Here is a 115,343-nt window from a genome sequence, read left to right as displayed (position 1 = left end):
TTCGCCTTCGCTATGGTCATCGTTTTCTTCAATCTTTTGTTCCTCGTTATGGGAATGACCATCACCTTCCTTATGGCTTTCTTTATTTCCGCAAGCAACAACTAAAAATGAAACTGTTAGTAGTGCTAAAATTATATATTGTGTGTTTTTCATTGTCTTATTGATTAAAATATTGTAATTGAAATGTACTTTCTAAATAGTTTGCTAACGCTGTTTGAGCTTCCAGTTCTGATTGAATAGCTTCTTTTATAAGTTGTGTAAACGCTGTGTAATCAATCTCTCCTTCTTTATAAGCAAACAAAGCACCAGTTTTTTGTTCTTTAATAAGTGGTAATACTTCATCCTTATAGAACAGCCAAGATGTTTTCCATTTTTGGTGATTTTCTTTGGCTTGATTAAATTTAGATTGCACTTCCTTTTGCTTGAACTGCATATTTGATTCGGCAATTTGCCTATCAATTTTTGCAGTTCTAACTTGTGCTTTTGTTGTACCAGATAAAAACGGTATGGAAATACCAGCTTGATAGGTATAAAACCCTGAATTTCCGTTTACTTTTTGCAAACCACCTTGAAGGTTTAACTTTGGTAAATTTTCAGCTTTGGCAGCTTTAAAGTTTGCTTCTGCCTCTGCGAGTTGAAGTTGAGAAACAGTATATAAAGGGTGTGCTTCTATACTAAAGGATTCTACATTTATTTCGCTCGCTATATCAATTTCATCTGAAACCGTATAAAAATCATCTGAAATCAACCACAAGTTTAATTGTTGTAAAGCAATAACATATTCGCTTTTTGATTGCAAAAATTTATTCTGAATCTGTAAGGCTTGATTTTTGGCTGCTGCATATTCCAGTTTAGAAATGGCTTCTACTTCATAATTTAAAGCAACTGCTTTTTCAAAGTTGGTATAAATGGAATCTAACTCTTTGTATAAATTATAATTCCTTTTACTCTGTAAAGCATTTGCCCACGCTTTCTTTACTTCCAGTTCTAAATCTAATTCTGAAAGCTGAAACGCTTTTTGAGCTAACTGAATGCGTTGCTCCAGTAATTTTCTCTTTGGTGCTATACCAAATACATCAATATTTGATTGACCAACTCCAATAGTGGTGTAAATACCATTTCCGTTATTGATTTCTTCACCTCCCGTAAAAATTTGGGTAGTACCAAAATCGAAAGCAGTTCCTTTTAATTGTTGTTGCTTATCAATTTCGAGTTGTTGTTGTTTTAAACTTGGATAGTTTTCTTTAGCCAATTTTACAGCTTCTTGCATCGAAATAATTGGTAACGAATCATTTATTTTTTGCGCATTTCCTGTTATTGGCAACAAAAACATAAAAGCCACCATAGCAGTAACTGTAATTACCTTTTTGTTAGCCCTAAAATTGAATGATTTGTTTTCTACCCAATGATATAATATAGGTAAAACGAATAATGTTAATAGTGTAGAGGTTAACAAACCACCAATTACAACGGTTGCTAAAGGTCGCTGAACTTCTGCACCAGCCGATGCTGAAATTGCCATAGGTAGAAAGCCTAAAACATCTGTAAAAGCAGTTAACATTATAGGTCTGATTCTTCGCTTTGTACCTTCTATAATTCTATCTTTTAGATTGGTAACTCCTTCTTCTTTTAACTCATTCAAACCACTAATCATTACTAATCCGTTTAATACTGCAACACCAAACAACACAATAAAACCAACACCTGCCGAAATACTAAAAGGCATATCACGCAACCATAACGCTACAACACCTCCAATGGTTGCCATTGGGATTGCTATATAAATCATCAAGGTTTGTGGTAAGGATTTTAATGCAAAATAAATCAGTACAAAAATGAGTAACAAGGCAATAGGAACAACAGTTTGTAAACGGTTACTGGCACGTTCTAAATTTTCAAAAGCACCACCATAACGAATGAAATAACCAGAAGGCAGTTCTAATTGTGCATCTAATTTAGTTTTAATTTCTTCTACCAATGATTTTACATCACGACCTCTAACATTGACACCTACATAAGTTCTTCTGTTGGTATTGTCTCTACTGATTTGCATTGGACCAGCTTTGTAGCTAACATCCGCAATTTCACGTAATGGAATTTGCGCACCAGAAGGCAAGTTGATATACAAATTTTGCACATCTGTTATGTCTTTACGATTATGAGAACTTAACCTAACCACCAAATCAAATCGCTTTTCGCCTTCAAAAATAGTTCCTGCTATTCCTCCTGCAAAAGCTGATTGCACAATTTGATTTAATGTATTTATTTGAAGTCCGTATTGTGCCAATTTACTTCTGTTATACGTAATTGTCATTTGTGGTAAACCCGTTGTAGCTTCCGCTTTCATATCGCCAATACCTTCTGTACCAGCAATGATTTTAGATATTTCTTCTGCTTTTTGAGACAGTAGATTTATATCTTCTCCATAAAGTTTAATAGCAATATCTTCTCTAACACCTTCAAGTAATTCATTAAAACGCATTTCAATGGGTTGTGTAAATTCATAGTTAACACCAGGAATTATTTCAACAGCTTCTTTCATTTTTTCAATGAGTTCATCTTTTGTCTCTACAGTAGTCCATTCGCTTTTTGGTTTCAGTATTACAAAAACATCAGCAATATCCATTGGCATTGGATCTGTTGGAATTTCTGCAACACCAATTCGACTGACTATTTTTTCAACTTCTGGAAACTTTGCTTTTACAATTTGTTCAATTTTTGTAGTTGTTTCAATCGTTTCTGTAAGTGAGCTACCGGGTTTTAAGATGGCGTGAAATGCAATATCACCTTCATCTAATTGTGGAATAAATTCGCCACCCATTCTTGTAAACATAAAAACTGCAATACCAAATAATACAACAGAAACACCAATTATTAATTTTCCTTTCTTTAAGGCTTTTTCTAATAGCGGTTGGTATTTACGTTCTACCCAATGCACAAATTTATCGCCATACGATTGTTTGTCATTTTTTGGTGCTCTTAAAATCAAGGCAGACATCATTGGTACATACGTCAAACAAAGTACCATTGCACCAATCATTGCAAAAATGAAAGTCAATGCCATTGGTTTGAACATTTTTCCTTCAATGCCTTCTAATGCTAATATTGGTAGAAATACAATTAGGATAATCAGCTGGCCGAAAAAGGCAGCATTCATCATTTTTTTTGAAGCATCTGCTGCAACGCCATCGCGTTCTTTGGATGTCAATTTCCTTTTCTTTAATACTTGTGATGCAATAAGAAAAACTGTACTTTCTACAATAATTACAGCACCATCGACAATAATTCCGAAATCTATTGCTCCCAGACTCATTAAATTAGCCCAAACATCAAAAACATTCATTAGTATAAATGCGAATAATAGTGATAATGGAATTGTTGAAGCTACTATTAAACCACCTCTCCAGTTTCCTAATAAAAAGATAAGTACAAAAATGACTATTAATGCGCCTTCCATAAGGTTTCCAGCTACCGTTGATGTCGTTTCTGCTATTAATTTACTACGGTCTAATAAAGGTTCAATAATCACGCCTTCAGGCAATGATTCTTCAATTTGAGCCATTCGCACTTTTACATTCTCAATAACATCGTTTGAATTAGCGCCTTTAAGCATCATAACCAAACCACCAACTACTTCGCCTTCGCCATCTTGGGTTAAAGCGCCATAACGAATAGCAGCACCAAATTGTACCGTTGCAATGTCGCCTACGGTAATTGGAATATTGTTTGTGTTTTTAACCGTAATCTTTTTAATATCCTCTAAACTACGCACCAAGCCTTCGCCACGAATAAAATTGGCTTGATGGTTCTTTTCAATGTATGCACCACCTGTATTTTGATTGTTGGCTTCAAGAGCTTCAAAAACATCGGTAATTGTTAAACCAATAGCTTTTAGTTCGTTTGGGTCTACAGCAACTTCGTACTGTTTAATTTTTCCACCTATTGCGTTTACTTCAATAACACCTTCTACCATAGCCATTTGACGCTGTACAATCCAATCTTGCATTGTACGCAAATCAGTAACCGAATATTTGTCTTTATATTCTGGTTTTACTTTAAGTGTGTATTGATAGATTTCTCCTAAACCAGAAGAAATAGGACCCATAGTTGGTTCGCCAAAACCACTCGGAATTTGTTCTTTGACTTCGTTTAGTTTTTCAGCTACTAATTGACGCGGTAGATACGTTCCCATATCATCGTCAAAAACTATAGTAACCACAGACAAGCCAAAACGAGAAATGGAACGGATTTCCTTTACTTCAGGTAAGTTACTCATTGCGACTTCCACAGGATAGGTTACAAATTGCTCAATGTCCTCTGTACCTAAATTGGGTGCTTGTGTAATGACTTGTACTTGATTATTGGTAATATCTGGAACAGCATCGATTGGTACTTGGGTCATACTCCAAATACCTGCTCCAACAATGGTAAGCGTTAGCAAACCAATAATGAATTTGTTATTGATTGAAAAATCAATGATTTTATTAATCATAGAAAATGTATTAATTCAGTTAAACTATTCGATACAATTCTGATATAAGAAATAGAATTGTACGAAATAAAAAGAACCATTTAGGCTCAAAATTGGATATAGTTATCCTTTAAAAAAACTGAATTATGCCCTTGGTGGCTGGAAAAGTGATTCCAAATATCTGGAAGTGAAGTTTACTTTATGTAAATTATACTGTTTTTTCTCTTCAAATTTTAGTCGATTGGTTAAAGCCAAATTGTTGTTCGCAATAATTAATACCAAAGGGTGACAACATTGATTATGGGAATGGAAAGGTGTATTCTCCTTATCTGGGTTATGATGATGCCCTTCATTTTTTGTATCATTGTCAATGTAATCTTCAACTACATATTCAAGGAAAGAGTCGCCATAGACTTTATGTTCTTGATAATGGGTAATAACACTTGAAATTTCTTTAATTGGACCACAAAAGTCCATATCTATGCTTATCCCTTGAAAAAAGAATAAAATAGACATTGATATGGAAAAAAATATTTTCATATAATTTAGACAAATATATAAATTATTTAATGCAATGGTGTTGCAAATGATGTTGCAAAAGTATTATACTACCACTTACCCATTTTAGAAAGTACTTTTTTATACTTCAGCATTTGTATGTCATCCTTACAATAAGGGTGTTCTAATAACTCTTTTAGCTTACCAATAAATTCATTGGAAACAAATCCTTTTTTCTTTAAAATCTCAAATAGAATTAGAGCTTGTTCCGCTCTGTATTTAGCTTTTTTGACAAATTCCTCACCATTTTCTGGTTTTTCATAATGACTTTGAATATCGAAATGTTTATCAATATCTCCTTTATAACCAATTAATAGTTTTTCTGCATTCTGTTGGGTTACTCCATTTGTAGTGAATACATAGTCTCTATCTTGTGTAAGACGATTAATTCTTGTTTGGCCATCTGCATAGTCATTGGGATGAATTTCTAAATAATGTGAGCGGTCTAATGGTAAAGTTATTACTGCTCTTGGGTCATATAACCCTTGAAAACGATTTGTTTCAAAATGCCTGATGGATACAGGATTATCGCAAGTTATGAGAGGTGCATTCGCATCATTAATTTTAATAACATTAATAGTACAGTCATATTTATATTTTACAAAATTCCCCCATTGTTCTAAATGGTTTACTAAAAAAACCGTTCTTGAACGTTCGTTATGTTCTTTTTTTACAGCTTCAATATCATCAATGTGAAACTTTATTTTTTCACCATATAAGTTCATTTTTATCAATCCTTCTTCATCTGCTGTATGAGCTGCTCTATCAAAAATTTGATTATTCATACTCCGTTGAAGATTTAAAATTCTTGGTGTTCTAAAATATAGCGAGAGACAAACGTAGAGTATCTGTATTTTTTGTTCTTGGGTTACCGTTAAAGTTTTTTCATCAATAAGCAGAGAATAGACCTTTTGAAATTCACTATCTACATTTTCAGCGTAATGTTTTTCTAATGCATATTTAATCTCATCAGATTCTGCTGGAATAGTATATATGTTTTTCTCAAAACAAATATCTTTAGTACTAATCTGTTCTAAAAGAATATCATCATCAGTTTTATAAACATCAACAAAATAATTTCTTTTTCTACCTTCAATTCCAAAGTTCTTTAAATATGAACGTGGAATATAATGTTGTTTTATTGGGTTTGACATACTCTATTTTACTTCGTTTAAAGGCATTTCTTTACTGCCTATTTTATCTAATAGACTTTCAATGTTATTTACTATCTCTTTAAAGAATTTTGGATTATCAAGTACTATTTCAAATCTATTTTGTGAAGAGACATACTGTTTTAAAGTAAACTTACCTTTGCTAAAACTCTTAATGTTATTGAACTTTTTATCACTATTATTGACGGTATCGTTGTTTTTAATTATACCCTTATGATGAACAACTAAATTACGTACTTGTCTAAAATTATCGATAAAACTCCATTCAGGATTGAGTATCGAAAAATCAACTTTAGCTGACTGCTTTAAGAACTTCTTTACCTTATCAATATCATTATTACCCTTTAAGTCATCTACTCTGTAGTCTGTTTGTTTATACGATGCGAACCTATCACAACCACGTTTTAAAACATCTTCAAAAAAAGAATACAGTTGTATGATTTGAGCGTTTCTATAATTTTTGATGTAAACATCATTAAACATAAAAACATTGTCAATAAAGGAATCCTGTATGTGGTCTAAATATTCCTCTGAATATTCTGATTTATCAACCTCTTTGGATTTTTGAAAATTATCATACTCAACCTCTATATTTTTTAATTCTCTTTCAAAATGAGTTTCCATATGATTCATATAATCTTCAATTAAATGGAACTCAAAATGGATAAAACCAAAACCCATTATAGATGCAAGTGTTTCTTTTCTTCTTAATCTTGACATATCATTCTTTTATAAAAACCATAAAGCATCTTTGGCATCATCTGGAACACCATTATTAAATCGTGGCGCTATTTGTGCTACCATTTCTGGATATTTTATAGTGATTGGGACATTCTGTTGTCGTAGTGATTTCCAATACAATCTGCTAAACTGATATACTTGTGTTAATAATTCTAACACGACGTCTGCATCTTCAAAAGCATCTTCATCTGGACTGCTTATTTTAATTTTTATTGGAAATGGATAGCCATCTGTATCTGCATACCTTTGAGAATTAGGGTAACGTGCATTGTTAAACAGCAAAAATTGGTTTTCGCTTATACGTATGTATGTACCACTTACTGGCATTAACTTTTTATTCCAATTGAGGTCGTAAGCAATAATATCTTCTGCTTCTGTTTTATTGATATTTAGAATGTAGAGAGGAATTTTTAACCCTAATGTATGCATCCCTCTTATAATAGGTTTTAGTTCCTCGTAGCTCATTTCTTTATAGAAGTGAATGACTACTTTATCAGCTTCTGCAACAGATGTAAAATCTCTTATGGCTTTACATATACTACCTGCTAACAGGTCTGTTTCGCTTTGGTCAAAATACTCGAACTTTCTAAACAAGCCATTGTTTTGAAAACTAAAGGCACTTGCTATATAACGTCTGTTTTCGCCTTGATTGGTAAATGCACCAACACCTATTACTAATTCTTTTTTATCGGTTACTGCAAGTTTCCAAGGTGCGCCACCTAATTTGGCGTGAATTGCCAATGCCATATTTTGTAATGAGAATTGGAAGTTGTATTGATTCTCGATATTGACCACCATTTTTTCATAATCTACAACCTGTGTAACAATGCCTTCATTTAGAAAGAGTTCTTTGATTTGAATATATATTTCTCGGTCTTCAGGATTTGGTGTAAACTTATCGAAAGGACTTAAATAAAACGCTGCATAACGTACAGTATCGTGGTCGAATGAAAGGTTTTCTAACTTTTCTGTAATTTCTGGAATTGGGTCGCTTTCGTTGGTAAACTCTATAAAATGCTCTTTAGAAGTTGAAGCCTTAATGTTTACATAAGCCTCAATCCCTTTAAAATATTTTTTATCTGCCGTAACACCAGTTTTAAGGTTGTTGTAAAATGTTTTAATTGCTTCTTTATGCGAGGTATGGTACACAAAGAAAAACTTAATATTTTGGTTGTTTGGTCGTTTGTATGGGTTAAGGTTATTCATTGCCAATTTAGGCACTAAATGGGTTTTCTTGTTACCATATTGGTCTTTACCAAACTCTAATAATCCTACTTGTGGGTCAATGTGATTAATACGGTTGAGAGGCACATCAATAAATGCATCGTTTTTAAACGGGAAAATGGCTTTAAAATCTTCTGCAAACAAATAATTGGTTGCAAAATTATTAATAAGTGCTACATACTTTTGGTATTTATTAGCTGGTCTAATTGGTTCTTCAATAGGTATCTCTAATGCTCTGGCTAATGGTAAACTAAAAATTGGGAATACTTTATCAAACTCAATAGCATTGAAATAATCTTCTTTTTCCTCTGTATCGAGGTTCATTTGATAATTGAAGATAGTTTGTCCATATACGCAACGTTTTATTAACTCTGAATCCTCAATATCCTTAACAGACGTTGTAAGGACTTTTGATGTGCCATCGTACGATACAATAAGTTCTGGTAAGTCGGTTAATTTTGCAAATTGTATTTTAAATGAAAACTTATAATATAAATTATAATGCTCTGTATTGCCTTTAAGAGAAGGCATCCAAACCTGTACATCACCTACAAAGTTTTTTACAACTACATAGTCTTTTGCTTTAAAATAGCTTCTTAATTGGTGTTTAAGGAATTGCTTATATATTCTTAATTCTCTACCATCTACTAAATTTAACTTAATGCTTGGTGCATCTGGTATTTCCGTTGTAAATGTTGTAAATATTTGGTCTTTGTTAGATAAGTCTGCATCTGGAAACACCTCTTTAATCTGCCTTGAAAATTTAGATTTATGTATAGGATGACTACCTTCAATATCTTCTAAAGTTAAATAAATGGTAGGCGCACTATTAGGCCATTTAAAGTTAAGTATGTTGGTTTTTAAGTGTTCTTGCATAAGTAATGAGGTGTTTTGGGTTTTACATATTTGGTGCTTTTTGATTAGTACTTTCTAATAAATCTTTATTTAATAATTTATTTACAGACTGCATATCTTGATATGTAGATTTGGCTCTACCTATAATCTTTTCAATAATTTTTTCGGAAGCATCCATTTGTTTCATTAGACCAATACCAACTATATAATCCAAGAGAAACGATATATACAATAATTCAAATTGTGTGAAAATATTGTTTTTTGTTTTAGTACGATGTATTAAATAATCTCGATGACGTACAATTTTTGATACATAAATTTTAATCTCATCTTTAGGTATATTAGTTATATCGGCTAATAATTGCTTTTGTTCTAATAAATCTTTGGCAAAAGATGAGTTCTTCATCTTGTTTCCAAATTTCAAACTATAAGCCTCAAAAGCTGAATAAGAATTTGTAAATCGTCTACTATGACTTGTTTTAACCGAGAGTAAATTTTCGATGATAATATCAGCACAATAACCTATACCTTCATTGTTATACCAATGCTTAATTATATTAGATAAATCATCTTTAATAGTATCATAGTCAAGCGCGATAAAACCAGATATGTTTTCCTTGTTGAAATCATCCTTATAATATAACGAAGCCCAGTTACCACAACTTAAACATTTGAAATTAAAAGCCTTAAATTGTACAGACTTACCGTATAAAAAATGAAATAATTTTTGAAATGAATTATATAAATCTATACTCTCAAGAATACTCAAACTTTTTTCTGATTTAAAATCAACATATCCAACATTGTCCATTCTAAAAAAATCGTGGTTAGAAGTATATGATGTTGATTTTGTAATTTTTATAGATAAGTCTTTAGCAATATTCGTATTATGAATTACGTCATCCTCTTTTTCAAGTTTGTCTTCTAAAGAATTATACCAATGCATTTTTCTAACCCAACTCACAATTGCTAAATTGTCAATTTGAAATTCATTAATTCTCAAACCTACAGGTTCAATTAAATGATATGCACAAGCAAAAGTATATTTAGGTTTATAAGTTTTAGTCTCTACTATTCCATTGCTACTGTTTTTAATCTTGCAGTTTACAAAAGTTAAATAGCCTAAACCTGTAAAAACTCCATAAATTAACTCTATTTGATAGGCAGGTAATCTTTCTGATAAATTGGTCGTTATGTGTACTTCATCATTAATTAACTCTAATACACAAAAGCATTTATCATCCTCTGCAGATTTGAACCATACCTCTCCATAATATTTATTCTCTTTAAACATAAATCACTTTAAATTCTTACCCTTTTTAACAATCTTACTAATTTTTTCTTCAGCTATTTTGAGGATTTCCGTACGCTCTTTTTCATTTTTTAGCATTAGTACAATTTGTTCCGACATCCATAGCTTAATTAATTCATTCTCGTCTTCTTTTAATGTTTTAGCAAAAGCGACTACTTGTTCGCGTCTTGCTATACGATTTCCACGTTCTATTTTGCTTAAATAGGCAACATCCATATTTAGGTTTGCAGCCATTTCTCTTAATAGTAAATTGTGCTTTTCACGCAATGAACGTATATACTCTCCAAACTCCATAATAGAATTATTTAGACTTGTCAAATTTTGTCTAATTTAAGAAAAGGAAAGAAAGAAGTAAGAAAAAGATATTAACAGTTATTAACAAGGGAATGAGGAAGTTAAGGATTTAAGGAAGTCCTATCAATTTTATCCTTAAATCCTCAAAATCCTGAATTATGTTTTTGCAGGATTTGTATAATTGTTGTGTGCTTCTCGATGTATTAAACCTGCATCAACAAATTTGGTAATATAGCCTTCTGCTGTTTTGTGGGGTATTTTGTTTTTGTCGGCTATATTTAGATAATCTTGTCTTGAAAATTGATGAGGTAACGCATCTAAAAAACGTTCTTTTCGATTGGCTCGTTTTACTTGCTTTTGTTCCATAGGTAAATCGTTAAAAACCTTACTACTATGCTTTACTAACACGCTAATCATTTCCAATGTGTTTTCAAAATCTACATCTTCACAATACCTCACTTGGTTGACATCACCATCTTCCATAATTCGAAATACAGAAAATAACATTATAATTCTAAATGCAATTAAGCCTAAACGCCTTACTGTTGCGATATAATCATCTGGTTGTAAGTTGAGATATTTGGTTTGTAACTTTTCAAAAAACACATTGAATTTTTGTTGTTGCTCTGTTGTTAGCCTTACTTCAATAGCTGGATTGTTTTTTAAGGTTTTGTATAGCTCAAAAAAATCTTTTCCTAATTGGTCATAGTATTCATCTAAACCATTTGCTGTGCCTGTTTGAAAAACGTTTTTCCAAGTTGGTTTGATATTCATATAATAAAACATAAAACGACTAAACAACCCATTTTCAGCATTTGGAACCAATGCTTGAATTTGCTTTGGTGTACCTGACAATACTGTTGACAAACAAGGTCTTTCAATATCTACATATTCTCTATCTGTTCTTCGATAATAACTAATGGTTTCGTGGTGGAATGCTTTACGAAAACCATCGGAATAATTACCGTAATCACTTTTAAAGGCTTGTGCTAAAGTATCACCTTCAGTTTCAAAAATTAACCCTCTACCTTCATTGTCAGATATTAATTGATAAACACCCGTAACGCTATTGTTGGCAGGAATAAACAACATCCTTTCAGGTGGTTTATTTGGTTTTTCCATTGTTTCACTTTTACCCTTATTCATATTATAAGTTGCCATTTCAACTTGATGTTGTTGTTTTAGGATTTTGGATTGTTCACGTTGTTGTTTGTGAACAGGATTTACCAAATTTTTAATTTGGTTTAATCTTCCTTTTCCTGCTGAAGCTGGTGCTGTAACAAATAAATACAAGTTACTAAATACCTTGCGTTGGTCGTACACACCAAACAATTTTGGAAAACAAGCACTAAACGCTGTTAATGCACCCAACAATAAAATATCACGTTCTTCATTACTGCTTGATGGCTGTGTTACTTGTTGTAAAAATGTCGGAATATTGCTGTAAACTGTTGTTGGTATTGTTGGCAGTGGCTGTTTTACTTCTTCTGACTGTTGCAACACTTCAACAACTTGTTGTTGCTGTTGTGGTTTAATACCAACTTGATGTAAATGGTGGTATAATGTTGCTATGCTTATACCGTGTCCTTTTGCCTGTAAGCATTTATTATACTGTTCGTCGCATTCTTTATGGTCGTAGCCAGAATAATTTTTACTTATTCTATGGTAGTAATCACGTCCAGCTTCTCCGTATTCTTCTGAAATAGCAAAACCAATATCACGCCATTTATCATAAGTATCTGTAATATCGATACCTGATTGTCCTAATGCGTTGATATATGTTTCAATATCATTTACAACAACCATCGTAGAGTTGTTGTTGATTGGTTTTTTAGTTACTTCTTTTGGCTCTGGAACAGTTAACCAATCTTTTGGGTTAAATATTTTTGTCATAACTTTTGATGTCTTTTATGTAGGAATGCCAATGGATCGTGGGATAAAAAACACGCTCTGGAAATGTCTTTACCTGATTGGTCAACCTCTATGTTATATGTATGTTTTATATAATTGGCCACCGCAATAAAATATTCATTGTGTGACACTTTGGATAAATCGATTCTAATTATCCATTTTAAGCCTTCTCCTGAAGGTGATGTAAACAGCAATTCGGTTTCGAAATATTCATCGTTTAATAATTGTTGTTTTAGTTCTTCAAGATTTTCTAAATGGTCAAAATCGATTGTCAGTAATGATGAATGCTCAATTAAACTATCATCATTTCGTTTAGAAAACACACCTGAAAATGTTACATAATCAAAATGATTTGCTTTAAATTTTCGTGCTTCTTTTGGGTCTTTAATCGCTCTGAATTGTTCTGTGATACTTTTATACTTATCGCTTGTAATACGCTCAAATATTTGATGTAATCTTACTTTTTGATTTGGAAATACATTTCTAATTGGTGCTTTATAAAAACTGCTGTAAGCATACCAAGTATCATCGGGATCATCTAACCAAGACAATTCATTTTCTTTTTTAACTTCAAGATTTAGATGTAATTCAGTGTTGATTTTAAGTAATAATTCTTCATCATCTACGAGTTTAAAATGATAGGATGCAAAATCAAAAACATCACCTTTAAAATCGGTTAGTTCTGTATCATAATGTATTGCTTTATTTTCAACAACATTAATTTGTAATGTTGATTTACCACCGTTAAAAGGGTTACGGGTTACCCCGCAGTCCCTTCCTTTTAAGGAAAGGACTGTTGTTTCAGAATAATACTGTCTTAATACATACGCATAGATATTTAAACCGTAATGCGTTTTCTTCAAGATATTTTCTCTACTTATTACCATCGCATTTGAAATTTGGGTTATAATAATTGCTCTGTAATAGTTCCTCTATATCAGATACCTTGTAATAAAATTTACCTTGTATCTTGCTATATGGAAGCGTACCATTTGAACGGAATGTTTGTAGTGTGCGTTGGCTAATATGTAGCGTTTGCAATACGTCCTGATTGTCAATCCACGTATCTTTTAAGCACTCTGCTCTCGTTGCTCTTATTAATTCGATACGTGCTTTTATGTCCTTAATCTCTTGTGAGAGTGCCAAGAGTAAATCGATTATTTCAGTCATAACTTTACCTTTCCTTTTTTGATTAGGTAATCGGCAGCTTGCTGTTCGATTTCATCTTGGGAATCCATACGGTTACGTAGTAACCATTGGTCTAACTCCTGACGTTGGAAATAGATTTTTTTTCCATTCGGTTTATAATGTGGAATGGCTCCCGTACTTGTAAGTTTATACAAGTGCGATTGTGATAGTTCTAAATACTTGCAAGTTTCATTGAAGTTCAATACTTGCTTTTGCATTGTTTGTTGCTCTAATAAGAGTTTTTCAATGCGGTCTAACTTTTCGATGATATTTGTGTCCATCGTTTATTTTGTTTTAAATAAATGAGGACATCTGGCCAAATGTCATTCTTGGTTTTCAAGAACAGGACAAAGGTTTAAAATTGGCTTTCCTATTTTAGTAAGAGTGTAAAGCAAGGGTAAGACAACAGTAAGGTTTCTTACTATTCTTACTGTTTTTTATTGCAGTTGTTGGATGATTTTATCTATTTCTTCCTTTTCTTTTGGGTTGTGAACTTTGTTTTTGTGAAGATTATTTGCTCTTAAAGGTGTATCTGTTTTAGTTCTAAATTTACCAGAGCGTTCAATTGAAGTAGGATTGAAACTATTAAAAAATGGTTTTAGCTTTTTTACCACGTAACTAAACTGTGTGGTTTCGCATTGAAGATAAATTTGAAAATCTACTACTGTAAAATCTTTAGATAATAATAGTTCTTGAAATTGCTCAACAGTTGAACGATTATCTAACAAATCAATTTTTAGGTTTAATTGCTTTAGTACAGTTAATAAGGTTGAGGTGTCTTTGCTTTTATAACCGAAAGAGGTTTTTGGTTTTGCTGTAACTCTCGGTTCTTTTTTAGTAACTGTTTTTTTTGTGTTCGCTTTTTCTATCTGATTAATATCAAACGTTGTGTCATTAAAATATTTTTCAGCTATTTCTAAAATTGTGAATTTTGAATCTTCTGAAAACTGACCATATTGTTCTTGCAGTTCAGCATATAATCGGATTACAGATACTTTTAAGTAGTTGATGATATAATTGTCGTCAATATTAAAATCTGCTGTTATCGCTCTATTATTTATATAATTTGCGATGTCATTTAAGTACTTATCAAACTTGTTAAGCAGAATAGTAAAACTGTATTTATTTTCTGGAACTGTAGCATTTTCAGGAAATTCCTTTACAAATGATACTACTGTCTTTTCTGTTTCATTAAATATCAGCTTTTGGTAGTATTCTTTTTTAGCATTTAAAGGCTTTTTAAAGTTTACTTTAAAAACCGCATTATTAGCTTTTGGATTCAATTTGAAATCAGACAATAAGTGCTTAAAATCCTTTTCCTTTCTATTATCTCTATGTAGGCCATTGGTTATATAAACTAAACTTGAAAACATACTTCCTTTCATTATAAATCCAGTTGAATACGGTTAGCAGCTTCTTTCTTTTTATCATCAATTACTTTGGCATAAATCTGTGTAGTTCTCAATTCCTTATGACCCAACAACTTTGAAACTGTATAAATATCTGTTCCTAAAGTTAATTGTAAAGTTGCATAGGTATGACGCGCACAATGGAACGTGATATTTTTTGTTATTCCTGCTTTAAGCATCCATTGTTGCAACTTTAAATTTGACCAAGCACTATAATGTAAACCTTGAAAAACTTTTTCTTCAGGTTTACCTTTATCTCCTAACAGTTCTGCCGCTTGGTCTGAAATAGGTAAAGTTTCAACTCCTTTTGTTTTCTTTTGTCTGAAACGAATATAATAGCCCATTTCTTTAGAATGTTGAATTTCTGACCAAATCAGTTTTTCAATATCTGACCAACGTAAACCGGTAAGCGCAGAAAATATAAAAGCACTTTTTAAAAGTGGTAACTCACATTCTGTGTTAACTGCTATTTGTAATTCATCCAAAGTTAAAAACTCTCGTTGAGGTTCACCTTGTTTAAAATACTCAACACCATTTGCTGGGTTTATTCTTAAAATACCATCTTTAACAGCTTGTTTTAATGCTGCATTAAATTTTCCATAATAGGAATATTTAGAGTTTTGAGATAATTTTTTACCTGCTCTTGCCATAGCATCCTTATCTAAATACTCTTTAAACCGTTCTACAAAATCCTTATCAATATCTTGAAAACTTACGTCTGTTGGACAAAAAGTTTTTAGATGTTTTAACATACTGTTCCAATTACCATAGTTACCAGAGCTTGTATTCTTTTTCTCTGCTAATGCTGTTACATAAGTAATAAAACTCCCTTTTAATTTCTCAATATCTTGGAATCCATAAATACCGTTTTGAATTTCAATCTGTCGTTGAGCGCAAATAGTTTCCGCTAATTGTTTGGTTTTCTTGTTAACCTCTCTTTCGGTTTTAGTTTTAGGGTTAGGTGTAAGGTATAAACGCAAATATTCGGTTTTACGTTTGCCTTTATGATAGTAATCTAAATACAAACTTATTTTGTCATTCTTCTTGCGTTGTCTTAATGTTACTTTCATAGGATGCTAATTAAAAAGGTTTTCTATTTGCCATCTGGCTACAATACGTTTTCTTCCGAAAGGAACAGCTTTTAAACGTCCTTGTTGAATCATTCTTTGAATGGTCCATCTACTAACACCAATTAATTGAGAAGCCTCTGTAACGCTTAAAAAATCTTTATTGTTTACAGCATTTGTATTTTGAACCTCAATCACTTCATTCTTTTGCTTCATATCTGCATTAAGAGTTGATTGAATTTTTTCTTTACGCTTTCTGGCCTTATAGGCTTTTTTAGCGCAAGAATTACCACAGTATTTAGTTACTGTTGTACGTGCTGTAAAAGCATTTCCGCAATGCTTACAAGTTTTCGGGATGTATAAATTACTGCTCATAAATGGTGCTTTATGTAGCGTAATGGTGCAACGTGGTGCGTTATGGTGCATCATTTCGCCTTTATTTTTGCCAACAGATTTGGGCAACAAATCCGTATGTTGGGCAACATATATGAAACAAATATAGTTAAAAAAGGGCAATTAGGCAACAAAAAAGAATATGTAAACCATTGAAAAACAAGTAAAAACCAATAAAAAGAAGCTTAATTACTTCCCGATACAGAAATTAGCAAAAATATTACCAAGTAAATCATCATTAGTAATCTCTCCGGTAATCTCTCCAAAGTGATACAACGCCTGACGAATATCAATAGCTAACAAGTCACCAGACAAGCCGGTCGCTAAACCGTCTTTCACTTTCTGAACCTCTTCAAAAGCCTTTAATAAAGCATCATAATGACGTGAATTCGTTACAATGGTTTCATTATTACGCAACGCTCCGGTATTAATTAAATCGAGAAGCTTATTAGTAAGTTGTTCTACACCAAATCCAGTCTTTGCAGAAATGGGGATAACCTGAGTAGCTTTAGATTGTAAAGCGGTTCTAATATCAGCCAATTCCGAATCTGTAATCTGATCAATTTTATTCAAAATAACCAATAACTGTTTTTGCGGGAACTTGTTTTTTACCTTTTCAATCTCAATCGTAATGGTTTTAATAGCCTCTTTATCCACAGCTAACTGCGCGCTACTCACCAAAAACATCACCACTTGGGCTTGCTCAATCTTTTCAAAGGTTTTCTTTATACCAATGCTTTCAACAACATCTTCAGTTTCACGGATACCTGCCGTATCTATAAATCGAAAACCAATTCCTCCAATAGAAATTTCATCTTCAATAGTATCTCTTGTGGTTCCTGCAATTTCAGAAACAATCGCACGATCTTCGTTTAATAACGCATTCAACAAGGTCGATTTTCCAACATTAGGCTCACCAACAATCGCTACAGGAATACCATTTTTAATCACGTTACCTACAGCAAAAGAATCTATCAAACGCTTTAGTACAAAATTAATACGTTCTATAAGCTCCCTAAACTGAGTTCTGTCCGCAAATTCAACATCTTCTTCAGCAAAGTCTAATTCTAATTCTATTAACGAGGCAAAGTTTAGGAGCTCTTCACGAAGCTTAGCAATTTCAGAAGAGAAACCTCCACGCATCTGCTGCATCGCAATCTGATGCGACGCTTCATTATCACTAGAAATTAAATCGGCCACAGCTTCCGCCTGACTCAAATCTAACTTACCATTCAAAAAAGCACGCAAGGTGAATTCACCAGCCGAAGCCATTCTGCAACCTTCTCGTAAAAACAATTGAATGATTTCTTGTTGAATATAAGACGACCCATGACATGATATTTCCACCACATTTTCACCAGTGTAAGAATTAGGATCCTTAAATACAGACACCAAAACCTCATCAATAGTTCTGCTATTATCAATAATATGACCTAAATGAATGGTATGCGTAGCTTGCTTGTTTAAATCTTTATTAGAAACAGATTTAAAACATTTTGAAGCTATGTTTATGGCATCGAGTCCTGATAATCGTATAACGGCAATGGCACCACTCCCTGATGGTGTTGCTAAAGCTACAATGGTATCGTTATGCATGGTCTAATTATTTGTTGCAAAAGTATTGTAAATTATGGGATTCTTTAAATATAATAGTCTTCAACTTTAAGACTTAGCGTTTATATTCTTCGTATTTAAGCTTTGTTTTTATATTTGCAGTTCCTTAAATTAATTAAGAACATTAGATTTAAAATAGTATTATGAGAAACGTATTGATCTTCACCTTTATTGGGCTTTTATGTTTAGGATGTAAATCCGAAGAAAAACGAACAGACTTCATTATTAATGGTAATGCTGTAGGCGTATATAATGGAGTGAGAGCGTATTTAAAAAATGTCGAAAAAAATGGAAGAGAACGGGTTTTGGATACGGCCGTTGTCATTGATGAAAAATTCACATTTACGGGGAAAGTCTTATACCCAACGTTATCAATAATTTCTGTAAATTCTGTAAATGGCAATCTAAATTTTATGCTAGAAAATAGCGCCATTGATATTGCGATTAACAAGGCTAATATTTCACAATCTACAGTATCGGGCTCGTCGTCTCAAAATGATTATGACACATATCAAAAGGAATTGACTGCGCTCCGTAAAACAGCTATGGATTTAAAGGTTCAATTGAGAAATAACAGATCTACCAGTGCTATTGCAAAAAGAGACTCTATAACAAAGCTTGCTGCAGCAGCCGAAACGAAATTCCAAGAATTTCCAATTAAGTTTATAAAAAATCACCCAAGTAGTTACTATAGTCTTGCGTTAATTGAGTTAGAATCTGCTAAAAGAAATGCCAATATTGAGGAGTATTTAACGGCTTTTGATAACCTTGATTCAGAATTAAAATCATCACCAAAAGGCATATCATTAAAAATAACTTTAGATAATTTATTAATCGCTTATCAGAAAAAAGCACGTGTTGATATTGGTAAAATAGCCCCAAACTTTGAAGCTCCAACTCCTGAAGGAAACATAGTAAGTCTAAATGATGTTAAAGGTAAAGTTACTATCATTGATTTTTGGGCGGCTTGGTGCGGGCCTTGCAGAAGAGAAAACCCAAATGTCGTTAAAATCTATAACAAATATCACGACCAAGGATTAGAAATCATTGGTGTCTCTTTAGATGGTACGCGTTCTCAAAAAGACCCTAAGCAAACATGGCTAGATGCCATTAAAAAAGACAAATTAACATGGACTCAAGTTTCTAACTTACAGTATTTTCAAGATCCTGTAGCACAACTTTATAATATAAACGCTATCCCTGCGGTCTTTATATTAGATGCCGAAGGTAAAATTGTCGCTAAAAATATTAGAGGAGACACTTTAGAAGCCAAAGTAAAAGAACTTTTAGGTCTATAAACGGCTTATAACTCTAGAGCTTTTAAGAGTCTTTTACAAGTAATATAAAAAGTTCTAGATAATAATTACAGATAAAAACAAGAAAGCCTTTATAGTAATGTAAAGGCTTTCTCATTTAAGCAGTATTCTATTTTAGAGCACCTAAACCATTTATAACTGAGGTATAGAAACAAGCGTCAATTCATCTTTATAAAATTGAAGCTCTTTTTGAATAGTTGTATATTCTGAAGATAGCGCCGTTACAAACAAGTCTTCATAGTACGTAATACCATCAAACAGATTGTTTTTAAATGCTGTCCATTTTTTAATCTGTTTGGCTGTTAGGTCTTCAGAAATAGTATCGATCTCATTTTTTAAATAATCCACATACATTTTCAATTCCTTTACAAACATATTTGGACGATCTACATTAGAAAGTACAGAGGCATTACCATTAATATGTTTCATCATTTCAGAAAGTGAAACTTCTTTATCAAAATACGCCACATTTGGCCCCGGACAAATAACAACTCCTTGCTCCTGCCCTTTAATATCAATATTGTTTTCTAAATAAGAAGCATTTGCCAAACCAACACATAGGCATGCTTTTTCGGTTATTTTGGCTTTAGCATTTTCATAAATAGTTGGAGAGACGTCCGCTTTTTTAGTTTCTAGTTCTTGTAACTTAACATCTTGATATTTTTTAGAAGCCGTACAAATCCCTTCTGGACCAAACGCTTTACTTAATGCCAAAAATTTCTTTGGACAAGAACTGCCTGCTTTATTGTTCGTAATCCGTTTTTGTTTATGAAACTCATTAGTCGTTCCTTTTATAGTATTAAAAGGAACACCTAAAGGCGAAATCCCACTTAAATACAAGTCTTTTTCTTTAGCGCTACGTAATAAATCTCGTGTTTGTTGATCTACAGATGTGGCTTCTGGCACTAATAAAAATGGTGTTCCCCAACCTACCGAATCGACCTGATAATTTTCAAGTAAAAAATGATGCTCTTCTGCGGTCCCCACTCCACCTTGGACTGTAATTTTCAATTCTAAAGGTTGCTGAGGAGCGTCGATTTCCTTTTGATTTAAACCTTTTACATAAACCTCGTGTGTGTCTTGTATTAATTCTATTTTCTTCGTCTTAAACTCTTCTAAAATTGGACCCAATAAAAAACCTTCGGTAGCAAAAGCATGACCACCACAGTTTAATCCTGATTCTATTCTATATTCGGAAACCCAAAGGCCTTTTTTAGCTAAAAACTTGCCTTGAATAATTGCAGAGCGGTAATCACTAACTTTTAATATGATTTTCTTTTTTAACTCTCCATTCGCATCCGGAAAGAAGTCTTTAAAATTCTCAAAATAACTGTATAATCTAGGATTCATTCCCGCAGAAAGTACGACAGATGAGCTTAAGTTACTATTCGCAAAACCACGTAGCGAGGCATGTGCATCATTGTATTCTGTTGGTAATTGTTCACCTTTAATAAAATTATCTTTATCGACTTTGGTCATGATGTTAACATCAATAGTTCCCGCTTTTAAATGGGTTTCGAGATAACTTCTAACCTTATCCTTAAATGCAACTCCTTCTTGTAGAAAATTAGAAAGTCCTTCCTTAAAATCAGATGTATTAGGTAAGGTGGTGATAAAGTGTTCCAAAGCCGCTTTGCTTTCAGATAATTCCGCTTTAAAATTTGAGAACTTTTCTTTTACAATAGTATCAGCCAAATTTAAATACGATGTAATACGTTCGGCGCGATAATCTTGTGCCTTTTTTGTGATTTCTTGGTATGGTAAGTTGAATTTTTTACTGTAAAAAGCATTCATTTTTTCAATAAGTTCATCGTCTATAATTGATACTACGGACGAAATACCATATTGAGCCACACGAATAGGACTATCAATAGTATACGCTAAACCCATTACTGGTATATGAAAACTGTGCAGTGATTTTGTTAAAGCCATCTTCTAATTTTGTTTAAAAATTGAATAAGCAACAAAGATGATTTTAGTTTTCAGGCAAAAACATGACTTTTGTCATACCTTTTTATTCTTTATTATACTAAATGATATTGAATTTACAATTATTTTAATTTTCCTGTTTTATACAATACAAAAAGAATAACTATTGGTATCGCTAATAATCCTACATAGCCTAAATTGGTTGTAAACAAACTTGGCACCATTATTAAAGTCACCACATAGCCACCGATTGCACCACCAAAATGGGCATCGTGGCCAATGTTTCCGATTCTATTTTTCATACCATAAATTGAATATAACAAATAGCCAATACCAAACACATAACCAGGAATCGGGATGGGTATAAAATACATATACAAGCTCATATCTGGACGTAACAGTATCGCTGCATATAATACACCCGTTACAGCACCACTCGCGCCGATAGCACTATACCAATACTCGTCCTTATGAAAATAGAGCGAGAGTAAGTTTCCAAAAATTAAACTGGCAAAATAAATAACAATAAAATTAAATGCCCCCAACTGCTTAACCACAGCATCTGCAAAGAAATAAAGCGTAAACATATTAAACAGCAAATGCGTAATATCAGCATGCAAAAATCCAGAACTTATCATCCTTATCTGTTCTCCACGTTTTATGCTGCCGACATTAAATTTGTATTTCTCAAAAAAACCACGATCATCAAATCCTTTAAAAGACATAATACCGTTGGCTACAATAATCACAATGGTAACTATACTTATACCTAAATTGTCCATAAACTCTAATTCTTATAAATCAAATATATATATTTGTGCTTAAATGCAATCATACTTTAATGCAACTTATTGCTTATATTTTAGTTTACCCGATTCTTTGGTTAATATCAATATTACCGTTTAGATTACTTTATGGACTGTCTGATATTATATACTTTTTTATGTATAAAATTTTCGGCTATAGAAAGTCGGTTGTAAAAGAAAATTTACGATTGGTTTTTCCTGATAAATCAGAACAAGAAATTTCAACAATCACAGGAAAATTCTATCACCATTTTTGTGATATGATGGTGGAAGCCATAAAATCATTGACGATTACTGAAGCTGAAATGAATAAGCGCTTTAAGTTTACAAATGTCGAATTAATCAATGATCTAGAAAAAAAACAGCGAAGTATTATTTTAATGTGCGCGCATTATGGGAGTTGGGAATGGATTTTTATTTTACAAAAACATGTTAAGCATAAAGGTTATGCCGTCTACAAACGTCTAGCCAATAAGTATTTTGATAAATTAGTAAAACGTATTAGAGCCAAATATAATTCTCACCTTATCACTACAAAAGAAACCTATGGAGTTCTGCTAGAAAGTAAGAAAAAAGGAGAATTAACCATCAACGGATTTGTCTCTGACCAAACCCCTAAAGTTCATAAAGCCTTTCATTGGAATGAATTTATGGGCATAAAAGTGCCAATGCATACGGGTGCAGAAATGTTGGCCAAGAAATTAGATATGGCAGTGGTGTTTTTTAGCGTGAAACGAATTAAGCGTGGCTATTATGAAACAACGTTTAAAACCATTACAGAAAACCCAAAAGAATTTAAAGATTACGAAATTACAGACTTATTCTTTAAGTTGGTTGAAGAGCAGATTTTACAAGCACCAGAATTTTACCTTTGGACGCACAGACGCTGGAAACATAGAGATAAAGTGCCAGCTGAATTTCAATAACGCTTTTCTTTTTAAAGAGAAATAAGCTACTATACAACTTCAATAATTACATATCAAACCAAGCATCCACGTTAATAGCCGTACAAGGTTGATCAACTAAACTTTTATGTATAAACTCATTATTACACTTAGAGTATTCATAATCTTTAGCCCAAGTTTCATGGTTTTTGGCTAAATCTAAAATACTATCGCAGACATATTTAATCTCTGCATTTGTGGTTGTAGGATGTATAGACATACGAATCCAACCTGGTTTTCGCACTAAATCTCCAATAGAAATCTCATTAGTTAATTCGTGCGACATTTGCTGATCGACGTGCAATAAGAAATGCCCATAAGTACCGGCGCAACTGCAACCTCCACGAGTTTGCACACCGAATTTATCATTTAATAACTTTACAGCAAGGTTAAAATGTAAATCGTCAATATAAAACGAAATCACTCCTAAGCGATCCTGATGCTGACCTGCAAGAATATTTATATTAGGAGTGTCTCCTAATTTTTCAAAAATAATTTGAACTAGTTCATGCTCGCGCTTCAAAATATTAGACACTCCCATTTGTTCTTTCAAATTAATAGAAAGTGCTGTTTTTATAACTTGAAGAAAACCTGGTGTACCACCATCTTCTCTATCTTCAATATTATCAATATACTTGTGTTCTCCCCAAGGATTTGTCCAACTCACGGTACCTCCTCCTGGACAATCTGGAACCATATTTTTATATAACTTCTTATTAAAAACCAAAATACCAGAAGTTCCTGGTCCACCTAAAAATTTATGAGGCGAAAAGAAAATAGCGTCTAATTGTGCATCGTTGTCTTCAGGATGCATGTCAATAGCAACATAAGGTGCAGAACATGCAAAATCCACAAAACAAACTCCACCATGTTGATGCATCAATTTAGCCACATCGTGATGTGGAATCTGAATTCCAGTAACATTAGACCCACCAACAACTGAAGCGATTTTAATGGTACAATCTTTATATTTAACTAATAAGGTCTCTAAATTCTTCAGGCAAAATAAACCATCTTCATTTGGTGGTACGACCTCAACCTTTGCCATCGTTTCTAACCAGGTCGTTTGATTAGAATGATGCTCCATATGTGAAATAAAAACAACTGGTCGCATTTCTTCTGGGATGTTGGTAAACTCCTTTAAATTCTCTGGAACTTTTAAGCCCAAAATACGTTGAAACTTGTTGACTACACCGGTCATACCATTACCGGAACAGATTAAAATATCATCATCATTAGCATTGACGTGATCTTTAATAATGTGCCTCGCTTTATGATACGCTTTTGTCATAGCCGTACCAGAAACTGTAGTTTCGGTATGTGTATTAGCAACAAAAGGCCCAAAATCATTTGTTAGTTTGTCTTCAATAGGTCTGTATAATCGACCAGAAGCTGTCCAATCTGTATAGATGATTTTTTGTTCACCATAAGGAGATTCAAACATTTGATTTTGACCAATGATATGTTGCCGAAACTGATTAAAATAAGCTTCTAATTCAGTCATTTCCGTAGTATTCGTTTCTAAAATCATCCTTCTATCATTTTATGCATTACTCCTATTGAAATCAATCTCATCTCAAGGCACTTTTGTTTACTTCAGATTCACATTTATTAGTGCAATCTTAAAGACACTAAATATTAGCAATAGCTTTAATCTCTCCGATAATTCTATCTGCTAAAGTATCTGCTGCTTCTTGCGAAGGTGCTTCAGTATAAATTCTAATTATTGGTTCCGTGTTACTCTTACGAAGGTGTACCCAGCTATCTGCAAAGTCAATTTTAACTCCATCGATTGTAGTTAAATTTTCATGACTGTAATTAGCTTCCATAGTTTTTAAAATATCATCGACATCTAATCCTGGAGTTAATTCAATCTTCTTCTTACTCATAAAGTAATTTGGGTAAGACGCTCTAAGTTCACTGACTTTCATTTTCTTTTCAGCTAGCAAGCTCAAAAACAAAGCCACACCAACTAAAGCATCACGTCCGTAATGTGATTCTGGGTAAATAATACCTCCATTGCCTTCACCTCCAATAACAACTTTATTTTTCTTCATTAAGGCAACTACATTCACTTCACCTACAGCACTAGCCTCGTAAGTTCCACCATGCTTTTCGGTAACATCGCGTAACGCTCGTGTAGAACTCATATTGCTTACAGTGTTTCCTGGCGTTTTACTCAACACGTAATCTGCACAAGCCACCAATGTATATTCTTCTCCAAACATCTCACCTGTTTCGTCCATAAAAGCTAAACGATCGACATCTGGATCTACAACGATTCCGAAATCAGCATATTCTTTTACAACCGCTTTTGCTAAATCCCCTAAATGTTCTTTTAAAGGTTCTGGATTATGAGGAAAATGACCTGTTGGATCACAATATAATTTTACAGCCTCAACACCTAAACGTTCTAATAATAAAGGGATAGCGATACCTCCTGTAGAATTCACACCATCAACAACCACTTTAAAATTAGCATCTTTTATCGCTTTTACGTTTACCAATTCTAAGTCTAAGACTTCATCAATATGAATATCGATATACGCATCGTTAATTGTTATTTTTCCTAAATCATCAACCTCAGCAAAATTCATCGTATTAGATTCTGAAATCTCTAAGATTTTCAGTCCTTCTGATCCATTTAAAAATTCGCCTTTTGAATTAAGAAGCTTTAAAGCATTCCATTGCTTAGGATTATGACTTGCTGTTAAAATAATACCACCATCGGCATGTTCTAAGGGAACAGCAATTTCAACGGTTGGTGTTGTAGACAACCCTAAATCAATCACATGGATGCCAAGTCCGACTAAAGTATTCATTACTAAATTCTGAATCATTTCACCGGAAATACGAGCATCTCTACCAACAACGACTATATAATTGTCTTTGTCGCGTTGTTGTTTTAACCAAGTCCCATAAGCTGCTGCAAATTTAACAGCATCTATAGGCGTTAAGTTATCATCAACCAATCCTCCTATTGTTCCTCTTATTCCTGATATTGATTTTATTAAAGTCATGTAATTTCTATTTTTAGCAAATATAAATAGATATACCGTTTTTAACTATTTTGTGATTATGAATTTGTAATTTCGAAACATGAATTTTCTCGCTCATATTTATCTTTCAGGAGACAATGAACACATTGCTATAGGCAACTTTGTCGCAGACGGAGTTAGAGGTAATAAGTATAAATTATACCCTAAAGACATCCAAATTGGAATTCAATTGCATCGCAATATCGATACGTTTACAGATGCACATCCTCTTTTTAGACAATGTACCAAACGCTTACATAAAGGTTATGGACATTATAGCGGAGTTATTGTAGATATCTTTTTCGATCATTTTTTAGCTAAAAACTGGAAAGCGTATTCCGACATCCCACTAGACATTTACATCGCAGATTTTTATAAAACTCTTACTAAAAACATAACCATTCTACCTCCTCGTTTTAAAAGAATAACTCCGATAATGATAGAAGGTAATTGGCTACTGAGTTATGCTACAGTTGAAGGAATTCAAATTGTTTTAAACGGCATGAATCACAGAACCAAAGGTCTCTCCAAAATGAATGAAGCTACCAAAGAGCTACAAGAACATTATGAAGAATTTGAAAGCGATTTTATTCTATTTTTTGAAGATCTAAGAGCGTTTAGTATTACAAAACGCATTGAGATAGAAAAACAGTTTGAAAATTTTTAGAACTTAATTGTTGTTTGAGACTGTATTCTAATGAAAAACGTCATGAATTTAAGATGTTTAATAGGTTTTTAACATCTTTTTAAATATTCAAGAAACTGTAAATTGTATATTTATACTCACCGAATTTTATAGCAAAACCTACGTATCAAAACCATCCAAACATGAAACAATTTATTGTTACACTAGCATTCTGCTACTCACTACTCTCATTTTCACAAGGCACACAACTCTTAAGACAACCCACTTTGCATGGTAATGATGTTGTATTTGTTTATGCCAACGACTTATGGAAAGCTTCCGTAAATGGTGGAACTGCCATTAGGTTAACCAGCGATGACGGCTATGAATCTAGTCCACATTTCTCTAACGACGGAACACAAATTGCCTTTACAGCACAATACGATGGTAATGTTGATGTGTATGTGATGCCTTCAGAAGGAGGAGAACCAAAACGATTAACCTATCATCCAGAAGCAGACTACGTCCAAGGTTGGACTCCCGATGGCAACGTACTCTTTAGGTCTAGTAGAGAAAGTCAGCCGACAATGACAAGTAAGTTTTTTACAGTGTCTACAAACGGAGGTTTACCAAAAGCATTAGATATTCCTAGAGCTGCTTATGGAGAATTATCTCCTGATGGAACGTACTTAGCATACACTCCAATTACAGGATGGGATGCCGAATGGAGAAATTATCGTGGTGGACAAGCCATGCCAATTTGGGTGGTAGATATGAAAACCAAAGAGCTCATTAGAACCTCACAACCAACAAAAGAACGGCATTTAGATCCTGTGTGGTTAAATGGTATTGTGTATTTTATGTCTGAGCGCGATTATACCATGAACATTTGGTACTTTAACCCAAGTACTAAAGAAGAAAAGCAAATTACCTTTCATAAGAAATTTGATGTTAAAAGTTTAGATGCTAGTGAAGATAAGATCGTTTACGAGCAAGGTGGCTATCTTCATGTTTATAATCCAGTTTCAGGAGACACCAAACAATTACATATAGATGTTAAAGCCGATTTAAACTTTTATAGAACAAAATGGGAAGATGTATCTGCACCAAATTTATCTAATCCTAATCTGTCACCAAACGGCAAACGTGCCATTTTTGAGCATCGTGGTGAAATTTTCACCGTACCTAAAGAAAACGGCACTTGGATGAATATCACGAACTCACCTGGCGTTGCTGATCGTAATCCTATTTGGTCTCCTAAAGGTGATAAAATCGCATGGTTTTCAGATAAAAGTGGGGAATATCAATTACTAATAGCCGATCAAAATGGGCAAAATGTAGAAGCGATTAATCTACCAAATCCTACCTTCTATTTTAAACCCGATTGGTCACCAGATGGAAAACACATCGCATACACAGACACACATTACAATATCTGGATTCTTAATTTAGAAACTAAAAACGCTGAGATTGTAGCAACCGATCGTTACGCACATCCTAATCGTACTATGAATCCGGTGTGGTCGCCAGACAGCAAGTGGATTGCCTTTTCAAAGCAATTAGAGAGTCATTTCAAATCTATTTTTGCATATAATATTGACTCCAAGAAAACGATTCAAATTACAGACCCAATTGCAGATGCTATTAGTCCGGTTTGGGATGCATCAGGTAAATATATTTACACGTTAGCAAGCACCAATTACGGTCTTCAGACCGGTTGGTTAGATATGAGTAATTACGATTCGGCAGCCACCTTAACACGAAACTTATATGCTATTGTTTTAAATGCTCAAGATGATGCACCAAATCTTCCAAAGAATGACATGGAGGAGATTGAAAAGAAAGACAAGGATAGCGATAAGAAACCTAAAGACAAGAAAAAAGGTGGAGATAATGACAAAGAAGAACCTAAAAATGTTTCAATTACCATTACCGAAACTGGAATTTTTGACAGAGCCGTTGCCTTAAATTTACCAGCTAGAAATTATATGGAACTTCTTAAAGGACCGACAAATACGGTCTTTGTCTCTGAAGCGATTCAGAATGAAGACGGACTTAAAGTCTATACGTTTGACGTTGAAAAAGAAGAAAAGACGGACTATGCAGATGGTGTTTATCAGATGGTTGCTTCAGAAGACCGAAATTCGGTACTTCTATTCCAAAAAGGAAGTTGGGTAATGACCGATACCAAATCACCACCAAAACCTGGAAAAGATAATTTAAAAACCAATCTAAAAATAAAGATAGATCCTAAAGCCGAAGCCCATCAAATATTTAAAGAAGGCTGGAGATATATGCGCGATTTCTTATATGTAGATAATGTTCATGGTGCACCTTGGGACGCCATTTACAAATGGTATTCGCCTTGGATAGACCATGTACGACATAGAACGGATTTAAACTACGTTGTGGATATTATGAGTGGTGAAGTTGCTATTGGGCATTCGTACGTATCTGGCGGCGACTTCCCAAATGTAGATCGTGTGCCTGTGGGGTTACTAGGTTGTGATTTAGAACTCGAAAACGGCAACTATAAAATCACTAAAATATTTAATGGAGAACGTTGGAACCCTGATATTAATGCTCCATTAGCAAAACCTGGAATTAATGTAAATGTAGGCGATTATATTTTAGCGATAAATGGCAAAGAGCTTTCCGAAACTGTAAATCCTTATAGTGTATTAGAACAAACGGCGGATCGTGAAATTAATATTACAATAAATTCAAAACCATCGCTAACAGATGCTAAAACCGTCTTAATAAAGCCTGTAAGCAACGAACGTAGCTTGCGAGCCATAGATTGGATTGAAGGCAATCGCAGAAAAGTAGATGAACTCTCTAATGGGAAATTGGCTTATGTCTATGTTCCCAATACAGGTGCTGGTGGCTTCACGTCTTTTAACCGCTACTATTTCTCACAACAAGATAAAAAAGGTGTTGTTATAGACGAACGTAATAATGGAGGTGGTTCAGCAGCTGATTATATGATAGATATTATGTCGCGTGAATTGTTTGGCTACTTTAACAGTAGAGCTAATGATAACCGACCATGGACCACACCAATGGCTGGAATTTGGGGACCAAAAGTCATGTTGATTAACGAACGTGCCGGATCAGGTGGTGATTTACTGCCTTACATGTTTAAAATGAAAAATATAGGACCGATGATCGGCACCCGAACTTGGGGAGGGCTGGTAGGTACTTGGGACACTCCCGATTTTATTGATGGAGGACGAATGGTTGCTCCACGTGGTGGGTTTTACGACGTCAATGGAGAATGGGCTGTTGAAGGAGAAGGAGTGGCTCCAGATATTGAAGTGATTCAAGACCCCAAATTAACATCTAAAGGCATTGACCCACAGTTAGAACGTGCTGTTGAAGAAGCTATGAAATTACTTAAAAATAATGAATTTCAACTGAAACCAGAACCAAAAGCTCCTGTACGATGGAAACGTCCTGAAGGTTATAAGTCTGATAATTAAGTTTTACGTCATTATAAGGCTTGAACTTGTTACGAGGAACAAATTGAAAGTATAATGAAACATTCAACAGATTGCTTTGTCATTCTTCCTCGCCATGACGTCAACTATTTATACTAAATTTGCACAACAAACAATTTAACACGTCGTGGCTAAACAATCTAAACTAAAAAAAGCACTAAAAATAATAGGTGGACTCATCGTATTCTTCACTTTACCAACCCTCCTACTCTTCGGGTTTATATATTTTAAATACAATGAAGAGTTGCCGACAGGCGAACAAGGAGCTAAAGCCGACCAGTTAGCAACAAATATGCTACAAGCCTTAAATGAAGAAGCTTATTTAAATACGGCATATATAGAATGGACGTTTAAAGGTAGACACCATTATAAATGGTATAAATCTGATAAAACCTGTGAAGTGTATTGGGACGATTTCACCGTAATTTTAGATTTGGAAAATCGAAATAACTCAAAAGTTTTTGTTTTAGAACAAGAATACAACGGCATTGAAAAACAAGATTATATTACAAAAGCCGAAAGTTATTTTAACAACGATTCGTTTTGGTTGGTTGCACCTTACAAAGTGTTTGACCCAGGAGTTGAACGTCGCCTAGTAAAATCAGAAGATCATGAAGATGCACTATTAGTGACTTACACTTCTGGAGGAACTACGCCAGGTGATTCCTATTTATGGCATTTAGATGATTCTGGAAAACCAAAAAGCTTTCAAATGTGGGTAAATATTCTTCCTATTGAAGGCATAGAGGCTACTTGGGAGAACTGGACAACCACAGAAAGTGGAGCTCTGCTACCAACCTTTCATAAGTTTTTGTTTTTGGGTATTGAGATTACGGATGTCAAGGGCTTAAAACTTTAATTTTTTTTTCACGTAAAGGTGCAGAGACGCTAAGTTGCTAAGTTGTAAAAACCACGACCAAATCACACAACAAAATAAAAATTAAACACCTAAATTCCGACAGTATTGAACATTAATAAGGGATTCAAAAACGTTTCAACCAAAAACTATTTAGACCGCTGCCCAACAAACTGCTGTGTCTTCAACTTAAACAACACATTAAAGCTCGTTAGACTTCCGTAACTTCTCGTAATATACTGTTGTAAATCTATCTTATCTTGTTCTTCAAGATTGCTTGAATTGATCTTTTGCTCCATAACACGCAAGCGGTCACGCACCATAGTGATTTTATGAAAGAAGGTATCAATTGGTACTTCACTCGATTTTAAGTTAGAATCTCTAGGTTCCATAATTAATTTTCCACCTTTCCATTTATCTGCAATAGTGACAACTTCTGAAGCATCCGACCATTTTTTTAATATGGATTTTAAACTACGCTCTACTTCATAAAAACTTACCGTATCAACTTCATCTTCCGCGGCTTCAATCACTTCAAATTCTGAGTCTAAATCTATAGTCTCTAATCCGTTATCTATAAAGGTTACCCAATAGTGTTTAGACGTGACATTGGTAACAACTCCTTTTCCATAGTCTGAGTGGTTAATCCTTGATCCTATTCCTAGTAATTTCATAGTTTATCTGGTGTTATCATTCGTTATTTAAAAAACTAAAATAAGAAAAAAATAATCCTAAAAATAAATTGCATTTACAAATGTTAAGAATTATTAAAAGTGACAAATCCTACCAATAAATCTTATTATTTTTATCATAATATCAATTTAAACTCAACTAATTATGAAAAAATTACTTTTTACACTTTTATGCTTTACATTCTTATTGTCGGCTTCTGCTCATAATGAGCCAAAAGTTGGAGATATTCTAACCGTCAAAACACCATCTGCTGAAGGCTTTAATCACATTGATTTTCCTAAAGCAAATACGTTAATAAAACGCGGTATTGTTACGGGTTATAAATCTGTAAATAATGAAGCTGTTGTTATTGATGACATAGAAACAGAAGATAACGGATCTACGACAGTGACACTTAAGAAAAAAGATGGCTCTAAATTCTTTGGTATACTAAACAAAGTTAAAGCCAATTACGCAAAAGCTATAGGATCAGGAGAACTTGTTGTAATTAAATAACATCACTTCTAGCTTTTTGCTTTTAGATATTAGATATAAAAAAACTTAGTCTGTAATAGACTAAGTTTTTTTATTTTAAGAAAAGTGTTTAGAATTATTAGTTTTTTACAACTCTAAAACTATACTCACCTTCTTCCGAAAATAATTCTACGATATACATTCCAGAGGTAATTTCAGATATATCTAATTTCAGTTGAGACGAAGCAGTAGTTCTATTTAGTACTTCTTGCCCTAAAAGATTATATATTTTCACACCTGTTAATTCTGATTTATAATCAATATTTAAAATATCTTGTACAGGGTTAGGATAAACTCTTAAAGCACTAATTTCAAACTGATTCACACTTAAAGGCGCTAAGTTTAATGTAAAATCTAAGGCTTGTCCATAGCTTTCTTGAGTTCCTTCACCAAATGCATCAAAAATAATTCCACAAGGATCTACAATAGCTGTTGAAGGAGGATTAATTTCAGTTCCTTGATCTGTATATGTTTTTGTGATTCTTATACGTGTCTCACCTAAAACAGCATCCGTAGGTACTGAAATATCTAAAGATATAGATATACCATCGGCACCATCGGTGTTAGAAAGTAATCCAAGTTCATATACTTCACCTGCATCATCGAGAATATCATTTTGATTCCAATCTATAAAAGCTACTATATTTGCGTCAAAGTCACCATAAGTATTTCCTGTAATAGTAATTGAATACGTTTCATCTGGTGCCACGTTTACTATTGTAGCTGTTTCATCCACTAATACAGAGAAAATGTCTGAATTTGAGATACTAGTACCTGCAAAGCTCACCGTTGAAATTTCTTCTACTCCCCAAGGATTCTCTAGTTCTGGAATATCACAGTATGGACTAGGAAAAGTTTGAGCCTGTGCTCCTAATGCTAAAAAGGCAATTGCTAAAGTAATTTTTTTCATATATTATAATATTAAATGGTTAACAGGCAATTTATAATAATAAAAACGAAAACTTTTAGGTTATTGCTACTTTAACAGATGCATCGCTTACAGTTTAATTGAAATAATTGTATTAAAAATCGCTTACAACTATTTCATCTTTAGCTTATCTCTTTTTCCGTTTAGGTTGATCTTCTTTCAACTTAACATATATTAATTTTGAACGCCCTTTTGAATCTTCGCGTCGTTCTGTTTCGAACGCTGAAATTGAATTAATTAAAGGAGTTAATTTCTGAAAGCCATAATTTCTAGAATCAAAATTAGGTTGTTTCTTTTGTAGTAAGCTACCCACATCACCTAAAAATGCCCAACCATCGTCATCTGCCACGTCATCTATGGTTGTTGCTATAAAGTTAATTTCCTTTTGAGTAATGGTATCATAATCACTTTTTGGTGATGTTGGTGCTGTGCTAGATTCTAAAGGACGCTCTTCACGTTGGTTTTTAAGAATCTCTATGTAAATAAACTTATCGCAAGCCACAATAAACGGGTTTGGCGTTTTCTTTTCACCAATACCATAAACCTTCATTCCGGCTTCACGCAAACGTGTTGCTAAACGTGTAAAATCGCTATCACTAGAAACTAAACAAAAGCCATCGACTTTTTCTGAATACAGGATATCCATAGCATCGATAATCATTGCAGAATCTGTAGCATTCTTTCCTACTGTATAAGCATATTGCTGAATTGGTGTTATGGCATTTTCTAAGAGTAAATTTTTCCACTTGTTAAGATGTGGTTTGGTCCAATCTCCATAAATACGTTTAATGGTTGGGTTACCATATTTTGCAATTTCTTCCATCATCTCTTTTACGTAAGCTGATGGTATGTTATCACCATCAATTAGTACGGCTAGTTTTATGTCCATAAATTTATCGGTTGTTTTTGTAATCCTAAAGATAAGGGCTTTAAAATAAAAAACCACCTCATTGGAAGTGGTTTTATTAAACTTTAATGAAACTGTTAATTACAATTCCTTCAGCGACTATCAGCCACCAACACTCAGCGATTAACTAAAATGATAACCTAATCTGTAGAAAATCAGAAAACACGTTAAAGGCTTCTATTTTCTACTTGCTTTTTTAGCAATTTTATCTGCTTTTTTTTCTTTAGCCGATTTTGTTGGCTCTTTTTTTGAATTTTTCTTTGCGTCTTGTGATTTTGCCATGACTATATTTTTTTTAGATTTTACTTTTTAATTATTATTAAATGTAGTGAAAAGAAGAATACAAATGAATGTTTGATACTTAACATCTTATTTTTTATGAGTCCTTTCTTCTTCCTCAACCCGCTTCCAAATCAGTTCACTATTCAATAAAAAACTACCAATATGATCAAAATTACAATGCGAAGGGGCTATTATAGACAAAAACGGTTCTTCATTTTTATCGCGATATAAGTGATAGGTTTCTCCTATAATCGGTTCAAAAGTATATCGTGCATTATACACCAATGTGTTATACTCTAATTCTTTCATCATCTTTTCGTACTCAGCTTTAAGCTCTAAATACTTGGCTTTTATTTGTTTGTTAGCCTTATTAATATTCCTAGTTTTCCAAGTCGAATTATCCGTAACCTGTATCGCAGGTGCTCCAACATTTGTAGCATACGGTTTTAGATACGCATCGTAATGTTGTGTATCTTCATTAAAGACAATCTGATCTGGTTTTTTTTCTTTAGACATAGGTCATATGCTTTTTTACAAAGGTAAAATACCGTAATTTTTCATTTATAGGAATTGAATGTGTTTTTTTTTATTAAATTTATAACACTAATTAATTAACCTAGGATGAATTTCACAAAAAAAATAGGTCCCTTAAACCTCTTTATATTAACGATTTGCGTTTTGATTATAGTGGTTGCCATGTATTTGTTCTTAAGAGGAGATCAGCGTCATGCTATCTTTATTGGACTATGGGTACCAACAATTCTTGCATTCGCAATCTTTTTAAAACAAATCTTCAATGGAGGCAAATGAAATAATTTTCTCATTTTCGATATTTGTATCGGTATGTGTTGTGGTTTGGGCCGTATTAGTCATTCGTGCCTATAACAAAATAGATAGCGAGGATTAATCATACCTTCGACGCGTCACATCATTGCAGGTCTGATCGGTAGCACTTAAATCATCTTAAAATCTAAAAGCAATTCGCCTTCAATAGAAGCTTGTAAATGATCTCCCTTTACTACTAAGCCTGTGCCACTCGCTGGCGTACCTGTAAAAATAAGATCTCCCTCTTCTAAAGTCATAAAAGACGATACATAAGCAATAATTTCGGCAAAGCTATAAATCATTAAACTGGTTGTACCCACTTGTTTTTGTTCTCCATTAATTTTTAAATCGAAATTAATAGCGCTCAAATCTGAGAAGTTTGACATTGGTTTAAATTCCGAAATCGGAGATGCTCCATCAAAACCTTTAGCCAAAGCCCAAGGTCCTTTGTTTTCTCTGCTCGCCGCTAACACATCTTTAGCCGTATAATCTATTCCTATCGCAATGTCTGAGATGAAAGATACCGCATCACTTAGTGAAATATCTTTACCACGCTTTCCTATTTTTGCTACCAGCTCTACTTCATAAGCCAATTGGTTAGTGATTTTAGGGAAGTCGATATCTTTATTACCGATAACCAAACTCGAATCTGGTTTTGTAAATATAGTTTGCGCACCTGTTTTTATAGCACTAATTTCCGAAGTATCGTTGACGTAATTTTTGCCAATACCTATTATTTTCATGGTGGCTTTTTGTTTTAATTTATCTATAGTAAATGTACAAAATGTAAATTAATTCTACAGTAATATTCAGCCCCATAAAAACAACATTCGTTCTCACCTCTAATTAGTTAAAACAATATCAAAAGACTAAGAATAAACGATGCTAAAACACTTCAAAAACATAACCTAATAGCCAATAGAGTATAAAAAAAACTACAATTGTACCGATACAACCACATTTACCACCACCTATTTTTTTTGCTCCCCAAGCAGCCCCTATAATTTTCAATAATTTTTCCATAACTCTTTCTTTTTAATGTCCTCTAAATTTAAGTCCCTTTTAGATAATTATTGAACTATATCCATACAAATGTGCGCTCATTTTATCACCTACAATTTTGTGACCTGATACTATACACGAATTAAAAGGTCATAAATAGTATGCTCTAGTTAAATAAAATACTATGCTAGTCTATAAAAAAGAATTAATTTGCTAACAAATAAATTCTATGTTGTCGTTCCCTAAAATATTGTGTTTTACACTATTCGTATTACATTCCTTAACATTATTCCCGCAATCTACAGAGATCACTATTGACGGTCTTTTTGACGACTGGGATACTAGTTTAACCACCTATATAGACACTAACGAATCTATTAGTGGTATTGACCTTTTAGAACTTCAAGTAACAAATGATGAAGAATTCTTATATATAAAAATCAAAACCAATATAGAATTCGATTTAACCGACAACTTAGTTTCTCAACAATTGAGACTTTTTATAGATACAGATAACGATTTGAATACGGGTTATCAAATCCAAGAGGGCTATGGCTCGGAAGTCGGTATTATTTTCAAAGATTTATATGCCCATTATAACGTAACACCGTATTCTGAAATAGATTTTACTAGTCTAAAATTAAGAGCTGCTCCCACAGTAACTTCTAATGAATTTGAAATTGCCATTGGCAGACATCAAATACCAGATGGTATCAATCCTTTATTTACCGCTTCAACCATAAAAATCTTATTAAAAAATGATGCTAATTTTGATAAACTACCCAATGAAGGAAACACGTTTTCATATACGTTTGATGACACACCAATAACTCCTTACACCCCAATTGACATAAACAAATCTAACCCTTCGGATATTAGATTACTCGCTTACAACACTTTAAACATTGGTCTAGATGACAATAATAGAGTCGATAATTTTGAGCAGATCATTAAATCAATTGCTCCAGATGTGGCTGGATTAACGGAATGTTGGGACACTTCTGCTTCTCATGTAAAATCGCTTTTCGATGCATGGCTTCCCTTAGAAACAGCCAATGGATGGTATGCTGAAAAGCTCGGAGGACTGATTACTGTTTCGAGATGGGAAATTTCACAGCAATGGAACAGTCTTACGAGGCAATTTCCTGTTTTAATAGATTTACCAAGTTCTTACGCTACAGATTTATTGTTTACCAATGCTCATTTACATTGTTGTGCCGCTGATGATTTAAGACAAGACGAGGCAGATCAATATGCTGCTTTTATTTTAGATGCGAAGTCACCAGGAGGTATCATTACTTTAGAAGAAAACACTCCCTTTATGTATTCTGGAGATTTAAATTTAGTTGGCTATTCTCACCAATTAACCACATTAAAAACTGGAGACATACAAGATACTTTAACTTATGGAGCTGGTGCTCCTTTAGATTGGGACGATACGGATCTTAAAGAAGAAAATTGTTTACAATCAGATTTGAGAATGGCGTACACGTGGAGATCGGATGACCAAGGGTTTCCGCCGGGCAAATTAGATTATATTATTTTTTCAGACTATACACTTACTGCCGAAAAATCCTTCGTTCTTCAAACAGAAGTAATGTCCTTAGAGCGTTTAGCGCTATATAATTTAAATTCGTTTGATACCGCTAGTGCCTCAGATCATTTTCCTGTAATAACTGACTTTTCCATAAACGAAAACTTAAGTACACCCCATCATAATCTTACCGATAGCGTTATTTATCCTAATCCAACAAATGGGTCAATCACTATTGGTCTAAAGAGCTATGACAACTATCAGATACAAGTTTTAAATACTCTAGGCAACGTTTTAGTTACTAAAAACATAAATGCCAAATCAACCGAACTAAATCTTGAATCGCTACCATCTGGGTTTTATATCATTGTAATACAAAATAGCGAAGGTAATAGTGTCAGTCACAAACTGATAAAAAACTAAATAAAATCGTTGTTGTACTTCCATACAATTCCTAATATCGGATACGTTAAATCAGAGTTTTAGCAAAACCATAACTAAAGCTTACAACTATTTTAATCACAAAAACCTTACCTTTGCAACTTTGCTAAAAATACAAGAGGACAAATTAAAATATGAGCCAATTCAACGATTCCATTGAAGTAAAAGGAGCACGCGTTCACAACCTTAAAAATATCGACGTTACTATTCCTAGAGACAAATTAGTTGTTATTACTGGTTTATCTGGAAGTGGAAAATCATCGTTAGCTTTTGATACTATTTATGCCGAAGGTCAACGTCGTTATATTGAAACATTTTCGGCTTATGCGCGTCAGTTTTTAGGGAGTTTAGAGCGACCAGATGTGGATAAAATTGATGGCCTTTCTCCTGTAATTGCCATTGAGCAAAAAACAACTAGTAAATCTCCACGATCTACAGTTGGTACCATCACAGAAATATATGATTTTTTGCGTTTACTATACGCAAGAGCTGCCGATGCTTACAGTTTTAATACTGGAGAACAGATGGTCAGTTATAACGATGAGCAAATTAAAGACCTCATCTTAAAATCGTATAAAGGCAAGCGCATTAATATCTTATCGCCTGTTATACGCTCTCGTAAAGGACATTATCGCGAATTGTTTGAGCAAATTGCCAAGCAAGGTTTCGTTAAAGTGAGAACCGATGGCGACATCGTAGATATCGAAAAGGGTATGAAACTAGACCGTTACAAAACCCACGATATCGAAATTGTGATCGATAGACTTAAAATTGATGACTCCGAAAACAACGATAAACGTTTAATGGAAAGCATTAATACAGCCATGTATCATGGTGAAGATGTATTAATGGTTATTGACCAAGACACTAACGAGCCGCGTTTTTTTAGCCGGAATTTAATGTGTCCTTCTAGTGGTATTTCTTATCCCAATCCAGAACCCAATAATTTTTCATTCAACTCACCAAAAGGTGCTTGTTATAACTGTAACGGTATTGGCGAATTATATGTGGTAAACGACCGCAAATTAGTGCCAGATGAATCCTTATCTATAAAAAACGGAGCATTAGCACCACACGGCCCTCAGAAAAAAAGTTGGATTTTCAAACAGTTCGAAACCATAGCACAGCGCTATGAATTTTCGCTAAATGATGCTTGGAAAGACATTCCAGAAGAAGCCAAACATGTGATTCTTCATGGTGGAAAAGATAAATTTACCGTAGAAAGTAAACTTCTAGGTGTTACCAGAGATTATAAAATCGATTTTGAAGGTGTTGCCAATTTTATTGAAAGTCAGTACAATTCAGATTCGACTTCCTTAACACGTTGGGCAAAAGAATATATGGACAAAGTAGAGTGTCCGATTTGTGAAGGCTCACGTCTAAGAAAAGAATCGCTTTATTTTAAAGTTGATGGTAAAAGTATTGCCGATTTGGTCTCTATGGATATTGTCGAACTCAGCAAATGGCTAGAAGGTTTACTTGATCGCCTATCCGATAAGCAACAACAAATCTCAGCAGAAATTATTAAGGAAATCAGAAGCAGAGTTCAGTTTTTACTCGATGTTGGTCTTACCTACCTCAGCTTAAACCGAAGCTCTAAATCCTTATCTGGTGGAGAAGCACAGCGTATAAGATTAGCGACACAGATTGGATCGCAATTGGTTGGTGTGCTTTATATTTTAGATGAACCGAGTATTGGCTTACACCAACGCGATAATGAAAAGTTGATTAATTCTTTAATCTCATTGAGAGATGTTGGTAACTCTGTCATTGTCGTAGAGCACGATAAGGACATGATAGAACGTGCCGACCATGTCATTGATATTGGTCCATTTGCCGGAAAATATGGCGGTGAAATTATAAGTGAAGGAACACCAGCAGAATTACTAAAACAACACACCCTAACTGCTGCATACCTCAATGGTGAAAAGGAAATTGAAATCCCAAAAACAAGACGGAAAGGCAATGGTAAAAAACTAATTCTAAAAGGGTGTACTGGTAATAACCTAAAGAATGTGGATGTAGAATTTCCTTTGGGAAAAATGATAGGAGTAACTGGAGTTTCAGGAAGTGGAAAATCGACCTTAATCAACGAAACCCTTTACCCTATTCTTAACGCACATTATTTTAATGGGGTTAAAAAACCAATGCCCTATAAAAGCATAAAAGGTTTAGAGCATTTAGATAAAGTAATCGACATTAACCAATCACCAATCGGCAGAACCCCAAGAAGTAATCCTGCAACCTACACCAAAACTTTTGATGAAGTCAGAAGTCTTTTTGCAAAGATTCCTGAGGCGATGATTCGTGGATATAAACCAGGCCGTTTTAGTTTTAATGTCAAAGGTGGTCGCTGTGAAACCTGCCAAGGAGGTGGTTTGCGTGTTATTGAAATGAATTTCTTACCAGATGTTTACGTAGAATGTGAAACCTGCCAAGGCAAACGTTTTAATCGTGAAACTTTAGAAATTCGATACAAAGGAAAATCTATTAGCGACGTTTTAAATATGACGATTGAAGAAGCCGTTAGCTTCTTTGAAAACATTCCTAAGATTCACAGAAAACTCAAAACGATTAAAGACGTTGGACTAGGATACATTACCCTAGGTCAACAAAGTACTACACTATCAGGAGGAGAAGCCCAACGTATAAAATTAGCAACAGAATTAAGCAAACGCGATACAGGAAACACCTTCTATATTTTAGATGAACCAACTACAGGTTTACATTTTGAGGATATTAGAGTTTTGATGAAAGTCCTTAACAAATTAGCAGATAAAGGCAATACGGTTTTAATCATTGAACATAATCTCGATGTGATTAAAACGGTAGACTATATTATTGATATTGGCTACGAAGGAGGAAAAGGTGGCGGAAAAGTCGTTGCTAAAGGCACACCAGAAGAGATAATAAAAGATAAAAAAAGTTATACTGCTCAGTTTTTGAAAAAGGAAATGAAGTAGGTTGTTGGTCGTTGGTTGGTTATGAATAGTGACTTATTTAATACTAATGTTAACTCGATTGGTTTAAACAAAAAAAGCTATCCATTTATTTTATAACTTGGTCAATACTAACACAAAACCTTAAACATTATGAAAAGTATTCTTTGGCTCGTAGCCGTTATTTGTATCGTAGTATGGTTGCTTGGATTATTAGATATAATTCCTGGCATGAGCAGTAGTAGCCTCATCCATATCTTATTAGTTATTGCTGTGGTTGTTATCTTATATAATATTATTTCAGGTCGAAAACCATTATAAATTCTAAATAAATTGAATTCATAAGCGTATCTACATATTTTAGATACGCTTATTTTTTTTCAGGATTAAACGCAGATTTCAATCAATTTAACTTAACTTTGAAGGTCTTAAAATTAAGACAAAGCCATATTGATATATGGCTTTTATATTGTTATATTAAATTATATTGAACATATGCGAAACGAAAGTAATAGTAAACGCTGGAATGAAATAAAGACTAATGACTCATGGGCAATTTTTAAAATCATGGGTGAGTTTGTCAATGGTTATGAAAAATTAAGTAAAATAGGACCTTGTGTTTCCATTTTTGGATCTGCACGTACAAAACCTGACCATAAATTTTACAAATTAGCAGAAGACGTCGCGACTCAAATAGTAGAGCATGGCTACGGAGTTATTACAGGTGGTGGACCAGGTATTATGGAAGCTGGTAACAAAGGAGCACATATTGCCGGCGGAACATCTGTTGGTCTTAATATAGAATTGCCTTTTGAGCAACACGACAACCCTTATATCGATAGTGACAAAAGCTTAGATTTTGATTACTTCTTTGTAAGAAAAGTAATGTTTGTTAAATATTCTCAAGGTTTTGTTGTTATGCCAGGAGGTTTTGGAACCTTAGATGAACTTTTTGAAGCGATAACTTTAATACAAACACACAAAATAGAATCATTTCCTATTATTTTAGTTGGAACAGAATTTTGGGGTGGCTTGTTAGAATGGGTTAAAACCACATTGCTAGATGCAGGAAATATTAGTGAAAAAGATTTAGACCTAATCCATCTTGTTGATACTCCAGATGAAGTTATTAGTATTCTTGATGATTTTTATAAAGAGTACGATCTTAGTCCAAATTTCTAAGAAAACCTTTTTTTTTTAATTCAACGCTATGAAAAAGAAAACTTTAGGTTTTTTAATGATAATATTACTCACTTTAACCCCTATTTCTGCGCAAGAAACGGTTAAAGTGATGTTTTCTAATTTACTAAATTCCCCATTAGAAAATTCGGTTCCTAATCGTACATATGATTTGCCCTATGTTTTATCGGACTATAAACCCGATTTAGTTTTACGGTGTGAGCTCTATAATACTTTTGAAGCTTCGGTTCTTTTAAATACAACGATGATTGCTATCAACCCAAATTATGACTTCTGACACAAAACAATATATCGATGTTTCTAATTTACGAGATTGCTTATACTATTTAACAGTATCTCCCCATTACACTAACCCCTTAAATTTATAATCCTCTACTTGAACAAGCACCTTATAATAACAGTTCTTTTTATTGTTTTTGGCTACACTCTTGCGGCTCAAAATAAGATGGCTATTACTGCAGATGTTCATGTAGAAACCAAAACTATTTCAGTAGCCCAAACCATAGTTTATAAGAATGAAACGGATGCTGTTCTTAAAACAATTTACCTCAATGATTGGAACAATAGCTACTCTACAAAATCGACTCCATTAGCCAAACGTTTTGAAGAAGAGTTCAGTACTAAGTTCCATCTCGCAAAAAACGAGGAACGTGGTTTTACTGTGGTGACGTCGATTAAAAATGAGATAGAAACTTTTTTAGAATTTGAACGCCTAAAAGCACATCCTGATGTGATTAAAGTCGATTTAGAAAACCCTTTACAACCAGGCACTTCTTACACGTTACACCTCACCTATCAGCTATTAATTCCTGATGCTAGTTTTACAGGTTATGGTGTTTCTAAAACGAATGATTTCGACTTAAAATATTGGTATATTACTCCAGCGGTTTATGACGGAGAGTGGCATTATTATAGCAACAAAAATTTAGATGATTTATTTATTCCGAAATCAAATATAACCCTGAGTATTACACATCCAAGAAACTATAAAATAACGTCTGAGCTCAATTTCAACGCTACTACGGTTAATAATGAAAAGAACACGCAAACCACTATTTTAAGTGGAAATGACCGAACGGATACCTATTTATCTCTTTATAAATTTCCATTATACAATTTTGTACAGACCGATGACTTCATTATAATTTCAGATATAAAAGAAAAAGGACTTCCAGGTGCTGCAAAAGCATTAATTACGGACAAGATTACACGGTATCTAACAAAAAATCTCGGGACGTATCCGCACAAACAATTATTGGTAACGTCGATTGATTACCAAAAAGACCCGCTCTATGGACTTAATCAATTACCTTCTTTTTTTCGCCCATTCCAAGACGATTTTCAGTACGAATTAAAACTTCTTAAAACCGCATTAAAAAAGTACCTCGATAACACACTATTGCTTAACCCAAGAAAAGAACATTGGTTAAGTGAAGGGCTGCAAGTATATTATCTAATTAAATATGTTGAAGAAAATTATCCCGACACTAAACTTATAGGTACCCTAGCAGATGTATGGGGTATCAGATCTTTTCATGCTGCTGATTTAGACTTTAATTTTCAGTACTATCTGTATTACATGGAAATTGCTCGAAAAAACAGAGACCAACCTTTAACCACTTCAAAAGACTCCTTAACCAAATTCAATACCAATATCGCTGGTAAATACAAGGCCGGTATTGGGCTTAACTATTTAGACCAGTTTACGGACGACATCAGTTTGACAGATTATATTACAGAGTTTTTGCAAACCAATCAATTAAAATCTGTTTCCCTAGCCGATTTTGAAACGTTTATCAGTTCTAAAACATCTAAAGATATTCGCTGGTTTTTTACAGATTATTTAAATACTCGAAAAAAGATAGATTTTAAAATATCGACGATTGAAACCATAGGAGATTCCACAAAACTCACCATTAAGAATAAGCGAGATAACACAATGCCTATTCCACTTTTTAAATTAAAAAATGATTCGGTTATTGGCAAATTATGGGTAGAAAATATACAAGGCACTAAAACGATAACATTGCCAAAAGATAGCACCGAGAATTTTGTTTTAGATTATAATAATGTAATACCAGAATACAATCAACGCGATAATTATAAAGCTGTAGAAGGTTCTTTTTTAAACAACAAACCATTTCAATTAAGGTTATTTAAAGATTTTGAAGACCCTAATTACAATCAGGTGTTTTTTATGCCTTTGGTTGAGTTTAATAATATATATGACGGTTTAACATTGGGCACAAAAGTGTATAATAAAACGGTTTTAAGAAAGCGATTAAATTATCGATTTTCTCCCCAATATGCTACAAAGTCGAGAGCCCTTACAGGTTCTACTTCTATATTTTACACACATAATATCGAAGACAAAAATCTTTTTGATATCACTTATGGCTTTACCGCAGGTTATCAATCCTTTGCTACCGATGCCTTTTTCACTAGAATTAGACCTTCACTTACTTTTAGCTTTAGAAATGATTCCCATTTTAGATCCCCTCAAATGGATCAAATAATGGCGAGATATGTTAGCATTTCTCGAGAACTTGGTGAAGATGCCACAGTCCTGTTAGACGAACCAGATTATGGTGTCTTTAATTTAAGGTATACCCATTTCAATCCTGGAATTATTAACTATTCAAAATTTTATACCGACATTCAGGTTGCAGATAAATTCAGTAAAATTTCATTTAATTATGAATTTAGAAAACTGACTCAAAGCAACCAAAATATCAATTTTAGGTTTTTTGCTGGTGTATTCTTAGACAACAATTCGGACCCCAATTCTAATTATTTTAGTTTCGCGTTAGACCGACCAACAGATTACTTATTTGATCTCAACTATTTGGGACGCTCCGAAGCCTCGGGGATTTTTAGTCAACAAATTATTTTGGCAGAAGGTGGTTTTAAATCTAAGTTAGCCACGCCGTTTGCAAATCAATGGATGACTACTGCTAATTTTAGCACATCCATTTGGAGGTACATTCAAGCTTACACTGATATTGGATTGGTAAAAAACAAGTTTATTAACCCCAAATTTGTATACGATTCGGGTATACGACTAAACCTTGTTGAAGATTACTTTGAAATCTATTTCCCTATTTATTCTAATCTTGGCTGGGAAGTTGGACAACCCAACTACGATCAACGCATACGTGTTATGTTTACGGTAGACCCACAAGTCTTACTCGGTCTATTTAGACGGAAATGGTATTAGCAAATTCTTATTGAAAAGTTAAAATTATAGAATTATTTGAAGTATTATCAGTAAATCTTTAATTTAACTAAGAATACCACAACATTATAACACGGCTTACCCTTGCATTAAATCTTAATTTTTTGTACTTTCGCAAGACCTAAAAAGTGCCTTTATGAAGACGATTCCTAACACAAAAACAGAGATTACATTTGAAGATTTTAAAACAGAAGTTTTAAACGATTACAAACTAGCTGTAACTAGTCGTGAATGTAGTTTACTTGGTCGTAGGGAAGTTTTAACCGGAAAGGCTAAGTTTGGTATTTTTGGTGACGGAAAAGAAATTCCGCAAATCGCCTGGGCAAAAGCGTTTCGGAATGGTGATTTTAGATCTGGTTATTATAGAGATCAAACCTTTATGATGGCTATTGGAGAACTCACTATTGAGCAATTTTTTGCTGGTTTATATGCCAATACAGATATCAGCAATGAACCTATGTCCGCTGGTCGCCAAATGGGAGGCCACTTTGCTACGCACAGTTTAGATGAAAATGGCCAATGGAAAAACCTGACGGAACAAAAAAATTCTAGTGCAGATATTTCACCAACGGCAGGACAAATGCCTAGACTTTTAGGTTTAGCACAGGCCTCTAAAATATATAGAGAAGTTGACGGCATTGACACTACAAAATTTTCTAAAGAAGGTAATGAAATTGCTTGGGGAACTATTGGTAATGCGAGTACAAGTGAAGGTTTATTTTTTGAAACCATAAATGCGGCTGGTGTATTACAAGTACCAATGGTTATTAGTATTTGGGATGACAATTACGGAATTTCAGTACACGCTAGACACCAAACAACGAAAGAAAATATTTCAGAAATATTAAAAGGTTTTCAACGTAACGAAGACCAAAAAGGTTACGAAATTTTTAGAGTAAACGGTTGGAATTATCCTGAATTAATGGATACCTACCAACGTGCTGCTAAAATTTCGAGAAATGAACATGTTCCTGTAATGATTCATGTTCAAGAATTAACTCAACCACAAGGGCATTCTACGTCTGGGTCTCATGAACGTTATAAAAATAAAGAGCGTTTAAAATGGGAAGCAGAATACGATTGTAATGTACAAATGCGCCTTTGGATTATAGAGAATAACATTGCTACAGACGAAGAATTAACAGCAATAGAACGCACTATTAAAAAAGACGTTAGAGAAGGTAAAAAAGCAGCTTGGGCAGCTTGTATAAATCCTATAATAGCTGAGCGTAAAGAAGCACTTAGTTTGTTAGAGCTTTTAGCAGCATCAAGCCCTAATGGTGTTTTTATTACGAAGCTAAAGAACGAATTAGAAGGTTTTGACGAACCGCTACGTCGCAATATACTTACGGCGACTAGAAAAGCATTACGTTATGTGGTTTCTGAATCGTCTTCAGAAAAAACGGCTCTTCAAAATTGGATTACAAATTATATTAATACCATTCAACCTAAATACAGTTCGCATTTACATAGCGAATCACAGCAAAGTGCTTTAAACCAAACAGAGCTTCTTCCAACTTACGATGCTAACGCAGAAGAGGTTGATGGACGTGTTGTTTTAAGAGAAAATTTCGATGCTATATTTAGCAACTATCCGGAAGCTTTAATTTTTGGAGAAGATGCTGGTTATATCGGAGATGTTAATCAAGGTTTAGAGGGTCTTCAAGAAAAACATGGAGAGCTCAGAGTTTCAGATACGGGGATTAGAGAAGCAACGATTATAGGCCAAGGTATTGGAATGGCGATGCGTGGTTTAAGACCTATTGCAGAAATTCAGTATTTGGATTACATTATGTATGCACTTCAAATAATGAGCGATGATCTAGCAACGGTTCAATACAGAACAAAAGGTCGCCAAAAAGCACCTTTAATTGTAAGAACTCGTGGTCATAGATTAGAAGGAATTTGGCATTCTGGATCGCAAATGGGAGGTGTACTGAATTTAATTAGAGGTATACATGTCTTAGTGCCAAGAAACATGACTAAAGCTGCTGGTTTTTATAATACGTTATTAGATAGTGACGAACCTGCTTTAGTGGTGGAATGCTTAAACGGTTACAGATTAAAAGAAAAATTACCGAATAATATCGGTAAGTTTAAAACTCCGCTTGGAGTTGTAGAAACAATTAGAGAAGGTGAGGATATTACATTAGTATCTTATGGCTCAACATTGCGTTTAGTAGAAAAAGCGGCAAAAGAATTGCAAGTGGTTGGTATTGATGCGGAAATCGTTGATGTACAATCATTGTTGCCTTTTGATTTAAATCATGATATCGTAAAAAGTATTGCCAAAACCAACCGTGTGATGGTAATTGATGAAGATGTTAAAGGAGGAGCTTCTGCTTATATTCTTAATGAAATTTTAAATACACAAAATGCATTTCAGTATTTAGATAGCACTCCAAAAACCTTAGCTGCAAAACCACACAGACCAGCCTATGGTACTGATGGTGATTATTTCTCAAAGCCTTCTGCAGAAGATATTTTTGAAGCGATATACGACGTCATGCATGAGTTGAGTCCTGCAGATTATCCGAAATTGAGATAGATCTAAATTTTAGTTTGAAAATTATAATAAAGCAGTTAATTATAAAATATAATTAGCTGCTTTTAGTTTTAGAAAACGTTTTATTTATAACTAAACGAAAAACCTTAAATTTAGAGCATGAAGATTGAATCTATCGTTACCATAAAAAAAGAATTAAAACATCTCTCACAAGAAGAGTTGTTAGAATTGTGCTTACGTTTAGGGAAATTTAAAAAAGAGAACAAAGCACTACTCACCTATTTGTTATTCGAATCTCATGATGAGGATGGTTATATCGCCAGTGTAAAAGCAAGTTTAGATAATTTGTTTGAAGGCATCAATACCGATAGCTATTTCTATATGAAGAAAACAATACGGAAGATTCTCAGAGAGATCCGTGTGTATAGTCGCTATTCTTTGAAGAAAACGACAGAAGTGGAACTCCTACTCTATTTCTGTGAACAGATGAATGATCTAAAACCTTCTATTCATAGAAATGTTACGCTGAGTAACTTATATGAACGTCAAGTGCTATCTGTGAAGAAAAAAATTAAAGTGTTGCACGAAGACTTACAATATGATTATAATTTGCAGCTGGAAAACCTAGAGCGGTAAGTCGTTCTCGCAAAGGCACAAAGATGAAAATTTGAGTACTAAATAATTACGGTGACTAAAAACTAAAAAACCTTTCACAGAGACTCATCAAGAATAACTAATGAATTACCAAAACTACAACAGAAAACTGGTTACTGAACACTGCCAACTGAACACTGAACACTAACCTACTGCTTATGAGTCTTCTTACTACCTTCATACATTTCGTACTTCACCAAACGTGCTTCAAGCTTTGCATTAAAGACTTTTATTTTTCGTGAAGGTCTTAAACCTACAGATTTTAAAGCTTCCAAATTAGAGGTAATTAACCACGCATTGGTATTAGGGTATCCATGTTTTAGGGTCGTTCCTATATTACCATAAAATTCTTCCACATTTAAATTTTCTAAACGCTCACCATAAGGAGGATTAAAAACCATGTGTAGTTTTTCGCTACCCGATTTTTGAGTTTTGAAGAAATCTTCATGCTGAATATGCACAAACTCATCTAAATGCGCATTCTTTATATTCTCTTTGGCTTTAACAATTGCTGAAGGCGATTTGTCGTAACCAATTATTTTATGATGAAAATCGCGGGTTTTCTTTAAGAGTGAATCTTCAATCGTTTCAAACAATTCGACATCCCAATCTTCCCAACGTTCAAAACCAAATTCCTTTCGCATTAAGTTGGGTGGAATATTACAAGCAATCATAGCCGCTTCTGCCAACATAGTTCCACTACCACACATCGGATCCATAAAATCTGATTGACCATCCCAACCACTCATCATAATTAATCCTGCGGCTAAAACTTCATTTATAGGCGCAATGTTTGTAGCCGTTTTATAGCCACGTCTGTGCAATGATTCTCCAGAAGTATCCAACGAAATGGTACAAAGTTGACGATCTATATGCACATTTATTTTTAAATCTGGAAAACGCAAATCTACATCCGGACGTGTACCATCAATATCTCTAAAGCGATCTACAATCGCATCTTTAGTTTTTAAAGCTGTGTATAGCGAATGGGTAAACACGCTATTATGTACTGTAGCATCAACAGCCAAAGACCCTGTAGATTTTAGGTACTCTTCCCACTTCATCTTCTTTACATTTTTGTAAAGATCCTCTTCTTTGTTCACTCTAAAAGAATGAATCGGTTTAAGTATTTTTATAGCCGTTCTAAGTCCAAGATTGGCTTTATACATAAAGCCTTTATCACCTTCAAAACTCACATTCCGTATCCCTTTTACCACTTTCATGGCACCAAGTTGTGTAAGTTCTTTTGCTAATATATCTTCGAAGCCAAATAGTGTTTTGGCTAACATCTTGTAATTATCTTCCATAAGTTCCGTCAAATAGAATGCAAAAATACAGTATTTTTGCAGCATGACATCCTAAAATTGTAATAGGACGCGTCATTACGAAATTTTAACTTAAGTGACTCCTACTTTTATTAGGAGATAAATATGACTAAACCAGTAAAACAATGGTACGCATCGTGGTTTGATACACCTTACTACCATATCTTATATAAAGACAGAAACTACACTGAAGCTCAGGATTTCATGGATAACCTAACCAATTATCTTAACATCCCAGAACAAGGTAAAATTCTAGATTTAGCATGTGGAAAAGGAAGACATTCAGTCTACCTAAATTCTTTAGGCTATAATGTTACAGGAGCCGATTTATCAGAACAAAGTATTGCTTATGCTGAGCAATTTGAAAATGAATCACTGAAGTTTAAGGTTCACGATATGAGTAAACCTTATCCTGATACTTTTGATGCTGTTTTTAATCTTTTTACAAGTTTTGGTTATTTTGAAGACGAAAAATGTAATCTTGAAACTATAAAATCTATTCAAGCGGAATTAAATGAATTTGGATTTGGTGTTATTGATTTTATGAACACCAATTACGTTATTGAAAATTTAATTGACGAGGATGTAAAAACGGTTGAAGGTATTGATTTTTATCAAAAACGATCGGTTAAGGATGGCTACATCATAAAAGATATTAGTTTTGAAGCTGACGGTGAACTTTTTGAATTTCAGGAACGTGTCAAAGCTTTTACACTAAACGATTTTGAAGCGCTTTTTGAAAAAGCCGGAGTACATTTGTTGGATGTTTTTGGAGATTATAAATTACACAAATATCATACTCAGACATCTGAACGTATGATTATGATTTTTAAGTAAACTGCATGAATAGCTATTTATTACCATTACTTGCCGTTATCATCGGTGTTGCTATTGCTTTAGTAACTAAAAAACAAAAGTCAATATATACCAAATTGCTTTTATCTTTTAGTGGTGCATTTTTATTGGCACTGACACTCTTTGATTTGTTACCAGAAGTCTATCATCACATTGATGCCAAGCTCACTGGTTTGTATATAATGTGTGGTATTTTACTTCAAATCATTTTAGAATTCTTTTCTAAAGGAGCTGAACATGGCCATGTACATATCCATGAGGACGATAACGAATTTCCTTGGTTACTTTTTATCAGTTTATGTATTCATAGTTTTTTAGAAGGCTTTCCAATTCACCAGCATAATGATATGGTTTATGGTGTATTAATTCATAAAATTCCTATCGCCATTTTAATAACCGCCTTTTTATTAAAATCTACTTATAGTAAATTACAGATCATAAGTTTCTTGGTTGTATTCGCCGCTATGACACCATTAGGTACGTTTATTTCTAATCACTCTAGCTTTATGGCAACTTATGTAGATGTCATTAATGCGATCGTGATAGGTATCTTTTTGCATATTTCTACCACGATTTTATTTGAATCTGGAGAAGGGCATAAATTTAATTTATCTAAGTTGATTGCGATCTGTTTAGGAATATTAATTGCTTATTTCATCTAAATGTTTTCAAAAGAAGAATCAAGATTATTAAGACAAGAATTCTGGACCAGTTTCGGTAAATCATTTCCAAGAAAATGGGTTTTATATGATACCAAAATTAAAGGGTTTTCTTTTAAATTTCATTTTGATAACAAGTCGGCATTAATTGCATTAGATCTTGAAGATGATTTAGAAAACCGAATTAACTGCTGGGAAAAACTTGTGGCTTTAAAAGGTATTCTGAAAAACGACTACTTACCCGAAGTTATATACAATGAAGAATACTTTTTAGAGAACGGCAAAGAAATTTCGCGCATCTACTTGCCCTTAGAACAAAAGGTATCAATCCATAACAAAAACACATGGAGAGTTGTTATGGAATTCTTTAATGAAAATATGAGTTTATTTGAAGCTTTTTTTGAAGAATATAGGGATATGATTAAGACATAAGAATTCTTATCACTTGATATAAAAGATATCTTATCCCGAAAACAATGAGGGATATTGTTTATATTTATTGTTATATAACTTGTTGTGTGCAATTTGGCTACGTTACCAAGATTTGGTATATTTGAGTAAATTTATAGTCGAAATGGGAAAAAACACATCAATATCACTCGGAAATCATTTTGAGGATTTTATCAGAGAAGAAGTAAACTCTGGAAGATATGGTTCGGTTAGCGAAGTAATTCGTTCCGCATTACGTTTGTTAGAACGTGAAGAAAAAAAGGAAAGAGAACTGATTAAAGCTCTCGAAGTTGGAGAAAATAGCGGGTTTGTTGAAAATTTTGACCCAAAACAACATCTGAAAGAATTACATCGTAAACACTTATGAGTAAACATAAATATCGCATAAGCCAACAAGCGATTGAGGATTTAGACAAAATTTGGATTTATACGCTTAACAAATGGTCTAAAGAACAAGCAGACAGATATTACGATTTAATAATAGCTGAAATTGAATTTATTGCGGACAACTATCTGATTGGAAAATCCGCTGAACAAACTCGAAAAAATTATCGGGTGACTAAAACAAAATCTCATCTGATTTTTTACAGAAAAGTCGAAAATGAAATTGTGGAAATCATTAGAGTCTTGCATCAAAGAATGGACATTAAAAAACGACTGAAATAAAAAACTGCACACAACAAAGTACTGTGCTAAAAAACAAGTAAAATCCCATTAATTTTTCACTAAAATACTTTTATAGTTTCCATCATATATTAATCCTGATTTAGCTATTGCAAAGACCTGTTTTAGTAGTTTATGACGCACAAGATTGTATTTCATCAATTTAGCTTTCAAAAAAGTTGCTTGCACTTGAGTAAATTCTTTAAGAAACATTACACGTTATTCTCTTTAAGAAATATTTATCATAGCAATATTAAAATTAAAACTATCGCTTTTTGGAAATTCAAATCTTATGATATAGTTTTGAGCCCTGAAATGAAAAAGACTTTCAAGACATATTTATCTTTAGTTGTAGTTTTATTACTCAGCACATTTGCTAATTTACACGCCAATGACGCTTTTAATAACACTACGAATACTTTAGCTGTTGAGCATTGTAATGCAACTCATAACTATGCAAAACAAGCAACTAATGCTACTTTTATTCCATATCATAAGGATAGCGATGATAGAAAAAATGTTGAAATCGTTGAAAGTAATAATGTAGAAGACGAAGAAGCCTCTACTAAAAAACAGTTTTATAAAAACTATCTCGAAACAGCATTTATTAATGCTTTGTTATTTGAGCAGTCTTCTAAACAGCTTCAAAAAAGTATATATCGTCCACAAAGTGACATCAATGAACCTGGTCTTAGGCTTCATGTACAATTCCAAGTTTTTATAATTTGATAGCCTTAAAACAGACTAACAAGAACTACAAGTCTGTTTCTTATTTAAAGGTTTAGAGTTTCGACCAAAACTCTAAAGAATGGCACTCCCAATTCCCAATGGGTTTGATCAATTTATTATATCATTTTATAAAATAATTTTACAAGTGAACATCATTAAGAAAATAAGCATTTTCGCAGGCCTATGTATGTGTATAACTCTGGCGAGCTGTGAAGAACACAAAGAAGAAAAACACGAAGAATCAACATTTCTCGTAACTAACCCCATAAAAAAAGATACCACAATTGCGAAGGATTATGTGAGTCAAATTCACTCAATTAGACACATTGAACTCCGTGCTTTAGAGAAAGGTTATTTAAAAAATATTTCTGTAGATGAAGGGCAACACGTTAAGAAAGGCCAACAGTTATTTCAGATTATGCCTAATATCTATCAAGCCGAACTCAATAAGGCTAAAGCCGAATCTAAAGTGGCAGAAATAGAACTCGCAAATACCCAATTACTAGCCGATGGTAATGTGGTGTCACCTAATGAATTGGCCATGGCACAAGCAAACTTAGAAAAAGCAAATGCCGAAGTGTCTTTAGCACAAACCCATCTAGGTTTTACCAGTATCAAAGCTCCTTTTAATGGGATAATTAACCATTTGGAAGCCAGAGAAGGCAGTCTTTTAGACGAAGGAGAGCTCTTAACAACACTATCAGACAACAGTCAGATGTGGGTGTATTTTAATGTTCCAGAAGCTGAATACCTCGATTATATTACAAGTGAAGCTAAACGAAATAACACGAACGTTGAACTTTTAATGGCTAATAACAAACGTTTTAACCAAAAAGGTGTTGTAGAAACCATTGAAGGAGAATTTGACAGCGAAACAGGAAATATTGCCTTTAGAGCCACATTCCCTAATCCTGATGGTATTTTAAGACATGGTGAAACTGGTAGTGTTTTAATGACGGTGCCTTTTAAAGATGTCATTCTAGTGCCACAAAAAGCTACTTTTGAAATCTTAGATAAAACCTATGTTTTTGTTGTTGACAACAATAATATTGTGCACCAAAGGGAAATCTCGATTGGAGCAGAATTACCACACCTATTTATTGTAGATAAAGGCGTATCTGAAACCGAAACTATACTACTCGAAGGTATTAAAATGGTAAGAGATCAAGAGGAAATTCACACAAAAACTGTAGATCCTGCTACTGTATTATCTAATCTAGAGCTTTACGCAGAGTAATTCTAACTAATCTACAGACATTATGTTTAAAAAATTTATTAAAAGACCCGTCTTGGCTATTGTCATTTCGGTAATCATCATATTTATAGGTGGTTTAGCTATAAAGCAATTACCTATATCGCAATTCCCACAAATTGCACCTACAACAGTTAATATTTTTATTGCCTATCCTGGCTCTAGTGCTGATGTATTGGTGAATTCAACATTAATTCCACTAGAAACCGCAATTAATGGTGTGCAAGATATGCGCTACATCGCATCAGATGCTACAAGTGCAGGTGAAGGAACTTTACGTATTATTTTTGAACCAGGCACAGACCCCAATGAAGCGGTTGTGAGAGTAAAAACCAGAGTCGATCAGGTGATGCCTTTACTTCCGGAGTTGGTACAACGTGAAGGAGTTATTATTACACCAGTACAACCCAGCATGTTAATGTACGTTAACCTGTCGAGTACAGTTAAAGAGAATGACGAAAAGTTTTTGTACAACTATGCCTACACCAAAATAATTCCCGAAATACAACGTATTAAAGGTATTGCCAGTGCACAAATTTTAGGAAGTCGAAAATACGCCATGCGTGTTTGGTTAAAACCAGATCGTATGCGTGCTTATAATATTTCTGCTGAGGAAGTTTTAGAAGCTATGGAAGACCAAAGTATTTTGGCACGACCCGGTCGTTTGGGACGAAGCTCTGGTAAAACAGCCCAATCTTTAGAGTATGTTTTAACCTATCAAAACCGTTACAACGAGCCCGAGCAATACGAAGAAATCATTGTTAAAGCCAATAAAGAAGGGCAAATAGTGACCCTTGCTAATATTGCCGATGTGAAATTAGGAAGTGAATTTTTTGATATTTATTCTAATTTAGATGGAAAACCTTCAGCATCAATCGTCTTAAAACAAACTTTTGGAAGTAATGGTAGTGATGTCATCGATGCTGTAAAAGAAAAGCTTGCAGAACTTGAAGTAAATCTGCCTCCTGGAGTCGATTTTCAAATTAGTTATGATGTGTCTAACTTCTTAGATGCCTCTATAGATCAAGTTATTCACACCTTAAGAGATGCATTTATTCTTGTTGCAATTGTTGTATTCTTATTTTTAGGCGACTGGCGTTCTACATTAATCCCAATTATAGCTGTGCCAGTGTCTTTAATTGGAGCCTTTTTTGTAATGCAAATATTTGGGTTATCTATTAACCTTATTACATTATTCGCCTTGGTTTTAGCCATTGGTATAGTTGTCGATAATGCCATTGTAGTGGTTGAAGCCGTCCATGTGAAGATGGAAGAAGAACAGCTCTCACCCTATCAAGCCTCTTCTGAAGTTTTAGGTGAAATTGGTGGAGCTATTGTAGCAATTACGTTAGTGATGGTTTCTGTATTTATTCCTATTTCGTTTATGACAGGTCCTGTGGGTGTTTTCTACCGACAATTCTCAATTACAATGGCTGGTTCTATCGTTATCTCGGCTATAGTAGCACTAACATTAACTCCGGTACTTTGTGCTATGTTATTAAAGAATAACCATGGCAAAAAACGAACCTCTCCATTAGATAGATTTATTGATTGGTTTAACGGAGGATTCGAAAAACTTACCGGAAGCTATGTGAAGATTCTAAATAAAATAGTAGCAAGACGCTTTATCACCTTCGGTATATTAGCAGCCTTCTGTGTTGGGATTTTCTTTACAAATAAAGTTCTGCCAGCAGGATTTATTCCTAACGAAGACCAAGGAATGATTTATGCCATTATTCAAACACCACCAGGTGCGACTTTAGAGCGCACCAATGAAGTAGCTAAAAATCTTCAAAAAATCTGTGAGGAAATGGAGGGCGTAGAATCCGTATCTTCTTTAGCAGGTTATGAAATTATGACCGAAGGTCGTGGCTCTAATGCCGGAACATGTTTAATTAACCTTAAACCTTGGTCAGAGCGTGAACACTCGGTTCATGAAATCATGGAAGCGTTGGAAGAAGAAACTAAAAACTTAGGAGCCATAATTGAATATTTCGAACCTCCTGCTGTACCTGGTTTCGGATCCTCTGGTGGATTTGCTTTGCGATTATTGGATAAAACAAACTCTACAGATTATCATCATTTTGAGAGCGTCAATAATGAATTTATTGAAGCCTTATCTAAACGTAAAGAGTTAACTGGCTTATTCACCTTCTTCTCTGCAAACTATCCACAATATGAGTTGAAAATCAATAATAAAATTGCGATGCAGAAAGGTGTAACTATTGGTACAGCCATGGAAAACCTTAACATTTTAATTGGTAGTACGTACGAGCAAGGCTTTATTCGTTTTGGTCGCTTCTTTAAAGTGTATACCCAAGCAGCACCAGAATACCGACGCCTCCCTTCTGATCTCGAAAAGTTATTTGTAAAAAATGAAGAAGGAGAAATGGTCCCTTATTCGGCTTTTATGAGTATTGAGAAAAAGTTAGGTCCTAACGAAATTACACGTTATAACCTTTACAATTCAGCATCTATCAGAGGATTACCAGCATCAGGATTTACCAGTGATGATGCTATTAAAGCCATAAAAGAAGTGGCAGCAACACAATTACCTCGAGGCTATGATATTGCCTGGGAAGGTTTAAGTTTTGATGAAGCTCAAAGAGGGAATGAATCTATTTACATCTTTATCGTCGTACTCATATTTGTGTACTTCGTTTTAGCAGCACAATATGAAAGCTTCCTATTGCCTTTTGCGGTTATTTTATCCTTGCCAGTTGGTGTCTTTGGTTCGTTCATTTTACTTAAAGCTATGGGATTAGCCAATGATGTTTACGCCCAAATCGGTGTGATTATGTTGGTTGGTTTACTCGGTAAAAATGCGGTATTAATTGTAGAATTTGCGGTACAAAAACGCCGACAAGGAGCTACTATTTTAGAAGCCGCTATTGAAGCCTCTAAAGCGAGATTTAGACCTATATTAATGACATCGTTTGCTTTTATTGCCGGATTAATTCCATTAGTTATTGCCTCGGGAGCAGGTGCTATTGGTAACAGAACCATTGGTGGCTCTGCTTTAGGTGGTATGCTTATCGGTACACTTGGTGGGGTTTTAATCATTCCGGGACTGTACTACGTTTTTGCAAAAATGGCAGACGGTAAAAGTCTTATCAAAGATGAAGCCAGCGAGCCCATTTCTGAGGAAATGATGCGCGTTAGTGAAACTAAAAATCAAACTGCAACCAATGCTGAAGAAATCAGTAAGCTCAGAAAACTATTGAAAAAACTTCGTAAAAACAGAAACGATGACTAAGATAAAAAAATATAGAAAATCGTACCTTATCGGTATGCTCACCTTGCTGGTACTCTTTTCTTGTGTACCTACGCAAAAGGCAATTAGAGAAGACAATGTCGACCTACCAAAGCAGTACCAAAATAGATCCTCAGATTCAGCTAATACGGCTATTGTACAGTGGAAGAGTTTCTTTTCCGACCCAAAGTTAGTAGCCTTAATTGATACTGCTTTGACCAACAACCAGGAGCTTCATATTATGCTACAACAAATTGTGATGGCTAATAATGAAGTGAAGGTTAGAAAAGGGGAATATCTACCATTTGTCAACGTTTACGCAGGTGCTGAAGTTGAAAAAGTTGGTGAATACACGAGAAATGGTGCTGTAGAACAGCAGTTAAACATCCGAGAAGGCGAAGAATTCCCAGAACCTTTAACTGATTTTTCCGTAGGGTTAGATGTGTCATGGGAACTAGACGTGTGGAAAAAACTGCGTAACGGGAAAAAAGCCGCTGTTTTAGAATATCTAAGTACCATTGAAGGCAAGAATTTTATGGTCACTAATATTGTTTCTGAAATTGCTAATTCATACTACGAGCTTTTAGCACTAGACAATCAATTAAACATTATTGAGCAGAATTTAGACATTCAGATAAATGCTTTAGAAATGGTAAAACTTCAAAAGCAAGCAGCAAGAGCTACGCAATTAGCAGTGAGACGTTTTGAAGCTGAAGTATTTAAAAATCAAAGTAATAAATTTGAGATTCGTCAACAGATTGTAGAAACAGAAAATAAGATCAACTTCTTATTAGGGCGTTATCCACAAGCTATTGATAGAGATGCTACTGATTTTATTGATCGTCCTATTGATGCTATTGAAGCCGGTATTCCAGCTCAACTTTTAGAAAACAGACCAGATATCAAACAAGCAGAATATGAATTAGCTGCTTCAAAATTGAATGTTAAAATTGCCAAAGCTAACTTCTATCCTTCCATAGGGATTAAAGCTGGTGTTGGTTTACAAGCTTTTAAAACAAAGTATTTAACCAGCACACCAGAATCGGTTTTGTATTCGTTAGTTGGCGATATGGTAAGTCCATTAATAAACAGAAATGCCATTAAAGCAGATTACAGCAATGCCAACAGCCGACAATTACAGGCTGTTTTTGAGTATGAAAAAGCCATTTTAAACGGTTATATCGAAGTCGCCAATACCCTTTCTGACATTAACAATTTAAAATCAAATTATGATTTAAAAGCCAAACAGGTCGATGCCATGACTGAAGCTATTGACCTTTCCATACAGCTTTTTAAATCTGCCAGGGCAGAATATACGGAAGTTTTATTGACACAAAGAGAGGCATTAGATTCCAAACTTGAAATTATTGAAACCAAAAGAGATCAATTTTTAGCTAACGTTAAAATTTATCAGGTCTTAGGTGGTGGATGGAATTAGTTGAAGAGTGCCCTAAATCTGAAAGCCATTTTACAGCAATGTAGAGTGGCTTTCTTTTTGTACATTATTATATTGTAAACACGTGTTTTACAAACGTTAGACCTATAGAATAATGTTTATATTTAGCCTTGAATTAAAGTTAAAATCGCTATTAAAAGTCAACCATGAAAAATATTTTTGAAAAAACCGTTACCACTGAAGTTATTGAGCGCATCAATAAATTAGAACCAACTACAAAACCAATTTGGGGAAAAATGTCTAGTGACCAAATGCTAGCACATTGTAATGTTACTTATGAATTAGATTTTGAAGACAAGCATCCCAAACCAAAAGGATTTATGAAGTGGATGCTTAAAACATTTATAAAAAATACAGTTGTTAGCGAAAAACCCTATAAGAAAAACGGTCGTACAGCACCAGTATTTTTAGTTACCAATGAGAAAGATTTTAATATAGAAAAAGACAGATTAGTAACTTATATCACTAAAGCCCAAGAATTAGGAAGCGCTTATTTTGATCAAAAAGAGAATCATTCTTTTGGGAAATTATCTAAAACCGAATGGAATAATATGTTCTATAAACACTTAGATCATCATTTAACTCAGTTTGGCGTTTGAGTACCAACAAACACGACTATAAATAGACTAACTTTTTTTACACATTGTATTTAGGGATTTATAGCTATGTAATAACGCATTAAGCTTTATTTAAAGCTACTGTTATTCTAATTATTATTTGGGATAATATGTATATTTATGGTTATTTAACTAATTGTGCGTCAGCTGTAAAAAGAACAGTAATAACTTTAAAAATAGTGCAATGAATAAATTAATACTAGCAATGTCGATTATAACAATACTCGTAAGTTGCAACTCGATACATAAAAAAACCAAAGATATGGCAAATAATAATGAACAAACGGACAAGCCAGCTACTAAAGTTGACAATACACCAAAAGTAACTGGTGTTGGAGGAATTTTCTTTTATTCCGAAAACTTGGAAGAAACTCAAAAATGGTACTCTGATAATTTAGGAATTGAAATGAATGATTGGGGTTCTTCGAGTTTTGACAGCAGAGATTTAAATAATCCTGAACACATAAACTCTCTTCAATGGAAACCGTTTAAAAAAGGAGACAAATATTTTTCACCATCCAAAAAGGAATTTATGATTAATTATCAAGTTCAGAATATTGAGGGACTTGTAAAGAAACTTAAAGGAAACGGCGTAACTCTACTTGACAGTATTGAGACTTACGACTATGGAAAATTTATTCATATTTTGGACAAAGAGGGAAATAAAATTGAATTATGGGAACCAATTTAAGCCAAACAAATTAGGTAAAAAAAAGCCGAAAGCACAACAAAGTACTGTGACAAAAAACAAGTAAAAACGCATTAATGTTTCACTAAAGTACTTTTATAGTTTCCATCATATATTAATCCCGATTTAGCGATTGCAAAGGCCTGCTTTAGTAGATTACTACAAACAACTATTGACACCATTTTTTTTTACGCTTTCCTTTGGCAACTATGCGCTCGTAAAGATCTCGGCAAGCTTTGTTTTGTTTTGTTTTGTTTACATACATTAAAACTGCACATAAATAATAAATTTCTCAAGTTTTGCTTCGCCAGTTTGCTACACTCGGGTCTATTCAGTTTGAATTTGTTAAATTCGTTCTCTAAACACGCCACAAACTCACTTACATTCACTTATGAATGACACATATATCAACACAACGCTAATTATAATCTTGATTTGCCATTTAGCAGCCATAATCGTCGCATGCAAAAAGGAAAAATCAACGTTAATAATTCCGTATTTTAATATGGCTATGGTAATCGGTATATTTGTTTTTTGGGCTATCACTATTCCGAATATAAAAGAGCATAACTTTGAATTTAGAGAATTAGTGTTCATCGGTTTGGAAGCTTGTATTTTACTATTTGCGTTATATGCTATTTTTGGTTTTTATAATAAAATGCCCGTCAAAGTCATAAATAGTATTGGATTTGGACTTCATTTATTGGCGACAATAGGCCTACTTTATTATATGTTAGCATTCAAATTTGATAGACTTTTTTAACGATAAATCACACTAAACTATGAAGGTTCTCACCTTTAGCATATTGATTTTACTACTTGTATACATACAACACACAGGATATGCACAATCAGAAAATAGCATGACAAACGATTCTATTGCAATACCTTTAAAAACAGGAAAAAATCCTAGTATTCAATTTGAAGCATTGGTTATAGAACCTGTTAACCTATTCATTCAATCAAAATTATTAAACACCAACTCACCTCAAATTCAACTCGAATTAAACGTATTTAATAACAACACAAAATACGCTACTTTTCTCTGGTGTTATGATGCGTTTAGCGATCGTAAAAAAACAAATTACCCAAAAGCTTATCAAAACTATTCTTTTGATTTAAAAATTGAGAAAAACAACGTAGCGTTAGTTGTTACAAAATTAGAATTTGGAAAGCCAATGTTTATTGATTTAGGACAAACCGCTGTTATAGGTAACCTTCAAATTCTATTTAAAGATTATATTGGAGAATCGTCAGAGGACATAAATGGAAATCAGACCGATGCCTTTAATTCGTATCATATGTTATTATCAGAAGACGATGAGCAGAAAACGGTGTCATTTACGTCGTTAAATAAAGCTGAAGACAAGGATCTAATTATAGAATGGAAGCACTATAAAATTATGATTATAGAAGATTCTGAAAAAGCAATAAAGCTAATGGTGGTTAAAAACGATTCGAACAAAAACTAAGCATTCAACTCAAAAAATGAAAATCCAAGACCTATTAAAAACCGCTGAACACAGACCTTGGAAAATACCCACTGAAAATTGGAAATTCTATCAAGAATGGAATAATGCCATATTTCTTCATTGGGAAGTTGAATTGGAGGAACTCAAAAAATTGGTACCAAAAGAATTAGAAATTGACCTTTTTGAGGGCAAACCCTGGGTTTCCGTTGTAGCATTTACAATGGAAAAAATCAGGCCTAAATATTTGCCGTCGTTCTCACCAATTTCAGATTTTGATGAAATTAATATTAGAACTTATGTGAAATCTGGTCATAAAACCGGAGTCTATTTTTTAAGTATTGAAGGAGGGAAACAATTATCTTGTAAAATTGCAAAAAGTATTTCTGAACTTCCTTATCGCTATTCAAAAATTAAACGAACAGCAAACCAATACCAATCTTCCAATGCTGCGTTTAATGACAAATTAGATCTTACGTTTTCAATTAGAGAAGCAATTGAAACAAAATCTAAATTAGACCAATGGTTAACGGAAAGATATGCTCTTTTTCAAGACACAAAACAAGCTATAAACGCGTTTGAAATTCATCATTTAGAATGGCCAATTCATAACATCGACATCACAAAACTAGACTTCAATTATCCAAGGTTTAAAAATCTTCTAAAAAACAAACCAAACAAAATTCAATATTCTAACGGTGTTAATGTTATTGCCTGGGGAAAGACTAAAAAAGATAAAACTAGTTATAACAAGGTCTAAAAATTAGAGTATACCTTCGTCCTTCTTATACAAAGTAGGTAAACTAATTTTATAGCGCACCGCAATTAATCTAACGGTCATAACAACTAAACCAACGATAACGAATAAGATGTTTCTATCTTCAAAAAATTGTAACAGCAAGAAATAGGTGATTCCACCCAAAATGCAAGCCGTTGCATAGATTTCTTTTCTGAAAATCACAGGAATTTCATTACATAAAATATCTCTCAACACCCCACCGAAACAGGCTGTCATTGTGCCCATAGCAATACAAATGAATGGATGTAAACCAGCAACAAGTCCAGTTTCGATCCCCACAACCGTATAAAGTGAAATCCCAATAGTATCGAATAAAAAGAGTGATTTCCTGAGGTAGTTAATTCGCTTTCTGAATAATACAGCAAAAAACGCAGAACTTATAATCACGTAAACGAAAGTCATATTTCGCATCCATGATACGGGTTCAATACCAATCATAACATCTCGTAATGTTCCACCTCCAACAGCTGTCACAAAAGCAATTATTAGGACTCCAAATGGATCCATCCGTTTATTCATAGCTACTAATGCACCAGATATGGCAAAAGCAATAGTTCCTAATATATCTATGACTTGAAAAAACATAGGGTACTTATATTTACATATTTATCAGTCGTGCGAAGGTAGGAATCTAATTTAAAATTCACAGCTAAAAACCTTACAGACAGTCCTAAGCTTAAGTTAAATGATTCACAAATTTTTTCACAGATACTTCGGCAAACGTTGTTTGCTACTTTCGAAACAAAATATATTTTGTTTCTCAGTAATGCTCAGTATAAGCGATTCACTCACTTTTTCCGAAAAGAAAAAAGTGGTTCTCTGAGATCCCAAAACTATTTTGGGATAAGCGATTCATTCACTTTTCCTGAAAAAGAAAAAGTGGTTCTCTGAGATCCCAAAACCAGTTTGGGATAAGCGATTCACTCACTTTTCCGAAAAGAAAAAAGTGGTTCTCCGCTTACATGTTTTGCGTGTAATAATTATAATCCTTTATCACCGTTGCCACAAAATCTACCGGTTTATCTTGAGTTTCAATCGCCATAATTTTTAATAAGCGATGGTGCAAATTCAGAATAATATTATGATGACCATTTCTAAGCGCATCATCATACAAATTTTTCACCGTTTGCATGTCTTTGTCATTTAACACTGTAACTTGACTGTAAGTAGGTACATAATCTACAGGGATATCTTTTATATGCGTATCATGAATCGTTAAAAGCTGTTTCTCGCTAATTACCGTTGTACCCGCTGCAATATCACCTAGCCGCTGTCCGTTTCCTTTAATTAATATGGTAAATGCAGCCACACCACCAGAGGTTAAAGCAACATCGACAATTCGTAAAATCCAACGCACAAAATAATTAGAAAAACTAGGTTTAGACCCATCTAATTTGACCACTCTCGTTTTCATAAGTACTTTACCAACTGTTTTACCATCCAAAAATGTTTCGAGTAACACGTAATATAAAAACGCAGGTAACGACACTAACAAATAAATAGCCCAAGTATCTCCCATATCCATATTTAAAGTTGTTAAAAGGAGTATTGCAGCAATGCCATACAAAAGAATAATAGCACTATCAATGAGGTAACCAAGCATTCTATCGCCAATACTAGCGACATTTTGATTAATCCCCACATTTTGGGCAGTTTCTATTTGAAATTCATCCATATTTTCTTTTCTTTGAAAGTCTAAAAGGGAATATAATGCGCGAAGCGGCTTTTGTAAAGCAAAATAAAGATAAATGGTTAGAATTTGAAAACATTCTTACAAATAAAACGCAAATAGATCCCGATTTACTTTCTGACCTCTATATTGAAGTTACCGACCATTTAAGCTACGCCAAAACGTTTTATGGGAATAGCAATACAGAACGCTATCTCAATCAACTAGCATCTAACGCACATCAACTTATTTACAAAACTAAAAAGGAACCTAAAAATAGATTGATTTCTTTTTTTAAGACGGAATTTCCTTCGATGTTCTACCAACATCATCGCGAACTTTTGATTGCCTTTTTAACGTTTACGCTATTTGTAATTGTTGGTGCATTTTCTGCCGCTAGCGAAGATGACTTTGTAAGATCGTTTCTTGGAGATGGTTATGTTAACATGACGATAGAAAATATAGAAAAAGGAGATCCTATGGCAGTTTATAAGCAACAAGGAGAATTTAATATGTTTTTGGGTATAACGCTTAATAATATTAAAGTAGCCCTTATGGCCTTTGGCTATGGTATTCTATTAGGTATTGGCACCTTATATATTATGATGCAAAATGGTATTATGTTGGGTAGTTTTCAATATTTCTTTTATGAGCAGGGCATATTATGGGAATCGGCGCGTACCATTTGGATTCATGGTACTATTGAAATATCTGTTATTATTATTGCTGGTTGTGCAGGTCTCGTTATGGGAAACGGCATGCTTTTTACAGGAACGTTACCACGACTAGAAGCTTTTAAACGTGGAGTTATAAATGGCTTAAAAATTTTAATGAGCACCATACCCTTTTTTATAATTGCAGGCTTTTTAGAAGGTTTCGTTACCAGACATACTGAAATGCCAGATTGGCTCGCCATTTTAATTATTTCGAGTTCTCTAGCATTAATTCTATTTTACTACGTAATTTACCCAATTCAATTAAACAGAAAACTGAAACAAAATATAGCTTCTGAAAACACTATAGAACTAACCCTAAACCCAACCAACTAAATATGAACAGACCTTATATTGAATTTAGAAAACAACGTGATTTCAGTAGTATACTAACTGACACATTCGGTTTTATTCGAAATGAGTTTAAACCATTTATAAGAACCATATTTAATATTGCAGGCCCTGCAATTGTGGTGTTTTTGTTATCGCTTGCGGCCTATAATTATGTCGCTGGAGATTTGTTTAATTTCTCAAGTTTTAATCAGCCTAGTTTTAACTCAACTAGTGTTTTTGTAACTGTCATTGTCGCCATTATTTATTTAATTTCTGCTATTACTGCTTATATTCTTACAGCATCTACAACGCTGTTTTATATTAAATCTTACGTAGATCGTAAAGGATCTATCGACGCTGCTGAAATAAAAAGCAATGTGCTTAAATCCTTTTGGTCATTTTTTGGACTTAGTTTCTTAAAAGGAATAACCTTAATAATCGCGATAATGCTTTGCGTTTTACCTGCACTTTATGCCATGGTTCCTATGGCAATCGTGTTTAGTGTGTATGTTTTTGAACCTAAACGTTCTACTTCAGATGCTTTTAGTCAGAGTTTTACTTTGGCTAATGCTGATTTCTGGACAGCTTTTGGGGTGTTTCTTATTTTAGGAGTCATCTACTACATTCTTAGTTTAGTATTCTCAATTCCGTCTATAATCTATGCTTTGATAGGCAGCGGTATTTTTTCTGGAGAAATCGATCCTGCTAATCTAAATAGCTTTTCTGCCGATCCGGTGGTTATCATACTCAATGTATTTAACACGTTCTTTCAGTTTTTATTAAACATCATTTTAATGGTTGCTGGAGCGGTTATTTACTTTCATTTACACGAAAAAACAAACTTTACTGGCACGTACGATCGTATTAGCGAAATTGGAAATACAGAAGATTAAATGTTAGTATATCGATTGCTACTTCTTTGTTTTTGTTTTGGGCAACTTTCTGTTGCGCAACAAAATGAGCAATCCGTAACATTTGATGATACCACACTTGAAAAACAACAAATAACCGAAGACGATTTAGAAGCCTATAAAGCAGACGAGGATTTTAACTATACTGAAGTTGTACCTGAAGAGAATATTTTAGAAAAAATCTATAATTGGTTTCAAAATATCCTTAGAAAGTTCTGGGAAGCCATATTTGGCGTGGGGACTGCCTCTGGCTTTCTGTACTTTGTTTTTTCAATTCTACCCTATTTATTATTAGCCTTTTTACTATTCTTATTAATTCGGTTTTTCTTAAAAGTGAATTCGAATAACCTCATAGCAAAAAGCAGAAAACAAGGTTCTATTTTATTTACGGAAGAAGAACAAATTATAAAGAATGAAGATATTCCGGCTTTAATCAATGAAGCTGTCAATCAGAAAAATTACAGATTAGCCATTCGGTATTATTATCTATTGTCTTTAAAATATCTCACCGAAACTGATCATATTTTATGGCAACCACAAAAAACGAATGAAGATTATATCAATGAAATTAATAAGGAATTTTTAAAGGCCGATTTCAAAAATATCACCCGAATTTATGATTACGTATGGTATGGTGAGTTTAATGTAGATGCTACTAAGTTTGAAACGTTAAAACTCCCTTTTGAGCATCTAAATAATACAATTACAAAACGTTGAATAAAAAAGGAAAACTATATATCATCCTTGTAGCATTTACCATTTTGGCTATCGTTGTTCTAGAAATGAACAAACCGAAGGCTTTAAATTGGTTTCCTTCTTATGCAACACATCATAAAATTCCATTTGGGGCTTATGTGTTTAACAACCAATTAAAGCGGGTTGCAGACTCTGTTTCTATTGTCGACCGTCCGCCTTTTGAATATTTAAAAAACAATGACATCAATGGTACATATCTGTTTTACAATGGAGGCATTGAATTTGGAAAAGAAGAATTAAATAGCCTTTTAGACTGGGTTTCTAATGGAAACACACTCATTGTTGCTGCAGTAAATTTTGAAGAAAAATTACTAGACACCTTAAATTTAAAAACTAGATCCGTAAATACGTTTGATAATTTTAATAACGAATACCAAGTTAAACTCGTAAATCCGGCAATAGACAATTCACTAACGTATAAGTACGATCGCTCAACAACATTCTTCCACTTTAATAAAATTGACACCTTAGAAACGTCAATAATTGGTCTTATTGACACCTATAGAGGTAAAAATAAGCCTATGGAGGACACTTTAATCAGCAGTATAAAACAACCTTTTGGAGATGGTGAAATTATACTTAGCACGTTTCCGCAGGCATTTACCAACTATTTTATACTACAGTCTCCAAATCAAGATTATACAGCTGGACTTTTATCTTATATAGACACTTCCAAACCTGTATACGTGGATACCTATTACAAAACCGGAAAGACATTTTACACCTCACCAATGTATTTGTTTTTAAATACAAAATCCTTAAAATGGGCATATTATTTAGTACTGATTGGTGCTTTAATCTATATTATTTTTGAAGGTAAACGAAAACAACGTGCGATTCCGATTGTAAAATCGTTGAAAAATCAGACCGTTGATTTCACCAGAACAATCGCCAATATGTATTATGAAAGTGGAAAACACAAAGATATTTCACAACATAAAGTGCATCATTTTTTAGAGTATATTAGAAACACATTACACCTTTCCACTGCTGAAATAAACACCAGTTTTATAAATAATTTAGCGGCGAGAAGCAATAACACGGTAGATGATACGAAGGCTTTATTTCAACTTATCGAAAGTTTGAATCAGAAGAATGACATCAGCCCTACCGAATTAGAAAGGCTAAACACCTTAATAGAACAATTTAAATCCCATAATCAATGGAAGAAAACGAAACAGTAAACGACGACTTAAATTTTGATAATCGCATTCAATTAGAAGATTTAAAAAATGCCGTAGAAAGCATTAAAAGTGAGTTAGGGAAAGTCATCATTGGGCAAGATAATTTTGTAGAATTACTTATCGTAGCCTTATTAGCCGATGGCCATGTTTTAATTGAAGGTGTTCCGGGAATTGCAAAAACAGTGACCGCAAAACTATTTGCCAAAGTTTTAAAAACTGAGTTTAGCCGAATTCAATTTACTCCAGATTTGATGCCAAGTGATGTTTTGGGAACTTCGATTTTGAATATGAAATCTTCGGAATTTGAGTTTAAAAAAGGACCTATTTTTTCGAACATTGTTTTAATTGATGAAATCAACAGAGCTCCTGCCAAAACGCAAGCAGCTTTATTTGAAACTATGGAAGAGCGTCAGGCAACAATTGATGGAACCACCTACCCTTTTAATAATCCGTTTATGGTGCTTGCCACTCAAAACCCAATTGAGCAAGAAGGCACCTATGCCCTACCAGAAGCGCAATTAGATCGTTTTATCTTTAAAATTAAAGTAGATTATCCCTCTTTAGAAGATGAAATTAAAATTATTGCCTCTCATCACGAGCGTAAAGGTGAGAAACCTCAAACACGGATTAATCCTATATTAGATGTTGCCTCATTAGAAGATTACAAAAGCAAAACGCAGTCTGTTCTCGTTGAAGAAAAGATTATAAAATATATCGCGGAAGTGGTTTCAAAAACTAGAAATCATCCGCATTTATATCTTGGTGGTTCGCCAAGAGCATCTATTGCAATTCTTAATACAGCCAAAGCATTTGCTGCTATAAATGGACGTGATTTTGTGATTCCAGAAGATGTAAAAAAATCATTAAATCCGGTATTAAATCATCGTATCATTCTAACTCCTGAGCGCGAAATGGAAGGTATGACTACCGAAAATGTCATTGAAATGATTGTGCAATCGGTTGAGGTGCCGCGTTAGTGAATAGTGAATAGTGAATAGTGAATAGTGAATAGTGAATAGTGAATAGTGAATAGTGAAAAACTAAAAGTTAAGAGTTATGGGAGAATCTATTTTACGCAATAAAAGTTGCGACTTTGCATTAAACATAGTGGAACTCTATAAAACTTTAGCTTCTGATAAAAGAGAATTTATATTATCGAAACAATTAATGAGAAGCGGAACCTCGATAGGAGCAAACATAAGAGAAGCAGAATTTGCGCAATCTAGTAAAGATTTCATTCACAAAATGAGTATCGCTTTAAAAGAAGCAAATGAAACTGATTATTGGCTATCTATTCTAAAAGACTCAAACTATATATCAATTCAATCATTTGAAACTCTTTTCAATAAGAATTAATAAGAATGTTGGTATCCACAATTAAAACCATGAAGAATAAAGCTTAAATAGATTAACTGTTTTCACACTTTTAACTCATAACTATTAGCTCTTAACTGATTATGAATTTTTTAAAATCATTATACATACACAGCCAGCTCTATATTTATATAGCTATGGCTTCGGTGTGCTTTCTTTTGTCGTTTTGGTTGCCTGTGTTATATGCTGTTGCTTGGATAGTGACTATTATTATAGCCGTATTGTTACTTATAGATATATTGCTACTTTATCAGCCAAAAAACGCCGTACATGTTAGGCGAATTCTACCAGATAAATTTTCAAATAGCGATAATAACCCAGTACCAATTACCATCACCAACAAGTATGGTTTTAAAACGTATATCGATGTTATAGATGAGTTACCTGTACAATTTCAGAAACGCGATTTTCTTTATCAAACGTCTTTAAGTCCCAATCAAAATCACGACTTTGAATACTTAGTAAGACCTGTAGATCGTGGTGAATATTATTTTGGTCACCTTAATATATTTGTGTCTTCGATTCTAAAAATCGTAAAGCGCAAGTATAAGTTTCAAAATCAGCAAATGGTAATGGTCTACCCTTCCATTATTCAAATGCAGAAATACGATTTTCTAGCGATCAGCAATTCATTGACCGAGTTCGGTTTAAAGAAGATAAGACGTATTGGGAACACTTCAGAATTTGAGCAAATTAAAGACTATATTCCTGGTGACGATTTTAGAACCGTAAATTGGAAAGCGACAGCAAAACGCGGTCAGTTGATGGTGAATCAATATCAAGATGAAAAATCCCAACCCATCTACTCTATTATTGATACTGGCAGAATAATGAAAATGCCTTTTAACGGTTTAAAACTGTTAGATTACGCTATCAATTCAACGTTAGCATTTAGTAACGTGGCCTTAAAAAAACACGATAAAGTCGGCATGATTAGCTTCTCAAAAAAGATAGAATCCTTCTTACCTGCCATTCAGAAAATCACCTATCTCAATCGTATTTTAGAAAACCTATACAATATTGATACGCAATTTAATGATAGTGATTTCGGTCTGCTTTACGCGCAACTAAAACGAAAAGTAACACACCGTAGTTTACTTTTATTATATACTAATTTTGAACACATCAGTGCTTTAAAACGACAGATGCCGTATTTGCAAGCCATTTCAAAAAAGCACATGCTTGTGGTTGTGTTGTTTGAAAACACAGAATTGGACATCATATTAAAAGAGAATGCTGAAGATTTACAATCTATATATCATAAAACTATTGCAGAAAAATTTGCTTTCGAAAAACGATTAATGGTTAAAGAACTTCAAAAACATGGTATTCAATCTATTTTAACGGCACCTGAGAATTTGACAATAAATACGATTAATAAGTATTTAGAGATTAAGGCGCGTGGACTTTTATAGGTAGTGAATAGTGAATAGTGAATAGTGAATAGTGAATAGTGAATAGTGAATAGTGAATAGTGAATAGTGAATAGTGAAAAATTAAAAAATCACCATCAACTTTAAACTCCTAACTCTTGGCTCTTGTAATTGTTGGTTAAAATATTAATTCCTAACTAAACAACAGTCCATCATATAAAAATTACAGTTCGGCAATTATAATTATTTGAATTGAAGCGTTTGTCTGATATTTGAATCATCAACAAAAAAGAACAGTAGTTCTCTAACCATTAAAACTCTTAATCATGAAAAAATTAATCTTAACATTCGCATTAGCTTTAACTTCAATCATCGGATTTTCTCAAGATGAAGGAATCACAATCACCATTACAATAGATAATGTAAAAAACGATAACGGAAAAGTGTTAACCTCATTACACAGCTCAGAGACTTTTATGAAAGGTAAAGGTACTATGGAAGCAGAAACTGAAATAAAAGACGGAAAAGTAACAATTACCTTTAAAAACGTTCTACCAGGAGAATACGCAATAATGACTATGCACGATGAAAATGACAATAAGCATATGGACTTTCAAGACAATGGAATGCCCTTAGAATCTTATGGAATTTCTAATAACGTTATGTCATTTGGACCACCTAATTACGATGATGCTAAATTTAAAGTTGAAGATAAAAATTTGGAATTAACTATTCGTTTTTAGAAAAACATAGACATCAATCAACACAAAAAAGACTGCTAATTAGCAGTCTTTTTCTATTTTAAAATGATTCAATCTTAAACTGTTTCACCCAACCAAGCTTTCATCATCCAAACTGTTTTTTCTTGTTCGGTAATAAAATCACTCATCATAGAGTTCGTTCCTTCATCATTAGCATCTCCTGCTGCTTCCAGAATTGAACGTTCCATTTTTAATAATTCGGAAAGTGAATCTACAATTAATTGAACTGCTTTTTCATCCTTAGAAATATTTTTACCTACAGGTACTTTTGCTGCTTTTGTGTAATCCTCAAACGTATGAAGTGGTGTTGCACCTAACGTTAAAATACGCTCAGCTATTTCATCTACTTTTAAATTGGCATCCGTGTATAATTCCTCAAATTTTACATGAAGATCAAAAAAACCACGCCCTTTAATGTTCCAATGAATACCTCTTAAGTTCTGATAATACAATTGAAAATTTGCTAATAATTGATTTAAATCATTTGCTAATCCTTTTGTTTTTTCGGTATCTAAACCTATGCTATTTAGTTTCATAATATGTACGTTTTTGTTTACTCAAATTTACGACTCAAATAAGTATTTTTTAGCATAGTTTTCATGAATAGTTTTTATACTTTTATAGTCTAAATGAATACCCATGACAATAACACAACTTAAATACGCTTTAGCCATAGCAGAACATAAAAATTTCACCAAAGCGGCAGAAAAATGTTTTGTAACGCAACCTACTTTAAGCACACAGATTCAAAAATTAGAAGATGAATTAGACATCATTATTTTTGACAGAGGTAAGAAACCCATTGAATTAACTGAGGTTGGACGTAAAATTGTATACCAAGCTCGAAATATAGTTAATGAAGCAGACCGAATTCAAGATATCGTAGATCAGCAAAAAGGATTTATAGGAGGGGAGTTTCGATTGGGAATTATCCCAACTATAATGCCAACACTTTTACCAATGTTTTTGAAGAGTTTTATAAAAAAATACCCAAAGGTTAAACTAAAAATTGAAGAATTAACCACAGAAGAAATTTTAACGCGCCTTAGCGATGGTCACTTAGATGCTGCAATTGCTGCGACACCTTTAGAGAGCGACAACGTAAAAGAGCGTGTTTTATATTACGAACCTTTTGTTGCTTATATTCCAGAAAGCCACAGGTTAAAAGATAAAAAGGTTATCGAAGTTTCCGATTTAAGTATTGATGATATGTTGCTCTTAGAAGATGGGCACTGTTTTAGAGATGGAGTTATTAATCTCTGTAAAACATTTAAAGATCAAATAGATGAAAATTTCCAACTCGAAAGTGGCAGTATAGAAACCTTAATCAAACTGTCTAACGAAGGTATGGGAATGACATTACTTCCCTATTTACATACCTTAGATATAAAAGAAAAATTAGCACCTAATTTAAGACACTTTAAAGAACCGTCTCCTGCGAGAGAAGTCAGCATTATTTATCATAAAAGTGAATTAAAAATGCAAATTATAGATGCTATGCACAATGTCATTTCCGGAATTATTCGTGGTGCTATTGCGTTTCAGAATGTAGAAATTATTAGTCCGAAAGCTAAATAGAATCAACACATTTATTGTGATTTTACAATGAGATTAATTACAAAACAAGCGTCCTGATTATGATCAGGACGCTTGTTTTATATTATGCTTTTAGATAAATTAAGCATTGATTTAAATCTGGGTTTTGATTGATTAAGGACTGAATAAAGATTCTTAATTCTTCAAGTTCGTGAGGCAGTAAACGTCTTACTGCTTTTTGCACTTCCTTACAGAATAATGTCGCATCAAAACTCACTTTGCTGAGTACAGTTTTAGTGTACTCGTACATTGCTCGCGCCATAGGTGATTTTTAGTTTTTAGGTTAACAAAAAGTAGTTTTTTATCTATACGCTAGTGTTTCAATTCTGACTTAAAGATAGCAAAATATACTAATGAAATTCACTTTCAAGAAAAGTTTAACAGCTTGTTATGTTAAAAGTTTGAAATTATGCGATGAAGCCTACACTTTTTAAAGGGTAATTCTGACACTACAACAAACTAAATATCAAACTATTACATAAATCAGGCTCTTAAAACCGATTATCACCATCTAATAAATCACCTAAGCCACCGAGAATACTGCCTTCTCCTTTAGATTTTCCTCCTCTTGGAACAGAAGCTAAAACTCTGCCTGCAAGTCGACTAAATGGTAAGGATTGTATATACACTTTTCCTGGCCCTTGAAGCTTAGCAAAAAACAAACCTTCTCCTCCAAAAATGGAATTTTTAATGCCACCAATAAATTCTATATCATAATCAACACCTTGAGTAAAACCAATGATACATCCTGTATCTACACGTAGAGTTTCTCCTGCTGCTAAGGTTTTGACCGCCGTGGTGCCTCCTGCATGCACAAATGCCATTCCATCACCCTCTAACTTCTGCATTATAAAGCCTTCTCCTCCAAAAAGTCCTCGTCCTAATTTTTTAGAAAACTCAATACCCACGCTCACTCCTTTTGCAGCACAAAGAAAGGCATCTTTTTGGCATATAAACTTTCCGCCAAATTCTAATAAGTCAATCGGAATTATTTTCCCAGGATAAGGTGACGCAAAAGATACATTACGTTTGCCTGTAAGATCATTGTAAAAGGCTGTCATAAATAAACTTTCACCAGTAAGAATCCGTTTTCCAGCACCAAGGATTTTACCTAAAATTCCAGCATCTTTTTGTGAGCCATCACCAAAAATGGTATCCATCTTAATGCCATCATCCATCATCATAAAACTTCCTGATTCCGCAATGACAGCTTCTTGTGGATCTAACTCTATTTCTACATATTGCATTTCTTCTCCGTAAATACGGTAATCTATTTCGTGTGCATTTCTGTCGTTATAGTCTGGTAATTTTTCCATAATTCTAATTTTTATTGATTTGATTGATTCATTTATAGGTTGTAAAAAACAAAAAAATGTTACACATAAATAGAAGAAACTGGCCTTTACTTGCTAAATAATTTTAAGATTTTACTTTAAGCGTCCACTCAAAATTAAAGTTAGACACTTCTACTCCATCTTTATTGACTCCTTTAGAATTTAACCAAACCGTTTGGCCTTCTCCTGTTTCAATAGCTTTATTTATAGCGTCGTCTATTTTATGCCCTTCATTACAAGTAAACATAATTCTACCTGTAGCCTTCTTTGTAAATGAGGCATTATTAGAAGCCACTAACATGGATATTTTTTTACCGCTTCCTCTTATCTTTTTCATCACTAATGCTCCGGTTGTTAATTCGGCAGCCATACCTTGTACAGCCCAAAACATAGAATTAAATGGATTTTGATTTACCCAACGGTGTTTTACAGAAACGACACAAGAGTTCTCATTTAACTCCTTAGTCCTAACACCTGTAAAAAAGGCGGCAGGTAGCTTAAACATTAAGAATTTATTTAGTTTAGAGGGTGTGATATTCATAAGTACAGTTCTATTTCACCACTAAAATAAGCGAAAATATTAAGCCTTACTAATGTTAAAGAAATGTTAATTTTTAGTACTATGCGTAACATAATACCTTTTTAAAGACATATATTTGTATAAGCAACTATTATATACTTTATAAAATGATAGATAATCACCATAAAAATTTAGCGACATTTATACATTTGTCAACGTTTTCAAGATTTGTAATTCCATTTGGGAATTTCATCGGTCCTATAGTATTATGGGCAGCCAATAAAAACAAATCCGAATTTATAGATCAGCACGGTAAGCAGGCCATTAATTTTCAGATAAGCGTTCTGCTCTATGCTATTATAATAGGTACGCTCAGTGTTCCGTTTTTTATATTCAAAATATTTAGAGGTATGGATATATTAGACTTCCATGGCTTTAACAATTTTCATATTAATATAGGAGAGCCTTCTCCTCTACTTTACATAGGTGGCGGTTTAGGTGCCTTAGCAATTGTTGCTTTTATAATCGAATTAGCCCTTATTGTTAAAGCTAGTCTATCTGCAAGAGACGGAAACGCGTTTAAATATCCATTAACTATCAACTTTTTAAAATAAATTTAAAGTATTCATCAATAATCAAATCAATCAAAAAATGAACAGTTTAATTAAATTAATGACACATCGACTATGACACGAGCGCATTACAAAACATCATCAATTAATAAATATCGCACGCGCGAACTGCATGTGTCCTTATTAAAAAATAGAAAACACACATGAAAATAGAAAACACAAAAGCACAAATGCGTAAAGGTGTTTTGGAATATTGCATTTTATCCATCCTAAAAGATGAAGATGCTTACGTTGCAGAAATTCTCGGCACATTAAAAGACGCAAAGATGCTTGTTGTAGAAGGAACTATATATCCACTATTAACAAGATTAAAAAATGCAGGATTACTCAACTACCGTTGGGAAGAATCGACTTCTGGTCCACCAAGAAAATATTATGGACTAACTGAAACAGGAAAACTGTTTCTTAACGAATTAAACTCCACATGGAGCGATCTACAAAATGCAGTTAACCTAGTAACCAACACAAAAACACCAAAGAAATGAATAAAACAGTCAATATAAATTTAGCAGGTACATTCTTCCATATAGACGAAGATGCATACCTCAAATTATCACGCTATCTTGAGGCTATAAAACGTTCATTTACAGATTCTCAAGGCCGATCAGAAATCATCGCCGATATTGAAGCTAGAATTGCCGAATTATTTGCAGAACGCATTCAAAACGAAAAGCAAGTTGTTGGTGTAAAGTTAGTTGACGAGGTCATTACCATTATGGGACAACCAGAAGACTACTTAGTAGATGACGAAATTTTTGAAGATGAACCAAAACAGCAATACAAGCAAAAATCGGGTTCAACGAGACGATTGTTTAGAGATACAGACAACTCGTATGTTGGTGGTGTTTCTGCTGGTTTAGGGCACTATTTTGGAATTGATGCTTTATGGATTCGTCTGCTTTGGGTTATTTTAATATTTGGTGCTGGTACAGGATTTTTACTTTATATTTTACTTTGGGCTTTAATACCTGAAGCCAAAACTACTGCTGAAAAACTCACCATGACTGGTGATGCTGTAAACATCAGTAACATCGAAAAAAAAATTAAAGACGGTATTGATACTGTATCCGAAAACTTCAAAAATGTAGATTTAAAAAAACATGGAGATAAACTAAAAGAAGGTTTTGATCATGTCTCAGATAATATATCTGAAACTGTAAAAAGTGTCGATTTTCAAAAGCAAGGTAGTAAGCTAAAATCGAGTTCTCAATCCTTTTTTGAAACCATTGGTTCTATCATTATGTTTTTCTTAAAAGTGATTGCAAAATTCATTGGTATTATTTTAATTATCGTTGGTATTAGCGTCATAATCGGGCTTATAATTGCTTTTTTCACCGTTGGAATTACAGATGCAGTTCATTTTCCTGGTATGGATTTTATTGATGCTTCAAATGCCGCTAATATTCCAATTTGGTTAATGTCCATGTTGTTATTTTTCGCAATCGGAATTCCTTTCTTCTTTGTATTTTACTTAGGATTAAAGATTCTAGTAAACAATCTAAAATCTATTGGTAATGTTGCCAAGTTTGCGCTTTTAGGAATTTGGGTAATGGCAATAATCGGCTTAGTTGTTACCGGTATAAGACAAGCCACAGAGCATGCTTATGATGCTACTACTGTACAAGTAGAAAAGCAAATAAATATCACTTCTAGTGATACGCTCAAATTAAGAATGCTAAGTCATAATACTTATAATCAAAATTTTCATAGAAATTATCAAAATTATAAGGTCAGCGCTTCAAATAACGGAGAGAAAATAATATCTAGCACAGATGTTAGACTTATTATAAAACATACTTCAGATTCTTTAGCAAGTATTAAAATTCATTCGCTTGCAAGTGGTAGTAGCTATGATTTAGCTAGAGAACGCGCACAGAACATAAATTACAATTATGAGCTGAATAAAAACGAACTGAAAATGGATTCTTACTTTACGACAGAAGGATCTAATAAATTTAGTGATCAACAAATAGAGATCTACATCTATTTACCAGAAGGAACAGTATTTCAGACTGATAATTATGTGTCGCGTTTTTCAAAATATTACAACGCACCAGACAATTTGTTAACCCGCGAAATGGATAATCATTATTACAAAGTTAATATGAATGACCTTGAATGTTTAGACTGTGTTGAAGAAATCAAAGAGCAAGATATTGAAGATGTCTTTGAGGAAGCTGCTGAAGACATCGTTGAGCAAGAAATAGGAACGCTTAAAAACACAGAGCATGAACCAAAAAAATCTGAAGTCAACATAAAAATTAATGATGAAAACGGAGTCAGTATTGAAGTTAATGACAATTGATACTAAAGATTCAACAATTCATCACTTTAAAATATGTAACCGAGTCTAATCAACTTAAATTTATATAACAAACAATTCATCAATCAAAAAACCAACAGAAATCATGACCACACTAACCAGAATTATTATCATTAGTATTATTAGTTTAGTAATGCTCTCTTGCAACTTCTCTATGAATTTAGGAAAAGGTGTTGATGGCAATGGCAACGTTGTTACTTTAGAGCGAGATATCTCATCTGACTTTGATGAGATTAAAGTTAGCCAAGGCATTGATTTATACATCACACAATCTGATGCTATAGGACTTAGCGTTGAAGCCGACGAAAACCTTCAGGATTTAATTATGACAGACGTAGAAAATAGCATCTTACGCATATACACTACCGAAAACATTAGAAGGGCAAGCTCAAAAAAGGTGCTATTGAGTATTGAAACCATCTCAGCAATTAAAGCCACAAGCGGAAGCGATGTCTATTCTACAAATACTATATCTGTCTCAAGCTTAGAACTCAATTGCACGAGTGGAGCCGATATAACCTTAGATGTGATAACCGAAACCTTAAAATGTAAATCTACAAGCGGTAGTGATATTGAGGTAAGCGGAACTACTAAATCCTTAATTGCCGAAGCCACAAGTGGTAGCGATATTGACGCTTCTAATTTAAAAGCACAAACCTCTAATGTAAAAGCAACAAGCGGTGCCGATATTTCTGTAAACACCTCTAAAGAACTAACCGCAAATGCAACTAGTGGTGGAGATATAAGATATTCTGGAAACCCTGAAAAAGTTAATAAATCTGATAATTCTGCTGGTAGCGTAAAGCAACAATAAACAAATAATGTAATACTAATTATTTATTTAATTTACACACCAAACAACTGTATACCAACCAATTAAAAGCTATCTTAAATTCTACTTAGAGTTTGGGATGGTTTTTGCTTATCTTAGTTTATTAGCTTTTAATTGACCAATATTAAACAGAAATCATTAATATTGACAATCAGAACTCCATACCGAAGTCAAAAACATAATAAGTGACTTATTCTATGGGTTTTGTGTCTCTTTAAAAGACAGTAAACATTAGAACATGAAAAAAACAATACTCATTCTGCTTTTAATGATTGTAGCTACCCCAATAGTACAAGCGCAATCGGAAGACAAAATTAAAGGGGACAGAAATGTTACCATAAAGCAAACATTCATTGATGAATTTAATTCGATTGTGGTCGATGGTGATTTTTCAATTGAAATTGTATACAACAGTAAACCATCTGTAAATATCGAGGCAGACGACAATTTGCATGAAATTATTCAATTTAATGTGGTTGATGGTGTACTCAAATTCACAGAAACCACACGTATCACTTCTAAGAAGAAATTGAATATCACTGTAAATTATAGTGATGGCCTTAGTAATATAGAAACTAGAGGTGATGGGGAGATTAGATCTCTAACCTCTATGGAACTTGCTGATGTTACATTAACAACTGCAGACGACTCTAGAGCTTATTTAAATATTAATGCGAAAAATTTCACGTATAAAAGCTCTGGGAAATCAAAAACGAGATTGAACCTTACTGCGGATAACACAAAAATAGAATTAACAGACAATAGTAAGCTAGATGCTTTAATTACTAGTAAGGTTGCAGATTTTGATTTATATCTACGTTCTGATGCCGTTATTGAGGGTACTGCAAGTACGTCTGTAATTAGAATGGATAATTCAACCAATTTTAATGGTTCCAAATTTGATGTAAAAACTTCAGATGTAAGTTTAGAAGACAATAGCGATTTAACCATTGCTGTAACCGATAACATTACGATTGCTGCTTCTGGAAATAGTGAAGTTTACCTTTTTGGTAGTCCTGCAATAACCATTACTAAATTTGAAGATACAGCTAAGTTACAGAAGAAGAAACGCTAAAAAGCACTAAGACTCTTTAATTTTAAGAGAGAATTGAATCTCAATTTTTGGTGAGACCTTAACCATACCCAACATTTTTGTTGGTGCAGTTAAACTAAAATCATTTATATCTAAAGGCATTACTCCACTTACATGCAAATCACTATTTTTAGTTATAGAAATTGGAACGGTATAAGTCCTTACAATATTACTTATTGTAATTTCTATGATTGCAGTAGTTGAATCATCATTGGGTTTAACTTTAGAAATCTCTTTTAACTTAAGTACTATTTCAGGATACTCTTCAGTATTAAGTAATTTATTAAAGTCTTTATTAATAGCCTTACCACCACAATTAAATTCAATATTAGGAAGTGTTAATTTGGTGTCATTAAATTTAATTCTTTTATCATAATCTTTATAACTGATGCTTATTGCTTCAGAAATAGTCGTCATATCAAACTGACACTCAAACGTACTTACATTAGTTTTACCTTTAATTTTTAGGTAACTTTCAGAAGATAAAACCACAGTTGATTCTTTGAATTCTATTGCTTCTACTCCAAAAAAAGTAGAGCACGTAGATCCTAAGAAAACTAAAATGAAAAATGATAATGTCTTAACCATAATTAAAAATAAAAAAAATAAGACCTTCATCCCAAAAGATGAAGGCCTTTTTTAAAAAACTAACCCTTAAAAACTTATCACCGCTTCTAACATAAGTCCATCAAACTGACCGTCCTCAAGAAGATTCCCTGTTGGATAATCCTTATATTTTTGAACTACATATTCAGCTTTCATTAATACATTTTGAGTTAAAAACCAACCTGCACCTAACTGAAATCTATCTACACTAACATCATCACCACTAGCTAATTCAGCACTTACCGTATTATAACGCGCACCTAAGTATACGTTTTCTGTATCTCCAAATCTGTAAATCACCTCACCAGCATATTGATTAGCATCTCTTCTGTCTGCTTCTGCTAACGCTTTCCCTGAAGCTAATTCAACAGTTCCAAAAAATTCTAAACCACCATACTTTACAAATGGGTTAATCATAATTGCAGTGATTTGATTTCTAAAACCAGGATCAAAACGACCAGATCTAAAGTTATCACTAGTTGCAGAAGCATCTTGCATAATGTTATAATATCTAGAACCTGCTCTATCTGCAGAATATAAATATACATTTGGTGCATAGCCTGTGTTATATAAAGATCCTGATAATCTAAATCTGAAATCATCATTGATTTGCTTATCGAACCCTAATTTTGCCAAAAATGAAGCTCCACCAGTTGAACCATCAGATATTGTAGTGCTTTGGTTTAGTTTACCATTAGAGAATCCAACCATCCCAAAAAATCCATTGTCAGCTGTATAGTATACTTCTGCACCAACTTCTGTTGTAAATGAATCCATGATTAAGTTTCCAACAAATGGGTTGTGAATAGCTTGTGCATTATCACTTCTTCTAAAGTGTGCATCACCATAGTTATTCTCCATATGACCAATTTTAATAGTCGTGTGCTTCATAAGATCTTCCATAAATCCTTTAGAGATAAAATCTAATTTATCTATTTTAAAATAACCACCTTTTACATAAGGTTCGTGGTGGTGTCTAGAAGATAAATATGTTCTTAAGTGCATACTTACACCATCATAAAGTGCCACATCTAAATCTAAATTAGCAGTCGCTAAGTTAAAGTTACTACCTACTTCTGATAAAGGTGTTACACCTGAATTCTCATTATCTAAGGCTTGGTACTGAAGTGCAAATGATCCTCCTATTCTAACATGAAGTTCTTCAAAAGCAGTTACAGTGTCTTTTTTTGCTTCAAAAACATTTACTCCTCTTTGGTCTGGCTGTCTGTAATTGTCAAAGTCTCTTAGATTTTTAGTTTGTGCAGATATAGAATATCCCATTGTCAAAACCATGACAAGTGTTACGAGTTTTAATACTGATTTCATAATTTATAAATTTAATTTTAAGTTGATTTTAATTTTTATTTATTTTTGTTCAAATACAGATTTGAATTCGATTTTAATTTCATTTCCTGTTTTAATGGTTCCTAATAAGGCTTTAGGTGGATCAATTCCAAAATCAGTCATTTTAATTGATTTTTCTCCATTAAGTAAAAGCTTATTTCCTTCTAGTTTCACTGTCATATCAATTGTTATTGAATTTGTTACACCAGAAATAGTCATTTTACCTGAAGCAGATACTTTGAAAGATTGATCAGATAATTTCGTTACGTTTTTTAATGCTGTAAGATTAAAGTCTATCGTTTTATGATCATCGGTGTTTAAAGCTTTATAAGTGTTTTTATCCATTGATGACTTACCACTTTTAAGACTTTCTGCTTCAACAGAAAAATTAAGACTACTAATCTCTAAGTCCTCTGAGTTTGTGATAACTGCTTTACCTGATTGCTTTTCCGTTTCTAATGTCCAATCATGTAAAGACGAAGTTCCATGCACTTCTAAAACAGAAGAAGAATTACTTAAAATATAATTTTGAGATAAAGCAACCTGAAAAGAAAATAGACTACTTAGTAAAACTGCTAAAAAGAATACTGGGGATTTAATTGAATGTTTCATAATTGTGTTTAAATGTTTCGGCAAAGATTTACATAAAAACCATTCTAAATTATGATAAAAGTCATGATTGAGATTTTTTTTAAAAACCTATCAATCATGAAACTTTAACTATTGAACAAAAAAAAAGCCGAAGTGTTTAACTTCGGCTATATAATATATGTAATAATTAATTTAATTATAATTAGAGGTCGCAACCTCAAAATCAGAATCTTTAGCTGCCAAATAGCGTTCTGCATCCAATGCAGCCATACAACCAGTTCCTGCAGCAGTAATAGCTTGCCTATAAACATGATCTGCGGCATCACCACTTACAAATACACCCTCTACATTGGTTTTACTTGTTCCTGGTACAGCATTAATAATATAGCCTGTTTCATCTAGATCTAAATAGTCTTTAAAAATATCTGTATTAGGCTTATGACCAATAGCGACAAAGAAACCAGTAGCTTCAATATCCTGCTTTTCATTGGTTTTATTATTAATTACACGAACACCAGTTACCACTTGTCCATCACCCAAAACCTCATCAGTTTCTGTGTTGAATAATATTTCGATGTTCTCTGTGTTTTTAACGCGTTTTGACATGATTTTAGAGGCTCTAAATTCATCTCGTCTCACTAACATGGTTACTTTTTTACAAAGTTTAGATAAATAATGAGCTTCTTCACAAGCAGAATCTCCTGCTCCAACAATCACAACTTCTTGATTTCTATAAAAGAATCCATCACAAACTGCACAAGCGGATACTCCACCACCTAATTTTAAATATTTTTGTTCAGAAGGTAAGTTTAAATATTTTGCAGATGCACCTGTAGAAATTATAATCGTATCGGCATGAATTTCTTTCTCTTCATTTACCCAAGCTTTATGAACATCACCTGAAAAATCGACCTTAGTAATCCAACCATGTCTTACATCTGTTCCAAACCGTTCTGCTTGCTTCTGTAATTGTATCATCATTTCAGGTCCTGTGATGCCATCAGGATACCCTGGGAAATTCTCAACATCATTAGTTGTCGTTAATTGACCACCTGGCTGCTCCCCTTGATATAAAACAGGAAACATATTTGCTCTAGACGCATAAATTGCAGCTGTGTATCCTGCAGGTCCAGACCCTATAATTAAACACTTTACTTTTTCAATTGTATCAGACATATTTTGTATTTTATTATATAAAACAAAAGTAGGTTTTTTGTTCAATTCCTTACAACGAAGTTATTAACAGTAATTATAGCGTCATAAATTTTATGAATCTAAGCACTTTCTGTTTATAATTTCGTAATTTAAAGGTGTTTAATAGTAAAACCCTAGAAATTATGTCGTACAAAATACTAGTTTTAAGTCTCGCTATGGTGTTTATATCTTCTTGTAAAGAACAAGACCAAAAGGCTACAGAAAATATTGAAACGGAAGAAATTTCAGAAATTAACAAAAAAGGCCTCAATGGCACCTGGGAACTCGTTGGGTTTTATAATTATAAAGATAATGTGGTGTTAGATTCATTTTCTAATAATACGATCTCAAGACAAATTAAAATGTACACCGATAGTAAGGTAATGTGGTGTAAACTTTTAAAAACCGATTCCATTGAATTTTTCGGATACGGTTCTTATAATTATAACGATGATGGTTTAACCGAAGTTTTAGAGTTCGGTTCTGCTTTTATGAATGAGATTATAGAAGAACAACAAGAGTTTAATTTTAAGCTCGAATTATCTGAAGATCGTTTTGAACAAATTGAGATAGATGAAGATGGTAATAAAATTTATTCTGAAAACTATAAACGCGTTGAATGATAGAATTAGAGCATAAAAAAATAGCCATGGAAATAAAAATTTCTATGGCTATTTTATTTTATAAATTTATATCCTGAGTTATTTCTTTACCACCCCTTTTAATAGAGACAGTACAAAAAGTACTATAAATATAAAGAAGACGATTTTAGCTATTCCTGCTGCTGCTCCTGCAATTCCTCCGAATCCTAGAACGGCTGCGATTAATGCTATTATAACGAATGTGATTGTCCAACGTAACATAATTATTTGGTTTTTAGTTAATAGATTAGTACTTCTAACCTTCCTTACAAAGATGGCTTATAATTCCGTAATAGATTTGCTCATATGCTATTGATCTTAACCAGATTACTAGATCTCATAGTCTTTCAAAAAAAAAGAGCGTATTCTAAAATATAGATTACGCTCTCTTTTTTGTTTTAAGATTTAGAATTTAAATTCTATTTTAAATTCTCTAAAGATTTAACTTTCGATAAATCCGATTCAATTTGATGTTTCTGTGATAACAAGATTGATTTTGTACTACTAGGTAAACTTGCTTCTTGCAATACCTCATCATACTCATTTACACTCGCTTTTTCACCTCTAATAGCTTCCTCTAACATTGATTCTTCATTATCGGCTGAAAACATAGCTTTAACGTCCATCCATGTTCTATGCGCTGCGCCAGTAAAACTTCCTCCTTTATCCACGTCTTGTCCAAAAGCTCTAATCTCTGATTTAAGATCGTGTCCAAAGGTTTTTCTTTCTAATGCTTTTCTATTGAAAAAAGTTCTTAAGCCGGAATGTTTTGTGTTTTCCGCAGCTTTTGTATACCCTTTTTCTGCATCGTAATTTTTCTCTAATAAACCGTTAAGTCTATTTCCTACTTCTTCTGTGTATGTTGCCATTTTTTTTTGAATTTTAATTTTAAGGTAATTTTTGTTAGATGCTTACCTTTTTACATCGATAGTGTTATTAGCACTAATTGATACTCAAAAGTAGTCATCTTATTAAGGGTTGATTAATTCAATTACTGAAGAAATTAACGCAATTAAATACAGACTAAAATCTTAACATATTTTAAGAAAAGTATGATTGATACAATTGGCTATTATTGAATATCAGTCTTATAGAAATAAAAAAAGCTATCCTTTTAATTAAAAAGATAGCTCTTATTCTAAGTATATTAATGTTACCTATGCGCTTCCATGTAAGCATTATATTTGGTGGCCAATGTCTGTTTTTCCTTTTCATTAAAGACTTTGCCCGATAGTTGAAAAAAGCTATGTTCTTCATCTTCTAAATGATGCTCCACCTTATGCTTCAAATCTTTCGCAATTTTTAACCATGCAGATGAATCCATTTCTGTTTTTTCTAACTGCTCAATAAGTTCATCAATTTCATGATGCTCTGCTATACCATGTCGCGCATGCTCTTGCATCATATCTGTAGGAATTAAAGGTTTATAAAAATGACGCTCCTCTGCATTAGCATGAAGCGTTAATTCTTTACGTAACTCTTTAAATAAATCGTGTCGTATTTTGGTATCACCAGAGGTGTCTACTAACTTATCCAATAAATCCCGTTGAATGTCGTGATCTTTCCTAATAGCTTCATATATATTCATAATTACTTGATTTTGGCTGATTTATACTGTTGCACAACAAAGCTAATTATAGAAACAAACTCTCATTTGCTCATATAATTGAAAAGTTAACTGTTATGACATGGTCTTTCTATAGTTATGCTTTATACATATTGACATACATGACGCAAACAAGTCATAATTCAACAAAAAATTGATATAAATTATTATCAGCCCAAACAACATAGGGACTATTCTTTATTAAACTAGGAAATTTTCACAGCCTAATTGAAGAATTTTGGAGAGAAAATAGCATCTTTCGATAGATCGCCAATGCTAAAGTTTAGGTGAAGCAAACTTACCTTTTAAAAAGCCAGTTTCTAATCATTGCGATAAAACTGTATTTTCCTGTTAATTTTAAGGCTGTGCTGATCCAGTTCAGAGGTTCTAAATCTTGTTTATATTCCGTTTTAATCAATTTAAGTTCCTCCCAAGCAATATCGCGCTCTAACTTATGACGTGTTAAATCGTTCTCTATTTCTTTAAATGTAGTATATGTTTTCATTTTAATTAAAAAATTTAAGTCCAACTTTCTTTATAATATACGCATTGAATTTAACTCTAAGTAAATAGATTAAAATCGAAATCACTACGTAAATAAGACCAACTAACAAGAATCCCAATGAATAACTATTTAGAGTATTACCCAATTCTAAAGCTCCTGCAATAGACAAGAAAACTAATCCTGCAAACAAGAGACTACCAACAGCTAAAACCTTAGTCACTAAGCTTAGTGAAAGGGTTAACTGCTGAAAAATCTTCAACTTAAAATATTGGTGAGACGCTCTAATATAGCGCTCACCAATATGAGAAGCTTTTTCTGTGGTGTGATTTATGTCATTAAATACACTCATGGATTATGCTTTTTTCTGTAAAGTTTTATTCTTTTCTTTTAAGTCTTTTAATTTAGACTCAAGTGTAGTAATCACATCTTCTGCTTTATAACTCGCATTAGAAACAATATAGTCTACTTGTTGATCTAAATTTTCTTTCTGTGATGCAATAGTATTACCTAAAGAATCTCTTAACTCAGTTGCTTTTTCAGCCATTAAGTCTCGTTTCGTTGCTGCTTCTTCTGCAATTCGTTGTCTTGTGACGCTACCTTTATCTGGTGCGAATAAAATTCCTAAGACTGCTCCTACTGCTGTTCCTGCTAATATTCCTAAAACTGTATTTCCGTTATTACTCATGATGATATGTTTTTTATTAATTTTAATGTTCAGCACGTTGCTGTATTACAAAGATATATCTAACCCCAATGAAAGCTTAGCTCTTTAGATATTGATATTAGCTGTAATGCTATTAATTATTAGCGTCAAACATTTAAGTAATAGAACTAACACAATTTGCTTAACCTGTTTAAATTTGAAAATATATTTATTATTATGAAATCTATAAAAACATACAATCCTTATAACGGAAATCATCTTGGAACCTATAAACAAGATTCAAAACCCCTATTAGAAGATAAACTTGAATTAGCAGATTCAACTTTTAAAACTTGGAAACAATTTGAAATTGAGGGTCGTATTGAATTATTACAAAATTTGGCTAACGAAGTATTTAAAAATAAGCAGTATTTAAGTCAACTTATGACTGAAGAAATGGGAAAACCAATTCTTGAAAGTGAAGCTGAAATTGAAAAATGCACTTATCTTATTGACTTTTATTCCAAAAATGCAGAACAATTTTTAGAAGATGATCTTATTGAAACCGAAGCGTACGAGAGTTTTATAAGTTATGATCCTTTAGGCTGTGTGTTAGCTATTATGCCTTGGAATTATCCGTTTTGGCAAGTATTTAGATTTGCAATTCCGACATTAACAGCGGGAAATGTGGCACTTTTAAAACACGCTTCTAATGTTACGGGTTGTGCCATTGCTATTGAAAAACTATTTATAGATGCAGGGTTCCCGAAAGGATGTTTTCAAACCCTAGTTACGGATCATGAGACTATTGAAGACCTTATGAGCAATGATATTGTAAAAGCAGTTTCCTTAACTGGCAGTGAAAAAGCAGGCCGAAAAATAGCAGAGCTTGCCGGTAAAAATTTAAAGCCGTCCCTTTTAGAATTGGGAGGAAATAATGCTTGCATCATTTTAAAAGATGCGGATTTAGAGAAATATATAGACACTATCGTTAAAGCGAGAATGCAAAACTCCGGACAAAGTTGTATTGCCGCAAAGCGATTTATAGTTGTAGAAGATATTTATGATGATTTTATTGAAAGATTCACATCTAAAGTAAAGGATTTAAAATACGGTAACCCACTAGAAGACGATACCACAATATCGTGTTTGGCTCGTGAAGATTTAGCTGAAACTTTAGAAAAACAAGTTCAAAAATCAATTGATTTAGGAGCTAAAGTCATAAAAGGTCATAAAAGAAATGGAGCTTATTACGAACCGACAATTCTAACCGAAGTAACTACTGAAATGCCCGTATTCAAAGAAGAAACATTTGGACCCGTTGCCGCTATTATGAAAGTAAAAACCGAAGATGAAGCTTACCAAGCTGCAGCAAATTCTAAATTTGGATTGGGAACTATGGTTTTTACTGCAGATTATGAAGCAGCGATAGAGCGTATTTCAGAAATTGAAGATGGTGGCTTTTTTATCAATGAGATGGTAAAATCTGATCCTAGACTACCTTTTGGTGGCACAAAAATTTCAGGATATGGTCGAGAATTATCTAAAGAAGGGATGTTGGCCTTTGTAAATATTAAGACAACGTATATTAACAAGTAAAAAATAGAAATTATGAAGTTTGTAAAAGAAGAAGAGGATGAATCAAGAGATTATATCCTTCAAAAAGATACGAAAACAAAATTTGGAGCGAAAATTATTATTCTTATACTTATCGTTTTAGTAGGGGCTGTAGTGGCTTCCGGTATTCATTTTAAATGGTTTTAAGGTTTTTAGTTACTTTTCCTAGAAGCTATGACACTTATAATTAATATTTGTGTTGCATGAAACAACATTAACGGTAACAATATAATACCTAAAGTAGCCATATTTCCGAAGAGTATTTTTGAGAAAACAGTCCCATGAACTAATGATTTTTTAGTCCCGCAAAATTGTGCAGTAATACGATCTTCCTTATTGAGATGTAATTTTCTAGCAAAAACACCTGTTAGAGAATAAACAATTGTAAATAGTACTAGAACGCCAATAAAAAGCAAGAGCAAATCTACAAGCGAAACGACACTAAAAATGTCATTATCAAATGATGCTGCAAAACTTTTATAGATTATTAAAAGAATAATAGACTTATCAAACAAGGTTAACTTACTACTGTGTTTACGTGCAAAATCACCCAAATACCGTTGTAGAAAAAGACCAAAAATTACAGGTAAAATAATTTGAACAATGAGTTTGATGTAAATCTCTGTAAAATCAAAATCTGTTTGTGTAGGATCTACAAACAAACCCATCCAAAGCGGTGTTAAAACAATACCGATAATTCCTGAAATACTTGCATTAAAAATTGCTGCAGGTATATTTCCTTTTGCCATAGCTACCATTACCACAGATGATGAGACTGTTGAAGGTAATGCTGCTAAGAAAAAGAACGCCAACCAAATGGTGTCTTGTGTTTCATTTTGAATAAGTGGGCGCAATAGTAAAATTAGTAACGGAAACATTAAAAATGTAGAACCTTGCACTAAAAGATGCAACTTCCAATTTTTAAGTCCTGCTTTAATTTGAGTTGGATTCAGTTTAAGTCCATAAAAAAAGAATATAAGCGAAATCCCTATCGCACTAATAGTGTCGATAGGGATTTCGCTATTTTCAATTCCCCATTGCGGAAAAAAGTAAGCCAATATTATAATTCCTATAATACATAGGACGAATTTATCAATTTTCATATTCGTTTATTAGGAGCATAGATTCTCTTTGCGAAATTAAAGACTCTTTTTAATAATTGCTCTAAAAATAATATCAAAAAATTGAATTCGTGTGGATGAAGCTAGAATAAAATCTTCCATCTATATATTCTTTATGCATTTAAATAGATAATCATTTCTCAATATTTCATTTATCTAAATAATAACACCTATTTCAAATTTAAAAACATTAAGAAATTTTAAAATAATTAAAGACCTTTGAAATGTGAAAACAACTACACTTTTTTTTAGCATTGTTTATGCTTTTGAAACCTACGATTCCATATGTGGAATACGCTGCTTTTTATGACTACACTAAAAATGAACTTTACGTTAATATAGATAAGCCTGAATTAGCTTGTAATGGTAAATATCATTAAAAAAAGGAATTCGCTAAAGTTTCAGATTCTGAAGAAGCAGGACGTACCAGAATTACAGGCCTTGTTGAAGATTACATGCGTTTTAGAGTCCCAAGATTAAGAAATATAGAATTTACTGCACCTTACGGTAGCTTTGGACAATTTACAACTTTAGAAGCTGATAATTTAGATCCTACTTTAAAAGAGAACTACAATAGAATTTCACTCTCGGAAGAAGAAAAAACAAATCTTATCGTTTTTATGAATACTTTAAGTGATGCTGAGTTTTTAGGTCTTAATTATTAAGTATCATGAAGAATTCATTCTTCATATCTTATCTCAGTAAATTCATTATAAGTACAGCAAATAGACACAATAAGGCTTATTTATTTTAAACAAAACCTAGTCACCTAAAGTCTATAACAACAAAAAACCTTGCAAATTTTAAATTCACAAGGTTTTTACAATATTAAGTCGGGGTGGCAGGATTCGAACCTGCGGCCTCCACGTCCCAAACGTGGCGCGATAACCGGGCTACGCTACACCCCGAATTTGTATTCCCAATTTCGGACTGCAAATATATAATTTTTCTTTATAATCCAACAACAATTGTCTAACTTTAAAGTCTTAATCTTTTTCAGACAATACTATTATGGATATGAAAAGCATCATTATCGGGTTAATCCTCTCTAGCACAATAGCATGCGCACAAGATAAAAATCCTAAAAATTCAGAAAACACTCACGAAGTTATCGTTTCAGACATTAATATTCCTTGGGGTTTTACCTTTCTTCCTGATGGTTCCATGTTAATTACAGAGAAATCTGGTGAATTAATTCATTTTAAAGATGGAAAAAAATCAAGTATTTCGGGTCTACCTGAAATCTATGTTCGTGGTCAAGGTGGATTATTAGATATTATTTTACATCCTAATTACGACCTAAACGGGTGGATTTATTTCTCTTATGCCTCCTCAGAAGGTGAAGACAGCGGAGGAAACACATCGATAGCAAGAGCAAAACTAGAAAACAATAGTTTAACAAACTTACAAGTTTTATATAAAGCCACACCGAACACTACAAAAGGCCAACATTTTGGATCGCGCTTAGTTTTTGACGATGCAGGCTACCTCTATTTTTCCATTGGAGAACGCGGAAACAGAGACGAAAACCCACAAGACATTACAAGAGATGGCGGAAAAATCTATCGCCTAAATGACGATGGCTCTATCCCAGAAGACAATCCTTTTGTTAATGACGCTGGAGCTAAAACGGCTATTTACTCTTATGGACACAGAAATCCTCAAGGTATGACGCTTCATCCAGATTCAAGACAAATATGGACTCACGAACACGGCCCTAAAGGTGGTGATGAAATAAACATCATTAAAGCTGGAAAAAATTACGGTTGGCCTGTTATTAGTTATGGTGTAAATTATGTTGGCACAAAATTTACAGATATCACCGAAAAAGAAGGTATGGAACAACCGATTCATTATTGGGATCCTTCAATTGCACCAAGCGGAATGGCATTTATTAAGAGTGACAAGTATGGTGATTGGGATGGTAACCTACTCGTAGGTTCTCTCAAGTTTAAATATTTAGACATGTGTACTTTAAAAGACAATAAAGTCATAAAAGAAGAACGATTACTCGATGGATTAGGACGCGTAAGATGTGTAGAACAAGGCTCTGATGGTTTTATTTACGTAGGTATAGAAGATTTAGGTATCGTAAAATTGATTAGAAAATGAAAAGAATAATTATTCTAGGAGTATCAATACTACTATTTGCTTCGTGCAATTCAAATACAAAAAAATCTAATCTAGTCGCTGACAATCAAGATTCATCGCAATTGAAAGCTAGTATTGAACGCGGCAAACTTGTATATGATGATATGTGCATCACCTGTCATTTACCAGATGGTAAAGGTGTACCAAGAGCGTTTCCACCATTAGCAGATTCAGACTATTTAAGAGAGAATCAAACCGAAAGCATCAAAGCTGCAAAATATGGCATGTCTGGCGAAATAAAAGTAAATGGCATTACCTACAATAGCACAATGGCTCCTTTAGGTCTTTCTAATGAAGAAGTTGCAGATGTTATAAATTATATTAATAATAGTTGGGGTAATACTATTGACAACTTTGTAACTCCGGAGAAAGTTTCCGAATTATAAATTCACAATTCTACTTAAATAAGTAAATTTGCAACAGTCAAATAAATCAAAACTAATATGCTAATTATAGGAATCGCAGGTGGTACAGGCTGCGGAAAAACAACTGTTGTAAATACCATTTTAAAAGAATTACCAGAAGGTGAAGTTGGAGTCATATCCCAAGATTCCTATTACAAGGATACCTCACATTTAAGTTTTGAAGAACGTGTTAAAATTAACTTTGATCATCCAAGATCCATAGATTTTGAATTATTAGAGCAACACCTCAAAGAATTAAGAGCAGGGAATAGTATTAATCAACCTGTATATTCATTTGTAAAACACAACCGAACAGGCGATGTTATTGTTACAAAACCAAGAAAGGTGATGATTGTTGAAGGGATATTAATATTATCTCATGCTGAAATCAGAGATCTTTTTGATATCAAAATATATGTACATGCGGATTCCGATGAGCGCTTAATACGACGTTTAAGACGAGATATCACAGAACGAGGTCGTGACATCAATGAAGTGCTTCAACGTTATCAATCGACTTTAAAACCCATGCATCAGCAATTCATAGAGCCAATGAAAGAGTATGCTGATATCATTATCCCAAATAACAAATACAATACGGTCGCTGTAGATATCGTTAAAACCATAATCAACGAACGCTTGTAATGTCAAAATTCAATATTAAATATCTAAAACCATTTAAGAACATCTATGTGATTGTTCTGATTGTTTTTGTGGTTTGGATGTTATTTTTTGATGCCCATTCATGGCTGTTTCATCATGAATTAAATGGGGATATTAACGAATTAGAATACCAAAAAGAACACTACCGTAACGAAATGGCTAAAGACAATAAAGCCATTAAAGAATTAAGCACAGACGAAGGTATTGAGCGCACAGCACGAGAAACCTATTACATGAAAAAGCCTAACGAAGACATCTTCATTATAGAATACGAAGATAGTATTCCGAAACAAAAAAAAGATGAGTAAATCATTATTTAAAGATTTTGAACCCATGTCCTCAAAAGCATGGAAACAAAAAATACAAGTAGATCTCAAAGGTGCAGATTACAACGACACGCTAATCTGGAAAACCAACGAAGGTATTAATGTGAAACCATTTTACCACGCTGATGAATTTGAAACATTACCAGAAATTTCAAACAGTAAAGCCACCGATTGGAAAATCTGCCAATCTATTGCAGTCATTGATGCCAAAACTGCCAATTCGAAAGCTTTAGATGCGATAAACCGTGGTGCAGAAAGTTTAATATTCAATATTGAATCAGAAACTGTTTCCATTAAGGATTTGTTTCAAGATATCGACCTGACTAAAACAAGTATTGATGTTAAATGTGATTTTCTTTCTAAAAACTATGTTGAAAACATCCTTGATGTCACTCTGAGCGCAGTCGAAGAGTCTCGAGTAAATATCCATACAGACATCATTGGCAACCTAGCCAAAACAGGCAATTGGTACGACAACCTCAACGACGATCACAGTAAATTAGATTCTATTGTTAAATCAACCAATCAAATTAGTGTTGATTTAGGTTTATATCAAAATGCCGGCGCCACCATAGTGCAACAATTAGCGTATAGCTTAGCACATGCTAACGAATACTTAAATCATTTTGAAGGTAGTAAAAACTGGTCCCCAAGCGAAGTTGAAGTAACCTTTAACGTAGCTACAGGTTCAAACTACTTCTTTGAAATTGCCAAAATCAGAGCGTTACGTCAACTATGGACAACTCTAGCTTCAGAATATGGTGCAAGTACAGATTGCAGAATAATTGCCACTCCAAGTAAACGCAATAAAACCATTTACGATTATAACATCAATATGTTACGAACCACAACCGAATGCATGAGTGCTATTCTAGGTGGAGCAAATGTAATTTGTAACTTACCATACGACACTTTATTTCATAAGTCAAACGAATTTGGAGAACGCATCTCCAGAAATCAACTCTTAGTTTTAAAGAATGAAAGCTATTTCGATAAAGTAAATAACCCAGCCGATGGAGCCTATTATATTGAAAGCTTAACTGAACAATTAGCCGAAAACGCATTAAATCTCTTTAAAGATATTGAAGCCAATGGAGGTTTTTTAAGCCAGCTAAAAGAAGGCACTATTCAACGAAAACTTAAAGAAAGTGCAGCTAAAGAACAAGCCGATTTTGATGCTAAAAAAATAGTCTTATTAGGCACAAACAAGCATCCAAATTCAGAAGACAAAATGAAAACTGATATAGAAATTAGTCCATTTTTGAAAATTGAAAAGCGAAAAACCTTAATTGAACCAATCATTGAAAAAAGACTATCTGAAAAATTGGAAATCAAAAGATTAAGCAAGGAGTAAAACTCACTATAGAAAAAACCTATAGTAGCTTTACACCCTTAAAAACACATTCATAATGTCAAGAAAAAATCTTCAACATATAATTTTAAAGAAGGAAGCACGAAGCTTAAATCCTGAAGGCGAGAACGACTTTTTAACTGCTGAAAATATCAGAGTAAAATCGTCGTATTCAAAAGAGGATATTCAAGACTTAGAACATCTTAATTTTGTTGCAGGTATCGCACCAAACCTTCGTGGACCATATTCAACTATGTATGTTCGCAGACCTTGGACCATTAGACAATATGCTGGGTTTTCAACAGCAGAAGAAAGCAACGCATTTTACAGAAGAAACTTAGCCGCAGGACAAAAAGGCCTATCAGTCGCTTTCGATTTAGCAACACATAGAGGATACGATTCTGATCACGAACGTGTTGTTGGTGATGTTGGTAAAGCTGGTGTCGCCATTGATTCTGTCGAGGACATGAAAATTTTATTCGATCAGATCCCCCTCGATAAGATGTCGGTTTCTATGACAATGAATGGAGCCGTCTTACCCATTATGGCATTTTATATTGTAGCAGCCGAAGAACAAGGGGTTCAACCAGAGCAACTTGCAGGAACCATTCAGAATGACATCTTAAAAGAGTTTATGGTTAGAAACACTTACATCTACCCACCTACTCCATCTATGACGATTATCTCAGATATCTTTGAATATTCTAGTAAGAACATGCCCAAATTTAACAGCATCAGTATTTCGGGATATCACATGCAAGAGGCTGGAGCCACTTGTGATATTGAATTAGCATACACTTTAGCAGACGGCTTAGAATACATCAGAAAAGGCCTTGAAGCAGGTATGGATATTGACACCTTTGCCCCGAGACTATCGTTCTTTTGGGCCATTGGCATGAATCACTTTATGGAAATCGCAAAAATGCGTGCAGCCCGTATGCTTTGGGCGAAACTCGTAAAGCAATTTAACCCAAAGAATCAAAAATCATTAGCACTAAGAACCCATTGCCAAACCTCTGGCTGGAGTTTAACTGAGCAAGATCCTTTTAATAATGTAGCACGAACTTGTATTGAAGCTTCTGCAGCTGCTTTTGGTGGTACACAAAGCCTGCACACCAACGCTCTAGACGAAGCAATTGCCTTACCAACTGACTTTTCTGCTCGTATCGCAAGAAACACACAGATTTACTTACAAGAAGAAACTCATATTACAAAAACCGTTGACCCCTGGGCTGGCAGCTATTATCTTGAAAAATTAACTGACGATATCGTTAATGAAGCCTGGAAGTTAATCCAAGAAGTTGAGGATTTAGGCGGCATGACCAAAGCGATTGAGGCTGGTATTCCAAAACTACGAATCGAAGAAGCTGCAGCTCGCAAACAAGCCCGAATAGACTCAACTCAAGATGTTATTGTTGGCGTTAATAAATACCGCTTAGAACAAGAAGATCCGATTTCAACTCTAGAAGTTGATAACCAAACGGTTAGACTACAACAAATCGAACGCTTAAACAGCATAAAAGCAAGTCGTGATAATTCTGCTGTAACCGAAGCATTGTCAAAATTAACAGAAGCCGCAAAGACAAGTGAGGGAAATTTATTAGCTTTAGCGGTAGATGCAGCAAGAAAACGTGCAACATTAGGCGAAATAAGCGATGCTTTAGAAGCTGAATTTGGACGACACAAAGCACAAATTAAATCATTTTCAGGTGTGTACAGCAAAGAAATAAAAGACGATAAGAGTTTCCAAAAAGCAAGAGAACTTGCCAACCAATTTGCAGAACAAGATGGTCGTAGACCTCGAATCATGATCGCAAAAATGGGACAAGACGGTCACGATAGAGGCGCAAAAGTTGTAGCTACTGGCTATGCCGATGTGGGCTTTGATGTCGATATTGGACCACTCTTCCAAACACCTAAAGAAGCAGCTAAACAAGCTGTTGAAAATGACGTACACATCTTAGGTATATCTTCCTTAGCAGCAGGACATAAAACATTAGTACCTCAAGTAATAGACGAACTAAAAAACTATGGTCGCGATGACATTATGGTGATTGTCGGAGGCGTCATTCCGAAGCAAGATTACCAATATTTATTTGATGCTGGAGCTATTGCTGTCTTTGGACCTGGAACCAAAATTAGTGATGCCGCCATTCAAATATTAGAAATCTTAATTGATTAAAATAAAAAAGGCACTGTTGGTTAACAGTGCCTTTTTTTTATTCAAACTAATAGATACTAAATCTAGTCGTCTATTTTCTTTACTTCTTCCTTCTTTATTTCAAAGCTCTCGTAATCTCCAGCATTCACAACTGTCCATTTTTTAAAATCTTTAAAATAGGTCTTAATAGCTTTATTAACATCTTCAACTGTTAAACCTTTTACTTGCTCTTCTATCTCCTTTTGAAACATCATGTCTCTATCATAATACAAGTTGTTATTAATTGTACTAGAAAGCTCATTATCTTTTGCTCTAGACACACTTTGCGCTTGTACCCATCCTTTAACAGCGTCTTCTAATTCCTGCTCTGTAATACCATCTTTTATAAAACGTGCAATTTCTTCATCAAATCCTTGTTGCACTTTTGCTTCATTTTCAGGAGCGTATATCGCATAAATATACATCGCAGAATTTCTGTCATCCTTACCTCCATCTACATTAACTCCACCACCAGCACCATAACTGACACCATCTTGCTGACGTAATCTTGTGGCGATACGAGAGTTTAAGAAACCACCACCGAATACAGAACCTGCAACCTGTAACGCTGCATAATCTTTATCGTATTCACTACCTTCAAAGTTTAAGAAACCAAGCGTAAAGGCATTTTTCTTATCTGGTGTAATAATCTTTTCGTTTGCTGGCTTATTTCCTGAAAACGGATCTTTAATTTCGGAATATGGTAAATCAGATTTAAAATCCGAAAATTCGTTTTCAAAATATGTTTTTAATTCTTCTTCATCTATATTTCCTATAGCTATAAGGTTAGCACTATCTGAAATTCCATAGAAATCATTATAATAGGCTTGCATACCTTCAACCGTAACATTATTGATAGCTTCAACCTCTTCCTCTAAGGTCATATTATATAAAGGATGACCTTTTTTATATTTCTGATTAATCGCACCCAATCTTTTTTGAACTAAAAATTGTGGCTCTGTTTTATTGCTTTCAATACTTGCTAATTCTTCAGCTTTAAGCTTCTCCAACTCTGCATTATCAAAAGCAGGCGTTTTAAGCATCTCAGTCATAAGCATCAATGTTTCTTTAAGATTTTCCTTAGTAGAGCTTACGTAAGCCGTAGTTTTACCATTAGAACCACTAAAAAACACAGAGGATTTTAACGCACTTAATTTATCTTCGATATCTTGTCTAGATTTAGATGTCGTGCCTTTATTTAACATTCTAGCCGTAAAACTAGCAACGTTCCCTTTATTCATTAAGTCATCAACTCCTCCATTTCTAAACGTAAAGGATACATTTACGGTTTCACCTCTATTATCCTTTTTTATAAATCCATATTCAATCTTACTTTCTGAAAGCTCACCAGAATCTAATGTCTTTTGAATGTTTTCATAACTAACATCAAACGCCTCACCTGCACTGAGGGCTTCTTTTCCTTTATAGTTAGATACTAAATCCTCCAAGCCTTCGGTATGAGGGATTTCGATTCTCATAGGTGTTTTTGTTGGTATAAAATTCCCAACAGTCCGGTTCGTTTTAATAAAATAGCGTCCCAAAACATGATTTACTTGTTCTAATGTAGCGGACTCAATACGATCTCTATGAATAAACATTAATCTCCAGTCACCTGCTCCAATAAATTCACTTGTAAATGTTCCTAAATATGAAGAGTTTCTACTAATCTGATCTATTTGTTTTAAGATATTAGCCTTAGCTCTTTTAAGCTCTTCTTCGGTAATTGGGTTTTCTCTTAACCCATCAAATAAATTTAATAAGGTCGTTTCTGCTGTCTCAATCGATTTATCTGAAGGCACATCAACATTAAAATACATAAACCCAGGCTCTTTGGTAAAAGGTGAAAAACTCCAAACTGACGAAGCTTGCTTCTCTTCTACTAAGGCCTTATATATACGTCCTGAAGGTTGGTCCGTTAAAATGTTTTCAACAAGAGCCATTGGAGCATAATCTTCATGTGATCCTGCAGGTGTATGAAATAATGCCGATACTAATTGCAAATCCCCAACGCGACTTAACTCTACTCTTTTTTCACCATCTTGCGCTGGTTCAATTGTAGGAACATCAACTAAAGGAATTTCAGGGTTTTTAATACTACCAAATTTTTTATTTATTAAAGCTAATGTCTTTTCTACCTCAAACTTACCAGTAACCATTAATACAGCATTATCTGGTCTGTAATACTTTTTGTAAAACGCTTTTAGATTTTCAATTGGCACACGTTCGATATCCGACTTATTACCAATAGTCGATTGGCCGTAATTATGCCACAAGAACGCTGAACTTATAACCTTCTCCATAAGCACTCCAGTTGGACTATTTTCACCAGATTCAAATTCATTCCGAACTACAGAAAATTCTGAATCTAAATCTTTTTTTGCAATGTATGAATTCACCATGCGGTCAGCTTCTAAATCTAAAGCCCAATCTATATTATCTTCTGTAGCGTTAAACGTTTCAAAATAATTGGTACGATCATACCAGGTTGTTCCATTTGGTCTTGCACCACGAGCGGTTAACTCCTTTGGAATATCTGGATGATTAGGAGTGCCTTTAAACACTAAGTGCTCTAACAAGTGCGCCATTCCTTTTTCCCCATAGCCCTCATGCCTAGAACCTACTTTGTAAGTAATATTCACAGTAACAGTTTGTGAAGAATTATCAGGGAACAACAAGACCTTAAGGCCATTATCTAACATATACTCTGTAATCCCTTCTACAGAAGCTGTTTGTTTGGGTTGTGCCTCAATAATACTCGACAAGCACAAGGTTAGCAGCAATAATACTACTGAACGGTAATTCATTTTCATAATGGATTATATTTTTAGTTAGTTGAAAGATAAATATAATTTAACTGACATTAACTTAGTGACTTAACTTTTTTTTTTGAAATAACTATCTTTGACAATTAATTTACGATCTATATAAAAAGAGTTAATACGAGAGAATTCCTAATATAAATTCATGACAAAAAACAGAATTACCAAAATTTCTAAATACACATTTTTAATTCTGTTAGCGGTAGGGTTATTGCTTTTCTATTTCCTTTTTCCTCGTTTTATAATAGAAAAAAGAAACCCTATTATAGAGTCATTTAAAACTCAAAAAGTCATCAGCAATACTCCTGGACAAAATGATAACTCCAAATTCAAAAGAAAAAAGTTAACAATAACAACTTATGATAACCTTAAACACTACGCACTATTAACGTATGCTAATATAGCCGAACCTAAAGGCACTATCATTTTACTACATGGAAGCAGCCACACCAAAGAACATTTTCTTGAATTAAGTGAATTTCTTTCAATTAACGGCTTTAATTCTGTAGCGATAGATATAAGAGGATTCGGTGAAAGTGAAGGTCAATTTTTTACTCACGGAGTTAAAGAAACGAAAGATATTCAAAAATTAATTGATGACTTAATTACTAAAGAAGGGTTAGACAATATTGGTATCTGGGGACAATCTATTGGAGGAGCACTCGTGCTTCAAACGATGGGAGTAGATAAACGTATTAAATATGGCGTATCAGAAAGTTCTTATACCGATTTAAAATCTAACATACGAAGTTTTTTCAGGCGTCACACAGGAGTCAACCTTCCTTTCATCAGCGATTTCTTAGTAAATAGAGCCGGCAGTATTGGTGATTTTGACCCTAACGACGCAAGTCCCCTTAAATATAGTAAACGCGTTACACAACCAATTCTTGTTATACACGGTGGTAAAGACAAGCCCATAAACATTTCAAATGGTCGGGCAAACTACGACAATATTAAAAGTAATGATAAAGAATTTATAGAGGTTGAATCTGCTGGACATTCAGATATATGGAAAATTGGAGGTGATGATCTTTTTAATACTATTCTACAATTCTTAAATAATCAAGCCAAAACTTCTAACTAAACAATTAGTTAAAATTTTGTTATTCCTTTACATATCATGATTTTATATTTAAATTAGAAGAATATTCTTATAAAATATTAATCTATTAAACCCATCAATCAATGAAAAAACTAGTTTTCAGTACAGCATTATTGTTGTGCTTAGCCATCGCATTGCCTTTAAATGCTCAGGTTGTAGAAACAAGATCAAAAGTTACTTACAATCCATCTGATCCGATTCCCATAGATTCTAATGTTAAAACAGGTACTTTAGAAAATGGCCTCACCTATTACATTCAAAACAATCCTAAACCAGAAAACAAAGTAGAATTGAGATTAGTCGTTAACGCTGGCTCAATTTTAGAGGATGAAGACCAATTAGGACTTGCACACTTTATGGAGCATATGTGTTTTAATGGCACTAAAAACTTCAAAAAAAATGAATTAGTTGATTACCTTCAAAGTATTGGAGTAAAGTTTGGAGCGCACCTCAACGCTTATACAAGTTTTGACGAAACCGTTTACATCCTTCCTATTCCGAGTGATGACCCTGAAAAACTTGAAAAAGGATTTCAAATCATAGAAGATTGGGCTCACAACGCGCTTTTAACCGATGAAGAGATAGACAATGAACGCGGCGTTGTTTTAGAAGAATACCGCTTAGGTAAAGGTGCAGACGAGCGCATGATGCAAGAATACTTACCAAAAATGATGCATGGCTCCATGTATGCTGAACGCCTTCCGATCGGAACTAAAGAAAATTTAGAAACTTTTAAATACGAAAGCCTAAAACGTTATTACAAAGATTGGTACAGACCAGATTTAATGGCCGTGATTGCGGTTGGAGATATTGATGTTGCTACGTTAGAAGAAAAAATAAAATCTCATTTCGGTCATATCAAAAATCCTAAAAACCCAAAACCAAGACCGTCATTCGATTTACCTAATCATAAGGAAACCTTTGTCGCTATTGAGTCTGATAAAGAAGCACCATTCTCAAACGTGCGATTAATGTTTAAAGACAAGGTAAATTCTAAACCAGATGTTACTTATGCCGATTACAGAAAATCAATGGTAGAGAATTTATTTTCTCAAATGATTAATAATCGTTTAGATGAAATTAGAAACGGAGACAATCCTCCTTTTGTATATGGATTCACTTATTACGGAGGCACATATGCGCGCACTAAGAATGCATTTCAATCTTCTGCTATGACGAGCCCAACAGGGCAATTAGACGCTCTAAAAACGTTGTTAGCTGAAAATGAACGTGTTCGTCAACACGGCTTCTTTGAAGGTGAATTTAATCGTGCTAAAAAAGACATCATTGCCAATATGGAACGTGCTTTTAAAGATAGAGACAAAATGGAATCTAATAGAATCGTAGGACGATACGTTAGTAATTTTTTAGAGCAAAACCCTATTCCTAGTATGGATTGGAGATTTGATTTTACAAGTTCACAGTTACCAACCATTACATTAGATGAAGTTAACGCGCTAATTACATCTTACATCAAAGAAGATAACCGCGTGGTTATTCTTACCGGTCCAGAAAAAGAAGATTTAGAACAAGTTAAAGAAGCACAAGTATTAGAATTATTAGATTCTGTTAAGACAATGGATTTAAAACCTTACGAAGATAAAGCTGTTGCTTCTTCTTTAATTACCAAAATGCCTTCAAAAGGGAGTATAAAAGAATATAAAACGGATGAAACGCTTGGCACAACAACTTTGGTTTTAAGTAATGGAGCTACAGTGACCTATAAAAAGACTGATTTTAAAAATGATGAAATTTTATTTGATGCGTTTAGCTACGGAGGAACTTCATTATATTCAGATGAAGAATACAAAGCCACTTCTAATGCTAACGGAGGTTTAACAGAAGCCGGAGTCAATGGTTTTGGCAAGATTGAATTAGGTAAAATGATGTCTGGTAAAATCGCCAATGTAAGATTATCAATTGGCACCTATAGTGAAGGTTTCTCTGGAAACACAACACCTAAAGATTTAGAAACGTTGTTTCAATTAACCTATTTACACTTTACGGCTTTAAATAAAGATGAAAATGCCTTTAGAAGCTTCGCCGATAAGCAAAAAGCATTTTTAGGCAATCTGTTGTCTAGTCCACAATTTTATTTTCAAGATCAATTGTCTGAGTTTATATATGGTAAAAATCCAAGATACACAGGATTTCCTACAGCAGAAGACATGGATAATGCGGATTACAACTTAGCTTACGAAAAATACAAAGAACGTTTTGCTGATGCAGGTGATTTCAATTTCTATTTTGTGGGTAACATCGACGAAACTAAACTCGTTGAATTATGCGAAACCTATTTAGCAAGTTTGCCATCAACAGGAAGTAATGAATCTTATAAAGTAAGCGATTTTAGACCACTAACAGGTTCTCACGAAAAGATTGTAGAGAAAGGTGAAGATCCTAAGAGCTCTGTAAGAATAACCTATCATGGCCCAACGGATTACGATGAAAAAGAAGCTCATGCTTTGAAAAGTTTAGCTGAAGTTTTATCAATTAAATTAATTGAAAAATTACGAGAAGAAGAAGGAGGCGTATACGGAGCTGGTGCTAATGCAAGTATAAGTAATATGCCATATGACTGGTTTAGATTTAATATTAGTTTTCCATGTGGTCCAGAAAATGTTGATAAACTTATAACAGCAACTATGAAAGAAGTCGATCTTTTAGTCAAAGAAGGTCCAACGGAAGTTGATTTAGAAAAAGTTAAAAAGGCTCAAATTTTAGATTACAAAGAAGATTTAAAAACGAATAGATTCTGGTTAGGACAGCTAAAAAATGCAGACTATCTCAAAAAAGACGCTCATAACATCTTAAAATTTGAAGATGCTGTAAACAGCCTAACTGTTGCCGATTTACATGATGTCGCTAAAAAATATTTAACGCAAGGTTATATCACTGGTATTCATAATCCAGAAAAATAAGATTATCCCTATAATATTAAGCAGCCTTCATTACTTCAATTGAAGGCTGCTTTTTTTTATGGAACTGTTAACAACTTCAATTTCTTAAAGTCGTAAATAATCGTAATTTTAAGCCCTTATATTTAACCAAATCATTTAATGGGTAAAATCATTGCGATAGCAAATCAAAAAGGAGGAGTTGGTAAGACAACAACCTCAGTAAATTTAGCCGCTTCTTTAGGTGCACTAGAGAAGAAAGTACTGCTTATAGATGCCGATCCTCAAGCCAACGCAAGTTCTGGTTTAGGCATTGATGTAGATACGGTTGCCATAGGCTCATACCAAGTTATAGAACATTCTGCGAATGCAAAAGAAGCTATTGTAACTTCTAACGCACCAAATGTAGATGTCATGCCTGCGCATATCGACCTTGTGGCTATTGAAATTGAATTGGTAGATAAAGAAGAGCGTGAGTATATGCTTAAAAAAGCTATCATCGATTTAAAATCGGAATATGATTATATCTTAATCGATTGTGCTCCGTCTTTAGGATTATTAACTTTGAATGCTTTAACAGCGGCAGATTCGGTTATTATACCTATTCAATGCGAGTATTTTGCACTTGAAGGTTTAGGCAAACTGTTAAATACTATTAAAAGTGTACAGAAAATCCATAATGAAGCGTTAGACATAGAAGGCTTATTGCTAACGATGTTTGATTCGCGTTTACGCTTATCTAATCAAGTTGTAGAAGAAGTACAAAAACACTTTAGTGATATGGTGTTTGATACTATTATTCAACGAAACGTACGTTTGGGTGAAGCACCAAGTTATGGTGAAAGCATTATTAACTATGATGTAAGTAGTAAAGGTGCAGCAAATTATTTGAGTTTGGCCAAAGAGCTGATTAAGAAAAATGAATTATAATGGCGAAAGCGACAAAAAAACAAGCATTAGGACGTGGTCTTTCAGCTTTACTGAAAGATCCTGAAAACGATATCAATTCAGCAGAGGATAGAAATGCAGATAAAGTAGTTGGTAATATAGTAGAGCTAGATATTGAGAGTATTGAGGTCAATCCATTTCAACCAAGAACCAATTTCAATGAAGAAACATTAAGAGAACTGGCGTCTTCAATTCGCGAGCTTGGTGTTATACAACCTATCACTGTTAGAAAATTAGCTTTTAATAAATACCAATTAGTATCTGGAGAACGCCGTTTTAGAGCTTCAAAATTAATAGGATTAGAAGCCATTCCTGCATACATAAGAATTGCGAATGACCAAGAGTCGTTAGAAATGGCTTTGGTAGAAAACATTCAACGTCAGGATTTAGATCCTATAGAAATCGCCTTATCGTATCAACGCTTAATTGACGAAATTCAATTAACGCAAGAGCAAATGAGTGAGCGCGTTGGAAAAAAACGTTCTACGATAGCTAACTATTTACGTTTATTAAAGTTAGACCCAATTATCCAAACAGGTATACGCGATGGTTTTATTAGCATGGGTCATGGACGAGCTATGGTTAATATAGAGGATCAAATTGACCAACTCGAAGTTTACGAAAAAATCATTACAAATAAACTTTCCGTTAGAGCTACAGAACAATTAGTAAAAAACTTAAATTCTGATACTCCTGCTAAAACAGAAGAACCTAGCTTCGAAATCCCTAAACACATTAAAAAAGGGGTTAAGGACTTTTCTGAATATTTTGGTCATAAAATAGACGTTAAGGTTACAAAAAACGGAAGCGGAAGAATAACAATACCTTTTCATTCTGAAGAAGATTTCAACCGAATAAAAAAATTAGTTCAACGTGACAAATAAAGGTTTTTACAGTCTTTTAATGTGCTTGTTCTCTGTGCTCTTTTCATTTTCTCAAATTGAAAAAGACAGCACTAGTATTGCTATAGAGGAAAGTCCAATTATTGCAAATGAAACTTTAGTAAAAAAGGAAATAGACCCTTTAAGACCTTCTAAAGCTGCGTTTTATTCTGCAGTACTTCCTGGTTTAGGCCAAGCATACAACAAAAAATATTGGAAAATTCCGATTGTTTGGGGTGCCATAGGTACTGGCGTTTACTTTTTTGTAAGAAACGATAAGCAATTTGACCGCTATAGAGATGCTTATAAAAGTCGTTTGGCTGGTTTTAAGGACGATGAATTTTATAATATAATTTCAGACGATGGACTTATTAGAGCACAAGAACAGTTTAGACGAAATAAAGAAATGTCTATCTTAATAACCTTGGGCTTATACGCCCTAAATATTTTAGATGCTAATATAGACGCGCATTTACTCCAATTTAATGTCGACGAAAATCTAAGTCTCAGTCCACATTATCAATATAATCAAATGGAAAACACTTCGGATTTAGGACTAACGTTTAATTTTAAATTTTAACATGAAAATAGCTTTACTCGGTTATGGACGAATGGGAAAAAGTATTGAGGCTATAGCTGTTAATCGCAGTCACAGTATTGTATTAAAAGTATCAGATGCCAACTCTAATTATGATTTTTCTGATGCTGATGTTGCCATAGACTTTAGTATCCCCTCGGTTGCCGTAACTAACATAAAAAAAGCATTGGACGCTGGAGTTCCTGTTATTTCAGGAACCACAGGTTGGTTAGATCATTACGATGAGATTATTGACTATTGCAATTCTAAAGACGGTTCATTTCTATATGCTTCAAATTTTAGTTTAGGTGTTAATCTTTTCTTTGAACTCAACAAAAAATTGAGCGAATTAATGTCTGGTTTTTCTGAATACACTACAGAAATAGAAGAAATTCATCATACACAAAAATTAGACGCACCAAGCGGAACGGCAATTACGTTAGCGGAACAGATTATAGCGCAAACTAATTATAATAATTGGACTTTAGACGCGCCAAAATCTAACGAAATTAAGATTGATGCTAAACGCATTGAAGGGGTTCCAGGCACACATGAAATCACCTATAATTCTGAAGTAGACGCTATAAGCATAAAACATACAGCACACAGTAGACAAGGTTTTGCTATGGGAGCCGTAATCGCTGCAGAATGGATTAAAGATAAAAAAGGCATCTTTAGTATGAAAGATGTGTTAAACATTGGTTAATTTGCCAATATATTGCAACGAATTAAAATAATTTTCAACCTATTTAGATTAAATAACATATTATGAGCTGGACGCAGTGGTTTATCTTTTTACTCATTATACAAATCATACATGGCCTAGGTACATGGAAATTATATATTAAAGCTGGGAGGCAAGCATGGGAAGCATTTGTGCCTGTCTACAACGCCGTTGTTTTAATGAAAATTATTTCACGCCCTTGGTGGTGGGTGATTTTAATGTTTTTACCAATTGTAAATCTTATTATGATTCCTGCAGTATGGGTAGAAACTGCTCGTTCTTTTGGTAAAGACAGTAAAATCGATGCGCTTTTATGCATTGTTACTCTAGGTTTTTATCTTTTCTATCTCAACTATGCGGCCGATGTTAATTATATTGAAAACCGCGAATTAAAACCGAAAACGTCATCAGGAGAATGGATTAGCTCTATTCTTTTTGCTGTAGTAGCAGCTACGATTGTACATACGTATTTCTTTCAACCATTTGTGATTCCATCATCATCTTTAGAAAAGTCTTTATTGGTTGGTGACTTTCTTATTGTGAGTAAGTTTCATTATGGTGCACGTACGCCGATGACAACCGTTGGGGCACCAATGGTACATGATACTATTCCTGTATTAGGAAAAAAATCTTATTTATATAACGATAATTTCGAAGAACGCAATACATCATGGATCAATAAACTACAATTGCCATTTTTTAGATTCCCAGGTTTCGAAAATGTGGAACGTAACGATATTGTTGTTTTTAATCAGCCAGCAGATACGTTGCTGAACATGAATGATTTTAATCCAGATCGGAATTACTACAAGCCTATCGACAAAAAAACAAACTTAGTAAAGCGCTGTGTTGGTATTGCCGGTGACACTTTAGAAATTAGAAATGGGTATGTCTTTATTAACGGGAAACAAAATAAGTTACCACCAAGATCTCATCTTCAGTTTTCTTACGATATTACGTTTAAGAGACAATTACAACCTCTGCGAATTATCGATATTTTAAAGAAATATGATATCACAGATCATTTAGGTTACGGCACTACGGAAGGCTCTTATTCTATACCTGCTGCAACAGATGAGGCGATAGCAAAATTAAGATTGCACCCTGAAGTCGCTTCAATAGTACCGACAAAACAAGTAAAAGGCGTTGATGGAAATATTTTCCCAAGAGACAAAAATTACCCTTGGAATACGGACTACTTTGGTCCGATGTGGATTCCTAAGGCTGGAGGTACTGTAAATTTAACTACTGAAAATATTTCTATATATAAACGTGCCATTTCAGAATACGAAGGTCACAAAGTTGTGACTAGAGGTAATCAAATTTTTATTGATGATCAACCAGCTACATCATACACTTTTCAGCAAGATTATTACTGGATGATGGGAGATAACAGACATAATTCTGTTGATAGTCGTTATTGGGGATTTGTACCTAACGATCATATTTTTGGTAAACCTGTTTTTATTTGGATGAGTATTGATGGTATTAATGATGGTATTAAAAACTGGAGTTTCCGTTGGGATCGTATATTTACAACTGTAACTGGTCCTAATGAGCGTACGTCTTACCTTATTCCTTTTATAATCTTTATTGTAGGGCTCACATTCTTTAACAAATGGAGACGAAAGAAAAAGGCAAAACAGAGTTAATGATTCTTGGTTGTTAAATAGAGATTGATTTTACAGACATGAATAGCCTTATACATCCAACATATTTCCCAAATATTGCACATTTTTGGGCTGTTGTGAATGCCGATTCGATACATCTTGAAGTCTTTGATAATTATCAAAAACAATCCTACAGAAACCGAACCGAAATTTATGGGGCTAATGGAAAATTGGCTTTAACAGTCCCTGTAAGTTACACTCAGAAAAACAGACAGCTATATAAAGATGTGAAGATTGCTAATGAAGAGCAATGGCAACTCCTCCATTTAAAGTCGCTACAATCAGCTTATAGCATGTCTCCTTTTTTTGAGTTTTATATCGATGACTTTTTGCCGCTATTTGAAAATCAATTTGATTATATATTAGACTTCAATTTAAAGTGTTTAGAAGTGCTTATTAGTAGTCTTCAATTGGACATTAAGCCTGTTCAAACGACTCTATTTGAAAAAGAGCCTATTGATAAAATAGATTATAGAAATTTAGTAAAACGAAATTCTGAAGTCAAAACCTTTGAACCTTACACCCAAGTTTTTAGCGAGAAACATGGATTTATTTCTAATCTTAGTATTTTAGACCTTTTATTTAATGAAGGCCCCAATACAGAACTGTATTTAAAAAAACAGGAATTATTACTTAATTAACTGAGGTAATTTCTCGAAAATTTCAATGATGACACAGCGTTATCTAAGTGCTAATCTAAAATAGTGATTCCATAACATAAATAATGCTTCAATCCTCTATTCATTACGGCATACACTTTGGCTTACCTTTAGTAGTGGCTATCGTATTTTATAGAACGTATTGGCTGAAGGCTTATGCGATTATGATATTGGGCATACTCATCGATTTAGATCACTTATTAGCGAATCCTGTTTTTGACCCTAACCGATGTAGCATCAATTTTCATCCGCTTCATTCCTACTATGCCATTGCTGTTTATATAGTGCTGCTAATTCCTAAAAAGGTACGATTGATTGGTCTCGGATTGATAATTCACATTATTGCAGATACCGCAGATTGCTGGCTCATGTAGTTTATGGTAAACTAAGCGTCGTTTTTATAGGATAATGATCTGACAGTTTTACATCAAATGTTTTAAAACCATTAACTGTAAAATCTTTGTCTGCTAAAATAAAATCGATTCGCATTGGAAAGAATTTAAAATCATACGTTCTACCAAAGCCATTTCCAGCATCTTCAAACGTGTCTTTTAAATCGTCGCCTTTCACCATTCTGTAGATATAAGAATAGGCTGTATTATTAAAATCTCCTGTTACAATAGTTTTGTAATTAGATTTTGACTTATGTGCTAAAAACAACTCCACTTGATCTTGTTGGGCTTTAAACGTCGCACCAACTTGCTTAAATAAATGACTAGAAGTTTCTTTTTTTAGTTTTTCAACATCCGTCTCAATACCTGAAGATTGTAAGTGAAATGTATATACTCTAATGGTATCTTTTTGTTTTACAATATCAATAAAAATAGCATTGTTATAGGTATTAGGAAATTCTAACGAACCCGAATTAATAATCGGGAATTTAGAGTAAATAGCTTGCCCCCCTTTAATGCCTTTATTATAAGTTGCATTAAAGTTATGGTATCCTTCAAACCTTACTTGTTCACTTCTTGGATATTCCTGAAGACATAAAACATCTGGTTGCTCCTTCTTTACAAAGTCGATAATATTATCTTTTACTGTTTTATCTTTTAACCAATCATACTTGTTGAAAAGCCTTACGTTAAATGACATCACAGTAAAATTCGAGTCATCTTTAATATCTTCTGAAGCCGAAAACTTATACATCGAATTAATATAATTCCAACCTAATAACAATACTACTAATGATAATAGCAATTGTTTTTTTACCCGAAGTAACCAATAAATTAAAAAGATGACGTTGAGAATAATAAGCAATGGCACTCCTAAGCTTAATACAGATAATGTAGCAAAACTTTTTGGAGGAATGTAGGGTAAGATATAAGACGTAAGCAATAAAAATGCCACCAACGAATTGATGATAAATACAATTTTGCTACCAAGTTTTAAACCTTTCACTTTACCCTATTATTATTTACCTGCTTTAAATAGAAATTCTTTTTCTACAGCAGTTAGACTCTCATAGCCGCTTTTACTGATTTTATCGAGAATTAAATCTATTTTTTTCTGATTATTAAACGTATTAAATTCGTCTTTAGTCTTACCAGCGTAATCCTTTTTTTCGGTTTTACGATATACTGTTTTTAAGTTAGACTTAGGTTTAAATAAATTCATAAAACTATCCATAGTACGTTCAAAGCCTTTACCAATATCTGTACCTTTAAGAAGTTTAGTCGCATATACATACCCCAAAAGATAACCTCCAAAATGCGCCACATAACCACCTTGATTAAGCCCTAATATTAGTCTAAACAAATCGAGACCCACAATAACCATCGCGACATGTTTCCACTTTACATTAAAGGAGTTGAATAATCTAATTTCGGTATTTGGCATATAAGCCGCTACAAAAAGTAATAATGCACTAACCCCTGCAGAAGCTCCTACTAAAACTCCATGTACACCATAAAAACTAGTTGGAACAAGATTCGCAAATGCTAAATACGCTAGGCCACCACAAATAATACCTAAAAAGTAAATATTTAGGACCATTTTGGGGCGAAATAAGTTTAAGGTCAAACGAGATAAATAATAAAGAAATAGCATATTAAATGCCAAATGAAATAATCCATTATGCAAAAAACCATACGTAATTAAGGACCACGGCTGAAACAGAAAATCCATGATATCAGATGGCATTTCAAAATAGCCGAACAAATTAAATCGCAATAATGATTTAAAAATGAGACCAATAATAAACACCACAACATTAAAAGCAATGATTTTACCAAAAGCATCGAGATTTTTAAACTTATATTTTAAATCTTTAATTGTACTCATAATTAGTTCCAACGGTATTTATCCTTTTCATTTTTCTTCCAATACCACATAATTAAAAAACCTATCACTGCACCTCCTACGTGTGCCATGTATGCCGTATTACTGGGACTAAAGAAAGACGTTCCTGTTATTGCAGAAATAATATCTAATAGTATTATTCCTGGTATAAAATACTTAGCCTTAATTGGTATAGGTAAAAATATCATCATTAATTCTGCATTAGGATTCATCATTCCGAAAGCTGCTAAAATTCCCATAATACAACCAGACGCTCCTACCATAGCACTTCGGTTTAGAACATTTAAATCAAATAAGGATTTAAAATTATCTCCTGTAATAGGTGTCGTAAAATTAGCTTCATTTAATAATGGCATCATTTTCTGATGAAGTATTTCTCCTTGAATGTAATCACCAGATAAGGCATCGATATTCATTATTTTATGTAAAAGCTCAGTACTTAAATTTAAATCAGCAATACTTTGCATCGCTGTAAAATAATCCACGTAATAATAGCCCAATTGAAACAGTAAGGCTCCAAAACCTGCAGAAAAGTAGACAAATAAAAACTTTTTAGTCCCTAACCTTTGTTCAACAGGCGTACCAAACATCCAAAGTGCAAACATATTAAAAAGAAGATGCGCAGGACTTCCATGCATAAACATATGTGTCACAACTTGCCATGGCTGAAACAAATCGTTTGTAGGAAAAAACATTGAAAATAATGAGTCAAACAATTTCCCATCTCCTAATGTAACTGTCCCTATGAACATTACTACATTAATAATAATTAAGTGTTTTACTGCATCTGTTATATTAAATCTCATAGTCTACATGAATTTTTTTTCAATGTCATCTACTGCCATCGTAATAAACGTTGGTCTATTAGTTGGTGACACATTGGGTTCCTTACAGGCAAACAAACTATTTACCATATGTTCTTGTTCTGTACTATTTAGCGATTGACCATTTTTAATAGCTAAACTCTTCGCCATAGATTTTGCTAATAAATCCGCAGCACTAAAATTAGTATCTGGCACATCATTTTCTACATCGCTAATTAACTGCTCCAAAATAATAGACACCTCACTTTCTGGTACTCCAACAGGAACACCAGTTATCATAATTTCTTTTGCATTCAATTCCGAAAACACAAAACCTGTATGCTCTAAATCGGCTTTAAGGTCTTCAATAATTTTTGTTTCATTCGGAGTATAATGTAATTGCAACGGAAATAATAATTGCTGACTCGTTGCTTCCTTAATTGTAATATGCTTTAAAAAGTTTTCATACAAAATGCGTTGGTGTGCTCTATTCTGGTCGATAACTAACATCCCAGATTTTAAGGTACTCACAATATATTTTTGCTGTAATTGAAAGGTTGTTTTTCTTGTTTCAATAGACGAATCCGTAAAAATCGATTCATTTTTTGATTCACTTTCAAACGTCACCTGACTAAAATCAGATTGCGAATTATTGCCTTTAGATTCTAAACCAACATACAAACTTTCCCATGATGCCGTTGGTGCAGACTTAAATCCGGTATTATGACTTGTGGTCTTTTGCTTTACTGCTAAATCATCTGCAAATGGATTAAAACTACGATCCACCTCAATAGCAGGAGTAGATGCTTTTTTATCCCTATAATCATAAGGAGTATTTAAACTACTCTGATGTTCAAAATCTAAAACCGGAGCAATGTTGAATTGCCCTAAACTGTGCTTAACAGCAGAACGCAAAATCGCATAAAGCGTGTGCTCATCATCGAATTTAATTTCGGTTTTTGTTGGGTGAATATTAATATCTATCGATTTTGGATCGACAGTAAGATTTAGAAAATAGCTGGCATGATAGCCATCTTTTAACAAGCCTTCAAATGCCGATTTAATCGCATGATTCAAATAGGGACTCTTTATAAAACGTTGATTGACAAAAAAGAATTGCTCCGATTTTGTTTTCTTAGAAAAATTAGGCTTACCCACAAATCCAGAAATTTTCAAAACTTCTGTTTCCTCTTCAACCGGGACTAATTTTTCATTCGTTTTTGTTCCGAAAATATGCACCACACGTTGTCTGTAGTTTTCTTGAGGTACGTTAAATAAATCACTTCCATTGTGGTAAAAAGCGAAAGCAATATTAGGATGCGCTAAAGCTACACGATGAAATTCGTCTGTAATATGACGAAGTTCAACCGTATCAGACTTTAAAAAATTTCGTCTTGCCGGAATATTAAAAAACAAATGTTTTACAGAGACCGAAGTTCCGGTTGGGATTACTGAAACCTCTTGCGATTTCACCTCACTGCCTTCAATAACGATAACAGTTCCTAAATCGTCTTCGTCTTGTTTCGTTTTAAGTTCAACATGGGCAATTGCGGCAATACTCGCTAAAGCTTCACCTCTAAATCCTTTAGTATTTAGTTGAAATAAATCTTCAGCAGCTCTGATTTTTGATGTGGCATGACGCTCAAAACTCAATCGCGCATCTGTAACACTCATCCCTTTACCGTTATCAATAACTTGTACTAGGGTTTTACCAGCATCTTTAATAATGAGTTTTATTTCTGTAGCATTGGCATCAATGGCGTTTTCCATTAATTCCTTAACTACTGACGCTGGACGCTGAACGACCTCACCTGCTGCAATTTGATTGGCAACATGGTCTGGGAGAAGTTGAATAATATCTGACATTAGCTTTTTGGAAGAAAAATAGAAAGGTCGAAACCAATAATAAATAAAAATAACAACACTAAAATCGCAATTATGATAATGACGCGTTTACTTACATTTTCATCAGGATTATATTTATAATCACTAATAGCTGCATCAATTTTACCTTTTATTCCTTTAGCAGGCGACACTGTTGTTCTGTGTTCATCAAATTTGTGCTTAAGCTCAAAAGGACTCCCTTCGCCTTTATAAAAGCGCGGTTTATAATTGTACTTCCGATTCTTCTTCATTTTCATTAATCCCATAATTTCTTTATTCTATATATCCATTTAGAATATAAATTAAAACAAAAAGCGAAACTAACATGATTATTAAAGCAGGTAGCGATGTTAAAACACTTCCACGTTTTTTACCATTGCTTTTAATTTCATTCCATTTCGTCTCAAAGTCGTCTTTCGACTCTATTTCTTCGGAATCCTGAAAGCGTGGCTTATATGTAAAACGTTTATTTTTTTGTTGCTTAAACAAGTGTCTCTAAAATTAAACTTGATTAATCTCAAAAGTACTGAAAATACAAAGAAATATACCTTAAGGATTCCTTAAAATTATTAACAAAAAAGATGCCAGAGTGTGCAGTGTGCAGTGTGCAGTGTGCA

110 protein-coding genes, 1 tRNA gene and 2 pseudogenes (1 of these 113 only partly in view) are annotated in these 115,343 nt (G+C 33.6%); 61 read left to right on the top strand and 52 right to left on the bottom strand.

The genetic code is table 11. From position 1 onward, the window contains the following. The 16 genes from BLT80_RS13505 to mnmE form a co-directional block, all read right to left on the bottom strand. Positions 1-153, bottom strand: the beginning of a protein-coding gene (locus BLT80_RS13505) for an efflux RND transporter periplasmic adaptor subunit (RefSeq protein WP_054724090.1). Its footprint begins 1,053 nt before the window's first position; only the first 153 of its 1,206 coding nucleotides appear in the window; it begins with the start codon at positions 151-153; its stop codon lies beyond the left edge, outside the window. A 4-nt stretch (positions 154-157) separates the two neighbouring features. After that, positions 158-4,492 carry a CusA/CzcA family heavy metal efflux RND transporter gene (locus BLT80_RS13500; protein WP_054724089.1) on the bottom strand — a complete coding sequence of 1,445 codons (4,335 nt, stop codon included), beginning with the start codon at positions 4,490-4,492 and terminating at the stop codon, positions 158-160. A gap of 123 nt (positions 4,493-4,615) precedes the next feature. Continuing rightward, entirely contained in the window at positions 4,616-5,011 is a 396-nt protein-coding gene (locus tag BLT80_RS13495) for a hypothetical protein (protein ID WP_236778447.1), read from the bottom strand. A gap of 68 nt (positions 5,012-5,079) precedes the next feature. Further along, positions 5,080-6,183, bottom strand: coding sequence for a DUF4238 domain-containing protein (locus tag BLT80_RS13490; RefSeq protein ID WP_054724087.1), 1,104 nt, complete (start codon positions 6,181-6,183; stop codon positions 5,080-5,082). Positions 6,184-6,186: 3 nt separating this feature from the next. Then, complete coding sequence (locus BLT80_RS13485) at positions 6,187-6,921, bottom strand: hypothetical protein (RefSeq protein ID WP_054724086.1); 735 nt, start codon at positions 6,919-6,921, stop codon at positions 6,187-6,189. Positions 6,922-6,930: 9 nt separating this feature from the next. Further along, positions 6,931-9,042, bottom strand: coding sequence for a Piwi domain-containing protein (locus tag BLT80_RS13480; RefSeq protein WP_092468852.1), 2,112 nt, complete (start codon positions 9,040-9,042; stop codon positions 6,931-6,933). Between the two features lie 22 nt (positions 9,043-9,064). Then, a complete protein-coding gene (locus tag BLT80_RS13475; RefSeq protein WP_054724083.1) occupies positions 9,065-10,315 on the bottom strand; it encodes an ApeA N-terminal domain 1-containing protein in 1,251 nt (416 codons plus the stop codon). 3 nt (positions 10,316-10,318) lie between these two features. After that, a complete protein-coding gene (locus BLT80_RS13470; RefSeq protein ID WP_054724081.1) occupies positions 10,319-10,627 on the bottom strand; it encodes a helix-turn-helix domain-containing protein in 309 nt (102 codons plus the stop codon). Positions 10,628-10,783: 156 nt separating this feature from the next. Further along, a complete protein-coding gene (locus BLT80_RS13465) occupies positions 10,784-12,520 on the bottom strand; it encodes a DUF3987 domain-containing protein (RefSeq protein ID WP_092468850.1) in 1,737 nt (578 codons plus the stop codon). Beyond that, positions 12,517-13,425 (bottom strand): BT4734/BF3469 family protein, encoded by a 909-nt coding sequence (locus BLT80_RS13460; protein WP_092468848.1) that lies wholly within the window; start codon positions 13,423-13,425, stop codon positions 12,517-12,519. The genes BLT80_RS13465 and BLT80_RS13460 overlap by 4 nt, the downstream gene beginning before the upstream one ends. Next, on the bottom strand, positions 13,412-13,708 hold the full coding sequence (locus BLT80_RS13455) for a helix-turn-helix domain-containing protein (RefSeq protein ID WP_092468846.1): 297 nt from the start codon (positions 13,706-13,708) through the stop codon (positions 13,412-13,414). Before BLT80_RS13455 ends, BLT80_RS13460 begins: the two co-directional genes overlap by 14 nt. After that, the gene (locus BLT80_RS13450) at positions 13,705-14,007 is read right to left on the bottom strand and encodes a helix-turn-helix domain-containing protein (RefSeq protein ID WP_092468844.1); all 303 of its coding nucleotides are present in this window, start codon (positions 14,005-14,007) and stop codon (positions 13,705-13,707) included. Before BLT80_RS13450 ends, BLT80_RS13455 begins: the two co-directional genes overlap by 4 nt. A 156-nt stretch (positions 14,008-14,163) precedes the next feature. Next, entirely contained in the window at positions 14,164-15,111 is a 948-nt protein-coding gene (locus BLT80_RS13445; protein ID WP_092468842.1) for a DUF6617 family protein, read from the bottom strand. Beyond that, positions 15,111-16,205 carry a site-specific integrase gene (locus BLT80_RS13440; protein WP_092468840.1) on the bottom strand — a complete coding sequence of 365 codons (1,095 nt, stop codon included), beginning with the start codon at positions 16,203-16,205 and terminating at the stop codon, positions 15,111-15,113. Before BLT80_RS13440 ends, BLT80_RS13445 begins: the two co-directional genes overlap by 1 nt. 6 nt (positions 16,206-16,211) lie before the next feature. Then, positions 16,212-16,631: a helix-turn-helix domain-containing protein gene (locus BLT80_RS13435; RefSeq protein WP_245710254.1), complete on the bottom strand. Its 420-nt coding sequence runs from the start codon at positions 16,629-16,631 to the stop codon at positions 16,212-16,214. A gap of 153 nt (positions 16,632-16,784) precedes the next feature. Beyond that, positions 16,785-18,191: a tRNA uridine-5-carboxymethylaminomethyl(34) synthesis GTPase MnmE gene (mnmE, locus tag BLT80_RS13430; protein WP_092468838.1), complete on the bottom strand. Its 1,407-nt coding sequence runs from the start codon at positions 18,189-18,191 to the stop codon at positions 16,785-16,787. Between the two features lie 161 nt (positions 18,192-18,352). On the opposite strand from mnmE, the gene BLT80_RS13425 reads away from it, so the two are divergent. Continuing rightward, positions 18,353-19,507 carry a TlpA disulfide reductase family protein gene (locus BLT80_RS13425; RefSeq protein WP_092468835.1) on the top strand — a complete coding sequence of 385 codons (1,155 nt, stop codon included), beginning with the start codon at positions 18,353-18,355 and terminating at the stop codon, positions 19,505-19,507. A 150-nt stretch (positions 19,508-19,657) separates the two neighbouring features. Here the strand turns inward: BLT80_RS13425 and BLT80_RS13420 are convergent, their stop codons facing one another. Together BLT80_RS13420 and BLT80_RS13415 are read right to left on the bottom strand one after the other, a co-directional pair. Next, positions 19,658-21,457: a hypothetical protein gene (locus BLT80_RS13420; RefSeq protein ID WP_092468833.1), complete on the bottom strand. Its 1,800-nt coding sequence runs from the start codon at positions 21,455-21,457 to the stop codon at positions 19,658-19,660. Between the two features lie 119 nt (positions 21,458-21,576). Next, positions 21,577-22,236 (bottom strand): rhomboid family intramembrane serine protease, encoded by a 660-nt coding sequence (locus BLT80_RS13415; RefSeq protein ID WP_092468831.1) that lies wholly within the window; start codon positions 22,234-22,236, stop codon positions 21,577-21,579. Between the two features lie 59 nt (positions 22,237-22,295). Between BLT80_RS13415 and BLT80_RS13410 the strand changes: the two genes are divergently transcribed. Further along, entirely contained in the window at positions 22,296-23,186 is an 891-nt protein-coding gene (locus BLT80_RS13410; protein ID WP_092468829.1) for a lysophospholipid acyltransferase family protein, read from the top strand. A 46-nt stretch (positions 23,187-23,232) separates the two neighbouring features. Here BLT80_RS13410 and BLT80_RS13405 read toward each other — a convergent pair whose 3' ends face one another. After that, a complete protein-coding gene (locus BLT80_RS13405) occupies positions 23,233-24,735 on the bottom strand; it encodes an aminotransferase class V-fold PLP-dependent enzyme (RefSeq protein WP_245710253.1) in 1,503 nt (500 codons plus the stop codon). Positions 24,736-24,835: 100 nt separating this feature from the next. After that, a complete protein-coding gene (gene glmM / locus BLT80_RS13400; protein ID WP_092468827.1) occupies positions 24,836-26,224 on the bottom strand; it encodes a phosphoglucosamine mutase in 1,389 nt (462 codons plus the stop codon). A 79-nt stretch (positions 26,225-26,303) separates the two neighbouring features. Between glmM and BLT80_RS13395 the strand changes: the two genes are divergently transcribed. The 3 genes from BLT80_RS13395 to BLT80_RS13385 all read left to right on the top strand — a co-directional run bounded on the left by BLT80_RS13395 (position 26,304) and on the right by BLT80_RS13385 (position 31,226). After that, positions 26,304-26,909: an acyl carrier protein phosphodiesterase gene (locus tag BLT80_RS13395; protein ID WP_092468825.1), complete on the top strand. Its 606-nt coding sequence runs from the start codon at positions 26,304-26,306 to the stop codon at positions 26,907-26,909. 161 nt (positions 26,910-27,070) lie between these two features. Further along, the gene (locus BLT80_RS13390) at positions 27,071-30,349 is read left to right on the top strand and encodes a S41 family peptidase (RefSeq protein ID WP_092468823.1); all 3,279 of its coding nucleotides are present in this window, start codon (positions 27,071-27,073) and stop codon (positions 30,347-30,349) included. A gap of 145 nt (positions 30,350-30,494) precedes the next feature. Beyond that, the gene (locus tag BLT80_RS13385; protein ID WP_092468821.1) at positions 30,495-31,226 is read left to right on the top strand and encodes a hypothetical protein; all 732 of its coding nucleotides are present in this window, start codon (positions 30,495-30,497) and stop codon (positions 31,224-31,226) included. A 146-nt stretch (positions 31,227-31,372) separates the two neighbouring features. Here BLT80_RS13385 and BLT80_RS13380 read toward each other — a convergent pair whose 3' ends face one another. Next, positions 31,373-31,897: a hypothetical protein gene (locus BLT80_RS13380; protein ID WP_092468819.1), complete on the bottom strand. Its 525-nt coding sequence runs from the start codon at positions 31,895-31,897 to the stop codon at positions 31,373-31,375. Between the two features lie 163 nt (positions 31,898-32,060). Between BLT80_RS13380 and BLT80_RS13375 the strand changes: the two genes are divergently transcribed. Next, positions 32,061-32,411, top strand: coding sequence for a hypothetical protein (locus BLT80_RS13375; protein ID WP_092468816.1), 351 nt, complete (start codon positions 32,061-32,063; stop codon positions 32,409-32,411). 97 nt (positions 32,412-32,508) lie between these two features. Here BLT80_RS13375 and BLT80_RS13370 read toward each other — a convergent pair whose 3' ends face one another. From BLT80_RS13370 to BLT80_RS20135, 5 genes are all read right to left on the bottom strand, one after another. Further along, on the bottom strand, positions 32,509-33,339 hold the full coding sequence (locus BLT80_RS13370; protein ID WP_092468814.1) for a T9SS type A sorting domain-containing protein: 831 nt from the start codon (positions 33,337-33,339) through the stop codon (positions 32,509-32,511). A gap of 145 nt (positions 33,340-33,484) precedes the next feature. Beyond that, positions 33,485-34,246: an NYN domain-containing protein gene (locus tag BLT80_RS13365; RefSeq protein ID WP_092468811.1), complete on the bottom strand. Its 762-nt coding sequence runs from the start codon at positions 34,244-34,246 to the stop codon at positions 33,485-33,487. A gap of 387 nt (positions 34,247-34,633) precedes the next feature. Then, a complete protein-coding gene (locus BLT80_RS13360) occupies positions 34,634-35,062 on the bottom strand; it encodes a DUF2452 domain-containing protein (RefSeq protein WP_092468809.1) in 429 nt (142 codons plus the stop codon). A gap of 437 nt (positions 35,063-35,499) precedes the next feature. Then, positions 35,500-36,114: a fumarylacetoacetate hydrolase family protein gene (locus BLT80_RS13350; protein WP_092468803.1), complete on the bottom strand. Its 615-nt coding sequence runs from the start codon at positions 36,112-36,114 to the stop codon at positions 35,500-35,502. Between the two features lie 142 nt (positions 36,115-36,256). Next, complete coding sequence (locus tag BLT80_RS20135; protein ID WP_175455614.1) at positions 36,257-36,394, bottom strand: hypothetical protein; 138 nt, start codon at positions 36,392-36,394, stop codon at positions 36,257-36,259. A gap of 229 nt (positions 36,395-36,623) precedes the next feature. On the opposite strand from BLT80_RS20135, the gene BLT80_RS13345 reads away from it, so the two are divergent. From BLT80_RS13345 to BLT80_RS13315, 8 genes are all read left to right on the top strand, one after another. Then, a complete protein-coding gene (locus tag BLT80_RS13345; protein WP_175455613.1) occupies positions 36,624-38,330 on the top strand; it encodes a T9SS type A sorting domain-containing protein in 1,707 nt (568 codons plus the stop codon). A gap of 152 nt (positions 38,331-38,482) precedes the next feature. Then, positions 38,483-41,311, top strand: coding sequence for an excinuclease ABC subunit UvrA (gene uvrA / locus BLT80_RS13340; RefSeq protein ID WP_092468799.1), 2,829 nt, complete (start codon positions 38,483-38,485; stop codon positions 41,309-41,311). Positions 41,312-41,440: 129 nt separating this feature from the next. Beyond that, positions 41,441-41,608, top strand: a complete 168-nt coding sequence (locus tag BLT80_RS19900) for a lmo0937 family membrane protein (protein ID WP_139181073.1) — start codon at positions 41,441-41,443, stop codon at positions 41,606-41,608. Between the two features lie 174 nt (positions 41,609-41,782). Continuing rightward, complete coding sequence (locus BLT80_RS13335; RefSeq protein ID WP_092468910.1) at positions 41,783-42,469, top strand: LOG family protein; 687 nt, start codon at positions 41,783-41,785, stop codon at positions 42,467-42,469. Between the two features lie 28 nt (positions 42,470-42,497). After that, a complete protein-coding gene (locus tag BLT80_RS13330) occupies positions 42,498-42,764 on the top strand; it encodes a hypothetical protein (RefSeq protein ID WP_092468797.1) in 267 nt (88 codons plus the stop codon). A 99-nt stretch (positions 42,765-42,863) separates the two neighbouring features. After that, positions 42,864-45,704, top strand: a complete 2,841-nt coding sequence (locus tag BLT80_RS13325; RefSeq protein WP_092468795.1) for a gluzincin family metallopeptidase — start codon at positions 42,864-42,866, stop codon at positions 45,702-45,704. Between the two features lie 154 nt (positions 45,705-45,858). Then, the gene (locus BLT80_RS13320; protein ID WP_092468793.1) at positions 45,859-48,270 is read left to right on the top strand and encodes an alpha-ketoacid dehydrogenase subunit alpha/beta; all 2,412 of its coding nucleotides are present in this window, start codon (positions 45,859-45,861) and stop codon (positions 48,268-48,270) included. 117 nt (positions 48,271-48,387) lie between these two features. Beyond that, positions 48,388-48,864: a hypothetical protein gene (locus tag BLT80_RS13315; protein ID WP_092468791.1), complete on the top strand. Its 477-nt coding sequence runs from the start codon at positions 48,388-48,390 to the stop codon at positions 48,862-48,864. 167 nt (positions 48,865-49,031) lie between these two features. Here BLT80_RS13315 and BLT80_RS13310 read toward each other — a convergent pair whose 3' ends face one another. Beyond that, positions 49,032-50,189, bottom strand: coding sequence for a THUMP domain-containing class I SAM-dependent RNA methyltransferase (locus tag BLT80_RS13310; protein WP_092468789.1), 1,158 nt, complete (start codon positions 50,187-50,189; stop codon positions 49,032-49,034). Positions 50,190-50,312: 123 nt separating this feature from the next. Between BLT80_RS13310 and BLT80_RS13305 the strand changes: the two genes are divergently transcribed. From BLT80_RS13305 to BLT80_RS13255, 11 genes are all read left to right on the top strand, one after another. Beyond that, on the top strand, positions 50,313-51,044 hold the full coding sequence (locus BLT80_RS13305; RefSeq protein WP_092468787.1) for a class I SAM-dependent methyltransferase: 732 nt from the start codon (positions 50,313-50,315) through the stop codon (positions 51,042-51,044). A 5-nt stretch (positions 51,045-51,049) separates the two neighbouring features. Further along, complete coding sequence (locus BLT80_RS13300) at positions 51,050-51,724, top strand: ZIP family metal transporter (protein ID WP_092468785.1); 675 nt, start codon at positions 51,050-51,052, stop codon at positions 51,722-51,724. Then, positions 51,725-52,153, top strand: a complete 429-nt coding sequence (locus BLT80_RS13295; protein WP_092468783.1) for a DUF4268 domain-containing protein — start codon at positions 51,725-51,727, stop codon at positions 52,151-52,153. Between the two features lie 142 nt (positions 52,154-52,295). Continuing rightward, positions 52,296-52,538, top strand: coding sequence for a type II toxin-antitoxin system ParD family antitoxin (locus tag BLT80_RS13290; RefSeq protein ID WP_028284019.1), 243 nt, complete (start codon positions 52,296-52,298; stop codon positions 52,536-52,538). Then, positions 52,535-52,837 carry a type II toxin-antitoxin system RelE/ParE family toxin gene (locus BLT80_RS13285; RefSeq protein ID WP_092468781.1) on the top strand — a complete coding sequence of 101 codons (303 nt, stop codon included), beginning with the start codon at positions 52,535-52,537 and terminating at the stop codon, positions 52,835-52,837. The genes BLT80_RS13290 and BLT80_RS13285 overlap by 4 nt, the downstream gene beginning before the upstream one ends. A gap of 312 nt (positions 52,838-53,149) precedes the next feature. Continuing rightward, positions 53,150-53,563: a hypothetical protein gene (locus tag BLT80_RS13280; RefSeq protein WP_139181072.1), complete on the top strand. Its 414-nt coding sequence runs from the start codon at positions 53,150-53,152 to the stop codon at positions 53,561-53,563. A 154-nt stretch (positions 53,564-53,717) separates the two neighbouring features. Continuing rightward, positions 53,718-54,800: an efflux RND transporter periplasmic adaptor subunit gene (locus BLT80_RS13275; protein ID WP_092468908.1), complete on the top strand. Its 1,083-nt coding sequence runs from the start codon at positions 53,718-53,720 to the stop codon at positions 54,798-54,800. Positions 54,801-54,822: 22 nt separating this feature from the next. Next, positions 54,823-58,071 (top strand): efflux RND transporter permease subunit, encoded by a 3,249-nt coding sequence (locus tag BLT80_RS13270; RefSeq protein ID WP_092468777.1) that lies wholly within the window; start codon positions 54,823-54,825, stop codon positions 58,069-58,071. Then, positions 58,064-59,506: a TolC family protein gene (locus BLT80_RS13265; RefSeq protein WP_092468775.1), complete on the top strand. Its 1,443-nt coding sequence runs from the start codon at positions 58,064-58,066 to the stop codon at positions 59,504-59,506. Before BLT80_RS13270 ends, BLT80_RS13265 begins: the two co-directional genes overlap by 8 nt. A 164-nt stretch (positions 59,507-59,670) precedes the next feature. After that, positions 59,671-60,123: a DUF1569 domain-containing protein gene (locus BLT80_RS13260; protein WP_092468773.1), complete on the top strand. Its 453-nt coding sequence runs from the start codon at positions 59,671-59,673 to the stop codon at positions 60,121-60,123. 280 nt (positions 60,124-60,403) lie between these two features. Then, complete coding sequence (locus tag BLT80_RS13255; RefSeq protein WP_092468906.1) at positions 60,404-60,832, top strand: VOC family protein; 429 nt, start codon at positions 60,404-60,406, stop codon at positions 60,830-60,832. Between the two features lie 71 nt (positions 60,833-60,903). Here BLT80_RS13255 and BLT80_RS20505 read toward each other — a convergent pair. Continuing rightward, a pseudogene (locus tag BLT80_RS20505) lies at positions 60,904-61,158 on the bottom strand (IS110 family transposase); the annotation flags it as partial. A 62-nt stretch (positions 61,159-61,220) separates the two neighbouring features. Between BLT80_RS20505 and BLT80_RS13245 the strand changes: the two are divergent. Genes BLT80_RS13245 through BLT80_RS13235 form a run of 3 tightly spaced genes read left to right on the top strand, consistent with a single transcriptional unit; the run spans position 61,221 to position 63,058 of the window. Further along, a complete protein-coding gene (locus BLT80_RS13245) occupies positions 61,221-61,592 on the top strand; it encodes a hypothetical protein (RefSeq protein ID WP_139181071.1) in 372 nt (123 codons plus the stop codon). Between the two features lie 19 nt (positions 61,593-61,611). Further along, positions 61,612-62,301: a hypothetical protein gene (locus BLT80_RS13240; RefSeq protein ID WP_092468769.1), complete on the top strand. Its 690-nt coding sequence runs from the start codon at positions 61,612-61,614 to the stop codon at positions 62,299-62,301. A gap of 16 nt (positions 62,302-62,317) precedes the next feature. Further along, entirely contained in the window at positions 62,318-63,058 is a 741-nt protein-coding gene (locus tag BLT80_RS13235) for a YqjF family protein (RefSeq protein WP_092468767.1), read from the top strand. A 3-nt stretch (positions 63,059-63,061) separates the two neighbouring features. On the opposite strand, the gene BLT80_RS13230 is transcribed toward BLT80_RS13235, so the two are convergent. Next, positions 63,062-63,682 carry a trimeric intracellular cation channel family protein gene (locus tag BLT80_RS13230; RefSeq protein WP_092468765.1) on the bottom strand — a complete coding sequence of 207 codons (621 nt, stop codon included), beginning with the start codon at positions 63,680-63,682 and terminating at the stop codon, positions 63,062-63,064. Between the two features lie 373 nt (positions 63,683-64,055). Beyond that, entirely contained in the window at positions 64,056-64,772 is a 717-nt protein-coding gene (locus tag BLT80_RS13225; protein WP_092468764.1) for an RDD family protein, read from the bottom strand. A 35-nt stretch (positions 64,773-64,807) separates the two neighbouring features. On the opposite strand from BLT80_RS13225, the gene BLT80_RS13220 reads away from it, so the two are divergent. The 8 genes from BLT80_RS13220 (at position 64,808) to BLT80_RS13180 (ending at position 72,153) form a co-directional block, all read left to right on the top strand. Next, complete coding sequence (locus BLT80_RS13220; protein WP_092468762.1) at positions 64,808-65,815, top strand: stage II sporulation protein M; 1,008 nt, start codon at positions 64,808-64,810, stop codon at positions 65,813-65,815. Between the two features lie 2 nt (positions 65,816-65,817). Beyond that, positions 65,818-66,705: a hypothetical protein gene (locus BLT80_RS13215; RefSeq protein WP_092468760.1), complete on the top strand. Its 888-nt coding sequence runs from the start codon at positions 65,818-65,820 to the stop codon at positions 66,703-66,705. Beyond that, positions 66,706-67,440 (top strand): DUF4129 domain-containing protein, encoded by a 735-nt coding sequence (locus tag BLT80_RS13210; RefSeq protein WP_092468758.1) that lies wholly within the window; start codon positions 66,706-66,708, stop codon positions 67,438-67,440. Continuing rightward, entirely contained in the window at positions 67,437-68,663 is a 1,227-nt protein-coding gene (locus BLT80_RS13205) for a DUF4350 domain-containing protein (protein ID WP_092468756.1), read from the top strand. Before BLT80_RS13210 ends, BLT80_RS13205 begins: the two co-directional genes overlap by 4 nt. Then, positions 68,642-69,640 carry an AAA family ATPase gene (locus BLT80_RS13200; protein ID WP_092468754.1) on the top strand — a complete coding sequence of 333 codons (999 nt, stop codon included), beginning with the start codon at positions 68,642-68,644 and terminating at the stop codon, positions 69,638-69,640. Before BLT80_RS13205 ends, BLT80_RS13200 begins: the two co-directional genes overlap by 22 nt. A gap of 79 nt (positions 69,641-69,719) precedes the next feature. Then, on the top strand, positions 69,720-70,019 hold the full coding sequence (locus BLT80_RS13190; RefSeq protein WP_317041775.1) for a four helix bundle protein: 300 nt from the start codon (positions 69,720-69,722) through the stop codon (positions 70,017-70,019). A 101-nt stretch (positions 70,020-70,120) separates the two neighbouring features. Further along, on the top strand, positions 70,121-71,452 hold the full coding sequence (locus BLT80_RS13185) for a DUF58 domain-containing protein (RefSeq protein ID WP_092468752.1): 1,332 nt from the start codon (positions 70,121-70,123) through the stop codon (positions 71,450-71,452). 284 nt (positions 71,453-71,736) lie between these two features. Next, positions 71,737-72,153: a DUF2141 domain-containing protein gene (locus BLT80_RS13180; protein WP_092468750.1), complete on the top strand. Its 417-nt coding sequence runs from the start codon at positions 71,737-71,739 to the stop codon at positions 72,151-72,153. 74 nt (positions 72,154-72,227) lie between these two features. Here the strand turns inward: BLT80_RS13180 and BLT80_RS13175 are convergent, their stop codons facing one another. After that, positions 72,228-72,707 (bottom strand): Dps family protein, encoded by a 480-nt coding sequence (locus BLT80_RS13175; RefSeq protein WP_092468748.1) that lies wholly within the window; start codon positions 72,705-72,707, stop codon positions 72,228-72,230. Between the two features lie 103 nt (positions 72,708-72,810). Between BLT80_RS13175 and BLT80_RS13170 the strand changes: the two genes are divergently transcribed. Further along, positions 72,811-73,749 carry a LysR substrate-binding domain-containing protein gene (locus BLT80_RS13170; RefSeq protein WP_092468746.1) on the top strand — a complete coding sequence of 313 codons (939 nt, stop codon included), beginning with the start codon at positions 72,811-72,813 and terminating at the stop codon, positions 73,747-73,749. Positions 73,750-73,831: 82 nt separating this feature from the next. Here the strand turns inward: BLT80_RS13170 and BLT80_RS13165 are convergent, their stop codons facing one another. The 3 genes from BLT80_RS13165 to BLT80_RS13155 form a co-directional block, all read right to left on the bottom strand. Continuing rightward, on the bottom strand, positions 73,832-74,029 hold the full coding sequence (locus BLT80_RS13165) for a hypothetical protein (RefSeq protein WP_020896136.1): 198 nt from the start codon (positions 74,027-74,029) through the stop codon (positions 73,832-73,834). A 229-nt stretch (positions 74,030-74,258) separates the two neighbouring features. Then, positions 74,259-75,083 (bottom strand): TIGR00266 family protein, encoded by an 825-nt coding sequence (locus BLT80_RS13160; RefSeq protein WP_092468744.1) that lies wholly within the window; start codon positions 75,081-75,083, stop codon positions 74,259-74,261. 103 nt (positions 75,084-75,186) lie between these two features. Next, a complete protein-coding gene (locus BLT80_RS13155; protein ID WP_092468742.1) occupies positions 75,187-75,642 on the bottom strand; it encodes a DUF4442 domain-containing protein in 456 nt (151 codons plus the stop codon). Positions 75,643-75,788: 146 nt separating this feature from the next. Between BLT80_RS13155 and BLT80_RS13150 the strand changes: the two genes are divergently transcribed. The 5 genes from BLT80_RS13150 (at position 75,789) to BLT80_RS13130 (ending at position 80,483) form a co-directional block, all read left to right on the top strand. Next, positions 75,789-76,235, top strand: coding sequence for a DUF4870 domain-containing protein (locus BLT80_RS13150; protein ID WP_092468740.1), 447 nt, complete (start codon positions 75,789-75,791; stop codon positions 76,233-76,235). Between the two features lie 161 nt (positions 76,236-76,396). Next, complete coding sequence (locus BLT80_RS13145; protein ID WP_020896132.1) at positions 76,397-76,738, top strand: PadR family transcriptional regulator; 342 nt, start codon at positions 76,397-76,399, stop codon at positions 76,736-76,738. Further along, positions 76,735-78,558 carry a PspC domain-containing protein gene (locus BLT80_RS13140; protein WP_092468738.1) on the top strand — a complete coding sequence of 608 codons (1,824 nt, stop codon included), beginning with the start codon at positions 76,735-76,737 and terminating at the stop codon, positions 78,556-78,558. Before BLT80_RS13145 ends, BLT80_RS13140 begins: the two co-directional genes overlap by 4 nt. A gap of 103 nt (positions 78,559-78,661) precedes the next feature. Further along, positions 78,662-79,390, top strand: a complete 729-nt coding sequence (locus tag BLT80_RS13135; protein ID WP_092468736.1) for a head GIN domain-containing protein — start codon at positions 78,662-78,664, stop codon at positions 79,388-79,390. Positions 79,391-79,646: 256 nt separating this feature from the next. Continuing rightward, positions 79,647-80,483, top strand: a complete 837-nt coding sequence (locus BLT80_RS13130; RefSeq protein ID WP_245710252.1) for a GIN domain-containing protein — start codon at positions 79,647-79,649, stop codon at positions 80,481-80,483. A gap of 6 nt (positions 80,484-80,489) precedes the next feature. Here the strand turns inward: BLT80_RS13130 and BLT80_RS13125 are convergent, their stop codons facing one another. From BLT80_RS13125 to trxB, 4 genes are all read right to left on the bottom strand, one after another. Then, positions 80,490-81,089 (bottom strand): YceI family protein, encoded by a 600-nt coding sequence (locus BLT80_RS13125; RefSeq protein ID WP_175455612.1) that lies wholly within the window; start codon positions 81,087-81,089, stop codon positions 80,490-80,492. Between the two features lie 66 nt (positions 81,090-81,155). Beyond that, on the bottom strand, positions 81,156-82,433 hold the full coding sequence (locus tag BLT80_RS13120) for a hypothetical protein (protein WP_092468732.1): 1,278 nt from the start codon (positions 82,431-82,433) through the stop codon (positions 81,156-81,158). A 39-nt stretch (positions 82,434-82,472) separates the two neighbouring features. Beyond that, on the bottom strand, positions 82,473-83,063 hold the full coding sequence (locus BLT80_RS13115; protein ID WP_092468730.1) for a YceI family protein: 591 nt from the start codon (positions 83,061-83,063) through the stop codon (positions 82,473-82,475). 171 nt (positions 83,064-83,234) lie between these two features. Continuing rightward, a complete protein-coding gene (gene trxB, locus BLT80_RS13110; RefSeq protein ID WP_092468728.1) occupies positions 83,235-84,218 on the bottom strand; it encodes a thioredoxin-disulfide reductase in 984 nt (327 codons plus the stop codon). A gap of 161 nt (positions 84,219-84,379) precedes the next feature. On the opposite strand from trxB, the gene BLT80_RS13105 reads away from it, so the two are divergent. Further along, positions 84,380-84,859, top strand: coding sequence for a hypothetical protein (locus BLT80_RS13105; protein WP_139181070.1), 480 nt, complete (start codon positions 84,380-84,382; stop codon positions 84,857-84,859). Between the two features lie 78 nt (positions 84,860-84,937). Here BLT80_RS13105 and BLT80_RS13100 read toward each other — a convergent pair whose 3' ends face one another. The 6 genes from BLT80_RS13100 to BLT80_RS13075 form a co-directional block, all read right to left on the bottom strand. After that, positions 84,938-85,099: a DUF1328 domain-containing protein gene (locus BLT80_RS13100; RefSeq protein ID WP_092468724.1), complete on the bottom strand. Its 162-nt coding sequence runs from the start codon at positions 85,097-85,099 to the stop codon at positions 84,938-84,940. A 197-nt stretch (positions 85,100-85,296) separates the two neighbouring features. Continuing rightward, complete coding sequence (locus tag BLT80_RS13095) at positions 85,297-85,746, bottom strand: ferritin-like domain-containing protein (RefSeq protein ID WP_092468721.1); 450 nt, start codon at positions 85,744-85,746, stop codon at positions 85,297-85,299. A 284-nt stretch (positions 85,747-86,030) separates the two neighbouring features. Beyond that, complete coding sequence (locus BLT80_RS13090; protein ID WP_092468718.1) at positions 86,031-86,465, bottom strand: hemerythrin domain-containing protein; 435 nt, start codon at positions 86,463-86,465, stop codon at positions 86,031-86,033. 316 nt (positions 86,466-86,781) lie between these two features. Continuing rightward, entirely contained in the window at positions 86,782-86,988 is a 207-nt protein-coding gene (locus BLT80_RS13085) for a DUF6327 family protein (RefSeq protein ID WP_092468902.1), read from the bottom strand. Between the two features lies 1 nt (position 86,989). Continuing rightward, complete coding sequence (locus BLT80_RS13080; protein ID WP_092468716.1) at positions 86,990-87,337, bottom strand: hypothetical protein; 348 nt, start codon at positions 87,335-87,337, stop codon at positions 86,990-86,992. Positions 87,338-87,340: 3 nt separating this feature from the next. Beyond that, positions 87,341-87,673 carry a YtxH domain-containing protein gene (locus BLT80_RS13075; protein WP_092468714.1) on the bottom strand — a complete coding sequence of 111 codons (333 nt, stop codon included), beginning with the start codon at positions 87,671-87,673 and terminating at the stop codon, positions 87,341-87,343. A 195-nt stretch (positions 87,674-87,868) separates the two neighbouring features. Here BLT80_RS13075 and BLT80_RS13070 point away from each other — a divergent pair, with 195 nt between their 5' ends. Continuing rightward, positions 87,869-89,230 (top strand): NAD-dependent succinate-semialdehyde dehydrogenase, encoded by a 1,362-nt coding sequence (locus tag BLT80_RS13070; RefSeq protein ID WP_317041774.1) that lies wholly within the window; start codon positions 87,869-87,871, stop codon positions 89,228-89,230. Positions 89,231-89,242: 12 nt separating this feature from the next. Then, a complete protein-coding gene (locus BLT80_RS20130) occupies positions 89,243-89,395 on the top strand; it encodes a hypothetical protein (RefSeq protein ID WP_175455611.1) in 153 nt (50 codons plus the stop codon). A gap of 5 nt (positions 89,396-89,400) precedes the next feature. On the opposite strand, the gene BLT80_RS13065 is transcribed toward BLT80_RS20130, so the two are convergent. After that, complete coding sequence (locus tag BLT80_RS13065; RefSeq protein ID WP_092468712.1) at positions 89,401-90,351, bottom strand: bile acid:sodium symporter family protein; 951 nt, start codon at positions 90,349-90,351, stop codon at positions 89,401-89,403. Between the two features lie 422 nt (positions 90,352-90,773). On the opposite strand from BLT80_RS13065, the pseudogene BLT80_RS13060 reads away from it, so the two are divergent. Further along, a pseudogene (locus tag BLT80_RS13060) lies at positions 90,774-91,034 on the top strand (cytochrome-c peroxidase); the annotation flags it as partial. A 168-nt stretch (positions 91,035-91,202) separates the two neighbouring features. On the opposite strand, the gene BLT80_RS13055 reads toward BLT80_RS13060, so the two are convergent. Then, positions 91,203-91,277 (bottom strand) — tRNA-Pro (locus tag BLT80_RS13055). 109 nt (positions 91,278-91,386) lie between these two features. On the opposite strand from BLT80_RS13055, the gene BLT80_RS13050 reads away from it, so the two are divergent. From BLT80_RS13050 to scpA, 6 genes are read left to right on the top strand one after another with little or no spacing between them, the layout of a single operon-like run. Next, positions 91,387-92,481: a PQQ-dependent sugar dehydrogenase gene (locus BLT80_RS13050; protein WP_092468898.1), complete on the top strand. Its 1,095-nt coding sequence runs from the start codon at positions 91,387-91,389 to the stop codon at positions 92,479-92,481. After that, positions 92,478-92,906, top strand: a complete 429-nt coding sequence (locus tag BLT80_RS13045; protein WP_092468708.1) for a c-type cytochrome — start codon at positions 92,478-92,480, stop codon at positions 92,904-92,906. Before BLT80_RS13050 ends, BLT80_RS13045 begins: the two co-directional genes overlap by 4 nt. Positions 92,907-92,963: 57 nt before the next feature. After that, positions 92,964-93,569, top strand: a complete 606-nt coding sequence (gene udk / locus BLT80_RS13040; RefSeq protein WP_092468706.1) for a uridine kinase — start codon at positions 92,964-92,966, stop codon at positions 93,567-93,569. After that, the gene (locus BLT80_RS13035; RefSeq protein ID WP_092468704.1) at positions 93,569-93,895 is read left to right on the top strand and encodes an FtsB family cell division protein; all 327 of its coding nucleotides are present in this window, start codon (positions 93,569-93,571) and stop codon (positions 93,893-93,895) included. Before udk ends, BLT80_RS13035 begins: the two co-directional genes overlap by 1 nt. Beyond that, on the top strand, positions 93,888-95,267 hold the full coding sequence (locus BLT80_RS13030; protein ID WP_092468702.1) for a methylmalonyl-CoA mutase subunit beta: 1,380 nt from the start codon (positions 93,888-93,890) through the stop codon (positions 95,265-95,267). The genes BLT80_RS13035 and BLT80_RS13030 overlap by 8 nt, the downstream gene beginning before the upstream one ends. 55 nt (positions 95,268-95,322) lie before the next feature. Next, positions 95,323-97,446 (top strand): methylmalonyl-CoA mutase, encoded by a 2,124-nt coding sequence (gene scpA / locus BLT80_RS13025; protein WP_092468700.1) that lies wholly within the window; start codon positions 95,323-95,325, stop codon positions 97,444-97,446. 62 nt (positions 97,447-97,508) lie between these two features. Here the strand turns inward: scpA and BLT80_RS13020 are convergent, their stop codons facing one another. Further along, positions 97,509-100,274 (bottom strand): M16 family metallopeptidase, encoded by a 2,766-nt coding sequence (locus BLT80_RS13020; protein WP_092468698.1) that lies wholly within the window; start codon positions 100,272-100,274, stop codon positions 97,509-97,511. Between the two features lie 154 nt (positions 100,275-100,428). Here BLT80_RS13020 and BLT80_RS13015 point away from each other — a divergent pair, with 154 nt between their 5' ends. The 9 genes from BLT80_RS13015 (at position 100,429) to BLT80_RS12975 (ending at position 110,115) form a co-directional block, all read left to right on the top strand. Beyond that, entirely contained in the window at positions 100,429-101,367 is a 939-nt protein-coding gene (locus BLT80_RS13015; RefSeq protein WP_092468696.1) for an alpha/beta hydrolase, read from the top strand. Between the two features lie 101 nt (positions 101,368-101,468). Next, positions 101,469-104,306, top strand: coding sequence for a M16 family metallopeptidase (locus BLT80_RS13010; RefSeq protein WP_092468694.1), 2,838 nt, complete (start codon positions 101,469-101,471; stop codon positions 104,304-104,306). Positions 104,307-104,444: 138 nt separating this feature from the next. Continuing rightward, the gene (locus BLT80_RS13005) at positions 104,445-105,212 is read left to right on the top strand and encodes a ParA family protein (RefSeq protein WP_092468692.1); all 768 of its coding nucleotides are present in this window, start codon (positions 104,445-104,447) and stop codon (positions 105,210-105,212) included. Continuing rightward, positions 105,212-106,114, top strand: coding sequence for a ParB/RepB/Spo0J family partition protein (locus BLT80_RS13000; protein ID WP_092468690.1), 903 nt, complete (start codon positions 105,212-105,214; stop codon positions 106,112-106,114). Before BLT80_RS13005 ends, BLT80_RS13000 begins: the two co-directional genes overlap by 1 nt. Then, positions 106,104-106,691: a DUF5683 domain-containing protein gene (locus BLT80_RS12995; protein ID WP_092468688.1), complete on the top strand. Its 588-nt coding sequence runs from the start codon at positions 106,104-106,106 to the stop codon at positions 106,689-106,691. Before BLT80_RS13000 ends, BLT80_RS12995 begins: the two co-directional genes overlap by 11 nt. A gap of 1 nt (position 106,692) precedes the next feature. After that, complete coding sequence (gene dapB, locus BLT80_RS12990) at positions 106,693-107,394, top strand: 4-hydroxy-tetrahydrodipicolinate reductase (protein WP_092468685.1); 702 nt, start codon at positions 106,693-106,695, stop codon at positions 107,392-107,394. Between the two features lie 62 nt (positions 107,395-107,456). Continuing rightward, positions 107,457-109,064 carry a signal peptidase I gene (gene lepB / locus BLT80_RS12985; RefSeq protein WP_092468683.1) on the top strand — a complete coding sequence of 536 codons (1,608 nt, stop codon included), beginning with the start codon at positions 107,457-107,459 and terminating at the stop codon, positions 109,062-109,064. 38 nt (positions 109,065-109,102) lie between these two features. Next, positions 109,103-109,723 (top strand): WbqC family protein, encoded by a 621-nt coding sequence (locus BLT80_RS12980; protein ID WP_092468680.1) that lies wholly within the window; start codon positions 109,103-109,105, stop codon positions 109,721-109,723. An 83-nt stretch (positions 109,724-109,806) separates the two neighbouring features. Continuing rightward, on the top strand, positions 109,807-110,115 hold the full coding sequence (locus BLT80_RS12975; protein ID WP_092468678.1) for a DUF6122 family protein: 309 nt from the start codon (positions 109,807-109,809) through the stop codon (positions 110,113-110,115). 1 nt (position 110,116) lies between these two features. Here the strand turns inward: BLT80_RS12975 and BLT80_RS12970 are convergent, their stop codons facing one another. The 5 genes from BLT80_RS12970 to BLT80_RS12950 are packed head-to-tail and all read right to left on the bottom strand — an operon-like array spanning position 110,117 to position 114,992. Then, positions 110,117-111,139, bottom strand: coding sequence for an endonuclease/exonuclease/phosphatase family protein (locus BLT80_RS12970; RefSeq protein ID WP_092468676.1), 1,023 nt, complete (start codon positions 111,137-111,139; stop codon positions 110,117-110,119). 12 nt (positions 111,140-111,151) lie between these two features. Then, a complete protein-coding gene (locus tag BLT80_RS12965; protein WP_092468673.1) occupies positions 111,152-112,021 on the bottom strand; it encodes a rhomboid family protein in 870 nt (289 codons plus the stop codon). A 2-nt stretch (positions 112,022-112,023) separates the two neighbouring features. After that, positions 112,024-112,845 carry a rhomboid family intramembrane serine protease gene (locus tag BLT80_RS12960; protein WP_092468671.1) on the bottom strand — a complete coding sequence of 274 codons (822 nt, stop codon included), beginning with the start codon at positions 112,843-112,845 and terminating at the stop codon, positions 112,024-112,026. A 3-nt stretch (positions 112,846-112,848) separates the two neighbouring features. Continuing rightward, positions 112,849-114,708 carry a DNA mismatch repair endonuclease MutL gene (gene mutL / locus BLT80_RS12955; protein ID WP_092468669.1) on the bottom strand — a complete coding sequence of 620 codons (1,860 nt, stop codon included), beginning with the start codon at positions 114,706-114,708 and terminating at the stop codon, positions 112,849-112,851. Continuing rightward, positions 114,708-114,992 (bottom strand): riboflavin synthase subunit beta, encoded by a 285-nt coding sequence (locus BLT80_RS12950; RefSeq protein ID WP_092468667.1) that lies wholly within the window; start codon positions 114,990-114,992, stop codon positions 114,708-114,710. Before BLT80_RS12950 ends, mutL begins: the two co-directional genes overlap by 1 nt. Positions 114,993-115,343 lie beyond the last annotated feature (351 nt).

This window comes from Winogradskyella thalassocola (assembly GCF_900099995.1).
Taxonomy (GTDB): domain Bacteria; phylum Bacteroidota; class Bacteroidia; order Flavobacteriales; family Flavobacteriaceae; genus Winogradskyella; species Winogradskyella thalassocola.
This window is presented reverse-complemented; position numbering and strand designations above follow the sequence as displayed.

Excerpts from the sequence above, each read along its gene's own strand:
- BLT80_RS13105 (WP_139181070.1), top strand. The coding sequence starts at position 84,380 with ATGTCGTACAAAATACTAGTTTTAAGTCTCGCTATGGTGTTTATATCT.
- BLT80_RS13000 (WP_092468690.1), top strand. The coding sequence starts at position 105,212 with ATGGCGAAAGCGACAAAAAAACAAGCATTAGGACGTGGTCTTTCAGCT.
- BLT80_RS13410 (WP_092468829.1), top strand. The coding sequence starts at position 22,296 with ATGCAACTTATTGCTTATATTTTAGTTTACCCGATTCTTTGGTTAATA.
- BLT80_RS13140 (WP_092468738.1), top strand. The coding sequence starts at position 76,735 with ATGAATAAAACAGTCAATATAAATTTAGCAGGTACATTCTTCCATATA.
- BLT80_RS13375 (WP_092468816.1), top strand. The coding sequence starts at position 32,061 with ATGAAAAAATTACTTTTTACACTTTTATGCTTTACATTCTTATTGTCG.
- BLT80_RS13125 (WP_175455612.1), bottom strand. The coding sequence starts at position 81,089 with ATGGTTAAGACATTATCATTTTTCATTTTAGTTTTCTTAGGATCTACG.
- BLT80_RS13260 (WP_092468773.1), top strand. The coding sequence starts at position 59,671 with ATGAAAAATATTTTTGAAAAAACCGTTACCACTGAAGTTATTGAGCGC.
- BLT80_RS19900 (WP_139181073.1), top strand. The coding sequence starts at position 41,441 with ATGAAAAGTATTCTTTGGCTCGTAGCCGTTATTTGTATCGTAGTATGG.
- BLT80_RS13180 (WP_092468750.1), top strand. The coding sequence starts at position 71,737 with ATGAAAAAATTAATCTTAACATTCGCATTAGCTTTAACTTCAATCATC.
- BLT80_RS13030 (WP_092468702.1), top strand. The coding sequence starts at position 93,888 with ATGAGTAAATCATTATTTAAAGATTTTGAACCCATGTCCTCAAAAGCA.
- BLT80_RS13170 (WP_092468746.1), top strand. The coding sequence starts at position 72,811 with ATGACAATAACACAACTTAAATACGCTTTAGCCATAGCAGAACATAAA.
- BLT80_RS13310 (WP_092468789.1), bottom strand. The coding sequence starts at position 50,189 with ATGGAAGATAATTACAAGATGTTAGCCAAAACACTATTTGGCTTCGAA.
- BLT80_RS13150 (WP_092468740.1), top strand. The coding sequence starts at position 75,789 with ATGATAGATAATCACCATAAAAATTTAGCGACATTTATACATTTGTCA.
- BLT80_RS13240 (WP_092468769.1), top strand. The coding sequence starts at position 61,612 with ATGAAGGTTCTCACCTTTAGCATATTGATTTTACTACTTGTATACATA.
- BLT80_RS13080 (WP_092468716.1), bottom strand. The coding sequence starts at position 87,337 with ATGAGTGTATTTAATGACATAAATCACACCACAGAAAAAGCTTCTCAT.
- BLT80_RS13350 (WP_092468803.1), bottom strand. The coding sequence starts at position 36,114 with ATGAAAATAATAGGTATTGGCAAAAATTACGTCAACGATACTTCGGAA.
- BLT80_RS13460 (WP_092468848.1), bottom strand. The coding sequence starts at position 13,425 with ATGGTAATAAGTAGAGAAAATATCTTGAAGAAAACGCATTACGGTTTA.
- BLT80_RS13300 (WP_092468785.1), top strand. The coding sequence starts at position 51,050 with ATGAATAGCTATTTATTACCATTACTTGCCGTTATCATCGGTGTTGCT.
- BLT80_RS13095 (WP_092468721.1), bottom strand. The coding sequence starts at position 85,746 with ATGGCAACATACACAGAAGAAGTAGGAAATAGACTTAACGGTTTATTA.
- BLT80_RS13100 (WP_092468724.1), bottom strand. The coding sequence starts at position 85,099 with ATGTTACGTTGGACAATCACATTCGTTATAATAGCATTAATCGCAGCC.
- BLT80_RS12965 (WP_092468673.1), bottom strand. The coding sequence starts at position 112,021 with ATGAGTACAATTAAAGATTTAAAATATAAGTTTAAAAATCTCGATGCT.
- BLT80_RS13420 (WP_092468833.1), bottom strand. The coding sequence starts at position 21,457 with ATGGCTTTAACAAAATCACTGCACAGTTTTCATATACCAGTAATGGGT.
- BLT80_RS13435 (WP_245710254.1), bottom strand. The coding sequence starts at position 16,631 with ATGATGCACCATAACGCACCACGTTGCACCATTACGCTACATAAAGCA.
- BLT80_RS13085 (WP_092468902.1), bottom strand. The coding sequence starts at position 86,988 with ATGAAAACATATACTACATTTAAAGAAATAGAGAACGATTTAACACGT.
- BLT80_RS13070 (WP_317041774.1), top strand. The coding sequence starts at position 87,869 with ATGAAATCTATAAAAACATACAATCCTTATAACGGAAATCATCTTGGA.
- BLT80_RS13220 (WP_092468762.1), top strand. The coding sequence starts at position 64,808 with ATGCGCGAAGCGGCTTTTGTAAAGCAAAATAAAGATAAATGGTTAGAA.
- BLT80_RS13425 (WP_092468835.1), top strand. The coding sequence starts at position 18,353 with ATGAGAAACGTATTGATCTTCACCTTTATTGGGCTTTTATGTTTAGGA.
- BLT80_RS13480 (WP_092468852.1), bottom strand. The coding sequence starts at position 9,042 with ATGCAAGAACACTTAAAAACCAACATACTTAACTTTAAATGGCCTAAT.
- dapB (WP_092468685.1), top strand. The coding sequence starts at position 106,693 with ATGAAAATAGCTTTACTCGGTTATGGACGAATGGGAAAAAGTATTGAG.
- BLT80_RS13065 (WP_092468712.1), bottom strand. The coding sequence starts at position 90,351 with ATGAAAATTGATAAATTCGTCCTATGTATTATAGGAATTATAATATTG.
- BLT80_RS13485 (WP_054724086.1), bottom strand. The coding sequence starts at position 6,921 with ATGTCAAGATTAAGAAGAAAAGAAACACTTGCATCTATAATGGGTTTT.
- BLT80_RS13200 (WP_092468754.1), top strand. The coding sequence starts at position 68,642 with ATGGAAGAAAACGAAACAGTAAACGACGACTTAAATTTTGATAATCGC.
- BLT80_RS13380 (WP_092468819.1), bottom strand. The coding sequence starts at position 31,897 with ATGAAATTACTAGGAATAGGATCAAGGATTAACCACTCAGACTATGGA.
- BLT80_RS12980 (WP_092468680.1), top strand. The coding sequence starts at position 109,103 with ATGAATAGCCTTATACATCCAACATATTTCCCAAATATTGCACATTTT.
- udk (WP_092468706.1), top strand. The coding sequence starts at position 92,964 with ATGCTAATTATAGGAATCGCAGGTGGTACAGGCTGCGGAAAAACAACT.
- BLT80_RS13290 (WP_028284019.1), top strand. The coding sequence starts at position 52,296 with ATGGGAAAAAACACATCAATATCACTCGGAAATCATTTTGAGGATTTT.
- BLT80_RS13285 (WP_092468781.1), top strand. The coding sequence starts at position 52,535 with ATGAGTAAACATAAATATCGCATAAGCCAACAAGCGATTGAGGATTTA.
- scpA (WP_092468700.1), top strand. The coding sequence starts at position 95,323 with ATGTCAAGAAAAAATCTTCAACATATAATTTTAAAGAAGGAAGCACGA.
- BLT80_RS13465 (WP_092468850.1), bottom strand. The coding sequence starts at position 12,520 with ATGACAAAAATATTTAACCCAAAAGATTGGTTAACTGTTCCAGAGCCA.
- BLT80_RS13265 (WP_092468775.1), top strand. The coding sequence starts at position 58,064 with ATGACTAAGATAAAAAAATATAGAAAATCGTACCTTATCGGTATGCTC.
- BLT80_RS13415 (WP_092468831.1), bottom strand. The coding sequence starts at position 22,236 with ATGGACAATTTAGGTATAAGTATAGTTACCATTGTGATTATTGTAGCC.
- BLT80_RS13440 (WP_092468840.1), bottom strand. The coding sequence starts at position 16,205 with ATGAAAGTAACATTAAGACAACGCAAGAAGAATGACAAAATAAGTTTG.
- BLT80_RS13405 (WP_245710253.1), bottom strand. The coding sequence starts at position 24,735 with ATGATTTTAGAAACGAATACTACGGAAATGACTGAATTAGAAGCTTAT.
- BLT80_RS13090 (WP_092468718.1), bottom strand. The coding sequence starts at position 86,465 with ATGAATATATATGAAGCTATTAGGAAAGATCACGACATTCAACGGGAT.
- BLT80_RS13475 (WP_054724083.1), bottom strand. The coding sequence starts at position 10,315 with ATGTTTAAAGAGAATAAATATTATGGAGAGGTATGGTTCAAATCTGCA.
- BLT80_RS13135 (WP_092468736.1), top strand. The coding sequence starts at position 78,662 with ATGACCACACTAACCAGAATTATTATCATTAGTATTATTAGTTTAGTA.
- BLT80_RS13490 (WP_054724087.1), bottom strand. The coding sequence starts at position 6,183 with ATGTCAAACCCAATAAAACAACATTATATTCCACGTTCATATTTAAAG.
- BLT80_RS13035 (WP_092468704.1), top strand. The coding sequence starts at position 93,569 with ATGTCAAAATTCAATATTAAATATCTAAAACCATTTAAGAACATCTAT.
- BLT80_RS13225 (WP_092468764.1), bottom strand. The coding sequence starts at position 64,772 with ATGGATGAATTTCAAATAGAAACTGCCCAAAATGTGGGGATTAATCAA.
- BLT80_RS13320 (WP_092468793.1), top strand. The coding sequence starts at position 45,859 with ATGAAGACGATTCCTAACACAAAAACAGAGATTACATTTGAAGATTTT.
- BLT80_RS13450 (WP_092468844.1), bottom strand. The coding sequence starts at position 14,007 with ATGGACACAAATATCATCGAAAAGTTAGACCGCATTGAAAAACTCTTA.
- BLT80_RS13165 (WP_020896136.1), bottom strand. The coding sequence starts at position 74,029 with ATGGCGCGAGCAATGTACGAGTACACTAAAACTGTACTCAGCAAAGTG.
- BLT80_RS13130 (WP_245710252.1), top strand. The coding sequence starts at position 79,647 with ATGAAAAAAACAATACTCATTCTGCTTTTAATGATTGTAGCTACCCCA.
- lepB (WP_092468683.1), top strand. The coding sequence starts at position 107,457 with ATGAGCTGGACGCAGTGGTTTATCTTTTTACTCATTATACAAATCATA.
- BLT80_RS13500 (WP_054724089.1), bottom strand. The coding sequence starts at position 4,492 with ATGATTAATAAAATCATTGATTTTTCAATCAATAACAAATTCATTATT.
- BLT80_RS13470 (WP_054724081.1), bottom strand. The coding sequence starts at position 10,627 with ATGGAGTTTGGAGAGTATATACGTTCATTGCGTGAAAAGCACAATTTA.
- BLT80_RS13315 (WP_092468791.1), top strand. The coding sequence starts at position 48,388 with ATGAAGATTGAATCTATCGTTACCATAAAAAAAGAATTAAAACATCTC.
- BLT80_RS13255 (WP_092468906.1), top strand. The coding sequence starts at position 60,404 with ATGGCAAATAATAATGAACAAACGGACAAGCCAGCTACTAAAGTTGAC.
- trxB (WP_092468728.1), bottom strand. The coding sequence starts at position 84,218 with ATGTCTGATACAATTGAAAAAGTAAAGTGTTTAATTATAGGGTCTGGA.
- BLT80_RS13210 (WP_092468758.1), top strand. The coding sequence starts at position 66,706 with ATGTTAGTATATCGATTGCTACTTCTTTGTTTTTGTTTTGGGCAACTT.
- BLT80_RS13305 (WP_092468787.1), top strand. The coding sequence starts at position 50,313 with ATGACTAAACCAGTAAAACAATGGTACGCATCGTGGTTTGATACACCT.
- BLT80_RS13075 (WP_092468714.1), bottom strand. The coding sequence starts at position 87,673 with ATGAGTAATAACGGAAATACAGTTTTAGGAATATTAGCAGGAACAGCA.
- BLT80_RS12975 (WP_092468678.1), top strand. The coding sequence starts at position 109,807 with ATGCTTCAATCCTCTATTCATTACGGCATACACTTTGGCTTACCTTTA.
- BLT80_RS20135 (WP_175455614.1), bottom strand. The coding sequence starts at position 36,394 with ATGGAAAAATTATTGAAAATTATAGGGGCTGCTTGGGGAGCAAAAAAA.
- BLT80_RS13365 (WP_092468811.1), bottom strand. The coding sequence starts at position 34,246 with ATGGACATAAAACTAGCCGTACTAATTGATGGTGATAACATACCATCA.
- BLT80_RS13360 (WP_092468809.1), bottom strand. The coding sequence starts at position 35,062 with ATGTCTAAAGAAAAAAAACCAGATCAGATTGTCTTTAATGAAGATACA.
- BLT80_RS13395 (WP_092468825.1), top strand. The coding sequence starts at position 26,304 with ATGAATTTTCTCGCTCATATTTATCTTTCAGGAGACAATGAACACATT.
- BLT80_RS13115 (WP_092468730.1), bottom strand. The coding sequence starts at position 83,063 with ATGAAACATTCAATTAAATCCCCAGTATTCTTTTTAGCAGTTTTACTA.
- BLT80_RS13245 (WP_139181071.1), top strand. The coding sequence starts at position 61,221 with ATGAATGACACATATATCAACACAACGCTAATTATAATCTTGATTTGC.
- BLT80_RS13330 (WP_092468797.1), top strand. The coding sequence starts at position 42,498 with ATGAAAAAGAAAACTTTAGGTTTTTTAATGATAATATTACTCACTTTA.
- BLT80_RS12950 (WP_092468667.1), bottom strand. The coding sequence starts at position 114,992 with ATGGGATTAATGAAAATGAAGAAGAATCGGAAGTACAATTATAAACCG.
- BLT80_RS13335 (WP_092468910.1), top strand. The coding sequence starts at position 41,783 with ATGCGAAACGAAAGTAATAGTAAACGCTGGAATGAAATAAAGACTAAT.
- BLT80_RS13145 (WP_020896132.1), top strand. The coding sequence starts at position 76,397 with ATGAAAATAGAAAACACAAAAGCACAAATGCGTAAAGGTGTTTTGGAA.
- BLT80_RS12960 (WP_092468671.1), bottom strand. The coding sequence starts at position 112,845 with ATGAGATTTAATATAACAGATGCAGTAAAACACTTAATTATTATTAAT.
- glmM (WP_092468827.1), bottom strand. The coding sequence starts at position 26,224 with ATGACTTTAATAAAATCAATATCAGGAATAAGAGGAACAATAGGAGGA.
- BLT80_RS13185 (WP_092468752.1), top strand. The coding sequence starts at position 70,121 with ATGAATTTTTTAAAATCATTATACATACACAGCCAGCTCTATATTTAT.
- BLT80_RS13215 (WP_092468760.1), top strand. The coding sequence starts at position 65,818 with ATGAACAGACCTTATATTGAATTTAGAAAACAACGTGATTTCAGTAGT.
- BLT80_RS13235 (WP_092468767.1), top strand. The coding sequence starts at position 62,318 with ATGAAAATCCAAGACCTATTAAAAACCGCTGAACACAGACCTTGGAAA.
- BLT80_RS13190 (WP_317041775.1), top strand. The coding sequence starts at position 69,720 with ATGGGAGAATCTATTTTACGCAATAAAAGTTGCGACTTTGCATTAAAC.
- BLT80_RS13155 (WP_092468742.1), bottom strand. The coding sequence starts at position 75,642 with ATGAATATCACACCCTCTAAACTAAATAAATTCTTAATGTTTAAGCTA.
- BLT80_RS13230 (WP_092468765.1), bottom strand. The coding sequence starts at position 63,682 with ATGTTTTTTCAAGTCATAGATATATTAGGAACTATTGCTTTTGCCATA.
- BLT80_RS13045 (WP_092468708.1), top strand. The coding sequence starts at position 92,478 with ATGAAAAGAATAATTATTCTAGGAGTATCAATACTACTATTTGCTTCG.
- BLT80_RS20130 (WP_175455611.1), top strand. The coding sequence starts at position 89,243 with ATGAAGTTTGTAAAAGAAGAAGAGGATGAATCAAGAGATTATATCCTT.
- BLT80_RS13175 (WP_092468748.1), bottom strand. The coding sequence starts at position 72,707 with ATGAAACTAAATAGCATAGGTTTAGATACCGAAAAAACAAAAGGATTA.
- BLT80_RS13160 (WP_092468744.1), bottom strand. The coding sequence starts at position 75,083 with ATGGAAAAATTACCAGACTATAACGACAGAAATGCACACGAAATAGAT.
- BLT80_RS13370 (WP_092468814.1), bottom strand. The coding sequence starts at position 33,339 with ATGAAAAAAATTACTTTAGCAATTGCCTTTTTAGCATTAGGAGCACAG.
- BLT80_RS13270 (WP_092468777.1), top strand. The coding sequence starts at position 54,823 with ATGTTTAAAAAATTTATTAAAAGACCCGTCTTGGCTATTGTCATTTCG.
- mutL (WP_092468669.1), bottom strand. The coding sequence starts at position 114,708 with ATGTCAGATATTATTCAACTTCTCCCAGACCATGTTGCCAATCAAATT.
- BLT80_RS13495 (WP_236778447.1), bottom strand. The coding sequence starts at position 5,011 with ATGAAAATATTTTTTTCCATATCAATGTCTATTTTATTCTTTTTTCAA.
- BLT80_RS13280 (WP_139181072.1), top strand. The coding sequence starts at position 53,150 with ATGAAAAAGACTTTCAAGACATATTTATCTTTAGTTGTAGTTTTATTA.
- BLT80_RS13020 (WP_092468698.1), bottom strand. The coding sequence starts at position 100,274 with ATGAAAATGAATTACCGTTCAGTAGTATTATTGCTGCTAACCTTGTGC.
- BLT80_RS13445 (WP_092468842.1), bottom strand. The coding sequence starts at position 15,111 with ATGAAAGGAAGTATGTTTTCAAGTTTAGTTTATATAACCAATGGCCTA.
- BLT80_RS13010 (WP_092468694.1), top strand. The coding sequence starts at position 101,469 with ATGAAAAAACTAGTTTTCAGTACAGCATTATTGTTGTGCTTAGCCATC.
- BLT80_RS13120 (WP_092468732.1), bottom strand. The coding sequence starts at position 82,433 with ATGAAATCAGTATTAAAACTCGTAACACTTGTCATGGTTTTGACAATG.
- BLT80_RS13005 (WP_092468692.1), top strand. The coding sequence starts at position 104,445 with ATGGGTAAAATCATTGCGATAGCAAATCAAAAAGGAGGAGTTGGTAAG.
- mnmE (WP_092468838.1), bottom strand. The coding sequence starts at position 18,191 with ATGCATAACGATACCATTGTAGCTTTAGCAACACCATCAGGGAGTGGT.
- BLT80_RS13295 (WP_092468783.1), top strand. The coding sequence starts at position 51,725 with ATGTTTTCAAAAGAAGAATCAAGATTATTAAGACAAGAATTCTGGACC.
- BLT80_RS13455 (WP_092468846.1), bottom strand. The coding sequence starts at position 13,708 with ATGACTGAAATAATCGATTTACTCTTGGCACTCTCACAAGAGATTAAG.
- uvrA (WP_092468799.1), top strand. The coding sequence starts at position 38,483 with ATGAGCCAATTCAACGATTCCATTGAAGTAAAAGGAGCACGCGTTCAC.
- BLT80_RS13015 (WP_092468696.1), top strand. The coding sequence starts at position 100,429 with ATGACAAAAAACAGAATTACCAAAATTTCTAAATACACATTTTTAATT.
- BLT80_RS13050 (WP_092468898.1), top strand. The coding sequence starts at position 91,387 with ATGAAAAGCATCATTATCGGGTTAATCCTCTCTAGCACAATAGCATGC.
- BLT80_RS13390 (WP_092468823.1), top strand. The coding sequence starts at position 27,071 with ATGAAACAATTTATTGTTACACTAGCATTCTGCTACTCACTACTCTCA.